A 115,343-nucleotide genomic window follows, 5' to 3' on the forward strand; every position below is an offset into this window, starting at 1 on the left:
TCTTCGCGGATAGCGATCATCGCATCACAGAAGCGGTCTAGCTCTTCTAGATCTTCCGATTCCGTTGGCTCAACCATTAGCGTGCCCGCTACAGGGAACGACATAGTTGGTGCGTGGAAACCGTAGTCCATTAGACGCTTCGCAATGTCTTCTTCGCTGATGCCTGTTTCTTCTTTCAGTGGACGAATGTCGATAATACATTCGTGCGCTACACGACCATTTTTGCCACGATAAAGAACAGGGTAGTGTTGGCGAAGTGTTTCCATCACGTAGTTTGCGTTCAGAATTGCTACTTTTGTTGCATCTGTTAGGCCTGCTTCGCCCATCATTGCGATGTAAGCCCAAGAGATCGGTAGGATAGAAGCGCTACCCATATCTGCTGCTGATACTGCAAAATCTTCGCCTTCTACGCCGTTCTCGATGTGACCTGGTAGGAAAGGTGCTAGGTGGGATTTAACGCCGATAGGCCCCATACCCGGACCGCCACCACCATGTGGGATACAGAAGGTTTTGTGTAGGTTTAGGTGAGAAACGTCTGAACCGATGAAGCCTGGTGATGTTAGACCAACCTGTGCGTTCATATTAGCGCCGTCTAGGTAAACCTGACCGCCAGCGGCATGAACCATTTCACACACTTCTTTCACTTTCTCTTCGTAAACGCCGTGCGTAGAAGGGTAAGTGATCATAATGCTTGATAGGTTGTCTTTGTGCTTCTCGATTTTCGCTGCTAGGTCATCGATGTCGATGTTGCCTTCTTCATCACACTTAACAACCACAACTTTCATTGACACCATAGATGCTGTCGCAGGGTTAGTACCGTGCGCAGAGCTTGGGATCAAACATACGTTGCGGTGACCTTCGCCACGACTTTCGTGGTAACGTTGAATCGCGATAAGACCTGCATACTCACCAGATGCACCAGAGTTTGGCTGAAGTGAGAATGCGTCGTAGCCTGTGATCTCACAAAGCTTCTCTTTTAGATCTTTCGCTAGTGCTGCATAGCCCGCCGCTTGTTCTGCTGGCGTGAATGGGTGGATAGAACCAAACTCTGGCCAAGTGATTGGGATCATCTCTGCTGCTGCGTTCAGCTTCATCGTACAGCTGCCTAGTGGGATCATGCCGTGCGTTAGCGAGAAGTCTTTGTTCTCTAGCTGTTTCAGGTAACGCATCATTTGCGTTTCGCTATGGTGCGTATTGAATACAGGGTGAGTCAGGTATTCTGTTGTGCGGCGTAGCGCTTCTGGAATTGCCGCAAACTCGTTGCCTGCGATTTCCGTCGATAGTGCTGCTACGTCTTCTTTTACACCAAAGACTGCAAATAGTGCTTCTACATCAGCGACCGTGGTTGTTTCGTCACAGCTAATACCTAGCTTGCCAGGTAGTAGACGTAGGTTAATGTCTGCTGAAAGTGCTTTTGCGTAAAGCTCTTCTGTTTTTGAACCTGTGTTGATCGTGATGGTATCGAAGAAGCTGTTATGAGCAAGTTCAAAGCCGCCTTTGGTTAGGCCAGCGGCGATAATCGCAGTCATATGGTGTGTACGGCGAGCAATAGTGCGTAGACCTTCTGCGCCGTGGTAAACCGCGTAGAAAGACGCCATGTTCGCTAGCAATGCTTGAGCGGTACAGATGTTCGATGTCGCTTTTTCGCGGCGGATATGCTGCTCACGAGTTTGCATTGCCATGCGCAGTGCTTGGTTACCGTTGGTATCGATAGAAACACCGATAACACGACCTGGCATGGTACGCTTGTGTTTGTCACGCGTTGCCATGAATGCTGCGTGTGGACCGCCGTAACCCATAGGAACGCCAAAACGTTGTGCAGAACCGATTGCTACGTCTGCGCCCATTTCACCAGCAGGCTTCAATAGGGTAGAAGCAAGCAGGTCAGTCGCAACAGTGACAAGCGTTTTGTTTGCTTGCGCTTTTGCGATGATGTCCGTTAGGTCACGAACTTCACCTGTTGTGCTTGGGTATTGAACTAATGCGCCGAACACGTCTTGCTCTGGTAGGGATTCTAGCGAACCAACCAGAACTTCAAAGCCGATGAATTTTGCACGAGTTTTTACTACTTCTAGCGTTTGTGGGTGAACATCGTCAGCCACAAAGAATACGTTGCTCTTGCTCTTACCTGCGCGCTTACACAGAGTCATTGCTTCTGCTGCCGCTGTTGCTTCGTCTAGCAATGAGGCGTTCGCGATTTCCATACCAGTCAGGTCGATGATCATTTGTTGGAAGTTTAAAAGGGCTTCCAAGCGACCTTGAGAAATTTCAGGTTGGTAAGGTGTGTAAGCGGTATACCAGCCAGGGTTTTCTAGCACGTTACGTAGAATGACGTTTGGAGTAAACGTGTTGTAGTAGCCCTGGCCAATGAATGTACGTTTAATTTGGTTTTGTTTAGCAAACTGCTTCATCGTCACTAGCATGTCTGCTTCGCTTTTCGCTTCTGCCAACGTCATTGGTTGTTCTAGGCGAATTTGTGCAGGCACGGTTTCTTCGATGAGGGCGTCAAGGCTTACCGCGTTGATGGCATCCAACATTTTTTGTTGGTCTGATTTGCTTGGTCCGTTGTGGCGTCCAACGAACTCATTTTGTGTGCTGAGGCTTTGAAGTAATTCAGTCATTGTCCTTTACCTACTCCTTGGCTCGGGTAACGGAAATGGTCGTTAGTGACACATTTAATTATACGTCCGAACCTAGAAAAAAAGCTGCTCTCTAAACAGGCTAGGGAACAGCTTTCGTCACATCCTAATTACTCTTCTTCGATAGAGTTTAGGTATTCTTCCGCGTCTTTTAAGTCATCCAACTCAGATGGGTTTGAAAGCTTCACTTTTACAATCCAACCACCTTCGTACGGTTCTTCGTTGATTAGCTCTGGGCTGTCTTCTAGTTCTTCGTTGATTTCTACGATTTCACCGGTAACAGGAGAGTAGATATCTGACGCTGCTTTTACAGACTCAACCAAAGAGAAGCTTTCACCTGCTTCTACTTCGTCTTCTACGTCTGGTAGGTCAACGAATACTACGTCACCCAACATTTCTTGCGCATGCTCAGAAATACCAAGTGTTACTGTGCCGTCACCGTTGTCACGTACCCACTCGTGGCTATCTGTAAACTTCAGTGTTTTGTCCATTGCTTAATCTCCAAATAACTTGTCAGGAATTATTGTGATTTTTAAAAAATCGTTTATTGGTAAAGAGGGAAGCGACTGCAAAGTTCTTTTACTTCTTTGCGAACGCGTTTTTCAACGTCTGCGTCACCTTCTGGGTTGTTCACCAAACCATCCAGTACGTCACCAATCCAATTACCGATGAGTTTGAATTCTTCAGCGCCAAAGCCGCGGCTTGTACCCGCAGGCGTTCCTAAACGGATGCCCGATGTAATCATAGGCTTCTCTGTATCGAATGGGATGCCATTTTTGTTACATGTGATCCCAGCACGTTCTAGAGCTTCTTCTGCTTTGTTGCCTTTCAAGCCTTTAGGGCGAAGGTCAACCAGCATTAGGTGCGTGTCTGTGCCACCAGTTACGATGTCGCAACCGCGAGTTTGCAATACTTCCGCTAGGACTTTTGCGTTATTGATCACCGAATCAATATAAGTTTTAAATTCAGGGCCAAGTGCTTCTCCAAATGCAACCGCTTTTGCTGCGATAACGTGCATCAGTGGGCCGCCTTGTAGGCCAGGGAATACGGCGGAGTTGATTTTCTTAATGATGTCTTCGTGGTTAGTCAGGATCATACCGCCGCGAGGGCCACGCAATGTTTTGTGTGTTGTGGTGGTCACAACATGTGCATGTGGCAATGGGCTAGGGTGTGCACCTGTTGCGATAAGGCCAGCAATGTGCGCCATATCGACCATAAGAATTGCGCCAACTTCGTCAGCGATTTCACGGAACTTAGCAAAATCGATAACGCGTGGAATAGCACTGCCACCCGCGATGATCATCTTTGGTTTGTGCTCAAGAGCCAGTTGGCGAACGTCTTCGTAGTTGATTTCAAGTGTTTCGCGATCAACGCCGTATTGAACTGCGTTAAACCATTTACCAGAAAGTGCTGGGCGTGCACCGTGCGTTAGGTGACCACCAGCGTCCAAAGACATGCCAAGAATGGTGTCGCCTGGTTGAAGAAGAGCCAGTTTCACCGCACCATTTGCTTGAGCGCCTGAGTGAGGTTGAACGTTTGCGTATTCGCAATTAAAAAGTTTTTTCGCGCGTTCGATGGCAATGGCTTCCACTGTATCTACGTGCTCACAACCACCGTAGTAACGACGACCTGGATAACCTTCAGCGTATTTGTTTGTTAGGCATGTGCCTTGAGCTTGCATTACCGCTTTAGAAACAATGTTCTCAGAAGCGATAAGTTCGATTTGTTCGTTTTGGCGAGCGGATTCCGCCTGAATTCCAGCAAAGACAGCATCATCTGTCGCAGAGAGGTTGGTAGAGAAAAAGTTTTCCAAGCTGTGGTTAGGGTAACTCTTATTCATGGTAGTTGACCTTCCAAATCTTAAAATGAACCCGCAATAGATGAATTATGATTTGCGGTTGTGGTTCATTTGTCCTCAAAACAGCTGAACTGCATAGCAGAACAGAGTGAACATCCGGCCCTAAATGTGGGCAAAAACTCCGTCGGATTGCGTGTTTCCTTTACCAATCTCTTACGGAAATATGCATCTCTACATCTAACAAGTTGGTAACATAGCGCCTGCGGCGGGAACAATCAACCAAAAATTTCCTATAGGAAACAAGATTTCAAAATTTGTTAACAAGAGCACGGTTTAATTCACTTGGTGGACTTTTATCCACTATGTGCTTCATGCACAATGCTAGTAGGACAAAAATAAGGATATCTATAGAGGGATTTATGGCAGAAAGTATTTACGATGAATACCCATCGATGACGTTAGCGAAAGAGCAAAATGATCAAAATATCGAGCCATTAAAGCTGGGTCAGCGTATCAAGGATATCCGCTCAAAACTTGGTATTACACTAGAAGAAGCCAGTCAGCGAACAGGGCTTGCTCGTTCTACACTGAGTAAAATAGAAAATGAGCAGATTTCTCCGACATTTCAAGCAATGCAAAAATTGGCGCTTGGCTTACAAATTGATATGCCGCAACTCTTTGAGCCACCTAGAAAAAAGGTTGCGACAGGGCGTAGGGATGTTACCAAGAAGAATGAAGGCAAACCACACCCAACGCAAACCTATGAACATGAACTGCTCGCTACTCAACTTTCCAATAAGAAAATGATGCCGTTTAAGAGCCAAATTCGTGCTCGCAGTTTTGATGAATACAAAGACTGGGTTCGTCATGATGGCGAAGAATTTCTGCTTATCTTATCTGGTGAGGTCATGTTCTATTCTGAGTTCTACGAACCTGTGGTTCTAAGCGAGGGCGACAGCGTCTATTACGATGCGAACATGGGACATATGTTGACCAGTGTTAGCGAGGAAGATGCGCACATTTTGTGGGTGACAGCCAAATAGTAATAAATTATTGTAAATTTCCTATAGTGAAAGCAAACGATTGCTGTCGGTGGTCGTTATGATGAAAAGGCGCTTTTTTGATGAGAACACACTCATTAAAGCGCTTTTTTTGTACGATTTGTTGTGATTAAAATGTTAAGAGTCACACTTTTGCAAGTCGATCTACGTCTTGTTCGTGCAAAATAGAATGAGCCGTGTTTATTATTGGAAACACATCGAATGCCGATAGCATTCTCGGGTCTATCTAAATGGAGACGAAAATGACTCAAGAACTACTGAAAACACCACTACACGCACTTCACGTTGAAGTTGGTGCCAAAATGGTCCCGTTCGCGGGTTACGATATGCCTGTTCAGTATCCTCTAGGCGTAAAAAAGGAACACTTACACACTCGTGATGCGGCAGGTCTGTTTGATGTTTCTCATATGGGACAACTTCGCCTAATTGGTGACGGTGCAGCTGCGTTCCTAGAAACATTAGTGCCAGTAGATATTGTGGATCTTGAGTCTGGTAAACAGCGTTATGCGTTCTTCACTAATGAAGAGGGCGGCATCATGGATGACTTGATGGTAGCGAACCTAGGCGATCATCTTTTTGTGGTTGTGAACGCGGCATGCAAAGAACAAGACATTGCACACCTACAATCGCATTTGCCATCTGGTGTTGAGTTAGAAATTATTGAAGACCGTGCTCTGCTTGCGATCCAAGGCCCTAAAGCGGCAGCTGTATTGGCGCGTTTTGCCCCAGAAGTTTCTGACATGCTGTTCATGGATATTCGTAAAGTCGATATTTTAGGCGCCGAATGCATTGTTTCTCGTAGTGGCTACACTGGCGAAGATGGTTACGAGATCTCGGTTCCTGCTGACAAGGCAGAAGAACTAGCACGTAAACTGACCGCAGAAGAGGAAGTTGAATGGATTGGCCTTGGTGCTCGTGATTCACTTCGTCTTGAGTGTGGTCTTTGCCTATACGGTCATGACTTAGATACAACAACTACGCCTGTAGAAGCGAGCTTGTTATGGGGCATCCAAAAGGTTCGTCGTATCGGCGGTGAACGTGAAGGTGGTTTCCCAGGTGCGGATATTATTCTTAAGCAGATCGAGACCAAAGATGTGGCGCGCAAGCGTGTCGGTTTAGTTGGCCAAACTAAAGCACCAGTACGTGAAGGCGCGGAATTGTTTGATGCTGATGGCGTTAAAATTGGCGTTGTCACCAGCGGCACTGCGGGTCCAAATGCAGGTAAGCCTGTCTCAATGGGTTATGTGCGTGCTGATCTTGCTGCGATTGGTACCGAATTGTTCGCTGAAGTACGCGGAAAAATGCTACCAATGACGGTTGAGAAAATGCCGTTTGTACCGCAACGTTACTACCGCGGTTAGGTTACTCATTATTGTCATTCTTCGCGTATTCGCGAGGCAAGAAACAAGCAAAAATGCCGAGCTTTCTAGCTCGGCATTTTTATGTATATCGGTTTTATATACGCTTGGAAGTTATCGTAGTTTCTGCAGCCTTATCCGACCGCTTTGTCGATTGTACAACACATGTCGATAACGATATCTTCAAGTTTTTCCGGATGAATCATGTCTTCTTTTGCAATCCCAAACTGAGACGCCATGATCGTATTGAACAACTCCCAATGTTTGATCAGCATTTTTTCGCGATTATCAGCGATGTCAGGCCATGTCTCTTGCATCATCGGAGTAAGACTGATTGCACCATGTGCAAAAATCAACATCTGCCACTTTGATTCCCACTGATCAAATTGGGCGTTAGGGTTTTCACTGTTGTACTGCTCAAAAATTCCGGTAAATATCGCAGCAAACTCATCTTTTGACTTTAAGAAATACTGCAGCAGGGCACCATCATCGCCTTGGCGAATAGCATCAGCGATCATCTGTACTGGGTGAGGATTAACGAGCGCAAATGCCAGCATGCGAACCATGAACAGATAAATTTTTCTATTCGAAGGTGTGTTCTCAGGCATCTCATTGATTAATTCAGCCATATAGCACTGCATGAATTCATCCATCGCGTCGCTAACCGCTTGCCAAATCTTCTCTTTGCTGCCGAAGTGGTGACGGATCAAACTATGTGAAACACCAGCCTTTTCACTGATATTGCGCAGTGAGACACGCTCGTAACCAAGTTCACAAAACATATCTGCTGCCACCTTAAGGATCAGACACTTAGTTTGTTCTGCGGCTTCAGCACTTCTACGCCCCTGCTTTCTTTCATTCATAGTTCGAATTTTCCCGAATATTAATCAACGCGCTTACTTTTACCAGAAACCGGACGCTTTGACTAATTAATTTGCTTTCCACCTGGAAAATATGTTGATCAATTTCAAATTCTGCATATACTGCACGACTGTGTAATATATAAAACCTACGGAGAAAGCGGGTGCGAAAACAATATTTAAAGCGCACTTTAGTTGGTGCTGTGGTGACATTAAGTCTCTCTGGCATGCTAACTGGGTGTAACAAAGCCATTTCCGAGCCGTCTGAACCTTTAATCAAACCTGTAAAATTACTGGCGGTGAAAGATCTAGAAGTTGAAGACTCGCATGCCTTTTTAGCGCGTATTGATGCGACACATCGCGCACAGCTTTCTTTTCAGGTTGGTGGTGAGGTCGATGAATTACTTGTTCGCATGGGCCAAGAGGTAAAAAAAGGTGAAGTGCTTGCAACGTTAGACCCTAAAGATCTTCAGCTTGCGTTAGACGCCTCTCAAGCTCAGTTCGCGTTAGCAAAAACGCAATGGGAGCGCGCGAAAAACCTTTATGGAAAAAAGCTGATTAGTACAGATGAGTACGACCAGAAAGAAACTCAATATAAAGCGGCATTGGCAAACTACGAACAAGCCAAAACAGATTTGAGTTATACCAAGATTCACGCACCTTTTGATGGCATCGTGTCATACACCTATGTCAACCCGTTTCAAGTGGTCGCAGAGAAGCAAGAGATCCTGAATCTTATCGATAACACGACCTTAGATGTGTCGTTCACACTGCCAGTCAGTTATGCGGAATCCGTATCACTTGAGTCACTGCAAAACTCCGATATGTGGGTGACGATGGATAGCGAGCCAGGAAAACGTATCCCTGGAAAATTTAAAGAAATTTCGACTCAGCCAAATGTCGATACCAACAGTTATGAGGCGATCGTAACCATTACTCGACCAGAAGATCGCAATTTGCTAACAGGTATGACAGGGCAGGTACACATAGCTAAACAACATCTATCGGACGCGATGACGTTGCCTCAATCCGCTTGGGTAAACAAAAAAGAGACGCAAGGCGAAGTGTGGGTAATGGACAGAAACACACAGCAAGTTAATAAAGTCACTGTGTCTCTTGATGCCTCTGGAGGTGTGAAAGCAGGGCTTGATAACAATGATTACGTTGTTGTTGCTGGCGTTGAGCGACTGGTCGAAGGACAAGTCGTGAAAGCTTGGGTTCGTGAGGGAGGCATTTAATGAAACGATCTCTATTTACGATCTCTGCAATTGCGCTTGCAGTTTTAACGGGTTGCAAAAATGAAAACCAAGCTTTCGTCGAGCAGCCGCTTTTTGTGTCGACTATCTCTGTGGATGCGCCGGTACAAAGCCAATATCGAGCTTTTAAAGGAATAGTTGTACCAGCAGAGCAAACACCTATGGCATTCCGCCGCGCGGGAGAAATTCAACACGTGTTGGTGAAAGCGGGCGACGTTGTTAAGCAAGGCCAAATGATCGCAAAGCTGGATGACAGTAAAGAAAAGCAAGCCGTAAATGACGCAGAAGCGCAATATACACTGGCGATACGTCAGCTCAAACGCGGCGAAGACCTACACGCACGTCAGATGATCTCAAAAGCCGAGCTTGATGAGCTAACAGCTAATAAAGAGTTGGCAGAGGCTAATTTCTATAACGCCACCAATCAATTGAACTACACCCGTTTATTCGCCCCGTTTGCCGGTAAAGTGTCTGACGTTTTCAAAGAGCGTTTTGAACGTGTGGCAGTTGGGGAGCCGGTGTTGAACCTATATCAAAACGATTTGGTGTACGTGCGTATTGAGCTTTCCGACAATGTTCTCGCTATGGTGGACCCAAATTCAGATAACATGAGCTACAAACCTAGAGCAACTTTCTCCGGCATTAATGACACATTTGCTTTGGACTATTTAGAGCACACAAGTGAGCCTAACTCCGAAACTCAAACTTACGAAATGTATTTGACGATGCCACAGCCAAAAGCAGAGATTCTACCGGGAACCAGCGTCAGTGTTCTGGTCGATATGGTGAAAGCGGGGATTACCTCCATCGATGGTTACAGTATTCCAGTAACGGCGCTTCAAGCGGGCAGCGAAGAGAATGAGTTCTTTGTATGGAAAAAAGAGGGTGACGTTGTCACTCAGGTGCCTGTGATGATTTCTCAAGTGAATGGCAACGGAGCTATTGTGTCGTCGGGAGTTAAGGAAGGCGACGTTCTGATTAATTCAAACCTACGTAAATTACGTGAAGGGAAACATGTGGATGTTGTGGAGAATAAACAATAATGAACATTGCTGAGTACTCAATAAAAAATAAAGTCATCAGCTGGTTGTTTATTATTATCCTTGCTGTTGGTGGTCTAACGTCGTTTTTGGAGCTTGGGCGACTAGAAGACCCGGCATTTACGATTAAAGATGCCATGATCATTTCAACATACCCTGGCGCGACGTCGAAAGAGGTTGAAGAAGAGCTGACGTATCCTTTAGAAAAAGAGATTCGAAAGCTTCCTTATATAGACAAAATTACCTCTACGTCTTCTGATGGTATGTCTCAAATCACGGTCAGTATGGAAATGGACTATGGTCCTGATGAACTGCCGCAAATTTGGGATGAAATGCGCCGTAAAATTAATGACTTGCGACCAACTTTGCCTCAGGGCGTACAATCTTTGCAGATCATTGATGATTTCGGTGACGTTTATGGTGTGATGTTAATGCTCACTGGTGACGATTACGACTATGTGGAGCTAAAACGCTATGCTGATTACCTGACTCGTGAAATCGAGCTGGTTGATGGCGTAGGAAAGGTGGATATCACGGGCGATCAACAAGAAATGCTGTTTGTTGAGATCTCTCTTGACCGCCTTGCCGCGCTGAACTTAGACATGAACGTGGTTGCGAGCTTGTTGAACCAACAAAACAATGTGGTTTCAGCAGGGGAAGTGATGGTCAATGGCGAAAGCCTTGTCATTCGTCCAAGTGGTACCTTAAACACCGTAGAAGCGCTAGAAAACTTGATCATTCATGGTCGTGACACTGGGAACCTAATTCGTCTAAAAGACGTAGCAACGATTTCTCGTGGTATCCAAGAGAAGCCAAGCAACGTCGTACTCTTTAACGGTCAAAAAGCAATTAATATCGGTATCTCGTTTGCGTCAGGTGTGAACGTGGTTGAGGTTGGCGAACGTTTGGATGCGGAGCTTGCGAGCCTTGAGTCTATCAAGCCTGCTGGCATCGATATGAACTACTTTTACAACCAAGCCAATGAAGTGGATGAGTCCGTGAAAGCGTTCGTAATTAGCCTAGCAGAGGCAGTGGCGATCGTTATCATCGTTCTGCTGTTTACGATGGGCTTACGCAGTGGTGTCATCATTGGCGTCGTGCTGTTATTGACGGTGTTCGGTACCTTCATATTGATGAATTACAACAATATCGAGCTGCACCGTATTTCTCTTGGCGCGTTAATTATTGCTCTGGGTATGCTGGTTGATAACGCGATTGTGGTCGTGGAAGGCATCTTGGTTGGCCTAAAAAAAGGGCGCACTAAAGTTCAAGCGGCCGTCGATATTGTAAAGCAAACACAGTGGCCTTTGCTTGGCGCAACCATCATTGCGATTACGGCTTTTGCACCTATCGGTTTGTCGCAAGATGCAACGGGTGAGTTCATGGGCTCTCTATTCTGGGTGCTGTGTTTCTCACTATTTTTGAGCTGGATTACCGCTATTACGCTGACGCCATTCCTCGCAGATCTATTGTTGAAAGAAGAGGACAAGGGCCAAGATACCAACGAAGAAGATCCCTATAAAGGTTGGCTGTTTGTTGTATTTGGCGCATCGCTGAAATTCGCACTGCGATTCCGTTGGCTCACGGTTGCTGGCATGGTCGCGCTATTAGTGGGTGCTGTCGTGGCATTTGGTAATGTAAAACAGCAGTTCTTCCCACCATCGAACACGCCGATGTTTTACGTTGATATGTGGATGCCAGAAGGTACGGACATCCGCGAAACGATCAAAAAAACTGAAGAGGTAGAAAGCTACATTCGTCAGCAAGATGATATTGACTTTGTTTCTGCTTCAATTGGGCAGGGTTTGCAGCGTTTCGCTCTGACTTACCAGCCAGAGAAAAGCTACGAAGCGTACGCCCAGTTCCAAGTTCGCGCCACTGATCGTGAGAGCATGTTCGGTTTGTTGCACAAATTAGACGCTAACCTTGCGAAGACGTTTGATGCACCGACATTTCAATTTAAATTGATGGAGTTTGGCCCTTCACCAGCGTCTAAGATCGAAGCGCGTATTACTGGTCCCGACCCACAAGTTTTGCGTGATTTAGCGGTGCAAGTTGAAGACATCCTTCATACCGACCCTGGTGCCCGAAACATTCGTCACGATTGGCGAGAGCGTACTAAGGAGCTTGTGCCTGTTTTCAATGAGTCTAAAGCTCGTCGCTTGGGCATTTCGAAAGAAGATCTTTCAAGCACACTACAAATGGCGTTTGGTGGTAGCACGTTGGGTTACTTACGCGATGGTACACACACTTTGCCAATTATGACGCGCCTTCCTGAAGAAGAACGCGTGGACTTTGAATCACTACAAAACGTGACCATTTGGAGCCCATCACTGCAAACGTATATTCCGGTCGACCAAGTGATTGATGGCGTTAAATTGGATTGGAGCGAGCCGCTAATTCAGCGTCGTGACCGCAAGCGCACGTTAACTGTGCTCGCTGACCACGATGTGTTGAGCGACGACACGGCGGCAAGCTTGTTTGCACGTGTGCAGCCTAAAGTGATGGCACTGCATATTCCAGAAGGTTACGAAATCACATGGGGTGGTGAGTATGAATCATCGAAAGATGCGCAAGAAGGTCTGTTTGGTTCGTTGCCGATGGGTTACTTGTTGATGTTCATCATTACTATTTTGCTGTTTAACTCAATTAAAAAGCCGTTGGTCATTTGGTTCACCGTGCCGTTGGCGATCATTGGTGTTGCCTTTGGTTTACTTACCACTAATATGCCGTTCAGCTTTACAGCATTCCTTGGTTTGCTGAGCCTAAGTGGCATGATTTTGAAAAACGGTATTGTGTTGCTTGATCAAATTAACCTTGAGTTGGAATCAGGGAAAGAGCCTTACCTCGCGATTGTCGATAGTGCGATCAGTCGTGTTCGTCCGGTAAGTATGGCTGCTCTGACGACCATCTTGGGGATGATTCCACTCGTCTTCGATGCCTTCTTTGGATCGATGGCAATAACGATTATGGCAGGTCTTGGTTTTGCTACAGTACTGACACTGATTGTAGTGCCAGTAATGTTTGCGATTCTGTTTAGGGTAAAACCGACCACTGCATAGGGACTCCTGGCTATTTGCCAGCTTCCTGCCTAGCCCTGAAGGTCTTCTTCAGGGCTTTTTTGATCTTACCAATGTACACCAATCCATTCATTTACTTGATTCTAATGATTTTCTTACGAATGCAATGCAAATCATGCGTATACTGATGGAACGATACATCAAAGAGCGAGATAACATGAACAAGCGCGTATTACACGGACTCTTCTTCGTCGGTTCTTTCACCTTGGTCGGCTGTACTACGACAGACAGTATGACTACAGAAGAGGCTAAGCAAGCCGTTCCTAAAATCAACAGCGTTAGCACTGAAGTCATCTCCAACTGGATTGATAGCAAGGTTTTAGCGCCTGAAGGGCTTTCACTCGAACAAGACAATCTACGTTATATATCGGGTAGCGCCGACTTAAACAGCGATGGCAATGCAGAACACATTGTATTGCTACAGGACCGTTATTTCTGTGGCAGCGGTGGTTGTGCAGCTTATATGTTTGATAATGGGGGGAACGTTATCAATCGAATGTCTGTCACTCGCACGCCTATTGTACTTGCAGATAGTTACAGCAATGGCTGGCAAGATTTCATCGTTTGGAGTAATGGCTCATATCGACTCATGAGTTACAACGGTGAATCTTACCCGAGTAACCCTTCTTTGGAGCCAAAGGTGGATCGTGACTCAAACCAGCAGGCGGCAATTGCGAATGTAATGGCGACAGAGCTTTATCAGCAAGATGGCTATGACATTGTGCCCGCTGATTCGAAAACTTTGTGGACGCCAGCCAATGTATACCACTTCACCTTTAAACATTACGGTGATCCGCATAGTACTTATAAAGCGACGGTGGATATGAATAGTGGGGAAGTAGACATTGTTGCCGTTCCGGCTGCGGAATAAAAAACACCTCCCTTAACCGGAATTAAAGGGAGGTGCTGAATGCCAAATTCGAGGGTGGCATTGTTAAGCGGAGTAATTCTGTTTATGCCGCGACTTCTTGTTTGGCTTCTGCTTTGCTTTTTAAGAAAGCGTAAGTAAAGCCAGTTACTGCTGTACCAGCTGCGATAGCCACTAAGTACATTAACACTGGTGAAATGGCGTTAGGGATTAACAGTACGAATAGACCGCCGTGTGGTGCCATTAATTTTGCACCGAACAGCATGGATAGGGCACCAGTAAGCGCGCCACCTGCCATACAAGATGGAATCACACGCATTGGATCTTTGGCGGCAAATGGAATTGCGCCTTCAGAGATGAAACACAGGCCCAATACAAATGATGCTTTACCAGCCTCACGTTCATTTTGTTCAAATTTGTTCTTCGCAATGAAGGTCGCTAAACCCATACCTAGCGCAGGAACCATACCTGCTGCCATGATTGCTGCCATTGGCGCGTAAGTTTGCGAAGCCAATAGACCGACGCCAAATGCGTAAGCGGCTTTGTTTACTGGGCCACCTAGGTCGAAACACATCATCGCACCAAGGATAATACCTAGCAGAACTGCACTGTCAGATCCCATGTTGTTTAGGAAGTCAGTCAGGCCGTTCATGATGCCTGAAACTGGGCCACCTACGATGTAGATCATCACAAGGCCGGTGAACAGTGTTGCCACAAATGGAATGATCAGAATTGGTTTAAGCGCTTCCATCGATTGTGGGAGTTTTACTTTGTCCGCAAGGAGCTTCGCTGCATAACCGGCAATGAAGCCAGCTGCGATACCTCCTAGGAAACCAGCACCCGTTGAACTTGCTAGCATACCGCCAACAAGACCAGGAGCCAGGCCCGGACGGTCAGCAATTGAGAACGCGATGTAACCCGCAAGAACAGGAATCATCAATGCGAATGCAGAGCCACCACCAATGTTCATCAATGCTGCAGCTAGCGTGCCTTCTTCTTTAAATGCTTCAATGCCAAACACGAACGATAGGGCGATGATCAAACCACCAGCGACAACCACAGGCAGCATGTGCGATACCCCTGTCATCAAGTGTTTGTAAGCGCCTTTCTTCTCGTCTGCTGCCGAAGCAGAATTTGCAGAACCTGAATGTTGGTAAATCATGGCTTGCTCGAATGCTTTGTCCATCTCTTCGGCTGTTTTCTTCAGAGCTGGGCCTGTTTTCGTGCGGTACATCTTTTTGCCGTTGAAGCGATCAAGTGGCACTTCGATATCTGCAGCAATGATCACTAGATCAGCGTCTGCGATGTCTTGATCTGTCAGTTGGTTTTTCGCACCAACTGAACCACGAGTTTCCACCTTGATTTGATGGCCACGGCGTTTGCCTTCTTCTTCTAGCGCTTCTGCTGCCATAAAGGTATGCGCAACGCCAGTAGGACAAGCGGTGATTGCGACAATTTTCTTCGCTGCTGATGTTGCTTCAGGAGTGATAGGGGCTGCAAGTGTGGTTGCTTTTTCAAGTAAAGTGGCGTTTTCAACCGCTTGCTGGAGAAACGCAGTTGCGTCTTTTGCTACTTCGCGGATTTCCGCTTGGTAAACCTTTTTCCCTACGAAACGAGAAGTATCCACGCAAGTATTTGCCGCAATGATAATGACTTCTGCTTGCTCAACGTCAGCTTCCGTCAGCAATGTAGGTTCAACCACACTTGATTGACATTCGATTTTTGCATTCCAGGTTAATTTTGCGGCTGCTTGTTCTAGTAACCCTGCCGCAAGGATGCTATTTGCAACACCGCTCGGACAGGCAGTAATAATGGCAATATTCATACGATAACCTTCTGTTCCTTAGTTTTGTTCTAAGTTTGTAATAGGGTAAAGCTCGCTAACTTCAGTTTGCTGCTTGATGTTCTCCAGTTCTTCCTGACTGGTTAGCCCTACGCCGATTTGACTAACTGCCAAGGCAGAAAGTGCTGTAGCGAAGCGCAATAAATCGTTTTTCGGCATCAGTTGCATGTGACCCCAACACAAGCCAGCAACTAGCGTATCGCCTGCGCCAACGGTGCTTACCACATTCATTCGAGGGGGTTGTGCACGAAGCCATTCGCCTTGGTTTAGCCACATCACACCGTCAGCACCCATCGACACAACAATGTTCTCGATGCCTTTGTCACTCAGTGTTTGCGCGGCGGCTTGGCATTGTTCTGGTGTTTCTAGGTGTTCGCCAACAAAATCACCAAGTTCTTCATCGTTAGGCTTAATCAACCATGGGTGAGCCTCAATACCTGATTTCAATGCAGCTTTACTGCTGTCGAACAACACCTTTTTGCCTTGTTGATGCAGTGCTTTTATCCACGCAGCACATTGTTCGGCGGTTACGCCTCCAGGTAAGCTACCCGCAAGCACAAAGTAATCATGAGTCTCTGCGAGACGGAATAGCGTCTCCTCAAAGCGAGCAATTTCGTCAGCCGTTACTTGAACACCAGGGAAGTTAATGTCACTAACGTTGCCACTAGCCTCAACGAGCTTGACGTTGATACGAGTGGCACCTTGTACTTCTACAAACTCATTCTTAACGCCGATGTCATTGAAAAGCTGATGGAATAGCTCAGGGTTATCTTTACCAAGAAAGCCGGTAACCGTGACATCTGCGCCTAAATCGCTCAACACTTTTGCTACGTTGACACCTTTACCTGCAGCATGGAGATTGCTTTGCTGCACTAGGCTCACGGAACCAACGTTTAGCTCATTTACTGAACCTGTTAAATCTAATGCCGGGTTGAGCGTAATAGTGACAACTTTACTTGTTTTGTTCGTCATATCGGCTCCTTAACCTTCACCAAGGCCAGAAGCGATAGCATTCCCGATAGACTCCAAGGCTTGCGGTGCATCAGGGCCTTCCGCAGTAAATTGAAGTTGATGACCGTGCTTAACGCCAAGCGCAATGACTTTCATTAGGCTCTTCGCGTTTACTGTTTTGCCATCACCGTCTAGGTTGGCAACGCGAATGGTGGATTCAAATTTTTTCGCTTCCGCCACTAACATTGCACCCGGACGAGCATGTAAACCATGAGAGTTTTTGATTTTAAATACAGCGGTATTGCCTTCTTCTGAAGATGCGGCTGTGACTTCTTCACCTTTAAACAAAGCAAGAATCTGTTCTACTGATGCATCTAAAAGCTTGCCGTGCTCATTGTTAAACACAATATGAGAAAGCGTTTTTAGGATAGGCTGGTGAGCATTGTTACATGCCGCAAACGCGACAAGTGCACGCACTTTTTGACCTTCATATTCGCAGTCGTTTGCCGTCGAGACAAATGACACGCCTGTGCGAGTTACATGTTTGTCACTGCCAATTAACCAAAGGCCATTACCTAAGTGAGTTGGTGTTTTGGTAACGAGATCTGCGACGAACTCGTTATCAGCACAGCCCGTGTTTTTCAAAAGACCACCAGCAACAGCACTCATTTGTAGCATATCGCTCGCAGGGAACATAAGTTGAATTAAAGAAGCGTCAAAGTCTGCTTCAAGCTGAACATCACCGTGGAGCAGGGCAATAATCTCGTCTTCATTTTTTGCATTACGTAGGCGTTCTTCTACGCCGTCAGCGCCTAGCACTTTCGTTAGCTGTTTAAGAATGCCAAGGTGCTCATCAGATTTAGCTGCAATGCCGATAGCGACGAATACCGTGTTACCATCACCCCAGTCGACACCTTGTGGAAAGTGGTGCACAGCAACACCCGTTGTTTTCACCATTGAGCGAGTGTCAGTCGTGCCGTGCGGGATGGCAATACCGTTCCCCAAAAACGTAGAGTTTTGGTTTTCACGGTTTACCATGCCTTCCACATAACCTTGTTCAACAAGGCCTTTGTCTGTCAGGCTTTGCGCAATATTCTTGATTGCTGCAAACTTATCTGTCGCTGATTGCGAGAGGGTAATGTCGTTCTTATTTAGCTTAAGCATGGTGCTTCTCCAGCCTTAAGGTATCAATTTAAAAATGTATTCTGTGTGAGAAGTTGAACGCTGCTTCTGCTGAGCGCTTATCACTCCTCAAACCATTCTATTTTTCAAGCTAAATCGATTCAGCTTATTGGTGAATTTTTTAAAAGACTCAGAAAAACTATTTTAAAAACTGACGTTAACAAATGAGTCTTTGGCGCTGTCCTATAGCCTAGCCTACAAATTGGTTTGTTGTGTATTCAGGTGATTTACGTCAATTTTTAAGTTTTGCTGAATCCTTTCAGCTTTTATACTGAATCGGTTCAGCTTATAATTCAACTTATCGAAAGATCGCTGATGTATTAATATGATCGCGCGCACAGAATAAGGTTTAGAATATGACACTGGATGAAATAGCCAAATTAGCAGGCGTTTCTAAGACAACTGCAAGCTATGTGATTAACGGAAAAGCGCAGAAATACCGCATCAGCGAGAAGACTCAGAAGAAAGTGATGGCCGTTGTAGAAGAATACAATTATAAGCCAGATCATGCGGCGTCTTCTTTGCGAGCAGGTAATTCACGCTCATTTGGGCTTATCATCCCAGACTTAGAAAACACCAGTTATGCGCGTCTTGCAAAACTGATTGAACAAAACTCGCGTAAAGCAGGGTACCAAATTTTAATTGGCTGCTCTGATGATGATCCTGATACAGAGCAAAAGGTGGCGGAAGCGTTAGTCAGTCGTCGCATTGATGCGTTGTTTGTGGCAAGTGGTATGCCCACTGCAAACGAGTATTATCTTAAGTTGCAAAATTCTGGTACGCCAGTTATCGCGCTAGACCGCCCAATGGATGATGAGCACTTTTGTTGTGTCATCAGCGAAGATTTTGACGCCGCACTTGAACTCACTCAGTCAGTACTGTCCGAGGATATAAAGTCCATTGGCTTAATCGGCGCATTGCAAGATCTTCAAGTTTCAAAAGAGCGTGAGCTCGGTTTTCGATCCGCATCTCAACAAGGTGGCAAAACGGCAACAGTGGGTTATGGGCAGCACTTCTCCCGAGAAGAAGGTAAGAAAGTCTTAGAGAGATGGCTAGCAGAGAACGAGCTGCCAGATGCCATTGTCACAACGTCATACACACTGTTAGAAGGTGTGTTGGATGTGATGCTCGAAAAGCCAGAACTCATGAGCAAAGTTCGCCTAGCGACGTTTGGTGATAATCGACTGCTGGACTTCTTGCCAGTGAAAATCAACTCTTTACCTCAACAATTTGAGTTGATCGCGGACAGCGCAATGGAGTTAGCGCTCAACGCTTCCGCCAAACGTTATAAACCGGGTGTTGAGTTGATTCCACGTAAAATTGTTAAACGTCACTAAACAGGTTACTCAAAGCTTTACTTCAGCCGTCAGCGCCACAAATGCGTGGTCGCTGGCGTTTTTATCTCTGTCATAAATCGGGTTGATCAGATGTTGGTTAGACACCTGATAATCAACAACCTCGGCAACCGATATATCTGATAAGGTGTCAAACTCTTGAGAGAGCAAGATATAGTCGAGCACATTCCCAGTGGAAAAATGATAATGCGTAGCGGGGCGTTCATCCTTCAGAGTGTCACTTTGTAATGACCATCCATCTTTGAGTTGCAATTCAGTGACGCTGTCACCAGCATTGGATACCAATGCGCTATTAACACTGGTTAGAGTGATAGGTTGATTCATATCACCCATTAACACCGTTGGCATTGGCTCCTTTCTATACCTTTTTTGCATCGCGTCTCTTAACATCGCTGCTTCCCAACCTCTTTGCTGGGTGGATAACCAGCGCCCAATAATCGTGCTAGACGTTTCTGGTTGTTCTGAGTCGGCTGGGCGTTGAGATTTTAGGTGCGTCACGTAAACGGCGATATGACCGAGTACAGGATGTATGACTTGGGCATAGATAGGTTTTCGACTGAACTCTGGAGCAACACTTACTCCAAAAGGCTCAAGCGTTGCTAAGTCAAATTCTACAGCTTGTACTTTTTCGATTGGAAACCGAGATGCGATTGCCACAACAGGGCTTGAGTAAATGTACTCATCCTCTACATGTGGGGTGTCAACGGTCGCAAAGTAGGGGTAGCCGATGGTTGAAAAGAATGCGCGAGTTTGCTCAATACTGAACACCTCTTGTAAGCCAATCACGTCAGCTTCCAGTTTTTCAACTTGACGTTGCGTCCAAGCAAGTTTGTCTTGCCATTGCTCTAACGAGTAGATGTTTTCGAAATCATAGTAGGCATCAGGAGGTGCGACAAAATTAAACAAGTTAGCCGTGACAAAGGTAATTCTGCTTGGTTGAGACAAAGTATTCGCTCTTTTCAACAATAACTTGAAGAGTATATACCTTCAGACTGCGTAATTGCAGCTTCGTTTGAGCCAAGCCTCGACATACAAGCTAACGAGCAGCAAGTTAAATGGGTTAAGAGGTGCTCAAATGCCAAGGCTAATCAGTGATTGAGCATCGGCAGAGGTTTCTATTTTTAAGCATTGCGTTTAAACTTCAGGGCATCAAATAGTAAGAGTAAGTAACATGACCCAAGATTACGACCACGAAGAGTATTTAGAAGGCGAAGAGATTGAGATCGAAGCGATTGGCATCGACGTTGATGCGCATCCGATCGAACTGTACAAGCTTTTTAAAATCGCGAACTTGGTCAGCGGTGGCGGCGAAGCAAAGCATATCATCGAAGAAGGTTACGTCGCGGTGAATGGTGAGCTAGAAACACGTAAGCGCCGCAAGATGTATGATGGTGACTTTTTTGAGTTTAACCAGGAATATTATGTTGTGGTTTGCGATGCGCCAGTAACTGAACCTGAAACGGCAGAGCAAAAAGCGGAAAAGAAAGCGAAGAAAGAAGCGCAATCTGCACGTAAAGAGAAATCTCGCCAAAGCAAGTCAGCTAAAGGCTCTGGACCTAAGTCAACAGGCCGAAAAGCAGCGCATAAAGAGCGGAAAGCACAACAAAACGCGCTGTCGCAATCGGCGAAGAAAGGTAAGAAAGCTGAAAAGCCGCAAGCGACTCGTGATCCGAAGAGCGGACGTAACTCTATTGACTTTTTCTAAGCAAATTAATACCTAGCTAGGCAGGTCATCGCCAAGCAAAACCAAAAAGCGCCGAGTATATATCGGCGCTTTTTTGGTTTTACTGTATCGTAAGGGGGCAGTGTCAATGCATTGTCGTCTCAATGTTTAGGCTATCGGTCCAGTGATGAATGGCGCAAGGCTTACCTAAGTAAAAGCCTTGGTAATAATCCAAATCAAGTTGATACATCGCTTGCAGCTGCACGTCTTCTTCTACCCCTTCTATGATCACTTTTGCTCCCATATGAGCCGCGAGCTCAACGGCGCTATGTATGGAAAAGGTTTCTCCGGCGCAGTAATCAAGTAGATAGGAGCGATCGATTTTTATGATGTCAGGGCAGAGCTGCTGAACACGTGCGATATCAGAATGTTGAGCGCCAAAATCATCGATAGCAAAGATAAAGCCATTCGCTCTCATTAATTGCACGGCTTTGATCAGTAAATCAGTATCACCGCATGACTCTTCGACTACTTCAAACACCACGTCTGATGGGCTCATACCAAGGTCGGAAAGGCGCTTGTAAAGCAGGCCGTTGTCTTTAAAGCCCATGTCTTTGGTTAGGGTGAGTAGGGTTTGAGGCATGACATTGAGAAACAGTTTGATAGGCGTTCCTGCGAAACAGCGTGCAAAATTTCGAATGTGCATTGCTCTGGATAAAAACTCAACACACAATCGAAAGTAGGGATCGAGGCCATTGTTGGCCAGAAATACATCAGGACGAATTAACAAACCATCAATGCCACGAATTCGCAGTAGAGCTTCCATTCCAATAATACGCCGGTGCTTATCAAAAATCGGCTGATAAACACTGTGAAAAGTGAATTGATTGAGAACTACGTAATATTCACCAAGATTATCTTGCTTAATGTATCGCTCGTAGTCCGATTGATTCTTTAACTCCATGAAAAACGCCGAAAATTTAGCATCTTTTCAATGTAACAGGATGCAATTCTGATTTGAAGATTCAAATGTGTCTAATTACATATACGGTTGAGTTAATTTGAAATGGATTCCGATTTTGCTTCAATGTAGCGAAAAATAAGTGACAACCCGAAACAAATCAAAAAGTAAGCAAGGCCGGCAATGAGCCAAATTTCAAAGGTATACCCTGATGAATTTGCCATTTCGGTACCAACAAACGTCATTTCTTGTATCGAGATCAGTGAAACGATAGAGGTGTCTTTCACTAGAGAGATGGTTTGACCTGCAAGTGCTGGGGTGATGACTTTGAGCACTTGCGGTGCGATAACGAATCGGTATTTCACCCACCGAGACAAGCCCAATGAATCTGCCGCTTCCCACTGTCCTTGGTCGATACTTTGTAAACCTGCACGCACCACTTCTGCAACGTAGGCAGAAGAGAGTAGGCCGACGCATAACACGCCAGAGGCAAGATTTTCCCAAAGGTTATAAGGCCCAAAAAGAAAGCTCTGTAGCGTATTTGGTTCGCCGTTATAGTTTCGTAGAATACCTTCCAAACCGAGTAACGGGATCAACTGGTTAGAAATGAAAAAGTAGAAAATAAAAACAAAAACCAACGGTGGGATGTTTCTTACCAACTGGATAAATGTGTTTGCAGGTGTGCGCAACCAAACGGAGCGAGAGAAGCGTGCTAAGCCTAGTAACGTGCCAAGCACTAACGCGAAGCTGATGCCCCAAATACTGAGCCTTAACGTCGAAATCAAACCTTGGAAGAAGTAGGGCAAGCCACCATCGGCTCTTGGCGTAAAAAGTAGTTCAAACGCCTCTTTCCACTGCCACAAATAATGTACACCAACAGTGGAGCGATGGTACAGCCAAACGCCACCAATACCACAGATAATAAGCAGTACCCAATCTAGCGTGTTTAACCGCGATAGAAAGGAACCTGTGTTGGAATTAGTGGGTACTGTGCGAGTGGTGGTTTGTTCGCCCAAAAATTTGACTCCGATAGATGATGAAAAAGTAAAATGGATGATTGGAAAGTGTAGGCTCGCGAAGACCACGAGCCATTTAGATTACTGGCCTTGCGCGACTTGATCTTGCCAATCTAATGTCGAGAACCAGTATTCATAACGTTGTTTTAACCATCCATCTTGGGTTCTTGCTTCAATCCATTTATTGAAAAAGGCTTTTTTATCTTCTTCCCCCAAGCGAACTGCAAAGGCTTCGTTACCTTTTGATAATCGCTCAGAGAATGGAAGGAATAGTTTGTCGCTGTGTTTCACTGTCTCATGTTCTGGTTTTGGGCTAGAAGCAATGACCGCGTGGGCGTTACCATTCAGCACCTCTTGGAAGGCTTGCGCGTCGTCATCAAATTGCAGAATCTTCGCTTTCGGGAAGGTTTCTCTGGCGACTTGAACGGTGAATGCGCCGCGACGAGCCGCTATTTTTACGCGTCGTGAGTCAAAATCCGAGAATTCGCTAAAACCAGAAGCCAGTTCTTTATTTGCTGCTACTTGAACACCGGAGTGTGAATAGGGTTCAGTAAACAACACGCTTTTGGAACGCTCGGGCGTGACCGACATGCCACCGATGATCACGTCGAACTTTTTCGCCAGTAGTGCGGGAATAATGCCATCCCACGCGGTCGGTACAAATTCCACTTTCAAACCTGAATCTTCTGCTAAGCGTTTGGCCACATCGATTTCAAAACCGATTAACTCACCTTGCTTGTTGCGCATTGCCCAAGGGACAAATGTTGACATACCAACGCGCAAAGTGCCTCGTTCTTTGATTTGATCTACATTGGGTGCGGCAACATCTTCTTTCGCGATTGTAGGCATAGCGATGGCTAGCCCTAATAATGCAGTAATGGTCGCTTTGAATAACTTCATGTTATCTCCTTATAATTTGCGCCAACTGGCTCCGAGTTTGTGTTCTAGCCATGCAGACAAGCCAGAAAGTGATAGAGTGAGAGCAAGATAAATTGCTGCCACGGTAAACCAAATTTCAAACGGCATCGCCGTCTCAGAGACGATGTTGCGTGCCTGTGTTGTTAAATCAAAAATCGCCATCACGCTTACAATGGAAGAGTTTTTGATCAAAGAAACCACTTCATTGGTCAATGGCGGTAATGTGCGCTGTAAAACCTGAGGCAAAATCACGTCTTTGTAAGTGTAAAACGGTGATAACCCGAGTGTTTGTGCTGCTTCGAATTGCCCTTTAGGAATACTGTTTAAACCTGCGCGGAATATTTCTGCAGTGTAAGCACCTTGGAAAAGGGACAAAGCCAAAACGGCGGTGCTGAATCGGTCCAAACCAATCACGGGGCCAAACACGAAGTAGAGCAAATAGATTTGCACCAACAACGGCGTGTTACGTATGACCTCGACATAAGTGGTGCCAATAACATTGCCGACTTTCGAATCGCTAAGCCTTAGTGCCGCGGTGACCAACCCCAACACTAAGGTGAAGAATAGACTAATGGCCGAGATGTTAAGCGTGACCAACAGCCCATCGATAAGTTCTGCCGGCCACCATTCGCCATCTTCATAAAAAGCGATGTAATCAGGTACGCGTTCCCATTGCCATTGATAGCCCATAGCATCGGCACCAGAGTCCAACACCCACACAATCGCGATGAAGAGGAGCATCATTTGCAGTAAAGCTTGAAGGACGGGGTTGATTACGCGAACTATCATCAGTAACTTAAAATTTGGTTCAAAAATGCTTGGGTTCGTGGATGCTGTGGCGTCTCAAATAAGGCGAACGGTGAGTTCATTTCCACGATTTGGCCTTCATCCATAAATACCACGCGGTTCGCTACTTTTTTGGCAAATCCCATTTCGTGCGTGACACAAATCATCGTCATTCCGCTTTGAGCCAGCTCAACCATGACATCCAACACTTCGTTGATCATTTCCGGGTCAAGCGCCGAAGTCGGTTCGTCAAAAAGGAGTAAGTCCGGTTCCATACATAAGGAACGGGCAATCGCGACGCGCTGCTGCTGACCGCCGGAAAGCTGGATGGGGTATTTGCTCGCTTGTTCTTCAATATTGACGCGCTTGAGGTAATGCCGTGCGCGTTTTTCAGCTTCTTGTTTTGACAATTTGAGTGTGCGAATCGGCGCTAAGGTGAGGTTTTCCAGTACAGTCAAATGAGGAAAAAGGTGGAAGTGCTGGAACACCATGCCGATTTTACCGGGCTTGAGAGATTTTGCGTGAGAAGGCTGGTCGAACACATGAAGCTGGCCTTCTTGAATCGATTCAAGATGGTTGATGCAACGAATGAGCGTTGATTTTCCTGAACCAGAGGGGCCACACACCACGACGATCTCGCCAGAATGCACGGAGAAGTTGATATCTTTTAGAGCGTGGTAATCGCCATACCACTTGTTTACGTTGCTAAATTCAACAACAGGAGTGTTCTCTTTCAAAGGGGCACGCTATAAAGGAAAAATATCCTTCTACAATAGCAAGTTGTGCGCATTATTTCATTAAGAACAAGCTTATATTCAGGTTCTAAGATTAAGAACCTGCTCACTTTAGTGCTTGATAAAGTAATGTTTTAAGAATTAGGCACAAAAGCTATTACTAATAAGTCAGTTCAACTGAGATACGGATAACGAACAACGATGGCAACAACGGACATTACCATCAATGTTTGTGCGGAATAGTAGGTCACCATGACGACTTGTCGGGAAAATACGGATCGTCCCCCGAAGCGTTCAAAAGCTAAGACGGTACCAGAAACGATGAAGATAAAGCTTCCGAGCACTGCAAATGAGGACGATTGTGTTTTTCCACTCAAATAATACTCGATAGCAGCCCAACACATGGTCATCAATACCAATATGTAGCTGGCAACCGGGAGCTTTTCTTGACCAAGGTCCGGTCGAAACAACCAATAGAAACACACACCGAGTCCAAATAAAGCAATAGGGAGCCAAGGAGTAAAATGCCAAGCGGACATGATGGTAAAACCGTAGCTATAGGAAAGATGGGCAGAGCAGAAGAGCACTAATCCGGTAATAAACTTATCTCTAGGGAGCATTAATAGTAGATCACCAAGCAACGAGAGCGATAAGCCAACCAAAATCCAATGCGTGTATGGCATATGATAGGCAGGAGACTGGATTAAAATCCCTAACATACAGAGCACTGGTAATGGTTTGGATACGTAGAAGGCCCACTTAGGACCTTTACGGATACTGATGATATGTATGAATGCTAATACGACAACAACTAGCCACATAAAATGGATTCTCGAACAGACAAGCTAATGTAGTGGATAACTACAACAAATAAAAGGTCCATTAAATGAGTAAGTTAGACCTTTGAATTCAATTTTATTTTTGTTTGTGTAAAGCTAGACAGTTGTCTCTTTACTGACCTACACGATCAATGAGTTTGTAGGGATTAATCGTTATTTTGAGGAGTTCCCGAATTTGAACGTGATGAAGCTTACAAAATAGCATAAAAAAACGGTATTGTGACCGTTAAGTCACAATACCGTTAAACCCTAGAAAGGGCAGTGAACTGTTTTTGCTGTTAGGCAACAGCGAGTTCTAAAATTTCACGACTACGTTCAAGAGTAATCGCTTGGTTTTCACCGAGAACGGTCATTCCGTGTTTGTTGAGTTGTTCGATGATGGCATCGATCGCTTGTTCACGACTTTCACCATAGTTTTCTAGCTTAGTTGCGACATCAAGTTGATGATAAAACGCTTCGATCGCTTCGATGGTACGTTCAGCAAGGTCGTCTCCAGCTTCAAGTCCAAATACGTTGCGACCCATTTGCTCTAGCTTAGGACGTTTAAATTGCATTTGGTTGCGAAGTAGCGATGGTTGGACGATTGCAAGAGAACGTGCATGATCGACGCCCCATAGAGCCGTTAATTCATGGCCGATCATATGTGTCGCCCAGTCTTGTGGAACGCCACTACCAATTAACCCGTTCAATGCTTGGTTAGCAGACCACATTAAGTTTGCGCGCCACATATCGTCGTCTCGCTCGGCAAACTGTTCTCCGAGTGTTTTTAAGGTTTTCAGCAGTGTTTCTGCATAGCCATCTTGAACCATTGCGCCAGTAGGAAGCGTCAAGTATTGCTCACATACGTGCACCCATGCGTCAACAATGCCGTTGATCAACTGGCGTTCTGGCAATGTTTTCATTACATCCGGGTCTAACACCGCAAATTTAGGCTGTACTGCTGGAGACATGAACGGAAGTTTGTCTTGAGTTTCTTTTTTAGTGATAACTGCGCCCATGTTTGACTCTGAGCCTGTTGCTGGCAGTGTCAAAATTGCAGCTAGAGGCGTCGCTTCAGTGACTTGGTGTTTACCAATCATGATATCCCAGCCATCACCATCATACTTAGATGCTGCTGCTACGTATTTAGAGCCATCAATGACTGAACCACCACCTACAGCAAGAATAAAGTCAACACCATGTTCTTTTACCATTGCGACCGCTTTATCGAGCGTCTCTTTGGTTGGGTTGGGTTCAACACCAGAAAACTCTAGCCATTCATGTCCCTCTAGTGCTTCTGAGACTTGGTCGTACACGCCATTCTTTTTAATTGAGCCACCGCCGTATACCACTAAAACTTTTTGGTCAGATGGGATAGCTTCTTTGATTGCAGCGATTTGTTTTTGACCAAAGAAAATCTTGGTTGGGTTTACATAAGAAAAGTTCATTATTAGCCCTCTTGCTTCCAGTAAAGGAGATTGAATACGTGCATATTAGTCCTGATTAACGTTCGTTAATAGGTCGATTTCTGCAAATAATCTGCCTATTTCTACAAAATTGATGCTCTTGAGCTAGAAAGTTAAAGTCGAGAGGAAGTATAGTGCACGAAATGATAATAGAGACCAAACTCGTTGGTCATTGATGGAGCGCTCGAATGCACACTCTCGCAGATATCATGCAGCAATATGTTGAAAAGCAGGGACTGCATGACTTAGAAGGTATGAAGAAAACCGCAATAGATGGCGTATGGTTTTATCGCAGTAGCAAAGGAAATCATCGCCAGCCGTTTGTCTATCAGTCTGGAATTATTGTTTTAGGGCAAGGACATAAGAACATTCATATCGGTGATACACCTGTCCAATATGGGCCCGATGATTACCTTGTCGTAGGAGTTCCCATGCCCCTGGAGTGCGAAGCGTTTGCGACAAACAATGAGCCTTTACTTGGCATCTCGATAGATATTTCGCCAACGCTTCTTCATAAGCTCGTTAAAAAACTTGAGGCTGAGAAATTCAGTAATAAGTGCCTGGACACTACCCGTTGCGGCCTTAAATCGGTACACATGAGCGAAGGTATGCTGGATGCATGCAAGCGACTAATGAGCGCGTTGTGTAATGAGCTGGATGTTGTCATGCTCGGTGATCTACTTCTTGAGGAAATTGTTTATCGCACTTTGGTAAGCAAAGAAGGGTATGTTTTATTTGACTTAGCACACCAAGAAGGCTCTTACGCGAGGGTCGCTAAAGCACTGAATCGTGTTCATCAAGCGTACCATGAACAGTTGAGCGTACAAACATTGGCAGAAGAAGCCAATATGAGTGTGTCTGCTTTCCATCAAGCTTTTCGCAATGTCACGCTTGAATCTCCGTTGCAATACATTAAGAAAGTTCGACTTAATAAAGCGCGCGAGTTAATCCAGTTGGAGGGGCGACGTGTTAATGATGCCGCGAGACTGGTCGGGTACACGAGCCCATCACAGTTTAGTCGCGAGTACAAGCGACATTTTAATGAAACGCCAAGGTCAACAAAGGCTTAGTGATCTTTATTTCAAAATAACGACTTTTTTTGCCTTTTTTATTAATTTGCGAGTGACATATTTATTTGATTTATAAAATTAGTTACTGGTGCCAAATAATAGGTACGTTGTTGCAAGCATTTAGTGGATTGTTGCGAGGCGGTGTGGAAAACTCGTAAATAGATAGTGTGAAATCACCAACTTGTACTTAAGTTATTTTACGTCGAAATAAAAGTATAAGTGCGCTTTGTTTAGCGCATTTAGTATTGTTTTAACAATAACTTAAGGAAGAGCGATTATGCACCTTAAAAACGGCAACGCAGTGAAAAGCGTGTTCACACTAAGCACTCTCACCGCTTCTTGTCTTATGGCCTTCAATAGCTACGCAGCGGTTGACTGTGCCCCTCTAGAAACTTGGCAATCATCAAAAGTTTATAACGGTGGTGACCAAGTTCAACATGAAGGTAATGCTTACAAAGCACGTTACTGGACGCAAAACAGTAACCCAGCGCAATCTGGTGAGTGGGGCGAATGGGAAACACTTGGCGCATGTGATGGCACTGGACCGGTTGATCCACCTCAGAATGAAGTCCCGACTGTTACTCTGACATCGCCTTCTGCGTCGGCTTCTGTGACTGCGGGGGATGTTGTTAACCTAGCTGCAGATGCATCAGATACCGATGGAACCGTTAGCAAAGTAGAATTCTTTGTTGATGGCGTATTAGTTGGTCAGGCAACGTCTGCGCCTTATGCTGCGTCATGGACAGCGACTGAAGGCCAGCACGAATTCTCTACTAAGGCGTATGATGATGCAGGTGCAGTGAGCACAGCAAGTGCTGTGACGTTAACTGTGGCACCAGCACAACCTGGTAACGAAGCGCCGACAGTGGATGTTGCGCTTTCTGCGACTTCTATTGACTTGGGTGGCTCCGTCACACTGACTGCGAATGCCGCTGATGCGGATGGCACCGTTGCTAAAGTTGATTTCTATGTGGCGGGCGTCCTTGCTGGCACCGCAACAACTGCGCCATACACGCTTGATGTAACGCTTTCACAAGCTGGTTCGCTAAGTGTTTATGCGAGAGCAACCGATGATGCTGGAGCAACAGCAGATTCTGCACTTGCGACGTTAACGGTAAACGGTGGCGCGGTGACATCTAACTGCCGCCCTGATGGCTTGTATCAAACAACGGGTGTAGACGTTCCTTACTGTTCTATTTATGACGAAGAAGGTCGCGAGAAAATGGGCGCCGATCACCCACGTCGTGTGATTGGTTACTTTACTAGCTGGCGCGCAGGTGAGGACCCTCAATCTACTTACCTTGTTAAAGATATTCCTTGGGAGCAACTTACTCACATTAACTACGCGTTTGTGAGCATTGGTTCTGATGGTAAAGTAAACGTTGGTGACGTTAATGACCCTAACAACCCTGCTACGGGTAAAACTTGGCCTGGCGTTGAGGTAGATCCTGCTCTTGGCTTTAAAGGTCACTTTGGTGCGCTAGCGACTTACAAGCAAAAACATGATGTTAAAACGCTAATCTCTATCGGTGGTTGGGCTGAAACGGGCGGTCACTTCGATACGAATGGCGATCGTGTGGCTGACGGTGGTTTCTACACCATGACGACGAATGCAGACGGTTCTATTAACCATGCTGGCATCGAGAAGTTCGCAACTTCAGCCGTTGAAATGATGCGTCAGTACAAGTTCGACGGTCTGGATATTGACTATGAATACCCAACATCAATGGCTGGTGCTGGTAACCCTTACGACAAAGACTTCATGGAACCACGTCGTCAGTATCTATGGGCGTCTTACCAAGAGCTGATGAAAGTATTGCGTGAGAAACTTGACGCGGCATCCGCGCAAGATGGCATTCATTATATGCTGACTATCGCAGCACCATCTTCAGGTTACCTACTGCGTGGTATGGAAACCTTCGATGTAACTAAGTACCTAGACTACGTAAACATCATGTCTTACGACTTGCATGGGGCTTGGAATGATCACGTTGGTCACAACGCAGCATTATTCGATACAGGTAAAGACTCGGAGCTAGCCCAGTGGAACGTATACGGCACTGCTGCATACGGTGGTATCGGTTACTTGAACACAGACTGGGCTTACCACTATTTCCGTGGTTCTATGCCAGCAGGTCGTATCAACATCGGTGTTCCTTACTACACCCGTGGTTGGCAAGGTGTTACTGGTGGTGAAAATGGTCTGTGGGGCCGAGCAGCACTGCCAAACCAAGCTGAGTGTCAACCAGGTACCGGTGAGGGTGAGAAGAACAACTGTGGTCACGGTGCTATTGGTATCGACAACATGTGGCACGATACCGACCCTAAAGGCAACGAAATGGGCGCTGGCTCTAACCCAATGTGGCATGCGAAGAACCTAGAAAATGGTATCTGGGGCTCTTACGCAGCCGCGTACGGTCTTGATCCAGTTAACGATCCTTCGGATAAGTTTGTTGGTACATATACACGTCATTACGATAGCGTTGCTGTAGCGCCTTGGTTGTGGAACGCAGAGAAGAGCGTGTTCCTATCTACGGAAGATAAAGCTTCTATCGAAGTGAAAGCTGATTACGTTATCGATAAAGAAATCGGCGGTATTATGTTCTGGGAACTGGCAGGCGACTACAACTGTTACGTACTGGATGCAAATGGTAATCGTACGGCAGTAGATGCAACTGAACAAGCTTGTGCAGCTGGTAATGGTGAGTACCACATGGGTAACACTATGACCAAAGCTATCTACGACAAGTTTAAGTCTGCAACACCTTACGGTAATAAAGTTGCGACGGGTCCAACACCAACAGAAGCGGTAGACATTACAGTCAGCGTTGGCGGCTTTAAGGTTGGCGACCAAAACTACCCAATTAATCCGAAGATCACGTTTACAAACAACACTGGTCAAGCGATCCCTGGTGGTACTGAATTCCAGTTTGATATCCCAGTATCAGCCCCTGATAATGCGAAAGATCAATCTGGTGGCGGTTTGAAAGTCATTGCTTCTGGACATACTCGTGCAAACAACATCGGTGGCTTAGATGGCGTAATGCACCGCGTATCGTTCTCTCTACCTGCTTGGAAAGATTTACCAGCGGGCGGTACTTACGAGCTTGATATGGTTTACTACCTACCAATCTCTGGTCCGGCTAACTACTCAGTGATTTCTGGTGGTAAAGAGTTTGCGTTCAAGTTTGAACAGCCAGAACTACCAATTGGCGACCTAAATGCAGGCTCGGGTGATGGTGGTACTACTGAACCAGGTACGTGTGATACGACAGGTTTAGTGACATACCCAGCTTTACCACAAACGGATTGGGCTGGTAACCCAAGCCACGCTAACCAAGGTGATAAGATCATCCACAACGGTGTGGTTTACCAAGCGAACTGGTGGACAGCGGCTGAGCCGGGCACAGATGGTAGCTGGTCAACGGTATGTAACATCTAATCGTTTCTGATTAACTGTTATAGCCTAACGTTAATAGGCTCTTAAACAAAAGCGCACGATGATGATCGTGCGCTTTTTTTGTTGCGATAGTTTGTCGTTTAATCGAATTGATAGCTTTCGGGTATGACGACAATACCTTTGTCTGAGATTTTAAATCGCTTCGCATCTTCTAGTTTGTTGATGCCAATTTGAGTATGTGGCGGAATACGAACATGTTTATCCACAATACAGTTGACCAACTGACTTCCTTCACCGACCTCTACGTCATCAAAAATGATGGAATCGACAACCGTTGCACTGTCTTGAATACGTACGTTAGAGGAAATGATGGAATGCTGTACTGAGCCTCCAGAATTGATGACACCGGTAGCAATGATGGAGTTAATGAAAATACCTTCATTGCCCGTGGCTGACGATACGGTACGAGCTGGTGGAAACTGCGGCTCGTAAGTACGAATCGCCCAATTGGATTGATATAGGTTCATTGGTGGTACTGGCTCTAGCAGATCCATATTCGCTTCATAGAAGGAATCAATGGTACCCACGTCGCGCCAGTAGCAATCCTTATCAACGCGCCCTTTACTGCCACAAAATTGATAAGCATAAACGGATTCCGTATCAATCAGCTTAGGTATGATGTCTTTTCCGAAGTCATGACTTGATGAATCGAGTTTTGAGTCGTCTTCGAGTGCTTCTTTTAAAACATCCATATCAAAGATATAGATCCCCATGGAAACGAGGCTTCTGGTTTTGCTTCCTGGAAGGGTAGGTGGGCATTCTGGTTTTTCTATAAATGAAGTAACTAGCCCGTTTTCTGCGGTGCCCATTACCCCGAATGCTGAAGCATCCTCTACGGGAACATCCATACAGGCAACGGTGAGCTTAGCACCTTTCTCTTTATGCTCTTCAAGCATTGCGGCGTAGTCCATTCTGTAGATATGATCTCCTGACAACACAACCACATACTTCGCGTCATTGCGCGATAGTAACCACATGTTGTGATAAATCGCATCAGCGGTTCCTTCATACCATGCACCACCTTTGCGCATTTGAGGTGGAACCGCAGTAATGTACTCGCCAAGCTCGGGATTGAATATTGACCAACCATCTCGCAAGTGTTTTTGAAGTGAATGAGATTTGTATTGGGTCAAAACAAGGATTTTACGTAAACCTGAGTGTAAACAGTTGGTTAGTGTGAAATCTATAATTCTATACTTTCCGCCAAAAGGTACTGCTGGCTTGGTTCTATCATCGGTGAGTGGGCTGAGTCTAGACCCCATCCCTCCAGCTAAAATTACGGCGAGTGCGTCTTCCATATTATTCCCTTTCCCTTTTTTGCATGCATCAAAACGGTGCTAACCAGGAGGAAGTGGTGTACAGCGCAGAGGTTTTGAAAGTGCATGTGCTGATGTGTTTACTACTGCAAACTTTAGTACAAGATTCGAGCCATAGAATATCTCTTTAAAAATCAAAGAGGTTAAAAGTTCATCGCAAGGTAATTGCACCACATTAGTGAAGTGCTAAGTAGGCCGTGCATCAAATTGGCGCAAGATTATAGGGAAGGGGAGAAAATAAGTATGGATTTACAATGTAAAGTGAGGATAAAACAGTAAGATAAAGATAATCAAGCACGCCTCTTCGTCTGTTCAAAGTGAGTGGATATAGAAGTAAACCACTCACTCTTTAAACGTGCTTCCTTTATAGTCAACTATACGTTGACGTTACACTAAGAGAGACCGACGATATTTCCTTCATCATCAAGGTCTAAATTCATAAATGCAGGTTTATCAGGCAAACCTGGCATTGTCATCACCGTGCCTGATAACGCATACACAAACCCAGCGCCAGCACACAGACGTAACTCGCGGATAGGGACGGTAAAACCTGTCGGCGCGCCTTTGACAGCGGAATCTGTTGTTATTGATAGTGGGGTTTTCGCTATGCAAACCGCTAAGTTGTTAAAACCTAGATTTTCAAAATGGTTGAGCTGTTCAGTAGCAAGAGAACTCATTTCTATATTGGCGGCACCATAGCCAGCTTCACACACAGCCATAAGTTTTTCGTGTAACGATTGTTCTTTACTGTATAAAGGACGAAACTCTGTAGGCTGGGCACAAGCGTCAATAACATGTTGAGCTAACTGAGTTGCGCCTTGCCCGCCTTGCGCAAAAGCGGTGCTGATAGCGACTTTAACTTCCGGATTAAATTTCTGAACCAGCTCTTTAAGTATTTTAAGCTCTCTCTCACAATCTTGCGGAAACTGGTTAATAGCGACAACAGCTGGAATGCCATATTTATGGACGTTATTAATGTGCCATTTTAAGTTTTCAAATCCCGCTTCCAATGCTGCTTGGTCTGGATTAAAAATGGAATCTGGAATGGCCATACCTGGTCGTAAATCGTAGTGTCCAGAATTTGCTTTGAGGCCGCGTAATGTCGCTACTATCACTACACAATCTGGCGCCTTGCTGGCGGCGGCAGCTTTAATGTTACACGCTTTCTCAAATCCCATGTCCGAACCAAACCCCGCCTCTGTTACAGTGTAACTTGATAGTTTTAGCGCGATATCGTCGGCAATAATAGATGAATTTCCATGGGCGATGTTTGCAAACGGGCCTGCGTGAATCAACGTAGGAACACCTTCCAGAGTTTGCATCAGTGTCGGTGCAATGGCCTCTTTTAATGTCACTGCCATTGCTCCTGCAACTTGCAGATCCTCAGTGGTTACCGGGTTTCCGTTCAAATCGTACGCTACGACAATTTTCCCAATACGCTGACGTAAATCTTTCAAATCTTTAGCCAGTGCAATGATAGCCATTAACTCAGACGCGGCAGAAATATCGAACCCTTCGTCGCGTTCGTATCCATTGATGATTTTTCCTGGCTCATTTAACCCAATTTTGACGTTACGTAGTGCACGATCATTATGGTCCATTACTCGTTTCCAAGTAATGCTTGCCGTATCGATTTTAAGTGCCTTTAATCCAGTACGTGCTTCAAAGGCATCATAGCCTTCACGCTGTTCATGATACAAGCGAGCATCAAGAGCGGCTGAAGCTAGATTATGCGCTGCCGTCACCGCATGGATATCACCAGTAAGGTGTAAGTTCAGTTCTTCCATTGGAGCAACTTGGGAATAACCACCGCCAGCAGCACCGCCTTTAATACCGAATACAGGCCCCATAGAAGGTTGTCTAATACATGCGATAACGGATTGTCTAAGCTTAGCTAAACCTTGTGCCAGTCCGACAGTTGTAACGGTTTTTCCTTCGCCAAGTGGGGTAGGAGTGATCGCAGTAACAAGCACAAGCTTACCGTTATCATTCTCTTTGAGCCGCTCCAAACATTTTGGATGGACTTTGGCTTTGCGCTTCCCGTGAGTGTCATATTCTTCGGGTAGTAACCCTACTTTTTCCGCAATAACATCAATAGAAGAAAGTGGTGTGTTTCGGCAAATTTCAATATCTGACTGCATGGATAATCCCTAAAGTGACTCGCAGGTAGTGTTGAAAAACAATCTGAGTTGGAGCAAGTATTATTGTTGGGCAAACGTTTGCCTGGTGATGGTACTGTTTCGATTCGGTATGTAAAGAGTTTACTGCTCTATACTGTGCTACATACTAACAAAATCTACTAATTACTGCGCCAGATCAAAACAAAAAGGCCACCAAATGGTGACCTTGATGTATTTTTAGCTTTAAAGCTGTGATCTTAACGATCCCAGTAAGTTTCTTCTAAGCTATCTTCTCGTTCAGGAAGTGCTCGCGATAGGCGAGGAGAGTGTTGCGTCAACACTTCATAGCTTACTCGGTTTGCATATTTACAGATCTGAGAAAGTGATGAGTAAGTCAAACAGCGTACTTCGTGCTTTTCTGAGTTAGGCACTTCTTTTTGATGGAAAGAGTTTGCAGCCATATCATGCAGTAAAGCAGAAAGCGCCGCATCACCTGCGCCGTTGGTGTTCTTAATCTCTAGTGGACCACCTAGGTAAGGACCAATGTAAGAGTATACCTTCATTGGCTTCTCACAATCTCCTTTACGCATCGCACGACTAAATTCGTATTGGTTAAAGGCTTCAATTGAACCTTCAAGAATGTCGTGTGTGGTTTCTCGTTTTACTTTTTCGTCAGTGTAACCTGCCATGTATAGGCCATTTGGCCCAGCAGTACATAGAACAAGATCGACCCACTCAAGTGCTTTATCAGCAGCCGCTAGCGGTTCTGTCTCGCCTGTTAATGCGGCGCCTTCTTCTTCATTCATTGCAACAACAGATATGTTCTCGCGAATGTACTCTTGCCACCACTGCGCGTTACCTTCGATAACGTACTTTGTGCCTAAAGTCAGTACAACAGGGACATCGTGCTTCTTGGCAAAGTCGATCGCTTTTTGTACTGCTCTCGGCATTGGATCCTCTTCTTTACCGCGCATTAGGTAAGAAGAAACAACCAGAGCTGATGCTTTCTCAAAGATCTCTTCAGGAATGCTTTCCGGAAGTAGTTGGTTCATGTGACCTTCATTGATAGCAAATGTGCGTTCGCCATCTTGAGAAATCAGGGTATAACAACGGCCAATAGGACCATCTACCGTTTGTAGGTGGTTGAGGTTCATGCGTGAAGACGTGCGGCAAAGGTAACGGTAAGCAAAAGAACCAACTTGAATGTTCTTGGACATCACACCGAGCAAAACGGATTTGCTATCCGCCAATACTGAGTAATTGTGGAGCGTGTTGCCAATCGTGTCACCTGGGTATTGGTGTGTGATCAGGCCTTGCTCAACCAGTTCTTCGTAAAGTGCATCTGCTTTGCTTTCTTCAAGAACGAGTGAATGTCCTTTACTTAGGTTGTATTTTTCTAAAAACGCATCATCTACACGCGCTTCGATATCTACGATGGTTTGACCGACACCAACAATAGTTGGGCGATATAGCTTAGGCGCTTGTCGGATTTGGTTTACTAATGGATCTCGAGCGTGAGTTGGGAAGTAGTGTTTAGATTTACGCTGACCAGGAAACTTCATGCTTGTTCTTGAGTGAGAAAAAAAAGAGGCGGGATTGTATCACAAAAAAATGAAAATCGTGGCGTTTTATTACAAAGAAGTTTGCCCGCTGAAAAAATCAGCGAGCTGGAGAAATTGCGACCAAGATAGCCTAAATTACTGATGCTTATAGTACTGCAATTGGTCGCTTTTCAGATTGTTGATCGGTTATTCTCTTTAACAACGAGCTTGGAGCTATCCAAATTTAGCCGCGTTACTTTTTCACTTCAGTTGGCTCAACGTAAGCCTTGGTACCCCAAAGTGGAACTGTCGATAGGCTGTGCTTAAAGCTACCGTCTGTCTCTTTTGTTGTGTAAGACAGGTAGAGTAAGGTTTGGTTGTCTGCATCATAAATTCGGCGAACCTTCATGGTTTTGAAGAAAATACTTTTTGACTTCTTAAATACAATTTCGCCAGACTTACTTTTATCTATTTTTGCAATCATTTCCGGCGTAATTTCGCCAGTCTGACGACAGGATATTGAGCTGTCACTTGGATCCGCTAAGCTAAAATCTGCTTCGATAGAAGCTATATGACACGTTACCCCCGTGACTACCTCGTCTTTTAATTCACCTACTTTGATGTCTTTCAAAGTAAACCAACCGAGTCCTACATCAGCAACATCATTATCTGAACAACCAACCAGCGTAGTAGCAAGCAATGCACTTAACAGCATCTTTTTCATTATTTTTGTCCTTAACTAGGAAAGATATTGATGAAATCTATCAGAGGTTTGCAACTAAAACAAAATTTAGCCAAGGAAAGGTCTACGTACGCTAGGTTTGTTGTAGGCTTCATGCTAATGTACTGCTCTAAACGAAATGATGAGTTAGAGTGACCATACTTTCTCCCAATATGACTTTATATCGCTTGTCGCTCTGTCTAAGCTTCACTCTATGTGAGAATGAAACACTCTGCACATTTCGTTTTGCAACTAAGGTATCAAAATGAATGAACAACAGTTAGCCAGTATCGAGCGTAAAAATACATGGCTGTATGATCTGGTTGAAGTTGAATTTCCAACACCAGAGAGTCTGAAAGGGCGTGATGTCTATTTCAAAGCACTAGAACAAGCAACCTATCAAGTGGTCGACAAAGACACGCTACTTGAGAGTAATTCTGAATTTAGCTCTGACGATATTTTTCTGGTCGATTTTCACCGACTTACTATCATGTTTTCTGTCCTGCAGTCTCAGCGTTGGGATCAACAGTACGATAAAGATATGATTGTGGAATATCTCACTCAGATAATTCTAACGCCAGATTTTGAATTATATATTGGTTTTAAATCTGGAGCTCCAATTGGTGCCGCTATTATTAGCCACCTTGAAGGAAACACGCTTATCTCTGATGTCGCGGTTTCTGAATCAAAATACAAGAGTTCGTTTGTGGCGGATCTTGCTAAAAGACTAAGTACCGAACACAAGCTTTTAGATTCGGTGATTATTGAAAGCTAATTTGCGCACTCAAATGCATAAAAAGCAAAGCAAGATGACGATAGGTGATCTTGCTTAGAAAAACTGTAATTGCTCCCCTCTATTTCCATGAAATGCCAAGCTCGTCGTTTCAACAATCCCAATCTTAAATAAGATTAAGCCAACATTTTTAAAATCAGCTAGGGCATTAGCCCTTAAGATGTCTGGAGATGGCTATGGCAATTACCAATATTAAGTGCGTGATATTTGATTGTGATGGTACGTTGGTCGATAGTGAACGATTGTGTTGCCAAGCTCTCGTCAATGTATTTAACCTGCATGGCGCAGAATTAACGATGGAAGAGTGCGTTTCTCATTTTAAAGGAGGAAAGCTCGCTGACATCCTTTTAGATACTAAAGAGCTGAAAGATATCAAAGTCCCTATTGATGTCTTAGAGCCGCAATACCGTGAAGAAGTCCAGTCTCTTTTTGTTCGCCACTTACAGCCGATGGATGGCGCAAAGCGATTAATTCAGTTTTTAGATTCGCATAATATCGAATATTGTGTCGCGTCCAATGGGCCGAAAGATAAAATAGAATACGCATTGGAGTTAACAGGATTGCTCGATGCTTTCCAGGGGAAAGTGTTCTCTGCATTCGATGCGAATAGTTGGAAGCCTGAACCTGACTTAATTATGTACAGTGCAATGAGCATGGGCTTTTTACCGAGCGACTGTCTTTATATTGATGACACACCTAAAGGCGTAGAAGCGGGATTAAACGCTGGCATTAAAACCGTACAGCTATTTAATGGTGAGGCAATCAATCGTGTTGATGATGAACGCGTAATTCGCATTCAACATTTAGATGAATTAAAAGAGCAGCTATTTAGCTGCTCTGTTTAATCTCTTAATGGCACACCGTACTTAAGCTATGGATATGTTTAAGTTTGGACTGTAGGTAAGGGGTTTGATGTAGGCATTGGATGGATGAGAAGCTTTTTGTATGAAATCCGCAAGCAGCGCATGTGAATTTCTCTCCATCCGATGAAATGAGATATTCATCCCCCTGGCAGAGAGGGCAACTTAGGTTTTCGATGTCTTTTGTATCTTTGTAATTATTCATATTGTTTTCCAGCAGCAAATTGGAATTGGCAGGATTAAGCATAGCGGAACGCTTTGTTTATGAACATTATTTCATCAGGTACAGCGAGAACTTGAGATTCACTTCAAATATCCACTTGTGTGTAGTAGAAAATATCGACGATAACGGCTGAAAACGGTTTAAAGAAAAGGGCTCCTGAGGAGCCCTTGTTGATCATAAATGCTGCAAAGTTATGCTGTGCGGTAGCGTTGTAATACCTCACCAAGAGACACTGACGCCTGAGTGAGATTAGCTACCCCTACGGTAGATTGCTCTGCAACTTCTCTGATTGTGCTCGACTGGCTGCGAATTTCTGAAAGCTCAGATGCAATATCGTTGGCGACTGCGCTTTGTTCTTCTGCTGATGTGGAAATTTGGATACTCATGTCCATCAATGAGCGTGCGGATTCAACAATAGACGTCACATCATGACCAATTTCATCAATAAGCTGGCTACTGGTTTGCGCTTGTTGAACGGTTCGATCAGTGATTGAAGCAATGTTCTGGCTCTCGGTTTGTAGTTTCTCAATCATGGCTTGAATTTCTACTGTTGCCTGTTGAGTTCGGCTTGCCAATGTACGCACTTCATCAGCAACCACAGCAAATCCACGACCTTGCTCCCCGGCGCGTGCCGCTTCAATTGCCGCATTCAGAGCCAATAGATTGGTTTGTTCTGAAATGGCATTGATCGTTGTGATAACGTCATTAATCTGCGTCGTGTTTTCATTTAAATTGGTTACTGATGTGGAAGCCTGTTCAATATAGCTGGATAACGTCTCAATTTCTCCAATCACATTTTGCACGCGATTTCTGCTTAGCTCGATCTTTTGAGCATCCTGATCGGATTGCATCGTCGCTTGTTGGGAAATGCTGGATACTTCTTTTGCAGAGGCTGTCATTTCTTCCATTGCTGTCGCGACGGAATCGAGTGTTTGATATTGATGAGATATCTGCGTTTCGCTCAATTGCATATCTTTTTCGAATGCAGAAGATGTCTCACTCAATGTAGCCGCATTATTTTTCACACTGTTAACCAGTTCACTTAAGGTGTCCATAGATTTATCTAACGCGCAACCAATGGTGCCAAACTCGTCTCGGCCAGGATGAAAACCAAGGCGAGAGGTTAAATCACCTTCACCAATTTTTTCGGTTGTCGTATATAAAACCCACAGGGCGCCTCCTATAAAGGTCGCAACCCAGTAAGAGAAAAGGGCAAAAGGAACAACCCATAAAAAGCTGAGTAACAGAGAGGTTAAGGCTGACGACTTTGCAGATTCGTATTGCGCGGATACGTTTTGAGTCAACTTAATCACTTCGCCAGAATGCAACTTTGCATAAGCGGTGACAGAGCCACCAACAAAAGAGCTCTCGCTTACGCGACTTGATTTCGATACGCCGTCAATTTGTGGAATATGACCTGGTTGAGCGTCAACAATACCAGAAAGTTTCGCTTCGCTAGCAGAAATCGCTTGTTGTTTAAATTGTTGTATTTCATTGAAGTAGCGGCTTCCAGCCACAGAAGTGAGGGCTACTAAAAACAGCAGGAATATAACCCACATTTTGTCGTTGATAGACATCTTGATAAACAGCCTGTCTATCGTTCTAAACTCAACTTCTCTCATTTAAAGCTCCATTAGAGATAAAAGATATTGACCAAATCTATTGCTATATCGAAACAAAATATGCGAAGTTAATCAGCAAAATATGTAACGAAAACTAAATTTAGTTTAAGAAATGAGATCTAAGGACGCCTATAACGGTATGTTATATCTTTAAATTGACATAAATATTGATAAAAAGCTATTTCTCTGAAGTGCTAAGTAGATATGAAATCTGGTTGCAAACGTTTACTTTTGATTCTGCTCATAGGTTTTTAAATCTTTACTTCTCGCTGTCATGAATGTGTCATATAAAGACTATAAAAAGGAGTTGTTGACGTGGATATGGCAAGGCCAAGCCGTCAGCAAGTACAAGCAAGAGAGCTTAAAATAAAGGAGGTCACAATGAGCGACCAATACCAAAACGATGAGAGCCTAGAGCTGTTAGATGCGCTTGAAATTGGCATTATCTTGTCGGAATACGTTGGCTCAGACAACGAAGCCGAATAGCGGAACACTCTCATCTCGTCGTAATTGACGTTATACTAGGTTCATGTCACACCAAGCCTTAAAGGCCAAAACTGGCGTCGGATGAACTTTCTAGCCCACCTGCATATCGCAGACCACTGTAACAGCCATTTATTGGGAAACTTGCTTGGAGACTTCGTAAAAGGAGATCCAAGCAAGCTGTATGAACGTGATATCTCGAACGGCATCAAATTACATAGATTTGTTGACCGCATTACCGATCACCATCCTATTGTTAACGAATGCAAACCTCACTTCAAAGGTACTGCGCGGCGCTTTGCCCCTATCGCTCTCGATATGTTCTGGGACCATTGTCTCGCAAAACACTGGAACGACTTTTATATCGTATCTCTCGAACACTTTGTCGACTCGGCATACGAGCGAGTAAACCGTGACGTTAATGAACATTTGCCGTCGCGTTTTTTGGTGCTCCACAGCCGGATGTGGCACGGTCGATGGCTTCAGTCATACCAAGATCTGGATAATATCGAATTTGCATTACATCGAATGTCGCAAAGAAGCTCGAGAATGGCTGACCTTACTACAACATTTAAAGTGATTGAGAGTGATTACATAGAATTGGAAGAGAAGTTCTCGACACTCTATCGAGACGTTTTACGCCAGTCGTATGATTTTCAGCAACAGCTTATTGATTCAGCCCAATGAGATAGAAAAGTAGTATGGCTATTGGGGCTCTGGTAAACTCTGCGCTCCAAAAATAATGAGGTTACACATGTCTGTTAATTTTGCTGACTTAGGCATTGAACAAAAGCTAATCGAGACGCTAAGCAATCTAAATATCGTGACGCCAACACCAGTGCAAGAAAAGTCTATTCCACATGTCCTTGAAGGAAAGAACTTACTTGCTGCTGCACAAACTGGTACGGGGAAAACAGCTGCGTTTGGTTTACCTATTATACAAACCGTTCAGCAAAAGAAACTCAACGGTACGCCTCAAGCATTGGTTTTGGTTCCAACACGCGAGCTTGCGCAGCAGGTATTTGATAATTTGAATCAGTACTCTGCACAAACCGAACTTCGCATTGTGTGTGTTTATGGTGGTACAAGCATTAGCGTACAAAAGAGGAAGTTAGAAGAGGGCGCTGATATTTTGATTGCAACACCAGGCCGCCTTTTGGATCATCTGTTTAATGGCAACGTAAACATCTCCAAAACCAGTATACTCGTTCTAGACGAAGCCGACCGTATGTTAGATATGGGATTCTGGCCTGACTTGCAACGCATCTTCCGACGTTTACCCGCCGAAAAACAGATCCTGTTGTTCTCTGCGACATTTGAAAAGCGAATAAAGACTATTGCGTACAAACTCATGGAATCGCCGGTTGAAGTTGAAGTGTCACCAGCAAACACGACGGCTGAAACGGTAAAACAGATGGTTTATCCGGTAGACAAAAAGCGTAAACGTGAATTATTGGCGTACTTGATTGGCTCGCGCAATTGGCAGCAAGTGCTTGTATTTACAAAAACTAAGCAAGGTAGCGATGAGCTAGCAAAAGAGCTTAAGTTAGATGGCATAAAAGCGGTTTCAATTAACGGGGATAAGTCACAGGGTGCGCGTCAAAGAGCGTTGGATGAGTTCAAACAAGGTAAGGTGCGTGCGTTGATTGCGACAGATGTAGCAGCACGAGGACTGGATATTCAAGAGTTAGAGCAAGTGGTGAACTTTGATATGCCATTTAAAGCCGAAGATTATGTCCACCGTATAGGCCGTACTGGCCGTGCAGGAAAGTCGGGGTTAGCTGTGTCTCTAATGAGTCGGGATGAAGAATATTTATTGCATGCTATCGAGAATTTGCTTGATCAACGCCTACCGCAAGAATGGTTGGCAGGCTTCGAGCCAAGCCTTATAGAAGAAGTCGAGCCTGAGAAAAATGGTAGTGGACGCCGTCGAAGCCGTTCATCAGAGAAGCGTAAGCTAAAAGCAAAATTAGCGATTCATAAGAACCGTGGTAAATCACGTAACTCTCGCTAAACCGCACAAACTTTTGTTCTTACATAGTCAGGCTGTTTTTGCCTCTTCATAAACGTCTAACGTTTGCGGGATAGCGAGTAGGTATCCTTGATACATATCGAAACCGAGTTTTTTCATTAAGTTAAGTTGATGCTCGGTTTCAATTCCTTCGATAACGGTTTTAGAATGCAACGTTCTTGCCAGTGATAATGCATCGACTAGAGCTTTCCAGTCACCATTTACGTATCTCAGCATTAACGAGCGATCCATCTTTATTATGTCTGGACGAACGCCTTTCACTCGTTCAATTGTCGATGCATTGACGCCATAATCGTCGATCGCCAATTTAAACCCGCCTTGGCTTAATTCACGAGCTGCTTGCGACAAAGAGGACTCGTCTTCTACGTTCAACTCAAGCAACTCCATGACGATTTGTTCATTTACTAAATGAGATTGATAAATGGTTTGTTTTAGCAGCCTATTGTACGTGATGTCTCTGGCTAGTATTTTTGCTGCTTCTGGTAATACATTAAGAAACAGTTGTTTATTGTGAAAGTGAGATTGGGCAAAGTTTTTGATATGAATTAGGCGACTTAAGCGTTCGACATTGAGTAGGTCCTGAGCGGCAATGGTTTTTGATTGGAAAAACTGATCTGGCCTGATCATGGTGCCATTAGCATTGGTAATTCTTACTAGTGCCTCAAGGCCAACGATAGAAATATCTTTTTTATATATAGGTTGAAAGACACTTCGAAGAGTGAGCTTTGCGTATTTCGCAATGTATTGCCCGTCGGCTTGTTTGCGGATGCAACTAAGGAGTTGCGAGGTGCTCATCATTGTTACAACAACCTAAATCAATGCTTCTACATCAGCGCTATCGCGCTAATTTTTTATTTCATTGGCAGTGAATCTAAGTGGGCTCATGAACTCAAGCAAGAACGATGGTAAGAGATGATTAGATTTGTCGAGTGATATCAAACAAATTGATGAAATGACTGATAATCTTCCTATTGCAATTTGATGTTACCATTGTAGTACTGCATACAGTTGTAAGTATTTTCTGACCAACTGTTGTTTGTTCGAGCGACGCAAAGGATGACCAAACTTAATGTAACAAGGGCTAATGCCAAATCGAGTGTCTAACGATTGCGTGAGCTGCGATTCGCTGGTGTACAGCGTGATGCCTTGCTCCGTGTATTCGTTGATCTGATCGGGCAGTTCACCCATCCACCAATGAAGCAACTCTCGGCTCGTTTTGCTGCGACTGATCCAATGATCACAAACTAAAAAGAGTAGATCATTCGGTTGCAGTGCATAACCATATTCGCTTTGCCATTCCGTAATTGATGAGAGTAAGTTTTCTCGACAAGATTTTCCCGCACTGACCATATGGTGACTCAGGACCCAAACCGTGCCTATTTCAGATGAAATACGATAGTGATGAGGCAGATCCGGCGTATTTAAAACTTCAATTGGTTTTACCACACTGTTGTATCCGAAGTGACGGAAAGTGTGTTCCATTCGTCTTGAAAACGCGAGACCAAGATGATGCTCACTCATGCCTTGGTTATGTACCGCAGGGTAATGCTTTTCACACAGCTTAAGACAGTCGTCTTGAAAATCATTAACACTTTGAATCACTAGGTCGAGTAGCAAAGAATATCCCTTAATAATTAACAAAACGAACTGCAAAAGGTTAGCATAGTCTTTTGAGAATAGACTAATTTACTTCGGCAACTTCTTGATCTAAACACCAAATTTCTCACAAATGATCGCGCCTACTCTTTAAGAGAGCAAGACGATAGAAGCACACATAGAACAAAATTCTGAAAAAGGGCAAAGATGATAAAGTTAGAACGTGCGCAAAAAGAAACGCTGGCAACCGCCATTCAAGATTATATGCAGGACGAACTAGATGTTGAGATTGGCCAGTTCGATAGTGAATTTCTTATTGATTTTATTACAGAAAAACTAGGGCCAATTTATTACAACAAGGGGGTGGAAGATGCAAAATCACTGGTTGAACGTAGAATGTTAGAAGTGTCCGAAGAGCTGTATGAGATAGAACAAGAAGTTAAGCTGTAAGTTTCAGTTTTATAAACGATTTAAAGTTCCTTCAAAAAATTCGAACAACTTGATAGATACGGTGCCATTGGCTGGATGTAAATGATGGTAAATAATCTGTTTCATATGACGTAAATAGGTTAATGTAGTGTTTCTTGCTCAACATTAACTTAGGAATATATCTAGGAACTTGAGATGGATACACTGGTAAAGAATTACAACCTTACTGCACGCGTGATGCACTGGTTATCTGCGCTGTGCATTATTGGTCTATTTGCAGTGGGTTTGTGGATGGTCGACCTTAGCTATTACAGCGAATGGTATCGAACTGCGCCACACTACCATCGCTCTGTCGGTATTTTACTCGCTATTTTAACTTTGGCACGCATTGTATGGAAACATGTTACGGCGTCACCAAAGGTAGAAGGCAAACCTTACGAAGTGCTTGCTGCTAAAGCCGCGCATGGTGTTATGTACCTACTATTGGTCACCATCTTTGTTTCAGGTTACCTCATTTCAACGTCTGATGGACGCGGTATCGAAGTGTTTAATTGGTTTACCGTGCCAGGAGCGGGAGAGTTATTCCCAGGACAATCAGACATAGCGGGTGAAATTCACTTCTACGCAGCTTGGGCCGTCATCCTGATAGCAGGTTTGCACGCTATTGCTGCGCTTAAACACCACTTTATCGATAAAGACAACACATTAAGAAAAATGTTAGGAGCTTCAAAATGAAAAAGTCACTCTTCGCTACAGGATTAGCTATCGCTATGGCACTACCATTTGGTGCGCAAGCTGCAGATTATGTCATCGATACCAAAGGTGCTCACGCTTCAATTAACTTTAAAGTTAGTCACTTGGGTTACAGCTTCATCAAAGGTCGTTTCAATACATTTTCTGGTGACTTTTCTTTTGATGAGAACAACATTGCTGATTCAAAAGTGAATGTTGTTGTTGATACAACTAGCTTAGACTCCAACCACGCTGAACGTGACAAGCACATTCGTAGTGGTGATTTCATTGATGCTGGCAAATACAGCGAAGCGACCTTTAAAAGCACAAAAGTGGTTGATAAAGGCAATGGCAAGCTAGATGTAACTGGTGATCTAACGCTACACGGTGTTACTAAGCCTATTACTATCGAAGCTGAATTCGTTGGCGCAGGTAGTGACCCATGGGGTGGTGAGCGCGCTGGCTTCGTTGGTAACACTCGCCTTGAGCTTGCTGACTTTGATATCCCAGTAATGGGTGCTTCAAGCTATGTTGATATGGAACTTCATATCGAAGGCGTTAAGAAGTAACGAACTTCTTTTAGATACAGTAAAAGCGCTCTTCAACGAAAGAGCGCTTTTTTATTACCTCAATCACAATCGACAACATTGGCAAGCCAGTCAGTGACAGCGATTGAAAGCCAACAGACGTTGCAATCGTTTAATGAATTACGCTGTTTCTAACTCGTTTTTTTCTACTAGGTTTAAACGCTCACCAAAAATCGGGCGTAGTGCTTTTAATACTTCAGTACGAGTAACAACACCGACCATCTGGCCATTTTCAAGTACAGGAAGTACTTGTGGCTTGCTCACTTTGATGCTTTTTGCGCGTTCTTCTAAAGATAAAGACGTCATGCGAGTGGCGATGCCCATGCTGCTCGTTGGGTACAACTGCTCTTTATCGATACATAGGAATTCGACAACATCAACGAGACGATCACCAGCCTCAATTGCGACCACATCGCGGCTCATGATGTCGACGACTTTTTGGTCTTTCACCGGAATGTAGTCCTCACACCATAGTTCTACCATCACATCGTGAGCAGAGAAGAAGCCAACCAATCGATTTTGTACGTCTACAACAGGTGCGCTAGTTACGTTGTTATCAAGTAGCACATCCAGTGCGATTGCTATCGGTGTTTCTGCACTGATGGTAACTGGTTTTGGGTTCATAATATCTTTAACAAAAGATGCGTTTTTCATGGTGAAATCCTTAACTGACGAGAGTGTTGTAGTCGTTGTGATAGAAGAGATATTCGCTGCTTTTAGTTCTGGTCGGCGAAAAATACACCAGTTTGCAAGACCAACTAAAACCGCTCCGCCGACGATGTTGCCAAGCGTGACAGGAATTAAGTTAGCGGTAATAAAGTGGCCAATATTTAAGTCTGCGTACTGTGAAGCGGGCACACCGACGGAGGCCCAAAAAGACTCAGGTGCAAAGTTCGCGATAACAATGCCAAGTGGAACCATAAACATGTTCGCGACACAGTGTTCAAAGCCACTGCTGACAAACATGGCCACAGGCATGATTGTCATTGCTGCTTTTGTCATTGCATTTGCAGAGCTAAACGTTAACCAAATCGCGAGGCAGACCAATAGGTTACAAAGGATACCGAGCGCAAACGCCTGAATGAGAGTGTGATGAAGCTTGTGCTGCGCGATGTTAAGCGCATTTAACCCCCATTGACCGCTATCCATTTGATAAAGACCAGCTGCAGTAACTAGCGCAAGTAGGAACATCGCACCAATGAAGTTGCCAACGTAAACCTTGCCCCAAATAGAAAGCATTTTTCCGAACGAGATTTGCTTATTGGCCCATGAGATACTGGAAAGAACTGAGCTGGTAAATAGTTCACCACCGCAGATCACGATGAGGATCAAGCCCATACTAAATGCTAATCCGCCAGCAAGACGGCTTAAGCCCCAACCAGCGCCAGCGCTGCCAGTAGTCACCGTGATGTAAAACAAGAACGCCAATCCAATGAACGCGCCCGCCATGATGGCAAGACTCAGTGTCATACTGCTGGTTTTGTTTGCTTTACTTAACGCAAATTTTTCCGCTTCAGCCATCATTTCTTTTGGAGAAAAGTACTGGTGATTTTGAGAGCTGGTCACCGCCATATTGACTCCTTAATTTGTAATCGCATAAAAATTCCTTGGTTATTAACTCAAAAATGAAATTGTTGTTTTTATTTAGAAGCCTCAATGACTTCAGTCTCAAAGTCATTGAGGCTTGCGGTGTTCCCGAACCGCACAGTCAGAATAAGGAGAAGGGTTTGGTAGGTAAAATTGATAATATTTAGAAACCTCATCAAATTAATTGATAACTTTATGCGGCTAGGTAAAATGAACTCTATTGCTTATTGGGGCATGTTTTTAACGATTGTGAGGGTATGAAAAATACTCACCAATAATGGAGGACACTTTGCGCTACTCACTTAAGCAATTAGCGGTTTTTGACGCAGTTGCAGATACCGGCAGTGTAAGCCAGGCCGCAGAGAAACTGGCTTTGACACAATCAGCGACAAGTATGTCGCTTGCGCAATTAGAAAAAATGCTTGGCAGGCCTTTATTTGAGAGGCAGGGCAAGCAAATGGCGTTAACCCATTGGGGTATGTGGCTACGACCAAAAGCAAAACGCTTATTACAAGACGCACTGCAGATTGAAATGGGCTTTTATGAGCAACATTTGTTAAGCGGTGAGATTCGCATGGGCGCGAGTCAAACTCCGGCAGAGCATCTGGTTCCAGACCTTATCAGTATCATTGATAATGACTTTCCAGAAATGCGTATTTCCCTTGGTGTGCAGAGTACAAAAGGGGTTATTGATGGCGTATTAGATTATAAATATGACTTAGGGATCATCGAGGGGCGTTGTGACGATAACCGTTTGCACCAAGAAGTCTGGTGCCGAGACCATCTTACTGTTGTCGCTGCTTCTCATCATCCTTTTGCTCGCAATCAATCTGTAAGCCTCGCGCAGTTAGAACAAGCGAAGTGGGTGTTGAGAGAGCATGGCTCTGGCACACGAAAAACATTTGATAGCTCTATTCATCATCTAATTGAAGATTTGGATGTGTGGCGAGAGTACGAGCACGTTCCGGTGTTACGCAGTTTAGTTGCTAACGGCCAGTACCTTACTTGTTTACCGTATTTAGATGTAGAGCGATATATAGAAGCGGGTCATCTTGTTGCGTTAAATGTGCCCGAGCTAAAAATGGAAAGGACACTTTCATTTATATGGCGAGCTGATATGGCAGAAAACCCACTAGTCGACTGCATTAAACGAGAAGGTCTGCGAATGATGAAAGGCAAACCTTCGGTATTGTAAGTTACTACTCAATACATGCAATAAACTCTAGAAGCACAGCAATGCCACTCGCTTTAATTGGGAGTGGCATATTTCTATGTACAGTATACTGAACTTCGAAGAATAAGCGTGATTCAGGAGCTTTTATGCACTCACTTGGTGAACCATGATTCTGCACGCCGATATTAGCTTCCAGTCTCGTTAAAGCTTGCTGGAGTGACCTATTGGAACTGTCCTACACACATCCTTTTTTACCGAGTATTAGAAATACTCATTCCCTAAATCTGTTGATTTATCGGTTGCGTCAAACTTTTAGTGCAAGTCATGAAATTGTTATAACCTTATTGTGATCATTATCACCGATAAACAAGACTGATGTATCTAACATGTGTCCTTGATTTCAATGTATGAAGGCAGTTATTGAGCCATATGGGTACGATAATAGCCAAGCAGGTACGACTACCATGACGACACTTTTAGCTATCTCTATCACTACTGGAATTTTATCTGGCGTATGGGGTTGGATCGCCATTTCTTTAGGTTTGCTTTCTTGGGCTGGTTTTTTAGGTTGCACGAGCTACTTTGCTGCGCCAACTAGCGGATTGAAAGGACTTGGTATCAGCTTAATCACTAATATGACGGGTGTATTCTGGGCAATGGTAATTATCCACGGTTCAACTTACGTTGGTTTGGAAATTATCGGTTATGTGATTACCGCTATTGTGGCATTTTTCATGTGTATTCAAGCGAAACAGGCTTGGCTCGCGTACATTCCAGGCACTTTTATTGGTTCCTGCGCAACATTTGCCGCTGATGGAAACTGGCAACTTGTCATTCCATCTTTGCTGCTAGGTGGTGTGTTTGGTTATCTAATGAAAGCGACTGGACTTTGGTTGCATACGAAATCAAGCACTACTTCTTCTACGCTTGCTGAGCAAGCACAGTAGTGAACCCCCGATCTTATTTGTATCCACTGTGTATTGAGTTTTATCCCTTTCAATACCTTTAATCAAAATTAATGATGTTTGATACAAGCACACCAATTTGGTGTGCTTTTTTGTATTACAAGGCAAGGTGTGAGTGTGAAATACTCTAACTCATGTATTACCGTTTGCCATGGTGACAACACGTTTAAGTGTCCAACGCAGAAGTACAGGAATGCACTCCATACCTCTCTCTTCACAGTGAGAGACAATGGCCAAAGCTAAGTCCGGTTTTGCATGCTTTTTCAAAACACGGTTGACGACTTTTTTAGCTGGGATAGGGTGATCATGAGGAACTTTGATGATGTCCTTAAAGAAAAGTTCAAATCCATGATTGTATAGAAAATGTTCGATGTCTCGATCAGGTAACTCTGTAAGTCTATGCCTTTCCTGATCATGATCGAGTTGCGCTCTCACGGCATGCGCGTACTTTTTACCTGCCGGGTCACCATCGGTAACAACATGCCAGTCGATACCGAACTCTTTTGCTACTTTGATCAGTGACTTCAGTCCTGACTGTGCAAATTCAACGATTTGAACTCCTTCCGCAGCTAAGTCATATCCACATTGACGAGCCAGTTCATGAAATAACCAAACTTCAGTTTCGCCTTCTACGAGCAACCAACACCGTGCAAACAACGCCCCTGAGCGATGAAAACGAATGTGGAAACCAATTCGGCGTAACTCATCTCTACCAAACTTGGCAGAGTTTAAGCTCTTGGCAATGGTTCGGTCTGACAAGCGAATCAAACGTCGGATTGAATAAAGTGGAACCGAGCCAAGTAACGTACCGCTGTTGGTAGTTAAAATCTTTTGCATTGGCAACAACTGCAATAATGACCACGCTCTAGCGAGATGAGTCGGATGTAGTCGGCCTTCCGGGTCTTCGATGATCAGTATCGGTCTTGCGCAGCGTCTTAAATCGGTAGGGCCTTTTGCTTGAAGGTAAGCATTGAGAAGCCCCATTAAAAGCAAGCGGCTTTGTTTGTCATTTGTTTCCTTAAGGAATTGACTTAATCCTTTATCAGAGGAAGGGCTCGTATAAAAAAGACCATCACGAGGTTTTCGTGGGTTACCTTTGCTGACGCTGCGGAACGCAAAATAGTGTTCGACAAGTGTTTGCATTGAATCGAGACTACTGCGAATCTCACCCTTGTTTACGTGCCCAGGCATCGCCAATAGCCGTCGGCAGGTGTTGTTGATTCGTTTTTCAATCCGAGCATTTTTGCTGTCGCCGTTTACGTGGTTTAGATCTGGGAAGCGTCGGGAGTCTCGTAGGCGGATAACAGGGTGAAGAGTCATCAACTCTACGGCGAGTTTTTCAGAGTGGTGCAGTTTCTTCGGCTTACCGTTATGATCCAAAAATGCGTATTCAGTTTTAATATCATACTCGTCGCGAGACGCACTAATTCGATAGTAAATGACCTGCTCACCATCCTCGTTTGTGCACCATGCAGGTTTTATCCGTCGATAACGCCCAGCTTTTACTTCGTTCTTGTCTTGTGCTTTAAAGCAAACAATGATCTGCAAGTGTTGGGTTTGTGGATGAGAAATTGAATAATCAACGTGAAAATCTTTTAGTTCGAATTGATACAATGAGCCATTAGCAGGTAGCGCGATAGAAAGGGCATCGAGCAATGATGATTTGCCCCACGTGTTCTCACCGATGAGCGTAGTGAGTTCGTCAAAAGAGAGTGAAAGGCGTTTGATGCCTCTAAACCCGGAGATTTCGATGCGTTCTAGTCTCATCTCAATCCTCCTTGCAATTATTTGAATTATAGAGAGTTATTTTGCTACTCCTAAGCATATATTAATTCGAAATATTGGAGTTAAGCTCAGTTCACAAAATTACGAGAGCCCCTTACTGAATAGAGACCGCAACAAGCGACGCTTGCTTTCAAAAGTAGTGTAGATAGCATCGTGATCACTTAAACATGAAATCAAAAAATCACAGTTTCATAAAATTCATGATTCTGTCATGATTCACTTCTTATTATTATAAGGAATGAAAAGAGAGAAGATGAAGATGAATAACAATCATAAGCCAGTGAGAATCAAACTGGCACACATCAATGACACACATTCCTACTTTGAGCCAACGTCATTACAGTTAAAGCTTAAGATCAACAAAGAACTCACGTTAGAGCCATACGTGAGTGCTGGCGGGTTCTCTCGCATCGCAACCCGAGTAGAGCAGCTACGAGACGACGCTCAGCGTCAAGGGCATGGGATGTTATTTCTCCATGCTGGAGACTGTTTCCAAGGCACACTTTATTTCTCATTATTTAAAGGTAAAGCCAACGCCGATTTGTTGAATGCGTTAAAGATTGATGCGATGGCGTTAGGCAACCATGAATTGGATATGGGTAATGAACCTGTTGCCTTATTCTGTCAACGCACTCAGTTTCCATTGCTTGCTGGTAACTGGGATCTATCAAATGAATCGCTTCAAAAGCCTCACCGAGTCAGCGATAGCAACAATGTGTATAGCTATCAAACGGAGACACAAAGCGCACAATACATCGTCAAAGAGTTTCATGGTGAGCAGGTTGCGATTTTCGGATTATCCATTGATAAAATGAGCGATATCGCGAACCCAGATGCAGATACGCCATTTAAGTCTGCAATTGAAACCGCTAAGGCGACCGTAAAACAAATTCACTCCTCTGGTATTAAAAATATCATTCTTCTGAGCCACTTAGGTTATGAAGGTGATTTAGAGTTGGCTGAACAAGTTGAGGGGATTGGTATTATTGTTGGTGGACATAGCCACCGACTGCAAGGCGATTTCTCATCAATAGGTTTAGGGCAAGATGACCCTTATGGTGTCAAAGTAAAAGATACCTACGTTGTGCAAGCGGGCTTTCATGCTTTGACCATGGGGCACTGCGTCATTGAATTTGATGAAAACGGCAAAGCAACCATGCTGAGTGGTCAAAATGAACTGTTACTTGGCCGACGTATTTTTTGGGACTCGACACTAAATCAACAGCTTGACCAAGGCGTATTCGAAACCGCGTGTGACTTTATCCATGGCCAACCTAATGTGGTGGTCTGTAAGAAACACCCGGAGACTCAAGCAATCCTAAGTGATAAATACATCCCTCGGGTAAGACAGTTACAGTCACAAGTCATTGCTAGTATTGACACCAAAAAGCGTCATGTGCGAATCCCAGATGAGTTTGGTGAGAGCGAGCTGGCTTCTTCTGTTGCGCGTTCATTTTTGTACAGCCTAAATAAACGCGGGCATGAGGTTCAATTTGCGATTCATAATGCGGGTGGCGTGCGAACATCATTGAATCCTGGCAACATCACAGTGGCAGATATTGCCGGACGATTGTTGCCTTTTGCCGTTCCGATCGGCTTTTACGACGTAAAAGGCAGTGCTATTCGCCGAGCACTTGAAGGCGCCATAAACAATGCTATCAACAATGGTGTGGAAGGTACTGGCTCTGGCAGTTATCCATACACTTACAATTTAAACTTTGAGTACCGAGCTGATGCCCCTAAAGGTGAAAGAATTCAGTCATTAGCAATTTTTGATGGTCAACAATGGGTCGACGTTCAAGACGACACCTGGTATCGAGGCACTTCCTCCGCTTATACCATGAAAGGGAAAGAAGGTTACGATGCGCTACTGGAGATGAAAGGCGAGGGGCGTGTAACCAACTTATCCATGGCAGACTGTTTTATTGAACTTCTGACCGATGAGCCAAACTGCTTGAATCAAAGTCACAAACTTTATACACAGCAACACAGGTAGTAGATATTGGTATCGATTTTGCTGTCCTTCAATTGCTACATGCGATGATGAGGGTGGCAGTATGTGGAATAAAGATTGGACAGATACGGCAGTGGTGGTTGCTTGGGTCGCAATTTGGTCAACGTTAGTTTACTTTGTACCTTTGAGCGGCTTTTGAATTGCTAATAACACGGAAGTTAGAAAAGGAGCAGTTATGCTCCTTTTTTGTGTCTATGTTCTCAAAGACAACGCTCTGACTCCTAAATGTATCATCTTGAGTCACTTGCTGCTCTTTACACCTAATAACAAGAGTTCACGTGGTTGAATCAATTCCTTTCTTTTTATATTTCTTTCTGATTTTTAATAGGAATTTTATTTCGATTGGACAAAGTTTTTTTGTTGGAAAGCGTGACATTCGGCGTTATCATTGCGGCGTTTGGGGAGTAGTTAGCGCAAGTTTACTTATCGTCATCTCGTTAAGCATCAGCTTATCCGGTAAGTAAAGGTGTTGCGTGATTCATCCACGCCGACACTTCAACGAGACCAACGCATTCATTGACTGGCAGCACATGATTACTATGTGACTGCTTGTTGTTATTGTCTGCGGAAGGTCACCAAACTCATGTCCTTCCGCCATGGGAGGAAGCATGTCTCTTATCGAAAGTACCACCCAATTGAGCCAATCGGCACCACTTCAAGAGTCATTAGCGATGTATGGCGCTTTTGGTCTTTTTACGCTTGTTCTTGTTGCGCTTGATATCTATCAAACGCGTGGTGGCGTAATAACGATGAAAAAAGCCATCCTTTGGAGTGTTTTTTGGTTCTTACTTGCCTTTGTTTTTGCAGGTTCTATCTATTTATTCTGGGACCTTTACGCACCGCACAGCACTTATACGAACGATAAAGCAACGGTTTCATTCTTAACAGGCTACTTACTAGAGAAGTCGCTAAGCGTGGATAACTTGTTTGTGTTTGCCATCATCTTTGCACAATACAGTGTGCCGGAGCATTTGCGTCCGCGAGCGCTGCTTTGGGGCGTGATTGGTGCGTTGGTTCTGCGGGCTATCATGATTGCGGTTGGTGCTCAGTTACTTGCGCAGTACCACTGGGTGTTATACCTCTTTGCCGCATTCCTTATTTGGACAGGTATTAAGCTTGCTCGCGACAAAGGTGAAGCAGAAGAGGTTAACCCATATCCTGAGCAGTTTATTCGCAAAATATTGCCAGTTACGGATGATTACCAAGGAAATCACTTAATCTTAAAGCAAGCTGGTAAGTGGGTGGCAACACCAATGCTGATCGTAGTCGGTGTAATTGCAGTGATGGACGTAATGTTTGCACTGGATTCTATACCAGCCATATTCGCGGTAACACGAGAGCCATTTTTAGTCTTAGCCGCGAACGTGTTTGCACTGTTGGGTTTGCGATCTTTGTACTTTGTTCTGCAAGCGATGTTAGACAAGTTTGTGTACTTAAAACCAGCATTATCGGTGATCATGATGTTTATCGGTGTAAAGATGTTATTGGTGGGAACAGAGTATGAGATTCCGACAACGTGGTCACTCACATTCTTAATCGTTGTGATGACATCAGCGGTTGTGGCATCGCTCCTCAAAAATAAGTCGAACAGTCGCTCTAGCGTTAAAATTACTAATCAAAAAATATAAGTAAAGCGCTAAAAATAAAATAAATAACGAAACTTAATGTTAAAAATATGTTGTAACTTGAGGTGTGCTTATGCAGGTAACGTTAAGTTATTCAACATAATTAAACAGTTTCTGACTATTTATGCTGTTATTATTCATTTGTATTTTTGATGTTTGTAATGGGCTTGTTTTATTAGATAATCTAATTCGAATAGGTAAAATTTGTCATTTCTTAAACAATAAGAAACTGACTAATATACAACCAACAAAACAGACTACTGCTTTAAAGAGAGGCAATCATGGCACAAGCAATGCAAATGACAAATGTAGCTTTACCAACCTCTATGGATAAGAAAACCTACGCGGTTAACTTCAAAGGACTGATTGCTCACTTACTAGACATTCTATTCGTAGATAATACTGCACCACGCAGTTACTATGCGGAAGATTTGTCAGCTCACATTCAAAAAGATATCGGTATGTACCGTTAATCTTGAAATAATGAATGAAAATACCGGCTTATAAGCCGGTATTTTTTTAGCTGCTCAAACGTGAATAACGGAGCTAAAACTCTATACAGAGTCAATACCGGAGTAGAGGAGCTTATTCCAAATTGGTGTTCATTAGAAATGAAAACGGGGCACTAATAGTGCCCCGTTTTGACTTGTAGAGTAATACGATATTACTTCTTACGGCAGTATTCTGCGATCACGTACATTGACTGACCGCCATTTGCCTTGCCCGAAACTAGTTTCGGATCATCACCAAGGCTGATACCACGGATCACTGTGCCTTGTTTGATTACTTGGTTAGTGCCTTTAACTGGTAGGTCTTTGATTACCGTTACATCGTCACCTTTCTTAAGTTCAGTGCCGTTGCAATCCAGCGTTTTGTCATCATCAGACATACCCTTCATCGCCCAGTTCATTTGCTCTTCTTCCATGTACATCATGTCAAGAGCATCTTGAGCCCAGCTTTCAGAGTTTAGGCGAGTGAGTTGGCGCCATGCTGTCACTTGTACTGCAGGAACCTGGCTCCACATGCTTTCGTTTAGACAACGCCAGTGGTTAATGTCTTTTGGCTCATCGATCTCACCCAGACACTTATCACAAACCATGATAGCAGTATCAACGGTCACGTTACCGTGAGGTGGGACAGCGTATGCTGTTAGTTGAGATTCAGAAGAACACAGTTCACATTTTGACTCGCAGCGCGCAAGCAGAGTAGCTTCAATAGACATAAGGACTCACCTTAGTAATGTTATTTTGTGGCGGTATTATCCACTTTATCCTGAGAAATAAAAGGGTGTTAGCGAATTAAAGCCGAGATTTTACAATATTCCAACCTGATTAGGGTGAATATGTAAAATATTCGCTAAACAAATAATACCTGTATATAAGAAAATGCATTGATTGCTTTGGGTGATGAATTGGTTGCTTCATTTCTTGAGGAAGTTAGAGGTTCGTTGGGAGTATTAACTGCGCTCAGAAGTATGGGGAGAGCCCTCTAAATACATAGAGGGCATGTTGCTAGCGTTCAATAATCTGCACAATTTGATCTTTTGAAATGCTCATTTCTTTCCCATCCATGTCTTCATACTCGTACATACCCGTTTCTTCGTTAAGGTCTGGTTTACCGTAAGAAGTAATAATTTTTCCTTCATTTGTCGACATAAGATATTGGCTACTTCCGCATGCAGCAAGAAGTAAAGCAGTGGCCATTATAGTGAATATGCGCATAGAGTTTTCCTTTCAAACAAGTAAGTTAGGTACGACACCGATTTCACTATAGCAAAGGATATACGGGACGGTTTTTTATGATAGAGAACGAAAAAGCCCAGTCGAAACTGGGCTTTGGTAAGAGAGGTGATACGATTACTTCAGAACGGAAGTATTAGTCACACCCGTTAAAGTGTCATCCATTAAGAAGTCTGTGTTTTCCATTTGCATCTCAACGTGATGGTCAATATCAGAAAGTGTGCCATTTGGAGAAACAAAAGTACTGTGCGATGCAGTAGCGTTATATTGCACAAAGCTTGCCATTGGAGACACGGCTGTATTAGCACTGTTTACGGACGTTAAACCTAGTTTAGCTGCTAGAGGCTCAGTCCCGGCAAACGGTGCATTTGGAACGCTGTTTGGTACATTGCCATCGCCATCAACCTCGGTCATCAGGAATGGTGTTGTTAGTGAACCAGAAGCAACTAAATCTGACGCGTTTGTGAACGGGTCTACGGTATCTAGCGTGGTTTGTGCCGCGTAGATAAACTGGGAGAAGCCAGCTTCTAGTGTTGCTAACTGAGTTTCTGTTGCTGCGGCCTCAAAAGCTTCGTAACACGTTTTATCTTCCAATTGTGTACATGACGCATCTGCATAACTCGCGTAGTCTGCAGACGCAGCATATGCTAAGTTATGCCTGATCTGAGCGCCATAGGCTTCTGAACCTAGTAACAAATTGCCGATTTGGCCACCAGAGTTCTGTACAGAAGCAGAGCTAAATGTGTAAAGTGCATCTGCGTTGGGGCTACCTAGCGTGTTATTTGCTGCTGCCACGGCAGATGTAGCCACAATACCGCCAAGTGAATGACCTAACATTTTGACTTTAGAACCCGTCATTGGGTTAAAGCCTTGCAGAGGCCCTTCTGCCAACAGACCACCTTGCGCCGATACCACTAAGCTCGCGCGTAAACCCAATACATCCAGTACACTTTGGCGTAGGTTATCACGAGCGATTGCCAAGTTAGAAAGATTTAGATACGCCAAGATATTAGAATTAGCTGAACGTTGCTCATCTAAGCTACGTGTGCCGTGAATAGGTAAGTCGATAGCAATAACAGCCACACCTGCTTTCACCATATTAAACGCGAAGGCATATGAATCCTCTTTTGCAGAAGTGATGCCGTGTTGATAAATCACAACGTCGGTCGCGACACCAGATTTAGGTGTGAAGACAAGTACTTCGACATCTTCTACCGATTTAACGACTGGAACTGGGGAGTAGCGAGTCACAATACGTTCGCTGTCGAGTTGGGTACCATCGCTTAATGTGAGTTTAGCACCCACCAGTTTTAGCTGCTCTGTAGGATCGGTTGCAAGCTTTGTCACGTCAACAGGGTTATTTGCGAAAACGCCGGTTGATAGCTGCTGGACCATGTTCGCTTGCTCGTTCGGATCCGCCAGTGCTGCACTTAGCTTCGCTAGGCTTGGCATCGCAGATACCATTGGCTGCATGTTCCAGTTTGCCCCTTTTTCTAGATAATGAGGCAGTCTGACCACACCTTGAGTCACATTTACATCGGCACCTGACTTCGCATAAAGGCCTTTAATTGCCGTTTTTGCCGCGTCTAGGTCACTAACGTACTTACTAAAGTCATCGTCAGAGTCTAGCGCAGTGCTAAAGTCTTGGGTTGCACCAAGTGTCATTGTGTAGGCTGTTGATAAATCTACTGAACCTTCGTTCGCATCGTTTTTGTAAACGGAGTTTAGTGTATTTGCACCCGTTGAGAAACCGGTTGCGGTTACACCTTTAACCGCCGCCAAAGTATCACCTACAGACTGAGTGCTGAACCATGAGGAGTAAACGATGTCGTCAGGGTTAACTTGAGCTAGACCAAAAATGCCTTCCACCGCTTGTGTCACCGCTTGAATAGAAGCAAGAGCACCTGTTTCATAAACGATTTCTTTCGATTTACCTGTCGCGTAACTGGCTGATGTACCGATTGGCTCACCATTCACGTCAGTAACATCTTGTGTTACTGCAAAAATGTATTCGCTTGACTCATCAAGCGCATCCATGAACTGGATATATAGAGAGTTGCCTTTTGCTTGAACAACGTAGTCTTGGTTCTGAACGAGAACGTCTTCGATTGGGTTAGACTTACCATCCCACTCGGTTAAACGTTGATTAATCTTGATGACTTTAATACCAGACGGCAGCATACCCGTTGCAAAACCATCGCCTTTAAAGTTCAGAACGATTGGCATAGACGTTGACCATCCATCCATCGTATTCATCGAGGCTCTAGGGTTGGTTAAGGCATCATCACCGTCAGTTGGCAGACCAAGCGTGCCATCTGTTGTGTCCATTAGTATGTAAGAGGGCGCAGGTACATCCGCATTCGCCCCTTGAAGCGTAAAGCTGATAGATGTTCCACGGTCGAGCAGTGCTTGGACTTCATCTTCAAATTGAACTTTGTCGGAAGTACCAGAGCTTGATGTATTATCACCACAACCAGCAAGAAGGATTGCAGAACAAAGCATTGATAATTTAAACGTGTGTTTCATTGGTTTACTCCGTAATCCCATTATTTGAAGGTGTAGTTCATCTGTACCGCGCTGATGTAAGCAGTACCTTCAGAGTCGAACTTGATCTCTTCATCCTGAGCATTTGTCTCGGTGAAAGAGCCTGATTTACTCTTAACAAGTGCAAAGCCTGCATCGAAAGTTAAATTCTCATTCATTGCGTAAGTCAGGCCCGCGCTGTACCAAAAACGGTCACTGTCAGGGATGCTCAATGTGGCTTCACCTGCTTGTTCGTCGTATGCAAAGCCTGCACGGAATGTCCAATCCGCATTGAGGGTGTAAGTTGCACCAATAGAATAACGGTTGTTGTCTTCGTATTTCTCTGGTTTGTAGAAACATTGACCAGCAGTTCCATCATTACATTGAGGACTCGTCGCTTTCAGTTCTTTAAATGTGCTCCAATCGGTCTGTTGCCAGCCGTAATGTACTGCCCATTGTTCATTCAGTTGATGGAAAGCCGATAATTCGATAATTGAAGGGAGAGAGATTTTTAAACGGCCATCCACTTTTGGTGATGGAGCTCGGCCTGAGTCGTAACTACTAAACTCACCGTCGTCAAAATCTAGATCAACTTTAGAACGGTAACCAAAGCCAAAACGGTTGTTTTCATTTAGCTCGTACAAAGCGCCAATATTCCAACCCCAAGCAAAAGTTTCGCCTTCCATGCCGACAAGGTTATCGGACTTATTACCACCTAAAATACCGGCGAGTGCGCCTTTATGACGAGTCAGCTCCGCTTCCGCGTACACTAGGTTGATACCGCCACCGACACTGAAAGACTCGTTGATACGGTAAGCGACATTAGGGTTGATGTTTACTGAAAGTAGGGAAGTGTCACCCGCCATGTCACCCGCAGAAATATCATCTGGATAATCAGTAGCAACACCGTATGTTGTGAACATACCGATACCCCAAGCCCAGTTATCGTTGATAGGGCTGATGTAATAACCCGCTGGCACGACTTGTAAAGGGGCAACATCTTTCGCATGTTCTTTGTTAACCGTGTCATACACATCGACTTCAGGATCGATGATAGATAACGCGCCCGAGAATTGAGCTTCTTTGAAAAGCGTCATCGCTGCTGGGTTTCGTGCAAGAACGCTGGCATTGTCTGCGACCGCTCCTTCACCTGAAAATGCTCGACCAAGACCAGATGCTGAATGCTCAGCTACCTGGAAGCCCGCTGAATGGGCATTACACGCAAACAATATCGAAATTGTAAGCAGAGAGCAGTGCTTCTTGTTCATCCTTGACCCTCCTAGGGTGTCATAGTGTTGGACCGAAGTCCTTGTAATTGTTGTGTGATACTTACACCAGTTGTTAATACGTGAAATACAACTGTGATGTAAATGTAATGTTAATTGTATGTTTAATAACTTGTCAAAGTTTGAGCGTATTTTGCGTTTTAAATATGATGCATAGGTCAAACGGTGATTCGTAAGGGCATGTATTATCGTTATATTTTTTAAGAGAATGGTACGACCAGAATTGTTTTACGGGCTTTATGGTTAAATGGCATTCAAACCAAGAGATAGCGGGCTTTGCCGTTTCTGTACTTAGCAGGCATAATTCGCGCCTCGCTTTGTTGTTATACAATAGACGCAATAGGAATCGTGTTGGAATTACTGAATGTTGAATTTTTAGGTCGTTCGTTAAGGCTCGAAGGATCGATGGCTGGTTGGCAGCAGTTATATTGGGATAACACCTTGGTGTCCCAAATAGATGCCAGTGATAATGTTGCAGACACTTGTCTTCACCAGTTTAGACTCTCTGCAGGGGAGGAAGTCCTGGTATGTCATTTGGAGTGTTCATTAACATGGCAACCGTTTGAATTGAGTTACAAGGTCACAATTAACGATGAGCTTATAAGCGAAGGTTGCCGAAATGAAAAAGACATCGAACGCCAAGTACCAGAAGTTGAGCCGCCAACGGAAAAGCGTTTAAGTGTGATAGGGCTAGTATCGCTTGGAATGAAAGCACTCAAGAGTGCGAAAGTAATCAAAGTGGCGTTAGCATCTGCAAGTCTTGCTGCATATTCTTGGCTATTTTCTATCGAGTTCGCGTTAGCTTTGATCGCCTGTTTAGTTTTCCATGAGTATGGCCATATTAGAGCGATGAAGTACTTTGGAATGAAGACCAAGGGCATCTATTTGATTCCATTTCTTGGCGGTTTAGCGCTGAGTGATGAAAAGATCAACACACGCTGGCAAGATGTGGTTATCTCGATTATGGGACCATTTTTTGGTTTAGTTCTTAGCATCGCGTTTACTTTGCTTTATTGGATGACTGGAGAGGTGCTCTTCGCTGGCCTAGCAGTGTTTAACGCGTTACTAAACCTGTTTAATCTGTTGCCCATTCTGCCACTAGATGGTGGTCATGTACTCAAAAGCATTACCTTCTCGATGAACACTTGGGTTGGATTAGTCGGCAGTATAGCTGCTGCCTTGTTGGGTATTTTTATCAGCTATTCTTTCGGGCTGACGTTGCTAGGGTTTTTATTGTTAATGGGGATGCTAGAAGTGGTCATGGAATGGAGAGGTCGACATCATAGTCATTTATTGCCGTTAACCCGTTACGGACAACTCTTCTCACTTGCTTGGTACTTGGTTTCTGTCGGTGGTTTTGTCGCTATCATTTGGTATTTTGCTACCCTTGGAGATAGCCTATTGAGCTTGCCACTACAGATACTGGGTACTTAAACTATTCCTTATACCCATTAAAAAAGCTCCTTAGGGAGCTTTTTTTGCAAAAAATAGACACTGGTAGCAGAAGTTTAGCCACATTTTGGCGCTTTCGTGTTATACGCAGGCAACTTATTTATGGTTGCTTGTAAATCTTTAATACGCGTACTGTGCGATGGGTGAGTTGAGAAGAATTCAGGCGGTTGAGAACCGCCGGATGCAGCACTCATATTTTTCCATAAATCGACACTTTGACGTGGGTCGAAGCCTGCTTTTGCCATAAACTCAAGCCCGACAATATCAGCCTCGGATTCCTGTGTACGACCGTATGGCAAAATAACACCGTATTGGACACCGACACCAAGTGCCGCCATCGTCATTTGCTGATACTGTTTGTACTCGGAAGCTCCTATAGCAACGTTTGCCAGAGACAATCCCGCATTTGCTAACTGGCTTTGTGAAAGGCGTTCATTACTGTGGTCAGCAAGGACGTGAGCCACTTCGTGACCAATGACTGTTGCCAACTGATCTTGGTTTTTCGCGACACCTAAAAGCCCGGTGTAAACGCCGATCTTCCCACCAGGTAGAGCAAACGCATTGACTTGTTCACTATCAAAAACAACCACCTCCCAATCTTTAAACCCAGCTTGCGCAGGGATGGTGTCAGTGATGTGTTTGGCAACGCATTGTACGTAGGCATTCGTTTTGCGATCTTTGCTGATTGGGATATCTTTCTTCATTTGTTCGAAAGATTTGGCGCCAAGCGATGACATTTCTTGATCTGAAAACATCAGGATCTGGTTACGGCCAGTCGGTGATGCGCTACATGCCGTTAAGCCCGCGATAGTTAAAAGAGCAGAGGCTTTCATCCATACCTTCATAATAGGCTCCATCTAAATTATTTTTGTTTTGAAGCAATAGTATATACCCAAATAGTAACACGATGCATAGATCAAATTATTCATCAACTGGCAAGGAGGCCAAGATGTTACACCTTGAAGTTAGACCTAAGTAAAGTCTATGCTAGCTCTCTAATAAATCGTTACAATCCGACAAACCAGTTTGTGAAATTAAGAGTAAAACAATGAGTATATGGAAAAAGCCCGTTAGCATAGAGATTCTGAATGCTACGTCAAAAAATACCCTGATCGAGCACCTACAAATTGAATACACAGATTTCACGGATGACTCCCTTACAGCAACCATGCCTGTATGTAGTTTTACTCATCAACCTTTAGGAATGCTTCATGGTGGCGCTTCTGTTGTGCTCGCAGAAACATTAGGCTCTTTAGCTGCAAATTTCTCTGTCGATGAGGGGAGTTACTGTGTCGGTTTGGATATCAACGCGAACCATGTACGTGCAATGCGAAGTGGTCATGTGATTGGTACGGCAAAACCCGTACACCTTGGCGTTTCAACACAAGTGTGGCAAATCGACATAACTGATGAACGAGGCCGATTAGTGTGTACCAGTCGCTTAACTATCGCAGTGAAGCAACATAAAACGAAGTCGGTATAAAGCAAGATGGTGGTTGAGTTTTCATTAGGAAAAATCATTGCTACCCAGCGTGAAATCGTGATTAAGCTCTCCGGCAGTGCAATGGTGACTTTACAAGCGCAAACCGATTCTATCCAGTTACTGGGTAGAGGAGCGAACGTTGTTTTATCTCATGGTGCAGAGTGTAAATGGTCTATCAAGCTGGATAACGAGGAACAACTGGCCGATCTTGCACGAGAAATTGGCATCGATATTCAATAATTTACTGCGTGACGTTTGCACTTTTTGATAAAAATGAGGAAACTTAGCTTATCAACAATAAGATAAGAATTTCCTCTTTATGAGTAGCCCTCGTTTACGTGTTCAGTTCGAAACACTGTTTGAAAAATTCGCCGGTCACGATACGGACGTTCAGCTAGAAGACATTACCGAAGCGCTGTTTTGTACACGTCGCAATGCCCGTATTGTTCTCAATAAATTAGAAGAGGAGGGCTGGATTGAATGGCATCCAGCGGCGGGTCGAGGAAAGCTCTCAAAACTCGTTTTCAAACGTAACCGTAGCGATGTCAGTGAAAACCTCGCCAGACGTTATCTCGACGAAGGGAAAATTGGCCAGGCTCTAGATGCGCTTGATAACGACGCGGCTCGATTAACGCAGGTTATTCAAGGTTATTTAGGGCTTCAGCATCGGCAGGGCGAACAGGTGGTACGTTTGCCATATTATCGACCATTGGCGATGTTAAACCCACAGAAACCGATGCGGCGTTCTGAACAGCACATCGCCCGACAAGTTTTTAGCGGGCTCACTCGTCTTGATGAAAATGAACAACTTCAGCCAGATTTAGCCCACACATGGGAAGCCATTTCTGATACACACTGGCGTTTTTATCTTCGTCGTGGGGTGCGTTTTCATAATGGTGAACCGTTATCAACCAGTTGTGTACTTGAAAGTGTGCTTGCACTAAGTAGCCTGAACCTGTTTTCTCATATAAAAAAGGTATCTTCACCACAGGAATGGACCGTCGATATTGAACTCGTCCGTCCTGATCGCTACCTGCCTTTGGCGCTGAGTGAGTCGCAAGCAAAAATTTTGCTACCAAGCGCTTTGCGTTCAGAAAACTTCGATAGACAACCGATAGGGACAGGGCCGTTCCAAGTTAAAATGAATGATGATAAGCGTCTCATTTTGACTGCTTTTGATGGCTACTTTGGTTTTCGCCCTTTACTTGACCAAGTGGAGGTTTGGGTAATCGATGAGGCCTATTCTTCAATGGTTTATCCAAGCCTGTCAAAACCGAAGATGGATAAACAAGGTTCATCCGATGAAGTCGAGCTGGACCCTGGCTGTACATTCCTATTACTAAACAAAAACACTGGGATTGCAAAAGATCCACGTTGGGCAGAGTTCCTCTCGCAAACCCTCAACAGTCACCAGATTTATGCGCATGTTCCACAAGATAAAGTGATGGAACTGGGAGTATTGCAAGCCTTTGGTCTTAAGCCCGGTTGGATTGACCTTAGGCCAGCAGAAGCGGGCAGCGTGCCGCAGGCTGATAAGGTGATTTCCGTAGCGTATCAGAAAAAGCATCCGATGTTTCCAGTAGTTGCCAAGGCCATCAAGACACTCTTAAAACCGCACGGTATAGAGGTCGAGTTTATTCGTTATGATTCTCAACCGCCCGCACCGGAGGAAGTGGATATTTGGGTGAAAGCCATGGGCATTGCAACGAACCGAAATGACGCGTTAGCGGGCTGGCTTCTGGATTACAGTGATATTGAAAAATTCAGCTCTGGTTACGATTTTAGCGAATGGGCTAAGCTCGTTGATCAGTGGCGTGCTGGTGTTTATCCAGACTTCCCTGCACGTGAGTTAGGACGTCAGTTGGTAAAAAGTTGTCAGGTGATTCCGATGTTTCACTGCTGGTTGGGTGTCAATAAAGACCACAGCGGTGCCTTACAAAATGCAAAGTGTAATGCCTTAGGTTGGTTTGACTTTAATAACGTATGGGTAAAACCTGATATAGAAAATAATCATGGCGAAACCGAATAAGAAACAGCCGACGAAAACCGTCGATATCTATTGCTCAAAGTGTAAAACTCAACTATTCAAGTACCGTAAAGGCGGAAAAGGCGCACTGGTCAAATGCTTCAAAGAGCGCATTGTTGACGATTTCACACAAACCCCATGCATCTGTCCCAGTTGCGGGCGAGAGTTTGCAAGAGATACCCTAGTGAGAGGAACGCCCGCTTACAAAATGATTGGCGGCAAAGTGACAATGAAATAATGAAGGGCTAGAAAATGAGTATAAAACATGACTACTGCATGGTGTTAAGCACAACCAGCAACGAAAAAAATCGAGATCAGATCATTAAAGGTTTGCTAGATGCCCAATTAGCCGCGTGTATTCAAACGATGCCTATTGAAAGTCACTATGTGTGGAAAGGGGAGATTTGTACTGACAACGAATGGTTGCTGGTGATCAAAACTCGTCGAGAGCTCTATGAATTGGTGGAAGAGAAAATAGAAAACCTGCACGAATATGAAGTAGCACAGATCGTACAGGTTCCAATTGTTGATGGGTTTAACCCTTATTTAGAGTGGCTGAGAGAATCGACGCTGAGCCGACATTAAAAATAACGACAACGCTGCACCAACGGTGTCGCACAACATATCTTTCTGGGCGTCCCATATGTCACCTTGCGAGCCCAGAAAGGCGATTCCTTCATCGCCGCCAGCCAATTCTGCATACCACCATTCGATAATCTCATAGCCTGCTGCAAGCGACATGATCGCAAACAAAGCAAACCAGCAAGAGAACGTTTTGTTGAACTTGTTCTTGTGTATCAAGTATTCAGCTATCGGATACGCATAAAGACCAATCGAAAAGTGCGCAACGCGATCAAAGTTGTTTCTATCTGAACCAATCATGTCGTTAAACCAGTCAAATGGTACTTCGGAAAACGTATATTTCGCTCCGATAGTGTGCAAACAGAGCCAGATGAACATTAAAAAGTAAGCCGTATTACTGAATTGATAGCGAATCGAGATTGCCCAAATAGCAACAAGAATACCAATTGCTGGGATAATCTCCGCAAACCAAACGGCACGTGAGTTAGGTTCTAACGCAGAAAATAAAAACACGATGGCATAAAAAATCGTCAATCCTAAGAGTGTCGAGGTGCTTTTCATAGAGTTACTTGATCCTTCAATTTATCTTACAGTGGGACTCCATAGACTTGGGTAATGATTACACTTAATTGAACAGTGTGCAATTGTTATTTTGATGGTGTTTTTGATCACTGAAAATGTTGATTTATTGCCAAACTGCTCAACATTAAAACGTTTGCGCGTGCACTTTTCATTAAAGTTTGATTTACAACATGCCCATCCATAGAATCCGTGATTCAGTCTAATAAAAAAGAAGTAAAGCCATGAAACTGGAAACTGTCGATTATCTTGCTGACGATGCTGCTCAACAGTTCGTTACCTCTCTGCGCGAAACAGGGTTCGGTGTGTTGAAAAACCACCCGATTCCACAAGAGCTTGTAGAGTCAATTTACAAAAACTGGCATGAGTTTTTCTGTTCAGATCAAAAGAATGATTTTCACTTTAACGTAGACACCCAAGATGGCTACTTCCCACCTTCTGTGTCTGAAGTAGCGAAAGGGCACAAAGTGAAAGACATCAAAGAGTACTTTCATGTTTACCCTTGGGGCCAGATCCCAGAGCAACTTAAAGCTGAAATCTTAGAGTACTATGAGCGGGCGAATGCATTTGCTCAGGAGCTATTAGGCTGGGTTGAAGCGTACGCACCTAAGGACGTTCAAGAGAAGTTTTCTATCGCGTTGTCAGAAATGATCAATAACAGCGACAAAACATTACTACGCGTTCTTCACTACCCACCAATGACAGGGGAAGAGGAGCCAGGCGCTATCCGTGCTGCCGCGCATGAAGACATTAACCTGCTAACGGTTCTGCCAGCCGCTAATGAGCCTGGACTGCAAGTAAAGAGCAAAGAAGGTGATTGGATTGATGTACCCTGTGACTTTGGTAACTTAATTATCAACATTGGTGATATGCTTCAAGAAGCGTCGGGCGGTTACTTTCCTTCAACGACTCACCGTGTAATCAACCCAACGGGTGGCCGTCAAGAAAAGTCGCGTATTTCATTGCCGTTGTTCTTGCATCCAAAGCCAGAAGTGGTTTTGTCAGAGCGCTACACCGCACATAGCTACCTTATGGAACGTTTACGTGAACTAGGGGTTATTTAACCTTTACGTGATCTCCTTACAAAGGCCGATGGTTGATGACTATCGGCCTTTTGTTGTTTATGGTACAAAATGATACCCACGCTTCATTCGGTGTCACAGAAATTAGGCCTGAAATACGCGTCAGCAAGCATTTTTACCAGTACAGATGAGCAGCCTTCTCTGAGATTAGTGTGATGCTTCAATATTAAAAACAGAGAGGATGAATGGAAGGACAACGCACGGTCAGTAGTATTGAGACTCATGCAATAGAAAACCCGTTGCTTTGGCCAATGCTAGAAATTCTTAGAAAGCAGCCTTCCGATTGGAAAGTTCACACCTTAGCAAGCAAGTTGAGTGAACAGGGCTACATTTCGAAATTGGATGATTCTCCTGATAAGGATTTATTCAAACGAAATTTCTTAATCATGAACGCGCTATACCAACTGCAAGAAACGCTTTACCCAGATGCCTGGCTGCAAGTTGAAGCGATGAATATCCAGCTGATGTCTTCGTTAGAAGCTTCGAGGCATATCGTTGATATTAACGACCCTTTGCGTGAATATTATCTGGATTGGCGCAACTACGAAGCGGACGAAGATGAAGTGCGTCGATTGTTGAATGAATTTTGGACCACTTATCAAAAATTCATTGGTGGTTCGTCTACAGTCAGTGTGGATAAAACAAAAGCACTCTCACTGTTTGAGCTTACCCCTGATGCAACACCCGCAGAAATTAGAAAGCAGTGGCGAAAACTCGCGCTTCGTTGGCACCCAGATAGAGAGAATGGTGATGCAGAAAGGTTTAGAATTCTTTGTGAAGCGTGGAATGTACTGAGAAACGAATGATTCGGTATGAATAAAGATAAAGGAAGGCAGCTAACTATTAGCTGCTTTTTTCATTGGATTGTCTCAATCAGCGTATCAAAACTAGCATGATGGCTTAAACTGAGATTTTCTCATGCGGTTAAGCGCAGCCATTACGTCTAGTGTGCGTGGTTTGGCTAAGTCCCCTTGCTTAGGGAGCGATGCATGCCACTCACCAGACAGCATTTCTTCAATTTCCTTCGCTGGATGATGACACCAGCCTGGAAGCTGAGCGATTTGGAACCATAACCAGCCAATCGTGTTGACTTCATCTGCGGACTCAATCTGTTCCAAAGCGCTAAGGTCAGTAAACTCTTTGCCAAATCGAAGTGACTCTTTGCCTTTCGCATTCACACGGAATTTACCGTCAGTGAGAATATTCATCAAAGCAACGCGATTCAGGGCGCGAGGCGGGAAGGTTTGTAAACGTTCTTCCGATTCGTTATGACGTTGAGTAGGGTGCTGAGCGATCACTTCTTTCGCTTTTTCTGTCACATCAACCGCTTGGTAGTCGTGCATCTGAATGACTGTGTCGGCAACGTCTAAGTAGTCGCCTGAACCACCCATAACGATAATGGTAGAGATATCGAGATCATCTCGCAATTGACCAATGCGATCGACAAGAGGGGTAATTGGTTCATCACCTTTTGCCACCAATGCCTGCATACGTTCATCTCGAATCATGAAGTTCGTCGCAGAGGTGTCTTCATCAATCAATAACGTGCTCGCACCTGCTTCAATAGACTCTTGAAGCCAAGCGGCTTGTGATGTTGAGCCTGATGCATCTTGAGTCGAAAAGTCCGCTGTATCTTTACCCATTGGCAAATGGTTGATGTAATTCGACAAGTTCAAATGATGCACGCATCGACCATCTTCGGCGCGGATCTTCATTGCCTTGTCATCAGCTACGATGTATTCACGACCATCTCCTGGAATATGGTCGTAAATCGAACGCTCAATCGCATTCAGTAAGGTAGATTTACCGTGGAAACCGCCACCAACGATTAGCGTAATGCCCTTTGGAATCCCTAATCCCGTGACATGGCCTTTGTTTGGTGCATGTAAAGTCACTTGCAGCGATTCAGGGGCCTTGAACTCAACCGCCTCTTTCATTGGGAGATCACAGTTGCCAGCAATTCGAGGAAGAATGCTGCCATTTGCGACAAACGCAACTAGGTTATTGGCTTCCAACTGTGCACGCAGGGCATCTTGGTCTTCAACAACTTGGCAATGCTCAATCAATGCTGTTTTGTCGAGTTCACGTTCTAAGGTCGCTCGACGGATAAACTTAGGCAAATGGAAAGTCAGTATGTTGTTGGCTTTTTTCCCCAACACTGAACGACCTTCAGCAGGCAAGTTAACTCGAAAACGCAGTTCAATACCTTCCTCGGTAAACAATACTGCGGTGCTATCCAACACAGTTTGGCCATTCAATGAAATGGATACGGAGTTTTCTTGTTTAGCAAACTGCTCAAAACTTCGCGCAATAAAATCACGTGCTGCTCGTTGAAAAGCAGGGGACTCGTCTTTTAACCATTCCAGACCAGTCAAGGACCAGGCGCGAGTTGCACGAAAACGTGACGCTGAAGCATACGGGTCTCCTTGTACGTGATCGATGAACAAAGTGAAATCAGTGAAGTCGTATTGACCTTTGATTTGCTGATAAGCGCGGTAGTTCTGCTTTTCAATTTTCTTAAGCGTGGCAGTCAACTGATCCATGAAGATATTGGCCTTTTAATAGAAGCGGGCGGCGATTATAGAAACCACCGCCACCTTAGTAAAGAGAATGCTTAGGAAGAGTAGGCGTATTGTCCGCCTGAAAGACGCTGATTAAACAAAATTTGCTCAAATTCATTACAAGGCATCGGTTTACCATAGAGAAAGCCTTGCCCAATATCACAACCCTCATCAATAAGAAACTGCTCTTGTTGGGGGGATTCAATGCCCTCAATAACCACTTGGAGGTCCAGTTTTTTAGCTATGTGTATGATAGAGCAAATGATCGCACGATCATCGTCCGACTTTTCCATTTGCTGGACAAAGCTCTTATCAATCTTGATGGCATCAAATGGGTATTTCTTCAAATAGCTGAAAGAGGCGTACCCTGTACCGAAGTCATCAAGTGACAATGTCACACCTAGTTCGTGCAATTTGTTTAGCGTTGTGCGTGCTACGATTTCATCGGCAATTAAAGCGCTCTCGGTCACCTCGAGTTCGAGAAAATGTGCTGGTAAATGAAAGGATTCGAGTAGGTGTTGCACTTGCTCCGCAAAGTTCACGTTTTGTAATTGAATTGGAGAGACGTTAACGGCAATTTTGAAATTATCAATTAACTCCGACCACTGTTTAGCTTTGTCTATCGCGGTACGAAGAACAAAAGAGCCAACTTCAAAAATAAGCCCGTTTTGTTCGGCCATATGTATTAATGCTTCGTTAGAGACGTCGCCCAGTATTGGGTGTCTCCAGCGCAGCAATGCTTCTGCGCCAATCCATTTGTGAGTATGGGGATGAACTTTGGGCTGAAAGTACAGCATCAGGTCGTCATTTCTTACCGCTTGCAACAAGTAGCTTTCCAATTGATTGTGGTTGTTTAGCTCATTCGAATGACTTTCACAAAAATAACTATACGCTTCGCCAGACTCTTTACACAGCAGCATGGCATAGCATGCATTTTGAAGAAGTTGTTTGGCATTGCTGGTTTGGTGGGCTTGTACAACACCAATATAAGAGTTGAGGTGAACCTCTGTGTCTTTTATATAAAAGCTTCCCAAGCCAATATTGGTGATATCATCCAGTAGCTTACGCAATTTCATATCAATATCGTTGCCCCAAATGAGTAATACAAGGTCATTCGAGCTCGGCCTCCCGGTAACAAAATAACTCGATTCTCGTTTACCAAGGCGATACCGAAATTCTTTTAATATCTCGTCAAAGGCCTCAAAGCCATAGCGGGTTTGGATACTGCGAGCGTTACTAAAGCCAATGTTTATCACGAGCAGTGATTGCTGGCTATGATCCAACATTCCGAGTGTCTCTCCGACAACACTTTCCAGTGCTGCGCGGTTTAAGAATCCGGTTCCCTGATCGTGTGTTTTTTGGTAGCTCACTTGTTTTTCTGCGGCCTTACGACGATCAATCTCTTTTGTTAGGGAGTAACTCAACTGCGCTAGGTCCGTAGTACGGTTCTCAACTCTATTTTTGAGTTCATTATTAAGACGCTGGAGTTTGTGTTGCTGATACACGACGGAGAGCTGCGCTTCGATTGAGTCTTTGAAAGTTCCGAGCAATTGGCGGTAAGTGTCGCTGTATTCATTCTTCTTGGAATCAAGCATGCAGATAGTTCCAAACGTCTCTCCGTTTGGCCAGAATAACGGTAAACCGCAATAAGATATCATGCCTAGTTTGATGTCAGGGTTATTGCACCATTCTTCATCCTCGAGCGCATTAGGAACCATGAGTTCGCTCTTATGCTCAATGACATGCTCACAATACAAACCGTTGCCGAGCAGTTCAGCATCGCCGGTACGATAGGGGTTAGCTTGAGTTTCACTGGATGTGTTGACTTCAATACGATCTGGATGGATACGCATGATTAATGTGGTGGGTACGTGCGTTATTTGAGCCAGTAAGTTGACGATTTCCTGCCAGCTTTTTTGCATAGACTCAGGGATTTCATAATCTAATGTTTGCAATCTCCCCATATAGGTCATCCTTTACGTGGTTTCACTTCCTGTGAATTTAAAATGTAGACTGCTCTATCTTGTTCTCGGTTTTTAATTAAGTATAGGGTGGCTGGGGCTTGAAACAAAAAAAAGTCCTGAAAAGTGTTCAGGACTAGGAATAGTTATCACATATCTCATACTTGAAACAGATAACAAGCATTACGGTTTAAGCGATTTTAGCGACTCAATAGAAATGTCTTGCGAATAGTCGACGTCTTCAAAGTTAAAGCCATTTAGCTTCATAAACTCATCTTTAAAGCCTTGGTAATCACCAATCTCTTTAAAGTTATTGGCGTTCATTTGCTCTAAAAGAGCATGGACTTCTTGTTGTACTTGCGGGTCAAGCTCTAAGTCGTCTATTCGGATTAAACGTTCGCCGTCAACAGGCACTTTATCTTGATCGTACAATTTAGTGGTAAACAGTCGCTGCATTTGTTCAATACAACGTTCGTGAGTACCTTTTTCCTTCATCACTCGATAAAGTGCTAAAAGGTAGGGACTTAGCGCAGGAATGAACACACTGGCTTTCGTCACCAACGCCTTACACACTGTTGCGTAAGCACCGCCGTCAAAGTTGGCAAGTTTTAGATTTAACGAGTGACTTGTTTGGTGTAAATCTATTTTCGCTCGACCTAACGTACCATCGAGATAGATAGGGTGCGTAACGTCTGGTCCCATGTAAGAAAACGCGATGGTCTTGCAGCCTTGTGCAATCGAGTCGTTATTAATCAGTGTATCAATCCAGCTTTCCCAGTCTTCACCACCCATCACTTTGATAGTGGCTTCGGCCTCTTCCTCTGTTGCGGGAGTTAAAGTGGTTTCTACCCACTGATCGTTTTCCAGCATAATTGAAGCGCCAGTAACAGGCTCACCAATAGGCTTAATGACGCTGCGCCAAAACTCATCAGACTCTGGTTTAGGTCGAACACCCGTCGCTAAGCTATAGATGACTAAATCAACTTCACCTTCAAAGTACGTTTCAATGGCTTCAATCACCTGATTGCGGACGGAGTCAGAGAATGCGTCACCAACAATATTAATGGCGGTACGCCCCGCGTGATTTGCTTCTTGTTTAAAAAAGATGTTGTTATACCAACCCGCACTTCCAACGCCTTTGTCTGAAGGCCCGCGCTCGAAGGAGACACCAATGGTATCAGCTTTAGCACCTCCGAAGGTGAGGGCAATACGAGCCGCTAACCCGAAACCAGAGGAAGCACCAATAATCAAAACCCGTTTTGGACCGCTTTTGATCTGCGGGGCGTGTTTTACGTATTCAATTTGCTCTTTAATGGATGCATGACACCCGTATGGGTGAGCAGAGCGAGCAACAACACCTTGAATTAAAGGGTCTATTCGCATGTTGTTATCTATCCTCGATGAGTGGAATTGAAAATAGATTAACGTAAAGTTAAGTAAAACTTATTGAGCTAGACCATTAAAATTAGAGATGTTTAATTAATTCTTGAGCAACAAAGTCAGCAATCCAAGGCTGTGCATCAGGCTTTGGGTGAAGGCCATCATCCATCATCCACTCGGGTTTGATGACCACATGCTCCAAGAAGAATGGCATCAAGGTAACTTGTTGATGTTGTGCAAGCTTAGGGTAGATATCGTAAAACATATCGCTATAGCGCTTACCATAATTAGGTGGCACTCGAATTTGCATCATGACAACGTCCGCACCTGAATCTTTTATCATGGTAATCATTTTTGAGAGATTCGACGTAATAAGTTTAGGAGGGAAACCTCTTAGGCCATCGTTGGCACCTAACTCAATGAGCACCATATCAGGGCTGTGCTGGGTTAGCAGCTGTGGTAATCGAGCTAAGCCGTTGCCTGTGGTATCGCCAGAAATGCTGGCATTAATAACTGTTACATCTTGACCATGTTCTGACAACGCATCAGGGAGTAAGCTAGGCCAACTCTTTTCGATCGGCATCTGATAGCCCGCGCTCAGGCTATCACCTAAGACAAGTAGCTTTTCGCTCGCATGTGCAGTAGCGGAAAAACAAAAAAATAGAACTAAGGAAAGTATACGAATCATGCAAACACCTGTACTTAATGCACCTATTGTTCAAGCCAATTTGGTTTCTAAACAAGTCTCTACTAATCAAGAGCAATTAACAATCCTCAAAGATGTAAATGTTGACATCAGGAAAGGAGAAAAAATCGCCATCGTCGGTACTTCCGGTGCGGGTAAGTCAACGTTGATGACGTTGTTAGCTGGCCTTGATACACCAACATCAGGTGAAATTACCTTGTTAGGTCATGAGTTATCACAACTTGACGATGAAGCTCGCGCAAAAATTCGAGCTGACTCTCTAGGTTTTGTTTTCCAAAGTTTCTTATTAATCCCGAGCTTGAGTGCATTACGCAATGTCACGCTTCCTTGTCTTTTACGTGGTGAAGCCGAAGATGAAGCAAGAGCAGCCGAATTATTAACCGCTGTTGGATTGGAAAAACGTGTCGATCATCTTCCAAGTCAATTATCTGGTGGTGAACAACAACGTGTCGCGCTAGCACGTGCCTTTATGACACAGCCTGAACTGTTGTTCGCAGACGAGCCTACCGGCAATCTTGACCATCAAACCGCAGACAAAGTGATTGAGCTTTTATTCGATCTTAATGAGCAGCATGGAACAACGCTGATATTAGTTACACACGATGGTCATCTAGCAAGTCGATGTGACCGTATTTATCGTATGGAGGCGGGTGAGCTTAAGGAGGAGGTGTAATGTCTGCAGTATCATCAAGCGAAGCAACATCGACAGAAAGAAGCAGTACAATAAAACACTCGTCAAACAAAAGCCTAATACGTTGGAGTTTCGGCGAAATAAGACAGGGGAACCTTTGGCCTATTAGCGTTGCTCTTATTCTTGTGATTGCGAGCATCTTTGCGCTTTCTGCATTAGCGGAGCGAATGGAGCAGGTGATCGTCAAACAGGGGAAGGATGCATTGACAGCGGATGCGGTGTTTGTGTCTGCTAATCCTATACCTGACACGTTGTTATCCTCGACTGAAAACCTAGAGCGTTCGACGATGACACGATTTGCCACGATGGCATTTAGCGACAATGGTATGCAGTTGATTTCCGTAAGGGCAGTGGACGACAATTACCCTTTAATGGGAGAATTGGTACTAGACAACAACCCATCCGGTCGCGTTAAAGAGAACCAACTCTGGCTTGATGAGCGGATTATGGCTCAACTAGACGTCAAGTCGGGTGACAGCGTCACTATAGGCGATGCCGATTTTACGGTTTCAGGTGCAGTGCTAATGGAACCTGGGTTAAGCTTTAACCCATTTCAACAAATGCCTTCTGCATACATTCATCAAAAAGACGTTGAGAAAACAGGAGCGATTCAAGTCGGGAGTCGAGTTCAATACCGTCTGTTTCTACAAGCCGATGATAAAACGCTAAAAGGCCTGCAAGAAGATACTGTTCTTTCTCCTAGTGATCGCTGGCGCACGCAAGATACTGCCAGTCGTAGCAATGAGGTTTTTGAACGAACGACGCAGTATTTGTCTCTAACTGTTGCGATTGTCATCATTATGGCAGCGACAACATTGGTTCTTACTTGCCAAAACTATGTGAATAGTCGAACACAAACCATTGCGATGCTAAAAAGCCTTGGCGCAAGTCGACGATGGATTGAAAAATGGCTGTTTATTCAAGTCACAATCCTGCTCATTAGCGCCAGTGTCGTTGGGTTATTGTTGGGAAGTGGGCTGGAGTACTTGTTGCGCATTCCACTCAAAGACTTATTACCCGAGCCACTACCTAGTTACGGTGTCACTCCATATCTAGTGTCGTTTATCTCAGCGGTCCTGATCACCGTTCCTGCCCTTGGCATACCATTGTTGGGTTTGATTAAAACTCCAGCCTTAGAAGTGCTACAGCAGGGCAAAGCACAACGTTCTTGGAAGCGAATGTTGCTCGTTCTAGTCCCCGTTGTTCCATTACTTTTGCTTTATGCTGATAATACCTTAGTTTGGATTGTTCTTATTGGTATTGCTGTACTGTTTGTTGTGCTTGCTGCAGTGAGCGTCGCACTCACAAAATTGTTTGCGCGTATTTCAACACAACCAGCCATGAAGCTTGCGTTGAGTCGTATCAACCGCACGCCAGTAACTAGTGGCCTGCAGTTTGGTGCTTTGGCGTTGTCTTTGATGCTGCTATCTATTATCTGGCTTGTGCGCAGCGATATTCTCGCGGATTGGGAGAGAACCTTACCTGCAGACGCGCCAAATGTCTTCGCATTAAATATTGGTGATTACGAACTCGATAGCTACCTAGAAACCTTAGATAAAAATGGGGTTACACGGTCACAAGCATATCCAATTATTCGTGGTCGATTGACAGAGATTAATGGTCAAAACGTCAAAGAGATTGAATACGAAGGAGAAGGCTCTGACGCAATACGTCGTGAATTGAACCTTACGTGGGGAGACAGCCTGCCAGAGTATAATGATGTGCTTGCGGGTGAATGGACAAATAAAGGGAGTGTCTCCGTAGAAGCCGATGTAGCAAATGACTTGGGCATCGAACTTGGTGACAAACTGCGCTTTGTTATTAATAGCCAGAACTACGATGCGGTAGTAGATACCATTCGTTATGTTGAATGGCGTGATATGAAGCCTAACTTTTACTTTATTTTCTCATCCGACGTGATGGCTAATCTACCGGGTTCTTACCTCATCAGTTATAGAATTGATGAAGGGAACGAAGCACTATTAACGTCTATGTCTCGATCTCACCCAACGGTATCTGTTTTAGATATTCGTACCATGGGCGAAAAAATCCAGGATTTGATTCAACAAATCGTATCGGCAATCACTATTCTTGCTCTTTTAGGCGTGGTTGCGGGGTTGCTACTTATCTTTACGCTATTGAGATTAAGCTTATCCCAACGTCAGCAGGAGATTCGTTTGTATCGCACATTAGGCTCAAGTAAAAAACGGATCAATACGACTCTGTGGGCCGAATACGGCATTATGGCGTTGATAGCTAGCGGTGTTGCGGTATTCGCTGCGGAAGTTTGTGTGGCCGCGGTAATGACATATGGCTTCGATCTGAACGCACAAATTCACCCCGAATTGTGGATAGCTTTACCACTGGCAACATTTGTTACGTTGGCACTTGTCGTAATGAGTTTGTTGAAAAGATTGTTAACGCCAGTAAACACTTAATCACTGCAAATGTTATTAAATGCGGAACACTCCATGACACTTTTATTTTAGTTATCCACAAAAACAGTGGATAACTTTTGGGATAACTAAATGGGGTAAAAAGTGGGGTGTTTCTGCAGGCTTTGCGCCATGGGTCTTACAGTGAAATTGTTATTCACATAGGCATAAAAAAGTGTCTTCCTAACCATGTCGTCAAGTACTTTTTTTGCAATTTTTTTCTACTTTAACGCACCATAAAGGCGCAGTTGGATATTTCGCAAACCCATGAACTTTTTGTGATTTTAATCAAGCCCAAACACGAGTAGAATCCACCGTTAGTAAAGAATTTTCCTTATAAAATTTTTAGTGAAGCAATGAAGTCTGAGTTTCCAAATTACAAAGATAAGCACATCGCTGTTGTTGGTGGCGGTGTCGCAGGTGCAACAGCAGCAATTCATTTTGCGGAGCTGGGTTTTAAAGTTTCCGTAATAGAGAAGGGCGTATCACTGGTAAATGGTCCGCCCATTTGCCATTTACATGCAGGTGGCAACTTATATCGAGAGATTTCTGAGCAACAATGTTTAGATTTGTTAGCACAATCCATTGATACCGTTCGCCTATATCCGCTTTCACTGAATATTCGCCCGACGATCATTGCAGTCCCTTATTCTGATGGTGGAGACCCATCCGCACTTATTCCTCGACTAGAGGTGGTGAAAAATGCGTATCAAACGCTCGTTGATAAAGATGAAAGCAATAAAGTGCTTGGTGAGCCAAGTGAATACTACAAATTGTATTCAAAAGAGGCTCTAGAATCACTCGCACAACGTACCCAACCAAGTCACCCTGCAACCTTTGATGAGTGGTGTATTCCTTTTGCTCAACATGCTGATCTAGAAGCGCTAAAGTACCCAGTTGTGGCGGTTCAGGAATATGGCTGGAGTGTTTTTCGCCTTGCCGCAATTGCCAACTTAACGTTGAACGCTCTGCCAAACGCCTCAGTATGCACACAAGCAACGCTCAAACAAGCGGACTGGATGGGTAATCACTGGCAACTTGGTTACGAACGAGATGGCATTGATTATCTTATGACATGTGACTACTTGGTCAATGCATGTGGTTTTGAAACAGGATCCATTGACAATACCATCGGTGCCAAGCGTGATAGGTTAGTTGAGTTTAAAGCCGCTTACGTAACCAAGTGGGCAGACTGTCAACAACTGTGGCCAGAAGTTATTTTCCATGGACCGCGTGGAACTGATAAAGGAATGGCTCAACTGACCCCCTATGGTGATGGTTATTTTCAGCTTCACGGCATGACGAAAGGCATTACGCTATTTGAAGATGGCTTAGTTGAGAGTACGCCGTCCTCAGCTCAGCCCGAACTGCCAGTTCCTTTACTCTCAAAGATACGTAACGGTTGGCGAGAAGAAGTCTTAGAAGAACGAACCAATAATGCTATCAAACACATGGCACAGTTCATTCCCGACTATCACTCTGCTATCAAAGGGGGAAAAGCCCTGTTTGGTGCCCAGCAAATTCCTGGAACGGATCCGGTACTCAGGGCAGCCGACGTGACCTTTGAAGACAACCATTACGCACGAATAGAAGTGGTAAAAGCGTCATCAACACTACTCGCAGCGCAAAAAATGCTTCAGTTCTGGTTTGATATCGAACCTAACCAAAACGTGGAATCCCAACATCCTGTCGCAGTGCATTGGTCTGAACAAGAAATTGAGCAGTACGCGATTAAACTCACGCAAGAGCGAGACTATCCGCAAGCGTTAGCAGAGCGTTATGGGATGCCTGCATAACCGTTACGTATGGGCTCAGAGGTTGTACTAATATCCAAAAAACTGAGCCCATTGGCACCATACTTCTTGCAAGCCTTGTCTATCACCTTTCACAAAATTGACTTCTTGCCCAGGTTTCGCCTGTGCCAACCTTGGCAGGTCAATACGTGCTACACAGCCAAACTTAGGATAGCCACCGATGGTTTGGTGATCGTTGAGCAACACAATGGGATTACCATCGTTAGGAACTTGAATCGATCCTAGCGCAATTCCTTCCGACAGTACGCCTTCGTAAGGCGGTTTGATTTTGTTTCCCTCAAGACGGTAGCCCATACGATTTGAATCAGGGGATATGGTGAATCCTTTGCTATAAAAGGCTTGGCTAGCGTCTTCATCAAAGTCCTCATTTTGATAGCCTTCAATCACTCTCAGCTTGATAGGTAAGTTGTAATCCGGCTTAAAGCGAAATGTCATCAGCCTTGGTTTGTGTTTCGGTAAGTTATGAGGAAAAAAGGGAAGAATATCGCCTGCTTTTAAAGCGCCACCATTTGAGTCATAACCACCAAGAGATTCTCTCGTGACTGTAGAGGCACTTCCTAAGTGCTGAGCAATATCGAACCCACCTTTAACCGCAAGATAGGATCGAAGTCCATTTTTTGCGACTCCGAACTGCAGCTTCTGCCCCTTCTTCAACGTAAAGTCAGACCAATTTGAGATAGGCTCACCATCTACTTTTGCATTCAAATCACCACCACATATTGCAAGATGGCAGTTATGTAGTGCGACAAAGCAAGCGTTCCCCAAAGTAATTTCAATCGCTGCACAATTGACTACGTTACCAAGTAAATGGTTTGCCCAACTGTAGGCGTAATCATCTACGGGCCCACCTTGAGTCACGCCAATATGCGCTAAGCCAAAACGACCAAAGTCTTGAATCAAAGAAAGTGGCCCTGACTTTTCCACCAGCAATCCAGCGTAACTCATAGAACACCTCCTAACTCGATAAACTTTTGTTTGGAAATGGCATCAAACGTGACCTTGTCACCTACTTCAAACGGTATAAAAGGTGGCGTATCAGAGAAAAGGGGAAGCGGGCTTCTACCGATAATGTTCCATCCGCCAGGACTATCTGATGGATAGACGGCCGTTTTAGAGTCTGCGATTCCCACGCTTCCGGCTGGTACTCGCGTTCTTGGTGTAGCTAACCTTGGCATATGTAATTGAGTATCGACATCGGAGAGGAATGCAAAACCTGGAGCAAAACCAATCGCTGAAACCGCATACTCGGCTTGAGTATGTAAGGAAATGAGCGCGTCTAATGATAGTCCACGATCTTGAAAGCGGGGAAAATCTAGCGCGGTTTCTTCGGAGTAGTATACGGGAATAGTGATGTGGTTAGGTTGAACAAGGCTGAGCGATTGAGTATCAAACTTACTGATCATTTGATGCAGTTTATGCACTAAATCTTTTTCATTGATTCGAAAAGGCAAGTAATCAATGAGGATGGTTTGATAGGAGGGGACCACGTTCATAATGATTGACGCTAAAGTGTCTTTGATGTTTCGAGCAAGTTCTCCGACCGCATTTTCAGAGATATTCTCGTCAAACTTAATGAAAATACTGCACTCAGAGATCAAAGAGATACTAAATTTCTCTTTATGCATTAATTTCCTCCCGCGTATAGGCTTTGACGGATCTTTTGGATCAGCGCGATCGACTCTTCATTGTCACCATGAACACAAATCGTATCGGCTTCCAGTAAAATGTAGCCGCCAGAAGCGGTTTTGACACGCCCAGAGTCTGCTAACGTACGGACTTGCTCAAGTATCGCATGCTCATTCTTTAACACGGCATCAGGCTGTGTCCTAGGTGTAAGTAATCCGTCATCTTGATACAAGCGGTCTGCAAATGCTTCAAACAGCAAGGGAACGTCATAGTCATCTGCGATTTCTAAGTATTTTTCGTTTTCCTGTGACGCTAAAATCATTAACGGCACTTTGAATAAAGCTGCCGCCTTTACGACTGCTCTAAATATCGCATCACTTTTCATCATGTCGTTGTATAACGCGCCATGAGGCTTTATATAGCTGATATCTGTGTATTGAGCCCGACAAAGTGCCTGTAAAGCGCCTACTTGGTATATAACCATGTTAGTAATTTCATCACCCGTCATGTTTATACTGCGCCTGCCGAAGCCTTGGAGGTCGGCGTAGCCCGGGTGTGCTCCAATATCAACATCGTTGTCGTTGGCGAGAGTGATAGTGTCGTGCATGACATTAGGATCGGAAGCATGAAAACCGCACGCGATGTTTGCCATATCAACATGAGGCATAACATCTTCGTCTGCCCCCATAATCCAAGAGCCAAAGCTCTCACCCATGTCACAGTTCAATGTAAGTTGCTGTTTATTCAATGTCATACGTTTTATTTCTACACAAGCAATGGGTTCACGATGCAGGAAAATGCATCTAGGTTCAGTGACTCACTTCATTCTTCTATCATGAAAGCGAGGTTTATGATCTGATGGCTGACGAAAAAGATCACTTTAGTCCATAAAGATGTTGCCGTTATTTGAGTTGATCCGAATTTTAAGGTATTTCGTTCCTTTTCCATCCAATTTTTGAGAATTTAAGGTTATTTTGCATTGTCATCGTGTTAATCTTGTCGCCCTTAATGGGTAACAGATTGCATAACAACGCTTCTGTCATTTTTAGTGGTTGTCTGCGACAGGAATACATATGTCATTACGAGCAAAGCTTATTTGGCCAATTTTGGTCTTTATAACGGCTATCTTTGTTATCTCAAAAGGTTATACCTCGTATACTGCATACCAATCGTCTAAGCATGAGTTGGTCGAACAAACGAGAAAGTTGATTAACAATGTTTCTTTCTCAATTAAAGATGCGCTAACGACAAAGAACAAGCAAAAAGCTCAAACTACTCTCATCAACTTTTTAAACCAGCCAAATGTTACGCGGGTCAAACTTTACGACCAAGATGATCAACCTTTCGTTGTTCTTGAAGGAAGTGGGGTATCAGCTCCCGTCCCTAATCAAACTGAAAGAAGCAAGTTACACGCGCTAGGTTATGCCTTATCAGCCAAATTTCTTTATGTTCTAGAACCGATTATTCACGATGGTCGTGTCATTGGCAGTATGAGGGTTACGCTTTCCCATCGTCCAATCATAGAAGCCCACCAATCTTTACTTCAAGATGGTGCTGTACTTCTTCTGTTGCTGTTCGCTGGTGGCACTATCTTTTACATAAGTATCGATAGGCTTGTTCTCAAACCTGTCATAGAACTGAGTCATACGATAGAGAGTGTGACACACGGACAAAATACGGATACTCAAGTTCGCTATTACTCCAAGGATGAAATTGGAGAACTCGCACATTCCTTCAATCAAATGATGAACAAGTTGACAACACGCGAGAAACAGCGGCAACACTCATTAGAAATGTTAGAACAAAAGCGGGCGTTTTCAGAAGAAGTCATTGAATCTATTCAACATGCATTAGTTATTACCGACAACTTCGGGCGTGTTATTTACTGTAATACTGCGACTCGGCAGATATTTCAAAAAAAGTCAGAGGAACTTGAGCATGCCAATATCCGTGATCTAATTAAAACGAAAACACCGAATGAGCTGAGCCAAATCCTAAGTAGGGGGTTAGAATGCGATGATATTCACCTCAAAAATGCAGACAACGAACAGCAATTGAGTTTAACCAGTCGTCGTTTGTCCACACATGGATACTTATTGTTCTCGATTCAAGATATCACCGAAATTGAAGAGGCCATGAGCAGGCAGCGTGTTGCGGGGCGTGTTTTTGAGAGCAGCCAAGATGGCCTCATCGTTCTTAATCATCGAGGTGTTATCACAATGGCTAACCCTGCGGTCACTAAGTTAGTTGGACTAGAGATGGATCAGCTTATTGGGAAGTCATTTATCCAAACACTTAAGTGGCGCAAGTTGCAGGAAATGATGCCTAGCATCATTGAATCGATAGAAAACTACGGGGTATGGCAAGGGGAAGTTATTGAGCAGAACCATCTTGGCCAGTTTGTGCCGATGTTTGCAAGGGTTAATCGTATCGTTAAATGTGAAGACCATGGGTTCTACGACCTAGTCATTGTTCTTACCGATCTTTCTGGTGCAAAAGAGATGGAACGACTTGAGTACTTAGCTCATCACGATGCACTAACGGGGTTAGCGAATCGCTCCAAGTTCCATTTAGAGTTGGAAGAATTAGTACAACGGTCGGGATACTTACGTGACGAATTTGCGGTGCTTTACCTCGATCTCGATGGTTTTAAAGAGGTTAATGATACCTATGGCCATGACGCAGGTGATGAAGTTCTGAAAAAAGTAGCCGAGCGTCTAACATCTGCGACTCGACATAGTGATTTAATCGCAAGACTTTCGGGTGATGAATTTGTCATGTTGGTTAATCCTGCCAACCAAAAAGTCGTCACCCGAATTGCAGAACAACTGCTCGAAAGCGTATGCACACCAATCGAGTACAAAGGTAACTCGCTCAAGGTTGGCGTTAGCATCGGCGTAAAATTGGTCGGTGTTAATGAGCGAGATGCCACTCGAGTCTTAAAAAGTGCAGATACTGCAATGTATCAAGCTAAAAAAGCCGGAAAAGGCCAAGCAATATTAATGGGATGTGAATTGCAGGAGACAGTTTAAATCGTAACGTCAAAGCTTTAAACTAAACCCATTCGCGTCAGAAGGAATGATAAAATGAAAGTACTTGTTACGGGTGGTATGGGCTATATTGGTAGCCATACATGTATTCAAATGATCGAAGCTGGTATGACGCCAGTGATTCTAGATAACCTGTACAACAGTAAGTCTACGGTCTTAGAGCGCATTGAAAAGGTATGTGGCGTAAAGCCAACCTTCATCCAAGCCGATATCAGAGATAAATCGACAATGGTAGAGGTCCTAAAATCGCACGATATAGAAGCGGTTATCCATTTTGCAGGTTTAAAGGCCGTCGGTGAGTCCGTAGCAAAACCTCTAGAGTATTATGACAACAATGTGAATGGCACTTTGGTATTGGTTGATGCAATGCGCGAAGCTGGAGTTAAATCGTTGGTATTTAGCTCCTCAGCAACTGTCTATGGCGATCCTGCATCTGTTCCAATCACAGAAGACTTTCCAACTAGCGCAACTAACCCTTATGGACGCAGTAAATTAATGGTGGAAGAATGTTTAACGGACTTCCAAAAAGCGAATCCAGATTGGAGCATCACACTTCTTCGTTACTTTAACCCTGTAGGTTCGCATCCAACTGGTGAGTTAGGTGAAGATCCTCAAGGTATTCCAAATAACCTAATGCCGTTTGTTTCTCAAGTTGCGGTGGGCCGCCGAGAGTTCCTTTCTGTATTCGGTAGCGACTACCCAACGAAAGATGGCACCGGCGTGCGTGACTACATTCATGTGATGGACTTATCCGATGGTCACGTCGCTGCTTTGGAAAAAGTAGGTAACAAAGCTGGCCTTCATGTCTATAACCTTGGCACTGGCAATGGCTACAGTGTGCTTGAAATGGTGAAAGCATTTGAAACTGCAAGTGGTAAAAATGTTCCATACCAACTTGTTGAACGTCGTCCAGGCGATATTGCGGAGTGTTGGGCTGATCCATCAAAAGCAATGAATGAGTTAGGTTGGAAAGCGTCTCGCACTCTAGAAGAAATGACTGGTGATACATGGCGTTGGCAATCTAACAACCCTCAAGGTTACCCAGACGCCTAATCTTGATTTACATAATAATAACAAAAAGACGCATAATTGCGTCTTTTTTGATCCAAATCGGAAAAAATCGTAAATTACTGGTTAAAAGGTAGCAAGTCTATATAGAGCTGTTAAACTATGTCCGACTCTTAATTTGGGTTATAAATTTTCTCATAGCTATTGGGGTAGTTCATGGAACTCGGTCTGATCATCACTTTTATCATTGCAGCAGCAGTAATGGTGAAAAAAGAGATGGCAAAACAGTAAACTTTCATTTTTCATACTTTTCTTTACATTTTTGAAATGAAAGCCATAAAAAAAGCCAGCATTAAGCTGGCTTTTGTGTTTTTAAGGTTTAGAACTCGTATTTAACACTAATGTTGTAATTACGCTCAGCTTGCGTTTTATCTCGACTTAACTCAGTCTTACCGCGAACATCGTTCCAAAGATGGTATTCTTCATTCGTCAGATTCATAACACCAGCATGAATGGTTATATCTTTCATTGGTTTGTAGTACGCCGTTAAGTCAACGACTGTCGCAGACGGCAAAGCAACTTGGTCTTTGATTCCGCCTTTATCACCATCAGAGTTGATATCACTGTTCGATTTCTTAGCCGTGTAGTTTACTTTTAGGCTTGTCCCCCAAAGTGCATTTGGTGAATCGTAATTTACCGCTGCCACTGCATTCCATGGGTTGACGCTGTTCAATGGGTTACCATCACCATCTTCACCTTCTGTGTATGCTGCAACAAAACGAGTTGTCACGCCTGATGGAAGACCGGCAATAGCATGCCAATCAAGACGGTTAGAGAGCTCAACCCCTTTAATATTTGCTTCATTAATATTGATATTTGTGAATTCAGTTAAACCACCATTATTTGATGAAGTTTGCTCAATAAAGTCACTGTAATCGCTGTAGTAGAACGCCACTTCAGTTACCGACGCTACAGTGTTATGACGGTAACCAAGCTCATAAGATACACTCTTTTCAGAGCCTAAATTTGGGTTAGGGCGATTAATATAGCCATAAGACGGATTATCGTAGGTGTAATAAAGCTCGTCGAACGATGGCGCTCGAAACCCTTGGCTCACTTGCGCGAAGATCGTGCCAGGTTGCGATATAGAGTAAGTTGCTCCTAAACGACCAGTTAATGCAGAGTCGCTAAACTTCTCGAATGACTCTTCAGAGGTGTTGGAAGGATTAGTAGAGAAGTAATCGTAACGCACACCTGGAGTCAGAATTAGCTTGTCATTAAGAAGTGAAATTTCATCTTGCAAGAATAAACCAAAGCTTTCTTCTTTTGCATCCGGCGTGTAAACGTAAACGGTATCTGGCGTGCCGGGATCGGAATTCAACTCGCGATTGGTATTACTGATGTCACTATGTTTATACGATATTCCGTAAACAATATAGTGATTTTGAATCTCTTTATCTAACTGAGTTTCGAATTCAAATTTGTCTTCAGTATATTCGTAATCTTTTTTCTGTTGGTTGTCACCACTAGGCGGTACGTAAGGTGGATAACCTGGGCTGGCTTCGATAAAGCGATTAGACACGCCGTTTTCTTCTTTACCAATCCATGTAAGCTTGGACGTGATCGTATCCGAGATAGCTGCATCTGCAAACCAAATGTGCTTGAGCCCAATGCGATTTTGCTTGGTTGTGTCTTCAGCGTTGAAGTTTTTGTAACTTTTATGTGCGATCTCTGAGTCAGTCTCATTGTAAATAACTTCTCCCAAGAACTCCAAGCGATGAGCGTCATTCAATTGAGATTGAAGTTTTACCAATAGATCGTTTTTGTAATAATCTTGGTTGTCCACAGAATAGTTATCGTAAGGCGCCTTAGAGAAATTTTGTAGCTCTGCACCATCACGTCGTGTAAAGGCAACAAGTGCTTCTGTATTACCGAAACGCTTTGCTAAAGCTACGTGCTCACTAAAAGAGTTATCTTCCGATGAATAAGAAAGTTTTGCTTGACCGCCAAAGTCTTTACCATCTTTGAGGAAATCCTTCGGATCTTTTGTTTCGAATGCGACAACACCGCCAATTGCATCACTACCATGTAGGCTAGAAGCTGCACCTTTAACAATTTCGACACTCTTTAGCATATCAGGGTCAACGGTAACGGCACTAGAATTGATAAACGAATATGGTCCACCGCTGAATACACCTGGTTGAGATGCACCGTCTACTAATATTTTAACTCGTTTACCTTCCGTCCCGCGAATGTTAATACTTTGAACGCCTTGGCGTTGAGTGCCATTAACAGTAACTCCTGGCGTATACTCGAATAGATCATTCAAGTCCTTTACCATGTTTTCTTCGATTTCTTTCTCTGATACAACAGCAACAGAAGCCGCAACAGTGTTTATGGTTTGGTTGGTACGGGTGGCCGACACAACGACTTCTTCAAACTGAGAAGCTTCTTCCGCATAAGCAGTATGGGAAAGGGCAATCAGAATAGAGGCTGACAAAATTGTTTTTTTATACATTGGCTTCAATACCTTAGATCCATAATAGGTAACAACAAACGGGATATTAATGGATCTAAATAATAATTACTATCATTATCATTGTCATTTGTGGTTTTATCTTGAGTAGAACTCTTAGGTTATGAGCATTTCTAGTCTTTAGTTATCAGTGTGTTATATTGTTTAACGTTAGTTCTTGATAAGATCATCCAAATACAATCAATGTGACAAAAATCACATTAAGAGAGGCCATGTGCAGAGTCCAATTACGTTAGAAGCGCTCCATATTCTGGATGCCATTGACCGAAGAGGGAGTTTTGCAGCTGCTGCGAATGAGTTAGATAGAGCCCCGTCATCACTGAGCTATCAGATCCAGAAACTCGAGCAAGACTTAGACATCATTATCTTCGATCGCTCTGGCCACAAAGCCCATTTTACTGAAGCAGGAAAGCTCATCCTTGAAAGAGGACGAGCCATTTTACAAGCCAGTGAAAAGTTAGTGAATGATGCAACGTTATTGGCGAATGGTTGGGAACTGGATATTACCATTGCCTTTGATGGCATTATTCCTATATCCAATTTCTTCCCTATGGTTGATGCATTGGCTGAAGTAAGCTCAACACGAGTCAGACTGCAAGAAGAGATCTTGGCTGGTAGCTGGGAATCGCTGAATACAGGTAGAGCGGATTTACTGATTTGCCCATCACTGGATACACTTCCTCAAGAAGTCAAATCAGAAAAAATTGGTAAAATGAGCATGTTTTGGGTAGCGGCAGCTGATCACTATGTTCACAAGCGTAGTGGTAAGTTTGATGAGGCGGCGCGAGAAAAGTACCGAATCATTGCCATTGCAGACACTGCACGCGAACAACCTGCGCTCTCAATTAATATCATTCAAAAACAACCTCGCTTGACCGTCACCAACTTTACGGCAAAAGTAGATGCGCTCACTGCAGGTTTAGGCATTGGTACGTTACCAAGCCAAATTGCACAACCTTTGATTGATAGTGGCGTATTGAAGCGAATCGAAGGTACAGAAGAGCAGCCGATGGATATTATCTTAGCATGGCGCCGAAATACCATGGGTGAGGCGAAATCCTGGTGTATTCAATACTTGAAAAAGAATTGGAAACTAAAGTAACAACGTAACTTTTACTTCTTAGGTTACCATTGCTTATCGAATCTAAGAAGTAAAGTTATCGCTAATGCTTTATTTTTCAATTTAAAGGGAGCACCATATCTGCCGTACCATCGGCAAACTGAACATCGACTTCAAATCCCAGATTTTGAGCTAGCATCAACATCCCTCTGTTTGTAGGCATGGTCATTCCAGACATTTGCTTTGTGCCTTTAATCTTGCAATAGCTGATAATTTTCTGCATCAGCACTTTACCTAAGCCTTTTCCTTTCAAATCTGAACGAACCAAAATAGCAAACTCAGCATCACTATTATCTGGTGTAATCAATGCGCGGGCTACGCCTATGATAGACGGTCCGTCGGTATTAAACGCTACCGCTACAAACGCCATTTCGCGGTCATAGTCGATTTGAGTGAAGTTTGCCAAAGCCTCATGGTTGAACTCACCAACCTCAGAAAAGAAACGCTTATAGAGATCTTCTTTCGATACGCTATTAATGAATTGAGCATGCAGCGGCTCATCTTCAGGCAGGATAGGGCGCAGCAGGATAGGCTGTCCATCTCGAAGCGTCACTGTTTCGACAAATTCTGCCGGGAAAGGACGAATCGCCAGACGTTTTTGCGCATCTCCCTCGTATTTACACAGTGTGATGTCCGCATCGAGGATAGTTAAATCGCTTCCCGATACCAGCACTGGATGGATATCCAGCCTTTGTATTTCTGGCAACTCAACCGCCATTTGGGAGATACGAACTAAGAATTTCGACAACTCACTAATATCGAGCGCATCTTTGTGTTTCTGCAGACGAATCTTTCCAGACTTTAAAGCCACAACGACAAGGTAGCGCGCAAGCGTCATGTTCAAAGGAGGAAGTGCAGCGACGGCATCTTGGGCGATATTCCACTCCGAGCCGCCTTGACCAAGCAAGATCACAGGTCCAAAGACCTTATCTACTGCAATACTAATCCGTAGCTCTTCAGCGCTGCCGAGCTTTGCCATACCTTGCACCAGCAGACCGTGTACATTGGCAGAAGGGTAACTGAGCTTTACGGTATCTAAAATGGATAGCGCTGCGTTAGAAACTTCTCGACTGTTTCTTAAATTCAGGGCGACACCGTGTACATCCGATTTATGAGGAATGTCTGGAGATCGCAACTTAACCGCAACAGGGTATCCGATATTTTCTGCCATATGCACGGCTTCAATTTCGTCAGATGCAATCCATGTTGGCAGAACATTAAACCCGAACAGCTTAAATAATGGGCTGGTTTGATGCGTATCCAAGGTGACTGTATTTTTATCCAGTAGTCGTTCATTTACCCATTCTTTTGCAGAACTCACACTTCCAGAGTGCAATGGCTCAGCCGTCGTTGGCGTTTCCATTAATTGCTTCTGGTTTCGTCGATACTCAACCAAGTGCATGTATGCAACGACCGCACTTTCCGGCGTTCGATAGGTTGGAATGCCAGCTTGAGTAAATGCTAGTCGTGCCTCTCTCGACGTTTGTTCTCCTGACCAGTTGGTCAAGATATTAAAATGCTTATGCCGAGGGTGAGCCTTGATCGCCTCAATAACAGCTTGAGCAGTTTCAAGAGGGTCGGAAACTGCAGAAGGACTATGCATAATCAAGATCGCATCTGCACAGTCGTTATTCATCAGTGCGTTAATGGTATCAATGTAGCGTTTTTTTGTTGCGTCACCAGACAGATCAATCGGATTTCGAGCGCGCCAGTTGGACGGGAGTACAGTTTGTAATTGCTCAATGGAAGCGTCATCAAGCGTTGCTAGCTGACCACCACGTTCAATCAAAGTATCAACGGACATAACAGCAGGGCCGCCGCCATTGGTGATGATCGCTAAACGCTCCCCACGAAGTGGCACAGAATGCGTGAGTGTTTCTACCGCAGCGAAGAGCTCATGCGTATTGCTGACTCGTAACATACCAGTTCGACGAATGGCAGAATCGTAAATTACATCAAGCGTATCACCATCTTGCTGTTCGAAAGTATTCATCTCTTTAGAGCGGCCCGCTTTTAATACCAATATACGGCGGTTCCGTGAAGCAGCTCGCGCAGCAGACATAAATCGTCGAGCATCCTGGATGTTATCCACATAAAGCAGAATAGCTTCCGTATTCCCATCCATACTTAAGTAATCAAGCAAATCTGCAAAATCGATATCCTGTCCGCGTCCAATCGAAATGAACGAAGAAAAGCCAATATTCTTATCATTTGCCCAGTCTAACACTGTGGTACAAACCGCAGCAGATTGTGAGATGAACGCAATTTTTCCAGGCTTAGCCGCAACAGGAGAAAACGTGCAGTTAAAATTGTTCCAAGGCAAGATAATACCTAAGCTGTTCGGTCCTAAAACTCGAATATTCAATGATGAAATATTTAAAGGCTTAGCGTCATCAGAGATAACAATCGCAAACGGCGTGCCTCTCTCATCTAGCTCTTTAAGCAGTTGCTCGTTGCGTGAAACGTTCGTACATAAAATCGCAATATCTGGCGTATAGGGTAGGGAAGCCACATCAGGGTAGGCTATAACTCCGGATACCGCTTTGTATCGCGGCGTTACTGGCATAATCGCGCCACCAAATCCACTTTGTAGAAGGTTACGCATAACGACATGCCCTGCTCGCAATGCTTTTTGAGATGCACCAATAACGGCCACAGAGTTGGGTTTAAAGAGTTTATGTAGTTTATTCATGCTGACTCCTAGCCGTTTGCAAGTAACGTTTGCCTATCGGTTTCATATCAATCATAAACGAATAATTTATTGATAAAACGCCTTCAGACCAGACATTGCATAAAATGTGGGCGATGCTTATGGAGTTTGTGTTATTCATCACATCAAAATCACAGATTATTGTATTTGATGCTTGATAAACGGCCCTGCTATCGGCATGATTTATCGTAATATTTATCCAGAGCATTTGTTACTTCATGAAAAAAATCGCAATCATCGGCTTGTCAGTCCTGCTTTCTGCTTGTGCATCTGAAACTTACATCACAGACGTAACTTCTGAAAGTTATCGAGAGGACTACAAATCAGATCGTATCTCTAAGCCAATTATGGCGTCTGAAAACGCTGTAGTAGAAAAAGACGTACAACCAACTGTTGTGAAAATGACGGCAAAGCCTGAAGAGAAGAAAGTAGTCAAGCTAACGCCAAAAGAGCAGGCGAAGCCAGTTAAGATCGTACCACCGAGTAAAAAGCAAGCAGGTATTCAACGATTCGGCTATACCATTCAAGTCGCGGCTGTGGGTAGCCAAGCGAAAGTCGATCAGTTTGCAAATAAGCTGCCACAGAACGGTCAGCCAATTTGGGAAAACTACAAAGTCATCAACGGTACTAAGTGGTTCTCAGTTTTATACGGAGACTACGCAACAAGCGCGGAAGCCAAGCAAGCGATTTCGACTTTGCCTGCTCAATTTCAGCAGTTAAGACCATTTGTTAAAAGCATTGACGCCATTAAAAACTCAGCTTACCCAACGCTTAACAAATTAAACTAACACATCAAATAAGGGAGCGAATAGCTCCCTTATTTATTTGTTCAAATCCTACTCGAACAAAATTCCTCACACTAAAATTACTGTACGTCACACTTCAAAGGTTTATCATAATAAATAGTATCTTTTGTAGGTCACGGAAAGATTGATTCATGATTAAAAATATTCTTCTACTATGCGGCGGCGGCTCTTCTGAGCACGAGATTTCATTATTGTCTGCAAACTTTGTCGAACAACAATTAAATCTTATTGAAGACGTTCACGTTACACGCGTAGAAATAAAAAACGAAGGTTGGATGACCAACCAAGGTGAGTTGGTTTACTTGGATCTCAATACCAAGCAGTTGTGCTCAAGTGAATCTAATCAAACCATCGATTTCATTGTGCCTTGTATACATGGTTTTCCAGGCGAGACAGGCGACATTCAATCTCTGTTTGAAATCGCAGGTATTCCTTATCTTGGCTGCGGGCCAGAAGCGAGTAGCAATAGTTTCAATAAAATCACATCTAAGCTTTGGTACGACGCTATCGGTATTCCCAATACGCCATACTTATTCTTAACGCGCAACGATGAAGAAGCTCATACTCAAGCTCATAAAGCATTTGAGAAATGGGGAAAAGTCTTTGTCAAAGCCGCTCGTCAAGGATCATCTGTTGGATGTTACAGCGTCACAGAAAAAGATAAACTTTCCAATGCAGTAAATGATGCGTTTGGGTTTTCTGACCAAGTGTTGGTTGAAAAATCAGTAAAACCACGAGAGCTTGAAGTTGCTGCATATGAGATGAATGGCCAGCTGCACATAACCAAACCAGGCGAGGTTATTGCACCTGACGGTGCTTTTTACTCGTACGATGAGAAGTACAGCAGTTCAAGTCACTCGCTCACCGAAGTTGAAGCGAAGAATCTAACCCAAGCACAATTAGATGCAATTCAGCACGCATCTGAAAGGGTATTTAAGCAAATGAATCTTCGCCATTTGTCTCGTATCGACTTTTTCTTAACGGAAGATGATGAGATTTACTTAAACGAAGTAAACACCTTCCCAGGTATGACTCCGATCTCGATGTTCCCTAAAATGCTTCAAAATAACGGGCACAAATTCCATGAGTTCTTGGAAGATTGTATAAACAGTGCAAAGTGATTAACGTTATCGAGGCGCGTTTTATGATAGAAATTGTTTTCTAGAGCAAGGTTTATTCAAGCCGTATTTGAATATTGCTCAGTAGCAATTATGATTATATCAACGCATTAAACAGATGACTCAGTGGTATGGCGATTTCAAACTATAGAGGTTTTAACCTGCAGTCAGGCGGACCAGATGGCAGTATTTGGAAGGTTAAAATCAAGAACCACGTCTTACAAGGTAGTTTGACGGCGGTAAAGAAAAGCATTGATTGGTGGTGCGATACCGCATCAATTATTGATCCCAAAGAGTTTGCTGCGCTTGGACAAAGAGCGCAGCAAGTTGGTGGTGCAAAATCAGAAGTCTTTAACGGTTATACGATTCAAAATGATACAGGTCAGCCCAACTCTTGGTACTGTATGTTTAATGGTAAACTGATTAAGGGTAGTAAAACTGCTATTCAACGTCATATCGAAGCTTATTTAGTTGCAAAGCAAAAAGCGATGCAAGCTCAACAACAAAAGAAACAATAGAATGACTCTGGTATATTCAACAGAAACCGGTCGAATTAAGCCGGAAGAAGAGAAAACATCTCGCCCCAAAGGCGACGGTATTGTACGAATTCAGCGCCAAACGAAAGGACGTAAAGGTAAAGGTGTATACATCGTTACAGGTTTAGACTTGGATGATGCACCTTTAAAATTATTAGCTGCAGAACTAAAAAAAGTCTGCGGCTGTGGTGGCTCGGTAAAAGATGGCAATATCGAAATCCAAGGTGATGCTAGAGACAAGATCAAAGCGCATCTTGAAAAGAAAGGCATGACAGTCAAATTAGCCGGTGGCTAATTTGCATTCAGGAAAACTCAGAATGGCGTCTAAAAGTAGACGCCATTTTTTATTTTAGTAAGTAATACGCTAATTGAAGAACAAGCAATCGCAGATTGATAGATCGATATTAGCTATTTTATGGTAAATAGCCATTATGTTTAATACTCATATTAAAGGCTTTAAATTTCAAATTCACAGGGGAATAGGAGTGCTCATTGGCAACATTTGGCGTACGATCATATTTAATTTAACATAATATACATAATGCGCACTTAGCTATAGCTACTTTAAGGTCGCCAAGCCACAACGCAAACATGCCACAAATCATTGAAATACTTGATAATCCTAGCCCGTTAAACTTTTTTGCAATCTTCGCCCAAGCTTGTTGAGCTTCATACGTTTTGGCTTTATCAGCAGCTAAATACACCAAAACGGATTCTGTATCTGCTCCAATTTCTTTAGCAAGAAAAAGCGCTTCATTTTCAGTTAGATAGCGTTGTCCATTTCTAATTGCGCTAATCTTTTGGCGGCTTAACCCCAAATCATGAGCAATTTGCTTATCTTGAACATAGTTCTTTGCCTTTTTATAGGCATCTAGCAGTTGATTTGTGTACATAGTCGCACCTCCTGTCTTGATTATTGTATACCCGCAGTCCACAAAATGCGGTCTTTACAGTCCTGAATTTTGTGGCTTATAGTCCACTTAAATCAGGATTTAGACCGCCTTAGCTTGGGGCGTTTGCCCTTGACGCTTACGTCTTGGCTTTGGCGGTCGCTCTCTCAACTAGTCAAGGTGGTTGTTATGGTCGTATTAGAAACTGAAGTTCAAAACGTCAACGTTAAAACGTTAACGCTCCGTCATTTCGCTGTGTCTCACGTTCCCGCTTTCAAGCTGTGCTACATCACTACAACAGACATCTTTGAAGAAGTCGTTGTTCCTTTCAATCATTTTGGCTACTGCATTAGCACATTCGAAAACAACCAAGAGTCCTTTGGTTATCTCTCGGTTGGTGATTACGAGTTTCGTTTTGAATCTGACGAATATGAAGTTCTATGCCGCTTCCTAGGCACGGCACCTCAAAAAGCAACTGGTTTGGAAGCTTAATTATGGATTCCATTTATTTCGATGATGAACCCCAAATCGGAATCAATGTGTATTTTCCTTGGGGTCACCATTTCTTTAAGAACCAAGCTGAATTCAACCAGTTTTTACACATCCATTACGGCAATGATGCTTATCAACTGGTTGAAATTACAGATGAAAATTACAACGAATTGCTATTAAAGGGGGTCTTTCATGCAATTTAAAGATGAAACACGCCCAGTCAAAATTGACCACTTGGCTTTTACGTTTAACTACGGTGATTTGCGCCATCTTGATAAGTCAAATGACCAAGATTTCATTAACTTGCAGATGCCTGAGTTTCGTCAACCTACTTCTAGCACTCCAGATGCCATTGAAAGCGCAATGGATCGTCATAAAGACAAGGTTCGTAAAGTGCTCTCGCATCGCTTTGATGAATTCATGTCAAAGATTTTCGGCTTTCGTTTATCGCCTATGCGTGGCCGTGGATTGCATGGCTATCAAGATTCGATGGTGATTCTTGATAAGACGGGAACCGTTGAATGTGGTTTGGTTGGTATTGGTGGCAACAATGACACGGTATTCGTCCAAATCAACGGTACTGGCTGTACCAAGCTTTTTGATTACACCACGCATAAGAAAATACATTTCTGGTTAGCTACGGTGCTTGGTGTTACTCGCCTCGCCCGTCTTGACTTGGCTGTCGACGATTACACGGGAGTTTTTGACTGTGGCTATGCAGAAATATGTTTTTACAACGGTGCGTTTCGTACGGCTAAGCGTGGTCGTGGTCCCTCAATGGTTCCACATAAGCGCATTACTGAATCTGGTGAATTAATGGAAGAAGCAACGATAGTAGGTTCACGTTCTTCAACCGTTTATTGGCGCATTTACAACAAAAAGTTGGAGCAAAAAATTACTGACCCTGAGGTCATTTGGTATCGAAATGAAGTTGAACTGAAAAAGTGCGACGTCGATATGCTCGCCTCTCCTGCTTCGGCTTTTGCTGGTCTCTGTGATTTTGCCGCCAGTATTGAACCGTCTGAACCCGTCAAGTTTTCCAAGAATAAAAAGGCTCAAGGTTTGGAGTTTTTCTCTCGTATCGCTTGGGCTCGTCGCCAGTGCGGTAAAGCGTTATCTGAGGTCATTGCGATGACTGAGGGTGACTTAGGGGAAGCGTTTGGAATGCTTATTCCCGAAAAATACAGACGAACAAATTTTAACGAGCTAGGCGTACCGGACGCTTACGCTCATCTCAAATCCTTAACTTTGGAGAGTCAAGGCTATGCCAACAATTACAGCAGTAGTTATTAAGAAGTTCCCGAAATCGGGTATGGAGTTCGCGGAGCTTTCAGTTCTTCGTACGGTTGAAGAAGTTGACGTTGAGAAGTTTCAACAGCGTGGTATCGGTTTAAATACTGATATTCCTTTTAACAAACAACCAATTCGCATCAATCTGGAGTACGCAAACCAGTTAATCAACACCAGAGCGTTTGTGCCTAATCGCGAATATGAACTTCGCTTTGATGTGAATATTGATGACCCTCTTGATATTCAAGTTAAGGAACTTATCCCGCTTGATGACGATATTAAAAAACACTTTCAAGCGAGCCTTAAATAATTATGACTCTCTCAGTCTGTGCGGAAATCCTCACTGATGGAACGATTAAAGCTTTCCCCTACGAGCCGTTAGCCAATTGCACGTTCGTAGTGGTGAGCAATGACGACTATCAGTTGATGGCGACTCGCGCAAACTTGGAGTTTGATATTGATGCAGCATTTTACGCTGAGATAACAGGTTATTTGCTGCTCTCATTTGTGTCCGGTCATGTGCTCGGACGAATCGTTAAAGGGCTTGGTAAAGCCTAATCCTGTAAAACCTTTTGGAGATATTCCTATGAAAAAACTATCTGTTCTTTTGGCTACTGCGGTGGCGTCTGGCTCTACTTTTGCTGCTGACCACTCTGAGGCTATCAAGGCGGCTACAAACGAAGGTCAAGCAAACTACACGCTAGTTGTGGTTGGTCTGATTGGTCTAGCGGCTATCGGTTTCGGTCTTCGTATGATGATTAGCGCGATGCGTTCGTAATCACTATGCAAGAGACGTTAACCGCCATACTCACCCTACTTTTCGCTCTCTCGATGTTCGGTGGATTCGTTGGGGGTTTTAAGTCTGGTATTAACGCCTCCTAGTGGGGCGTTATTTTTTTATAAGGAATATAAATGAGTATTAAACAAAGCATTGCGTCACTGGTTATTTTGCTGAGTGTTTCGTTTAGTGCTTTTTCTGCTACTGAAACTATTTACTATATGGCAGATGCTAGGGCTTCTTGTGGTAGGAATAACGTGTATGGTTTATCACACTCTGAATTGGCTGATAATTTTGCCGCTGAAGTGGCGACTTGTACTCACAATCCACCTGTAACTAGACAGCGTATTTTTTTTCAAGGTGGCGGTCAATATGGTGTTGAGGCGTATGATGCGGCTAACACGCGCTTTTCTGGTAATATCTATGAGCGTTCTGCAATATGTAACGATGGTGAAACGTTTAATCCTTTTACGGGCCAATGTGAGGGGGCTCCTGTTCCTTTCTGTGAGAAGCCTGACACTATAAATCAAATTAACCAATTCAAAGATGCCTGTTTTGATAAGGGTAATGGTTGGTCTCCTTATGTCTCCTGTAGTGATGCAACAGAATCATTAAATATGACATGTAATCCACCTCCACCCGAATCGTGTGAACCTGGCTCTCCCTCATTTCCTGCATGTTTGGATGACGATAGTAAATGTGATGAGACTCACCCTGATTGGAATCCAGAATACGGTATGTGTTGTAGTCCAGAAAATAACTGGTGTGACGTTCCTCCACCTGAGTCCTGTACCATCTTTTCCCCAAATTGGCCGGAATGTTCGGGTGATACTGATATAGACCCTCCGACGGGTGGCGATTTAGGCGACCCTGATAAACCATCTGGCGGTGGCGGTGGTGGTTCTACTGACCCTGATAAACCTGAGCCGGATGTTGATAATACTAGTGACACTCTAGCGGCTATTAAGGCGATGAATAAGGATGTTAACTCTCAGCTAACTGGTATCAATAACGACATGAATAAAAACCAAGCTGAAACCAAATCCGCTTTGGATGCTCTCAAGGCGTCGGTTGATTTAAATACCGATACGGTTGTCGATAATGCAAACCATGTAGCTAATGCAATTAGTGGTCAGTCCGATATGTTGTCTGATATTGGCAATAACACAAATCGCTTATTAACTTCTGCAAATAACCTTTTAAACAATGGCTTTGGTCAACTATCCAAAGACCTTGGCGACTTGGAATCAACTAACCAAAAGGGCTTTGGTGATGTGGTCGATGCTATTGAGGGGTTAGGTAAACCTATGGTTGACGGTGGCGGCGGTGGTGATGCTGTATCTCTCTATTCGGCTACCCAATTACACAACTTAAACGCTGAAGTTAGTGCTCTTAGAAATTAGTATCAGGATTTATTAAAACAGTACCGCGCTTACTTCAACTTTACGTCTGATGTTAACGGCGGTGATTACAACGCTCATAACATCGAACTCACGGTTCGCGGCAATGTAGTCCGTCAACAGAATGCTGTTATGGCGGCGTTACAGGATAACGCCGGAATCATCGGGGCGGTGGTTCTGTTTGTATTTGGCTTGCTAGGGATAAGAGCAATCGGAGGGGCTTTCTAATGTATGAGTTTTTTCAATACATCACCAACATGGGTGACACCATTATTAACTATTTCAATAACGCAGGTAGCTATTTTGACCAGTTCTTTGTTTGGTTTGATATTTGGTGGATTAAGAAAAAGCTTGAATGGTCTGTTGATTTTCTGCGTATCTCTTATTTGGTGGCGACAACATTATTAGATGAGATTGGTTTTAGCTCCCTATTCTCTGATTTGTTTAACTTGCTCCCCTCTGAGCTTCGTTACTGGGGGATATTATTTAAAGTGCCTGATGGGATGGCTATTTATGCGAATTGCGCAACTACTGCACTTGTAATGAGAATGTCGAGGTAATTCATGATTAGTCTTCGTACTGGTGGTAATGGTTCTTACAAATCAGCGTATACGGCTTGGTTTGTGATTCTTCCTGCTCTTAAAGCTGGTCGCGTTGTGGTGACTAACTTTGAGGGTATGCAGCCCTTAGAAGAAATTGAAAAGCGCTTGAATATTAAATTCCCTTCATCTGCTAAGTTGATTCGTATTTTCTCGCGCTCTGAAATTGGTATTGAACTTTGGCAGCATTTCTTCTGTTGGTGCCCTCTTAATGCGCTCATTGTCATCGATGAGTGTCAGGATATCTTTTCTAAAAACATCGGCTTTGATGGTCGAAAAATTAAATATCGCCCTTTAGAGGAATTCCTCCCAAACCTACCTAAAGGCTATAAGGAGTTTTTCGATTCTCGCCACGTTCCTGTCGATTTGAGTACGTTGCAATCGTGTGAGATAGACGATTTAGGCGTGGCTGAATACGACGAAAATGGTCGCATAATCTACCCGTTAACTTATAACGAGGGCTTTATGCGTCATCGAAAATACAACTGGGATATTGAGTTGCTCTCTCCTGATTGGCAACAGATAGATAGCTCAATCAAGGCGTGTGCTGAGCAAGCTTTCTTTCACAAAAATAGGGATGGTTTTTTCTTTGCTAAGCGTAAACCGTGGATATACAAACACCCTACCAATGTGACTAAACCAGTTATTCCGCAAAAGAAAGACGCAAACCTATTCCCTCAAAAAATCCCTTTGGAAGCGCATCTACTTTATAAGTCTACGGGTACGGGTGCGGCTACTAAATCAGGTGGCTTGAATACGCTGTTTCGTTCTCCGAAATTCTTTCTAGCCTTGTTCTTAATGATTGCTTGTCCGGTGTATTTTATTTATGGCGCTATGGATTTACTTACTGAAGATGAAAGTCAGGTTTCAACAGATGAATTTGAGACGAAAACTAACAGCCAAAATTTGGAACCTGTTCCGGCTGGACGGGCTTCGACGTCTACTCAAGGGGATTCTGTTTTATCTAGCGGTGGGACTGCTAATTCGAGTAGTCAGCAAAGCGGCTCTCCTTTTGTTCCTGTAACGGATGTTCTCTATTTTGAGGGGCTTCAATCTGCTTATCTGTCTGGTTTTCATAAGAAGACGATCATTAAACAGAAAAACGGAATCAATCTGAGAACGGCTAACTTTGATGTGGTGATTAACGCCTATACCGACGACGGGCTTTATTCAATCAACAAACGTTATCTCGAAGCGGTGGATGTCCAATTTGAGCTATTGGACGAATGCTTAATGGTTCTCAAGCAAGGTGAGCTTAAAAGCCTGATAACGTGCGAACCATCCACTAATGACCGTGGTGGTCGTGATGATTCCATTGAGACGGATGTCGCCAGTATTGGCTCTCTACGTGGTCAAGCGATGACTGAAAACTCTTTTTTGATGTGAGGTAAGGCTGTATGAATTTTATAGACAAGTTGCAAGGGATAAGCGCTGGATTCTTCGTGGTGGCTATGACTTCGCTGATTTGTATTACTGGGTTTGTCAGTTGGGCTACAGTGAGTTTAAAGGGGGCTGAGTTGCTCTTTTGGGTTTCCGCTTCCTTGGAGTTCTTAGATTTGCTTTGGATATTCTCTTTGGGGATTTTTCTCGGTTGGTATTTGTCTCCACAAAAACAGCCCCGCAGGGATAAGGAGTTGCGGAGCGACGACGGGGCACCAAGCCGCCCACTTAACTAAAGATAGCCACTCCACTTAATCGGCGCGGTTAGCAACCCAAACTCACTTGGGTTCTGCCGCCCTCCTTTCCTGCTAGACCATTCAAAACGCCCAGGGCACTCCCAAGTGTCGGCTCTATCTCACCTCTCCCATAGTTCTCTAAATCAATCGAGTGTCGAGATTGATTCTTCTATTTGGCGGTTGCCCGACAATAAGTGACGACGACGAAGACTGAGGAGGAGGAGCGCAGCGGAGGGCAAACCCCCGTTCTGTATCACGGGGGTAAATTCCACCATGCTTCAACTGTTCGATGAAACCGTGATTAGGCTCAAATAAGCAATCAAACACCTATGCAATAGATTTATCTCATTGAAACTATGAAGTTTGCCTATTGAGCATATCGAAAGGAAACTGCACAATGTGCGGATAATAGGAGGCGAATAGCCGTATACAAGCGTTATGTGAAAGGAGGTAAAAATGGATGAAGCACGAGTACTAAAATCCGGTGAAGTTGTCACGGCTGAAGATCTATATTTTATGGAAAATGTTGAGAAAACAGATTTTTGCTGTGATGAGTGCGAGGTACCACTGGTTCCTTGCTCATACATAAAAGACTTCAACTTACGAAAGCCTTACTTTAAAACGTTTCCTGATCGGAACCATAAATCATGGTGTGAAACTGAAAGCGCATCAAAAATAAGGAAAAAAGGACTGCGCTCTAGGTTAGCTTCTGAAGAGGGTTTTCCATTGATATACCCCAACCGCTTTAAGTTAAGGAAAGAAAGTGCCTCAGAAGCATCTGGTACTTCCAGTAAACCCGGAATTAGAAAAGCAAGGCTTGGGACAAGGAACTCCAATGAGTTTCCAGACAACAATCGCAAATCAAACTATGAGACGAGTTCGTTCAAAAGTATCGTTAATGAGTACTTCGACTTCCCCCATGACAGAGATAGGGAGCTGTTTTTTGAAGGAGTTAATGCAGATACATATGCTACAGTTTTTCAACGAATTGAAAACACCTTAGGAAAGCAACGTTTCCGTTTGCAGGGTGAGGAAACTAAAGTTTACTACTCTACATTATCGTGGAAATTAGCAGAAGTTGTTAATGATATTTTGAGGATCGAGCTTTCCCGGGGTAAGTGGGTTGATAAGAAAAACGTACGGCCATACTACGTTGAAATCGATATGTCAGATTGGCCAAAGCAAAGTAAAACCAAATTTATCAATCGTTATAAGGCTGTAGTTGAAACCGTGCGTGGTACGTCAAAGAGAGCTTTAATAGCCTTTTTGGGGAAGCAGGACATTGAAGATGATTACTTTAGGTTCTTTGCTCAACACCGTCTGCTAATTGATTTTAAACTGTTCCACGATGTGTGAATTCACATAACAAACTGTTTAAGGGGAGTTATGTTCTTATCGAAAAAGGAAAATGAGGTCAAACATGGTAGTAATTGATTCGAAGGGAAAGTGTTTCATCTGCGGAGAGAGAAAAGTTACAGGCTCCTGGATAGGTGCACAAGGAGAAATAGGTGTTTGTGTTATTTGTGCTACCAATAAACTGCCTCAGTTAATAGCGGATGCGGTTTATGGTGCAATGCCTCCCAAATCATACCATTCACGTCCAGTCGAAAATGCCCAAAAACACTTAGACACAATAAAGTCCAACTATTTTGAAGCATTGGCAAAAGCTGCTTTACCGGATGCTAAAGGGGTATCTGATGAAGAACTGACGGCTTATGAAGAGCGAGTATCAAGTACATTGTTGGAGCCAAGAACATAACAAAGCGTTTAACATAGATTTGGCACGCGTGGTATTTGACCACGCGTTTTTAATCTTTGCTACTTGATCCAATATTTCCTTAGTCTTAGCCTATGTGTGCTAGGTTTTATATGTTAAGGATATGAAATGGCAAAGTTTTTAAATACAAGTGCTACAAACTACTATCTCGAAGAGCTTATCAAGAACGCATCGGAAAGACTGATCCTTATCAGCCCTTTTCTTAAGCTTAATGATCGAATTCGAGAGCTTTTAGAAGATAAAGACCGATTAAAAATCGACATCAGAATTGTCTATGGCAAAAGCGAACTACAACCTGATGAGATCAACTGGCTTAAAGGTCTCTCCTTTGTACGTACGAGTTTTTGCAAAAATCTCCATGCAAAGTGCTACATGAACGAAAGTGCTTGTATCATTACAAGTTTAAACCTCTATGAGTTCAGCCAAGTAAACAATAACGAAATGGGCATCTTCATTGATCGTGACCAAGACCCCGATGTCTACAAAGATTCTTATGAGGAAGCGCAACGCATTATTCGTATTAGCGATGAAGTTCGTATTTCGTTAGAGAAGATTACATCATCTGTCAATGACCCTGCTAAAAGTGAAGAACCAGAACAAGCCAAGCTTACTTCATCCAAACTAGCCAAGAAGCTCAAGATTAAAACAGATGATTTCCTTCAGATGTGTGTAAGCAAGGGCTACTTATCTTTCGATGATGGAAAACATTCTTTAACCGAAGAAGGAAAATCGTTAGGTGGTGAGTTCAAGTACAGTAAGCGTTTTGGTCCTTACTTTATTTGGCCAGAATCATTAGAAGTGGAATAGAAAAATAAGGTGTATTAGATCGTAATCGACCTCACAGGTTTGATGATTAGTTTATGATCAAATCCTAGAGATGTTCCGTTGGAACCCTGACTCAAAGCTGGACATTTTTGTGAGTTAACTAACTGATTTGCGCTAATGGTTATAATGAACACCTTGAAATGTATATTTTCATCCACATATCCAAATAGGTGCAATGTTGCACTGCATTCTATTTGTAGGATTTATTATGAAAGATTCAGAATATGTAAATTTTTCAGAAGATTATGAGCTAGATCGTCATCTTGAATTGGTAGGAAAGTCTAAGTCTATTAAGAACCGAGCGTATCTAAGAGAACATACTGGTCCAAGAGCTAAAGAAGAGTTAGATAAGACATTCTTAACACATGATGAGTTTAAGCCATATGTTAAGCAAGACAAACCATACTTAGATAATCCGGCTTAGTTTCCATTGAGGCTCCAACCGGAGCCTTCAATTAAACTATTTTCTTTAGTGCTCTTGCATACTTCAATAGTTGGTGAGCAATCTTAATATCATTTGAAGCACCTAACTCTAACAGAGCCACACCAATCAGCACTTGTTGTGCAGTAACTAGTTGGCCAGTTGGAAGCTCTAATCGATCATGCCTCATTACGAAGTTTTCCCAATCTTCACAAGAGCTCAATTCCCTACCCTTATTCATCCTCATTAAGCGTTTACACTCTGGCGGAATGGATTTCCCCTTATCCCATTCTTTGACCGTTCTCACAGTTTTCAAACAAAGTTTGGCAGCTTCTTCGACGGTTAAACCACATTCAAATTCACGAAAAATATAGTTTTTAGTCATTTCGTGATACTTCATTGAATTGTCCCTCAAAAGAGAGACATTTTATAGGACACGCATATGCAATCATATTCAACATAAGCGCCCATAATACGCCGTAGAATAGGTTATTCATCACCAAGTTTCATTGTCCAATATTGTTCCAATACATTTGGTATCTTTCTACATATTAGTATCAGTAAAAACCCCACCCACCTATGTGCACCTTAGTGAATATCAAATGAGATGAACGAGTGCAGTTGTGTAGTTAGGGTGATGTTTTTTGTAGGAAAAATAACTATTTGTGGTCATTGAGATTAAAAATGCTCGAGCTTTTTAATATAATTGTTCGTCATTTCAACATTAGGTATAAGTCGTGCTTAATATTAATAATCAAAAGAAAGCGATCGTACTATTCGCATTTTTAACTGTCGGTTCTGCGTTTCTAAATGCTTATGGCATGGTAGCTAGTGTCTTAGAACAAGTAATTTCTTTCTTTTCAACATTGATTACATATGCCGTCATTGTGACTTTATTTTCAGTTTTCATGGGCGCTGATGTAATCGACTCTAAAATTCGAACCTACATTGGCATCAGTTTTGTGCTCATGACCATCGTTGAAAATGTTTGTCCGATGATACTTTATAGTAACCAGACTCTCCCTGATGATTACTATTTTGTATTCTTTATTCAGTTAATACTTAATGTATACATAGCGAAGGTAATAGCTCATGAACGCAATTCTTGAACAGTTAGGAAAAGCATCCCCTCTAGGTTCTCTTTTAATGAAGATGAAAGGTCAACTAGATTCAAAAGCTGATGCAAACCGAATTTATAAGGATTTGTATCCAGTTTTAGAAGATCTTTTGTCTCGTGGATATGGTTTTGACACTCCAGAGGTTCAAGGAGTAATTAGTGTACTTAGAGAATTACCCGCCTGGGGAGCTAAACGAGCAAATTTCGAGAAGCGTTACTTACAAGATGAAAGCACGCTGCGCAAACTGCCTCGTGACCCGTCTTATTTTAATGGACAAGGTTGTTGGCATTAAATATTTTGCTAAATCATACAGGCTCCACTCGGAGCCTTTTTTATTACACCATATTCTTCAACACTCTCGCATACTTCAGGATTCGGTGAGCGACTTCTCTATCATTTGAAGCCCCCAATTCTAATAACGCTACGCCAATCAATACTTGCTGAGGCGTCACCCGTTGACCAGTCGGCAACTCTAAGCGGTCATGCCTCATTACGAAGTTTTCCCACCCATCGCAGATGCTCAGCTCTCTACCCTTGTTCATGCGCATCAGCCTTTTACACTCCGGCGGAATGGCTTTTCCCTTATCCCACTGTTTGACCGTCCTCACACTTTTTAAACAAAGTTTGGCAGCTTCTTCGACGGCTAAACCACATTCAAGTTCACGAAAAATATAGTTTTTAGTCATTTCGTGATACTTCATTGAATTGTCCCTCAAAAGAGAGACATTTGATAGGATACGCATATGCAATCGTATTCAAAATAAGCGCCCATAATACGCACTTTAGAGTTAGAAGATTAGCATTGGCGATGATAGCTTAGTTACACCGTATTTGGCTGCTGCGGCCTTGCAAGCTTCATCAGCTGTCTTGTATGGGCCGTGAACTTTTATTTCACCGCAGCGGCCACTTGATAAGAACCAGTCATCAACTTTAAAACCGTGTAGCTGATTAAGTTCCTGCACTGTGTCTTAGGTTACGTTCGACACCATGCACGTTGGTTCTGCATCTTGCTCATTCAAGTAACCGAACAACTGGATCGGATATTCCATTATTTCTCTCCAACTTTCTGAGTTAACAAGATCTTTGGCTGGCGTTTTTTAAGTTCTGATACTAACTCTGCTGGTCATGACTAGTGTTTAAGTTATATCAGATAAGCAACCTAACGATTGCTTAAAGCCTTTGTCTGCAAATTTACTGCTCATTATATCCTTTCGATAACTTATGTTTTAAGTTATCGAAAGGATGAGAAAATTCAATGTTCTCACTTATGGGCACGTATTGTTCATCTCCAAAAGTGTAATTATTACATTAGCTTTATAGGAACGTAAACTCTCTACTTTTCAATCTATACCTAGATCTTTCTTCATATGTTCACTCAACTCACTAGTGGTTCTTACATTAATTTTATGTTTGCAATGATGGATTCTCAACTCTTCACCAAATAATTTTACTAACGATTTTGTATACAAAGCACTAATATTATTTATTATTCTATACAATGTACCTTTCTGATAAACAGATCTTTTCGAATTTTGTATTGCAGTCTTCATATTTAAATATTCTCACATTTTTAACTTTATAATTTAAAGGATTATTTTCAAGTTCGATCTTTATTATTGCTTTTGTCGATTTTGAATGAGTCATTATCAATGATGCGCAATCGACAATTAAATCACCTGAATCTAACTTAGTAATTTCACGAGAGAGAATTTTTATTTTTAAATTTTCCGTTTCGTTATTTAAGTCGATTGAGTTAATTTCTTCAGGATATTTGTTTAACTTAATATCCAATATAGTTTTATTAAGGTAGTAGTCTGCCATTATTTCATGACGGCTTTTAAATATCATTGTCCCCCTCCGTTGATGCAAGTTATACTTTCGCTCCCGTTAAAAGACAACGTGACTCAGAGTTGCAAAAAGGTAACAATCATGGAATTGATGAACAATGAGCTGGTCTGCTTTGCAGCCATTTGTAAACACCTCTCTCTTACAGAGGCATCAAAAGAACTTGGAAAGTCGAAAGCTCAAGTCAGCAGGCAGTTAGCGGCATTAGAAAAGCAACTTGGTGTAACACTCGTCCACAGGACAACAAGAAAACTCGTTTTAACTGATCATGGCGAAAGCATTAGAGAGCTTGCCATCAAAACGTTAGAGAGCTTGCAGGAGTTAAATTACAGAGCTAGCTCGTTGAGTGAATGCATTAATGGAAAGTTTAAAATTACAATGCCCAATTCTATAGCCTCTTCTATTTTTGGTTCTGTTCTTAAAGGCTTACAAGAACGATATCCAGCAGTGAACTTTGAAATATCATCAAGTAACAATGTTGAGAATTTATTAGAAAGCAATGTAGATTTAGCGATTAGGCTTAATAATATTATTGATGACACTCTGATTGCACATAAAATCGGTGATTATAACGATGTTTTAATATCTACATTTAACAATGCCAATAATAACACGCTATTAATCTACAAGAATCACTCGAATAAGGAATCGATTAAAAGGCAGTACACTGACGTTATCGAAGTTGATAACACCTCTATTTTAATAAACTTTGTCTCTGAGGGGGTTGGGGTTGGCGTCATTCCAAATTACCTTGTAAAAGGTAACCATATAGGCAAAAATATCCAAATTTCACAAAATTTTGATATAGAACGCTCCATGTATATCGCCTACCCTTATCAAAACCCTTTACCAAGAAAGCTAGCTGAAATATCTACTTTTATTAGGTCTGAGTTATCAAAAATATTGAAAAATGAATCACTTTAGGATGGCTTTTCAGGTTTATAATTTTCCTTTGATAACTCATGAGGTCTAGCGAGAAGCTTTGTAACGTATTGTTTCAAAGAGCCTCGGCAAGCATTTATGAAAATCCCCAACTTTATGCTTGCTATCACAACATGAGATGCTATACCGTTTCATTATCAAGGCTTTGCGTGGAATAAATCACGCGGGTTAAACGATAGATTGACTTACATTAAAAATTTAATCGAAAGCAGTTTTATATTAAATTGATTTCATACTGTTCTGCGTGTATCTTCTACCCATATCCCCACAATAACCAAGGAGAATGCCATGGATAAGTTACTCGCGTCTGCACTAGAAATTAAGCAGCGAACTATGGTGACTGGCTTTTTTGCTAGAAATGGATTCAAAATTGCTATGACCGATTTTGATGATGTCACTTTTGAGCGAGAAGGTGTGCAAGTTAACGTGCATTTTGATTTACAGTCAAACGCAGAGTCTGCATCTATTTTATCCCAAGAGGCATCTGCCATTCCTGGTTAGTTATTTTGTTGTCAATCATACGCAAAGCCGAACGCAAACGTTCGGCTTTTTAATATGCGAAAAACGGGATTACAAAAGATGCGGCACAAACCTGCGTTACTGTCACTCATCCAAGTAAACAATCAATAAATCCGCTTCAACCTCATTCGCTACCCTTGGTACCGATGAAAAGAAACGGCTCAATAAATTATGATGATGACCGCAGACAACTAGGTCTATTCCCTCTTTTTTTACGATTCCCGACAATTTGATATGCAGGTCGCCGATAACTGCCATCGTCTCGTGTACTGGATATAGGCATTTATCAGCGAGTTCTTGTAGCTCCTTTTGCAACTTTTGTTCTTCTTTCGGCTCCATGATCACACGATCAACATCCACATAAACGAATGAAAGTTTGGCGTTCGAGTTCTTTGCTTGAGTTATTGCTTTTTCGATAACGACTTGGCTAGATTGAGATAAATCAACAGCGACTAAAACGTGCTTGTAACTCATTCTTTCTCTCCTAGTTAGTTTTCATGTGCTTATAGTAAGTCTAGTTCACTAAGAGCGAATGCAATGTCTAAACTGATATTTCATGAAAATATGGGAGTTTGATATAAGAATGTGGAAACAGCCGAGCGATCAGCTATCTAATAGCCATTGAAGGCTCGTGAAGTCAACTAGTGACTTAGGAACCAGTTATTGATATGTGGCCCATTTTGTTCTCCTCCTTAAGATGTACATAACTATGTAACTAAAGCAAATAAACCCACGTTACGCCGTCACTACGCTTCTAAACCCTGTCAATTTCTATTGCAGCTTGTTTTATATTCCTAATTACAACGTCGCCTAGTTTAGTAAAACCACTTGGCAATAAGTAATTTTTTCGTGTAATCCATCGATCAAGATTAAGAGTTATTTCATAGACGACACTGAATTAAAGACAAGATTTAGAGTTAAAACAGAGTCCAACACTCCTATGTTCAACTTAAAACCGACATACGTCTGCGAGCACTTACTGTCTATATAACGTCACTATATAAGTATATTCAGATTTTATTTTTCTGTTACAACGTGTCTTTTTTATCTTTGCAGCATAATCCTCTACTTGAAAACATACCCAATCATCATCTTGTAACTTAATTACACCAAAAGGTGTTCAAAACATAACCACAAGATAAAAAGACCAACACAAGTTACTGAATTTATTAATTTTAATTTAAAAGATAGCATTTCACCCCACACTCGTTCAAGCCAGAACGCATCAAGGTTAACTTAAACAAGTAAAATTTTACCAATCGCTTAGTACGGAATAGAGGAAGTTGAATAAATTGAAAGGTATAGAAATAACGTTACGACGTAACTACGTTAAGGTGTGAAAATATTTGAGGATAATATGAGACCAAAAAAAACAGGGCCAAAGCCCTGATATGAATTAATTAGTTTTGTTGCTGTTGTTTTTCTGCGTACTCAGATCGAATCTGTTCGGCAACAATTTTGATGGCTTCTGCTGTACTTGTGCCCTTCGCCATCAATTCTTGAATTTTCTCTACAGCTTGTTGTTGCTCTTGGTGAGATAGAGGGGGTAAATCGTCAAACATAAAAAAGCTCCTCATTTTGAGGAGCAGACTATAACGATTCAATTAATAGGTCGCAAGGAAATTAATGGATGCCCCCATTGCGTTCTCGTTCGTGTACTGAGCAGCAATATCTAATTCGATCAACTTAAGTGGAGACAGTCCAATACCCGCAGTAATGGTACCTTCGTCGCTACTTCGAGCTAAGTTTTTCATATAACCCGCTCGCAATGCCAGTTGACGCAAGATATCAAATTCAATACCAGCTCGAATCATTTGCGTATTATCATCAAAGGATGAAAAACGTTTTTCTTCATTAAGATCGTAGTCGACACTCATAGTAAAGTAATCGGCAACAATCCCTGCCCCGACCGTATATACGGGACGCATGCTGTATTCGTATGATTTTATCGTATCACTGCCATACATGAACGATTTTGTTTTAACGTCTCTTCCGATCAAGTTTTTTGCTGAAATACCGACACGATATGGGCCAAAGAACCAAAGCGCGCCCGCATCCAAGTTAAACATCGTTTCCGCTGTCTCATGTTCACGTAAGTCTTTGGTATCGAAATTCTGAAAACTCGTGGCGTAAGAGTACGTATAAATACGCTGAAGTTTAGGCGTAACACCAAATGAAAGGTGTTGATTCATAAAGTTGGTGTATTTAGCAAGTGATACACCTGCTTCAGCAACACCAATAGAAACACCTTGTACGTAGCTATCGTCTAACGGATTAGTACCTGACGTATCTACTTTTGGTTGTACGAATGATTCAGTGTATAACTTACCGTAAGCAGTTGCAGATAAAAATTTATTAGGAATACCTATAGCGACAACGCCACCAAGATCAAAGTCAGTTTTTTTTCCATCTATGGCATTCATCGATTTTTTGATTTCATCGACATCGGTCAATTTGCTGATGCGTTCGATTTCATCGACAAGATCATATTGATCATCGTAGTTACCACCAAAACTTGGCACGATCATTCCTGCGTCGTCGTTTCGGCGATAAATTGCAGTAAGTGCCGGGTTGAAAAAAGGAGCAGTCAGATAAGTTGCTGATACCGTACCAACACCACCCATCGCATCGCTACGAGCTTCTATCGCATAAGTGGCAGCCGAAGCAACGTTTGCGAAAAGTGTGGTGGCAACAGAGGTGGCTAGAATTTTATATTTGGTTTTCATACTACACTTGTGATTTTGGTTCTTCCTGAACCTTTATCGGCACAAATGGTATTTCTTTAACTATTCTTCTTGGGAAAGATCATAGGTTCGGCTAATAGTTTGAGCTTGCTCAACAATTATATCGCCCTGCCAACGACGACTGTTGATACTCACTGCTAGCACGTATCTATCATTTGGGACGCCCGCAAGCTCTAGTGAATTGGGATAGTTAGACTCGTACGTCTTTTTCCACATTTGCTCGTATTGACCATCAATGTAGTCATATAAACCAACTTCAAGTTGCGGTAATGGACAATGGGGATTACGAAGCGCGCTCTTTTCTACTTTCCAATTCTCTTTAGATGTCCAACGAACATATTGCGAAGAATTGGAATCTCCTAATATTACCCAAGTTCGATACTCTTGTTTATCTTTAGAAACAATAGTTAAGTGATACAAGCCTGCTTCAAGCTTACCCGTGAGGTTATAGCGTTTCGAATAACTACGCTCATTGGCTAATTCCGTACCGCTCGGCTGTTCTTCATAACTGAATGAACTGTCTGCGGATATAGAATCATCCACCCATCGATTAAATGAAATATTTTCGATGTCAGTTGTAGCTCTTAGCTTGATCACTAACCTAAATGTATCTCGCCCAGGGCTTTGGATGGTCTGACGAATAACGTTCACGCCACTTATCCATTCAGGCAGCGTTACACCAGTGAGAGACTTGCCACAGTTTTTAGATAGAGACTGACCAAGAAGGTCATTGAGATGAGGAGTCAAATCTTTACTTGGTTCCGTTTGCCACAGTTCAACAAGAGAGTTGAACATACCGGCAAGATCATCTTCAAGTAAGTGTTGATGTGCCTGCGTTAAAGGCGTGTTGGTTTGAAACCAGTCCATTGCATGGACTGGTTTCACTAACGCTAATGAGAGAACTACGGGGAGTAGTGTTTTCATTATGACTTATGCTTTCATCTTGTAGCCAACACCGCGAAGTGTTTCAATTTCCAGTCCTGGCAGTTTTTGACGAAGCTGCAATACGTGCGTATCCACAGTACGTGTCGTTGGGAAGTGATTGTAACCCCAAACGTGGTCAAGTAGCTCATCACGAGTAAACACGCGACCTAAGTTCGACGCTAAAAATAGCAGTAGATCAAACTCTGTACGAGTTAACGTAATTAGCTCATCTTTATAGGTAACTTCACGAGTTGAACGATCAATTTCTAAGTCTTTTGTGATCACTTTATCAGCGCTGCTTTGCTCTGCTGAATCCGGTGCTCGTAGCTGTGCACGGATTCTCGCAAAGAGTTCCGCTTCAGCAAAAGGCTTCGTTAAGTAGTCGTTCGCGCCGGAATCAAGGCCTGCAACTTTATCTTTTACGGTAACAAGTGCCGTTAGCAAGATAACTGGTACGTCTTTAATCTGTTTCCATTCTGGGAGACATTGTACAGAGTCACCATCTGGGAGTTGGCGATCGAGAATAACCAAGTCAGCTTTTTTCCATTGTGGTTCTACGTCTGCAATACGTTCCACATGTAAACACTCATATCCTGCTTGTTCCAGGCTTACTAACAGGCCATCAGCCAAGTTTTTATCGTCCTCAACGAGAAGCAGTGTCTGTTTCACAAGGTATCTCCAATATAAAGGTTGTAGGTGGTCCCATCAGGGACATTTTTCCGCCCATGCGGCCTACCATAGATTCAACGATTGTTAACCCAAGTCCTAACCCGCTCTTACTGACGAACGGTTTCTTCAAATTTGCCCAATCTTTAGCCGTTAGGCCACCAGCATCTCGGACTTGGAATACTATTTTTTCTTCACTAGTTGAAACATCCAATTCAACTGGTGCAATACCGTACTTAAGCGCATTACGAAGCAAGTTATCGATACAAGTTCCTAACCAGTACACATTAACTTTAGCAGCCACATCTTCATTGATGTTGAAAAGCACGGCACTATCAAATTCTTCTTCGATCTTAAATTCTAACCAGTCTGCGACAGACGGAACCCAGTCTGTTGCAAGCATTTGGTTATCAGATTGCAAATAATCTTTACTCGCTTCTGCCAATTGACGCAAACGACGTGTATCTTCACACAATCTGCGGAACTCGTCATATACGCTTTCAGGTAGATGCTCGAACTCTCGGCGAAAGCCCTCAACCGTCAGTGATAGAGATGCAATCGGTGTTCTGAGCTCATGCGTTAAAATTTGCAACACAAGCATTCTACTACGGAGCTCTTCTCGCTTACTATTCCAGCGGTATACAGCCCAACCAATCACTAGAAGAATATTTGCGATTACCAGTATGATCATACTGATCCGCAAAACTTGTGAGTGATCTTCTACATCCCAACAAATATTGCCTCGTTTAACAAAGCAACTTTTGCTTTGAGACGCTAGAGCGTACGACAGACCCGCATTAGCGACGTTTTCTTCCCAGATATCTTTCTCGAAAACAAAGTAACGGTCACCACGTCGTAACCAAAGTTCGTTACCTTCGATAAACATGCTCGCGCCTGCAATCAAAGCATTAATGGCGTCGTCGTCCATGTTTTTCAAGCTTTCTAACAACTCATCCCCTTCCTCATTGTCACGCTCTTTAATATGCATGTATTGAGCAAGCTTTGGTTTGAGTTCTGGATACTTATCCACATAGCGTGCAGCATAAGTCCCACCACCTGGGTGAATGAGGCCACTACGCGAGAACCAACGTGGTGTCAGTTGCGTCCCTTTACAGATAGCTCTTGTAAATACTAACGGCTCAGTAATTAAAGGACTTAGTGGCAATTTACCACGACAAGTATTCGCTAAGCTGTAAAGCTGTTGTATATCTTTTAACGGATAGTCAGACGTTTGCGGCA

107 protein-coding genes (2 of these 107 cut by a window edge) are annotated in these 115,343 nt (G+C 43.4%); 58 read left to right on the forward strand and 49 right to left on the reverse strand.

What is annotated here, in order from left to right:
- The 3 genes from gcvP to L3V32_RS20375 form a co-directional block, all read right to left on the reverse strand.
- Positions 1 to 2,621: the 5' portion of an aminomethyl-transferring glycine dehydrogenase gene (gcvP, locus tag L3V32_RS20365; protein WP_237285059.1), read on the reverse strand. The gene continues 244 nt to the left of window position 1, outside the view; only the first 2,621 of its 2,865 coding nucleotides appear in the window; its start codon is at positions 2,619 to 2,621; its stop codon lies off the left edge, out of view.
- Positions 2,622 to 2,749: 128 nt separating this feature from the next.
- Entirely contained in the window at positions 2,750 to 3,130 is a 381-nt protein-coding gene (gene gcvH, locus L3V32_RS20370; protein ID WP_046876056.1) for a glycine cleavage system protein GcvH, read from the reverse strand.
- A 53-nt stretch (positions 3,131 to 3,183) separates the two neighbouring features.
- Complete coding sequence (locus tag L3V32_RS20375; protein ID WP_237285060.1) at positions 3,184 to 4,479, reverse strand: serine hydroxymethyltransferase; 1,296 nt, start codon at positions 4,477 to 4,479, stop codon at positions 3,184 to 3,186.
- A 377-nt stretch (positions 4,480 to 4,856) separates the two neighbouring features.
- On the opposite strand from L3V32_RS20375, the gene L3V32_RS20380 reads away from it, so the two are divergent.
- Both L3V32_RS20380 and gcvT read left to right on the forward strand, forming a co-directional pair.
- Positions 4,857 to 5,480, forward strand: a complete 624-nt coding sequence (locus L3V32_RS20380) for a helix-turn-helix domain-containing protein (protein ID WP_005395176.1) — start codon at positions 4,857 to 4,859, stop codon at positions 5,478 to 5,480.
- A 260-nt stretch (positions 5,481 to 5,740) separates the two neighbouring features.
- Positions 5,741 to 6,859: a glycine cleavage system aminomethyltransferase GcvT gene (gene gcvT, locus L3V32_RS20385; RefSeq protein WP_167427466.1), complete on the forward strand. Its 1,119-nt coding sequence runs from the start codon at positions 5,741 to 5,743 to the stop codon at positions 6,857 to 6,859.
- A 131-nt stretch (positions 6,860 to 6,990) separates the two neighbouring features.
- Here the strand turns inward: gcvT and vdeR are convergent, their stop codons facing one another.
- A complete protein-coding gene (gene vdeR / locus L3V32_RS20390; RefSeq protein WP_006742273.1) occupies positions 6,991 to 7,719 on the reverse strand; it encodes an efflux transporter transcriptional repressor VdeR in 729 nt (242 codons plus the stop codon).
- A 161-nt stretch (positions 7,720 to 7,880) separates the two neighbouring features.
- On the opposite strand from vdeR, the gene L3V32_RS20395 reads away from it, so the two are divergent.
- The 4 genes from L3V32_RS20395 to L3V32_RS20410 all read left to right on the forward strand — a co-directional run bounded on the left by L3V32_RS20395 (position 7,881) and on the right by L3V32_RS20410 (position 13,963).
- Positions 7,881 to 8,954 (forward strand): efflux RND transporter periplasmic adaptor subunit, encoded by a 1,074-nt coding sequence (locus L3V32_RS20395; RefSeq protein ID WP_074190630.1) that lies wholly within the window; start codon positions 7,881 to 7,883, stop codon positions 8,952 to 8,954.
- Positions 8,954 to 10,015, forward strand: a complete 1,062-nt coding sequence (locus L3V32_RS20400) for an efflux RND transporter periplasmic adaptor subunit (RefSeq protein ID WP_237285061.1) — start codon at positions 8,954 to 8,956, stop codon at positions 10,013 to 10,015. Before L3V32_RS20395 ends, L3V32_RS20400 begins: the two co-directional genes overlap by 1 nt.
- Positions 10,015 to 13,074: an efflux RND transporter permease subunit gene (locus tag L3V32_RS20405; RefSeq protein ID WP_237285062.1), complete on the forward strand. Its 3,060-nt coding sequence runs from the start codon at positions 10,015 to 10,017 to the stop codon at positions 13,072 to 13,074. The genes L3V32_RS20400 and L3V32_RS20405 overlap by 1 nt, the downstream gene beginning before the upstream one ends.
- A 175-nt stretch (positions 13,075 to 13,249) precedes the next feature.
- Positions 13,250 to 13,963, forward strand: coding sequence for a hypothetical protein (locus tag L3V32_RS20410; RefSeq protein ID WP_237285137.1), 714 nt, complete (start codon positions 13,250 to 13,252; stop codon positions 13,961 to 13,963).
- Between the two features lie 82 nt (positions 13,964 to 14,045).
- On the opposite strand, the gene fruA is transcribed toward L3V32_RS20410, so the two are convergent.
- Genes fruA through fruB form a run of 3 tightly spaced genes read right to left on the reverse strand, consistent with a single transcriptional unit; the run spans position 14,046 to position 17,918 of the window.
- The gene (gene fruA / locus L3V32_RS20415) at positions 14,046 to 15,785 is read right to left on the reverse strand and encodes a PTS fructose transporter subunit IIBC (RefSeq protein WP_237285063.1); all 1,740 of its coding nucleotides are present in this window, start codon (positions 15,783 to 15,785) and stop codon (positions 14,046 to 14,048) included.
- A gap of 18 nt (positions 15,786 to 15,803) precedes the next feature.
- The gene (gene pfkB / locus L3V32_RS20420) at positions 15,804 to 16,775 is read right to left on the reverse strand and encodes a 1-phosphofructokinase (RefSeq protein ID WP_237285064.1); all 972 of its coding nucleotides are present in this window, start codon (positions 16,773 to 16,775) and stop codon (positions 15,804 to 15,806) included.
- Between the two features lie 9 nt (positions 16,776 to 16,784).
- Complete coding sequence (gene fruB, locus L3V32_RS20425) at positions 16,785 to 17,918, reverse strand: fused PTS fructose transporter subunit IIA/HPr protein (protein WP_145534992.1); 1,134 nt, start codon at positions 17,916 to 17,918, stop codon at positions 16,785 to 16,787.
- A 374-nt stretch (positions 17,919 to 18,292) separates the two neighbouring features.
- Between fruB and cra the strand changes: the two genes are divergently transcribed.
- Complete coding sequence (cra, locus tag L3V32_RS20430; protein ID WP_006742265.1) at positions 18,293 to 19,273, forward strand: catabolite repressor/activator; 981 nt, start codon at positions 18,293 to 18,295, stop codon at positions 19,271 to 19,273.
- A gap of 9 nt (positions 19,274 to 19,282) precedes the next feature.
- Here cra and L3V32_RS20435 read toward each other — a convergent pair whose 3' ends face one another.
- A complete protein-coding gene (locus L3V32_RS20435; protein ID WP_186437933.1) occupies positions 19,283 to 20,236 on the reverse strand; it encodes an endonuclease/exonuclease/phosphatase family protein in 954 nt (317 codons plus the stop codon).
- Positions 20,237 to 20,462: 226 nt separating this feature from the next.
- Here L3V32_RS20435 and L3V32_RS20440 point away from each other — a divergent pair, with 226 nt between their 5' ends.
- A complete protein-coding gene (locus L3V32_RS20440) occupies positions 20,463 to 20,996 on the forward strand; it encodes an RNA-binding S4 domain-containing protein (protein WP_053808449.1) in 534 nt (177 codons plus the stop codon).
- Positions 20,997 to 21,099: 103 nt separating this feature from the next.
- On the opposite strand, the gene L3V32_RS20445 is transcribed toward L3V32_RS20440, so the two are convergent.
- The 7 genes from L3V32_RS20445 to L3V32_RS20475 all read right to left on the reverse strand — a co-directional run bounded on the left by L3V32_RS20445 (position 21,100) and on the right by L3V32_RS20475 (position 27,635).
- Positions 21,100 to 21,918 carry an EAL domain-containing protein gene (locus L3V32_RS20445; protein WP_237285065.1) on the reverse strand — a complete coding sequence of 273 codons (819 nt, stop codon included), beginning with the start codon at positions 21,916 to 21,918 and terminating at the stop codon, positions 21,100 to 21,102.
- A gap of 92 nt (positions 21,919 to 22,010) precedes the next feature.
- A complete protein-coding gene (locus L3V32_RS20450) occupies positions 22,011 to 22,931 on the reverse strand; it encodes an amino acid ABC transporter permease (RefSeq protein ID WP_237285066.1) in 921 nt (306 codons plus the stop codon).
- Positions 22,932 to 23,012: 81 nt separating this feature from the next.
- Entirely contained in the window at positions 23,013 to 23,831 is an 819-nt protein-coding gene (locus L3V32_RS20455; protein ID WP_237285067.1) for a transporter substrate-binding domain-containing protein, read from the reverse strand.
- A gap of 9 nt (positions 23,832 to 23,840) precedes the next feature.
- Entirely contained in the window at positions 23,841 to 24,638 is a 798-nt protein-coding gene (locus tag L3V32_RS20460; RefSeq protein ID WP_237285068.1) for an amino acid ABC transporter permease, read from the reverse strand.
- Complete coding sequence (locus L3V32_RS20465) at positions 24,638 to 25,372, reverse strand: amino acid ABC transporter ATP-binding protein (protein WP_237285069.1); 735 nt, start codon at positions 25,370 to 25,372, stop codon at positions 24,638 to 24,640. The genes L3V32_RS20460 and L3V32_RS20465 overlap by 1 nt, the downstream gene beginning before the upstream one ends.
- Before the next feature lie 170 nt (positions 25,373 to 25,542).
- Positions 25,543 to 26,190 (reverse strand): lysoplasmalogenase, encoded by a 648-nt coding sequence (locus L3V32_RS20470; RefSeq protein ID WP_203342516.1) that lies wholly within the window; start codon positions 26,188 to 26,190, stop codon positions 25,543 to 25,545.
- Positions 26,191 to 26,486: 296 nt separating this feature from the next.
- Positions 26,487 to 27,635: an iron-containing alcohol dehydrogenase gene (locus L3V32_RS20475; RefSeq protein ID WP_006742257.1), complete on the reverse strand. Its 1,149-nt coding sequence runs from the start codon at positions 27,633 to 27,635 to the stop codon at positions 26,487 to 26,489.
- Positions 27,636 to 27,841: 206 nt separating this feature from the next.
- Here L3V32_RS20475 and L3V32_RS20480 point away from each other — a divergent pair, with 206 nt between their 5' ends.
- Positions 27,842 to 28,723 (forward strand): AraC family transcriptional regulator, encoded by an 882-nt coding sequence (locus L3V32_RS20480; protein WP_164665609.1) that lies wholly within the window; start codon positions 27,842 to 27,844, stop codon positions 28,721 to 28,723.
- A 277-nt stretch (positions 28,724 to 29,000) separates the two neighbouring features.
- Entirely contained in the window at positions 29,001 to 32,165 is a 3,165-nt protein-coding gene (locus tag L3V32_RS20485) for a chitinase C-terminal domain-containing protein (protein ID WP_237285070.1), read from the forward strand.
- Between the two features lie 98 nt (positions 32,166 to 32,263).
- On the opposite strand, the gene glgC is transcribed toward L3V32_RS20485, so the two are convergent.
- The 4 genes from glgC to L3V32_RS20505 form a co-directional block, all read right to left on the reverse strand.
- Positions 32,264 to 33,481, reverse strand: coding sequence for a glucose-1-phosphate adenylyltransferase (gene glgC, locus L3V32_RS20490; RefSeq protein WP_006742254.1), 1,218 nt, complete (start codon positions 33,479 to 33,481; stop codon positions 32,264 to 32,266).
- Between the two features lie 410 nt (positions 33,482 to 33,891).
- Complete coding sequence (locus L3V32_RS20495; RefSeq protein ID WP_237285071.1) at positions 33,892 to 35,640, reverse strand: formate--tetrahydrofolate ligase; 1,749 nt, start codon at positions 35,638 to 35,640, stop codon at positions 33,892 to 33,894.
- A 236-nt stretch (positions 35,641 to 35,876) separates the two neighbouring features.
- Complete coding sequence (locus L3V32_RS20500) at positions 35,877 to 37,181, reverse strand: inosine/guanosine kinase (RefSeq protein WP_006742251.1); 1,305 nt, start codon at positions 37,179 to 37,181, stop codon at positions 35,877 to 35,879.
- Positions 37,182 to 37,413: 232 nt separating this feature from the next.
- Positions 37,414 to 37,884, reverse strand: coding sequence for a CreA family protein (locus tag L3V32_RS20505; protein ID WP_005397614.1), 471 nt, complete (start codon positions 37,882 to 37,884; stop codon positions 37,414 to 37,416).
- Positions 37,885 to 38,146: 262 nt separating this feature from the next.
- Between L3V32_RS20505 and L3V32_RS20510 the strand changes: the two genes are divergently transcribed.
- The gene (locus L3V32_RS20510) at positions 38,147 to 38,656 is read left to right on the forward strand and encodes a flavodoxin (protein WP_237285072.1); all 510 of its coding nucleotides are present in this window, start codon (positions 38,147 to 38,149) and stop codon (positions 38,654 to 38,656) included.
- 194 nt (positions 38,657 to 38,850) lie between these two features.
- Positions 38,851 to 39,519, forward strand: coding sequence for an HAD-IA family hydrolase (locus tag L3V32_RS20515; RefSeq protein WP_005397612.1), 669 nt, complete (start codon positions 38,851 to 38,853; stop codon positions 39,517 to 39,519).
- A gap of 429 nt (positions 39,520 to 39,948) precedes the next feature.
- Here the strand turns inward: L3V32_RS20515 and L3V32_RS20520 are convergent, their stop codons facing one another.
- Positions 39,949 to 41,379, reverse strand: a complete 1,431-nt coding sequence (locus tag L3V32_RS20520; RefSeq protein ID WP_237285073.1) for a methyl-accepting chemotaxis protein — start codon at positions 41,377 to 41,379, stop codon at positions 39,949 to 39,951.
- Between the two features lie 567 nt (positions 41,380 to 41,946).
- On the opposite strand from L3V32_RS20520, the gene L3V32_RS20525 reads away from it, so the two are divergent.
- A complete protein-coding gene (locus L3V32_RS20525) occupies positions 41,947 to 42,549 on the forward strand; it encodes an ACP phosphodiesterase (RefSeq protein WP_237285074.1) in 603 nt (200 codons plus the stop codon).
- A gap of 67 nt (positions 42,550 to 42,616) precedes the next feature.
- Positions 42,617 to 43,876 (forward strand): DEAD/DEAH box helicase, encoded by a 1,260-nt coding sequence (locus tag L3V32_RS20530; RefSeq protein WP_237285075.1) that lies wholly within the window; start codon positions 42,617 to 42,619, stop codon positions 43,874 to 43,876.
- A 27-nt stretch (positions 43,877 to 43,903) separates the two neighbouring features.
- Here the strand turns inward: L3V32_RS20530 and L3V32_RS20535 are convergent, their stop codons facing one another.
- Positions 43,904 to 44,692, reverse strand: a complete 789-nt coding sequence (locus tag L3V32_RS20535; RefSeq protein ID WP_237285076.1) for an EAL domain-containing protein — start codon at positions 44,690 to 44,692, stop codon at positions 43,904 to 43,906.
- A gap of 186 nt (positions 44,693 to 44,878) precedes the next feature.
- Positions 44,879 to 45,511, reverse strand: coding sequence for a hypothetical protein (locus L3V32_RS20540; RefSeq protein WP_005395531.1), 633 nt, complete (start codon positions 45,509 to 45,511; stop codon positions 44,879 to 44,881).
- Between the two features lie 186 nt (positions 45,512 to 45,697).
- On the opposite strand from L3V32_RS20540, the gene L3V32_RS20545 reads away from it, so the two are divergent.
- From L3V32_RS20545 to L3V32_RS20555, 3 genes are all read left to right on the forward strand, one after another.
- Positions 45,698 to 45,940 (forward strand): DUF2164 domain-containing protein, encoded by a 243-nt coding sequence (locus L3V32_RS20545; protein WP_005395529.1) that lies wholly within the window; start codon positions 45,698 to 45,700, stop codon positions 45,938 to 45,940.
- Between the two features lie 174 nt (positions 45,941 to 46,114).
- On the forward strand, positions 46,115 to 46,654 hold the full coding sequence (locus L3V32_RS20550) for a cytochrome b (RefSeq protein WP_012842319.1): 540 nt from the start codon (positions 46,115 to 46,117) through the stop codon (positions 46,652 to 46,654).
- On the forward strand, positions 46,651 to 47,220 hold the full coding sequence (locus L3V32_RS20555) for a YceI family protein (RefSeq protein WP_005395526.1): 570 nt from the start codon (positions 46,651 to 46,653) through the stop codon (positions 47,218 to 47,220). Before L3V32_RS20550 ends, L3V32_RS20555 begins: the two co-directional genes overlap by 4 nt.
- 138 nt (positions 47,221 to 47,358) lie before the next feature.
- On the opposite strand, the gene focA is transcribed toward L3V32_RS20555, so the two are convergent.
- The gene (focA, locus tag L3V32_RS20560) at positions 47,359 to 48,810 is read right to left on the reverse strand and encodes a formate transporter FocA (protein ID WP_237285077.1); all 1,452 of its coding nucleotides are present in this window, start codon (positions 48,808 to 48,810) and stop codon (positions 47,359 to 47,361) included.
- A gap of 304 nt (positions 48,811 to 49,114) precedes the next feature.
- Between focA and L3V32_RS20565 the strand changes: the two genes are divergently transcribed.
- Both L3V32_RS20565 and L3V32_RS20570 read left to right on the forward strand, forming a co-directional pair.
- A complete protein-coding gene (locus tag L3V32_RS20565; protein WP_005395522.1) occupies positions 49,115 to 50,020 on the forward strand; it encodes a LysR substrate-binding domain-containing protein in 906 nt (301 codons plus the stop codon).
- Between the two features lie 443 nt (positions 50,021 to 50,463).
- Positions 50,464 to 50,946: a DUF1097 domain-containing protein gene (locus L3V32_RS20570; RefSeq protein ID WP_005395520.1), complete on the forward strand. Its 483-nt coding sequence runs from the start codon at positions 50,464 to 50,466 to the stop codon at positions 50,944 to 50,946.
- Between the two features lie 150 nt (positions 50,947 to 51,096).
- On the opposite strand, the gene L3V32_RS20575 is transcribed toward L3V32_RS20570, so the two are convergent.
- Complete coding sequence (locus L3V32_RS20575) at positions 51,097 to 52,731, reverse strand: ATP-dependent endonuclease (RefSeq protein WP_012842315.1); 1,635 nt, start codon at positions 52,729 to 52,731, stop codon at positions 51,097 to 51,099.
- Positions 52,732 to 53,002: 271 nt separating this feature from the next.
- Here L3V32_RS20575 and L3V32_RS20580 point away from each other — a divergent pair, with 271 nt between their 5' ends.
- The 3 genes from L3V32_RS20580 (at position 53,003) to L3V32_RS20590 (ending at position 56,861) form a co-directional block, all read left to right on the forward strand.
- Positions 53,003 to 54,745 carry a bifunctional UDP-sugar hydrolase/5'-nucleotidase gene (locus L3V32_RS20580; RefSeq protein WP_134645654.1) on the forward strand — a complete coding sequence of 581 codons (1,743 nt, stop codon included), beginning with the start codon at positions 53,003 to 53,005 and terminating at the stop codon, positions 54,743 to 54,745.
- 626 nt (positions 54,746 to 55,371) lie between these two features.
- Positions 55,372 to 56,391 (forward strand): TerC/Alx family metal homeostasis membrane protein, encoded by a 1,020-nt coding sequence (locus L3V32_RS20585; protein ID WP_134645655.1) that lies wholly within the window; start codon positions 55,372 to 55,374, stop codon positions 56,389 to 56,391.
- A gap of 278 nt (positions 56,392 to 56,669) precedes the next feature.
- On the forward strand, positions 56,670 to 56,861 hold the full coding sequence (locus L3V32_RS20590) for a hypothetical protein (RefSeq protein ID WP_005376351.1): 192 nt from the start codon (positions 56,670 to 56,672) through the stop codon (positions 56,859 to 56,861).
- A 191-nt stretch (positions 56,862 to 57,052) separates the two neighbouring features.
- Here L3V32_RS20590 and L3V32_RS20595 read toward each other — a convergent pair whose 3' ends face one another.
- The 4 genes from L3V32_RS20595 to L3V32_RS20610 form a co-directional block, all read right to left on the reverse strand.
- Entirely contained in the window at positions 57,053 to 57,610 is a 558-nt protein-coding gene (locus L3V32_RS20595; protein ID WP_005395511.1) for a PhnA domain-containing protein, read from the reverse strand.
- A 289-nt stretch (positions 57,611 to 57,899) separates the two neighbouring features.
- A complete protein-coding gene (locus tag L3V32_RS20600) occupies positions 57,900 to 58,109 on the reverse strand; it encodes a YgdI/YgdR family lipoprotein (protein WP_041853072.1) in 210 nt (69 codons plus the stop codon).
- A 135-nt stretch (positions 58,110 to 58,244) separates the two neighbouring features.
- Positions 58,245 to 60,653, reverse strand: coding sequence for a VolA/Pla-1 family phospholipase (locus L3V32_RS20605; RefSeq protein ID WP_237285078.1), 2,409 nt, complete (start codon positions 60,651 to 60,653; stop codon positions 58,245 to 58,247).
- A 20-nt stretch (positions 60,654 to 60,673) separates the two neighbouring features.
- Positions 60,674 to 61,918 carry an outer membrane protein transport protein gene (locus L3V32_RS20610; RefSeq protein ID WP_005395507.1) on the reverse strand — a complete coding sequence of 415 codons (1,245 nt, stop codon included), beginning with the start codon at positions 61,916 to 61,918 and terminating at the stop codon, positions 60,674 to 60,676.
- Positions 61,919 to 62,341: 423 nt separating this feature from the next.
- Here L3V32_RS20610 and L3V32_RS20615 point away from each other — a divergent pair, with 423 nt between their 5' ends.
- Positions 62,342 to 63,370 (forward strand): site-2 protease family protein, encoded by a 1,029-nt coding sequence (locus L3V32_RS20615; RefSeq protein WP_047010406.1) that lies wholly within the window; start codon positions 62,342 to 62,344, stop codon positions 63,368 to 63,370.
- 74 nt (positions 63,371 to 63,444) lie between these two features.
- Here L3V32_RS20615 and L3V32_RS20620 read toward each other — a convergent pair whose 3' ends face one another.
- Positions 63,445 to 64,233: a M48 family metallopeptidase gene (locus L3V32_RS20620; protein WP_237285079.1), complete on the reverse strand. Its 789-nt coding sequence runs from the start codon at positions 64,231 to 64,233 to the stop codon at positions 63,445 to 63,447.
- Between the two features lie 203 nt (positions 64,234 to 64,436).
- Between L3V32_RS20620 and L3V32_RS20625 the strand changes: the two genes are divergently transcribed.
- The 5 genes from L3V32_RS20625 (at position 64,437) to cutA (ending at position 67,482) form a co-directional block, all read left to right on the forward strand.
- On the forward strand, positions 64,437 to 64,871 hold the full coding sequence (locus tag L3V32_RS20625) for a hotdog fold thioesterase (RefSeq protein ID WP_012842307.1): 435 nt from the start codon (positions 64,437 to 64,439) through the stop codon (positions 64,869 to 64,871).
- 6 nt (positions 64,872 to 64,877) lie between these two features.
- Positions 64,878 to 65,111: a DUF3389 domain-containing protein gene (locus tag L3V32_RS20630; protein ID WP_104970692.1), complete on the forward strand. Its 234-nt coding sequence runs from the start codon at positions 64,878 to 64,880 to the stop codon at positions 65,109 to 65,111.
- Positions 65,112 to 65,190: 79 nt separating this feature from the next.
- Entirely contained in the window at positions 65,191 to 66,900 is a 1,710-nt protein-coding gene (locus tag L3V32_RS20635; protein ID WP_237285080.1) for an SgrR family transcriptional regulator, read from the forward strand.
- The gene (locus L3V32_RS20640; protein ID WP_005395501.1) at positions 66,884 to 67,135 is read left to right on the forward strand and encodes a hypothetical protein; all 252 of its coding nucleotides are present in this window, start codon (positions 66,884 to 66,886) and stop codon (positions 67,133 to 67,135) included. Before L3V32_RS20635 ends, L3V32_RS20640 begins: the two co-directional genes overlap by 17 nt.
- Before the next feature lie 14 nt (positions 67,136 to 67,149).
- Positions 67,150 to 67,482, forward strand: coding sequence for a divalent-cation tolerance protein CutA (gene cutA, locus L3V32_RS20645; RefSeq protein ID WP_031780471.1), 333 nt, complete (start codon positions 67,150 to 67,152; stop codon positions 67,480 to 67,482).
- On the opposite strand, the gene L3V32_RS20650 is transcribed toward cutA, so the two are convergent.
- Complete coding sequence (locus tag L3V32_RS20650) at positions 67,444 to 68,040, reverse strand: DUF2238 domain-containing protein (RefSeq protein ID WP_005395495.1); 597 nt, start codon at positions 68,038 to 68,040, stop codon at positions 67,444 to 67,446. The genes cutA and L3V32_RS20650 overlap by 39 nt on opposite strands.
- A 242-nt stretch (positions 68,041 to 68,282) precedes the next feature.
- Here L3V32_RS20650 and L3V32_RS20655 point away from each other — a divergent pair, with 242 nt between their 5' ends.
- Together L3V32_RS20655 and L3V32_RS20660 are read left to right on the forward strand one after the other, a co-directional pair.
- Positions 68,283 to 69,122 (forward strand): isopenicillin N synthase family oxygenase, encoded by an 840-nt coding sequence (locus tag L3V32_RS20655; protein WP_005376329.1) that lies wholly within the window; start codon positions 68,283 to 68,285, stop codon positions 69,120 to 69,122.
- Between the two features lie 203 nt (positions 69,123 to 69,325).
- Positions 69,326 to 69,946 (forward strand): DNA-J related domain-containing protein, encoded by a 621-nt coding sequence (locus L3V32_RS20660; protein WP_109169956.1) that lies wholly within the window; start codon positions 69,326 to 69,328, stop codon positions 69,944 to 69,946.
- A gap of 81 nt (positions 69,947 to 70,027) precedes the next feature.
- Here the strand turns inward: L3V32_RS20660 and L3V32_RS20665 are convergent, their stop codons facing one another.
- The 4 genes from L3V32_RS20665 to tesA form a co-directional block, all read right to left on the reverse strand.
- Positions 70,028 to 71,683, reverse strand: coding sequence for an ABC-ATPase domain-containing protein (locus tag L3V32_RS20665; RefSeq protein ID WP_237285081.1), 1,656 nt, complete (start codon positions 71,681 to 71,683; stop codon positions 70,028 to 70,030).
- 71 nt (positions 71,684 to 71,754) lie between these two features.
- Positions 71,755 to 73,665 (reverse strand): EAL domain-containing protein, encoded by a 1,911-nt coding sequence (locus L3V32_RS20670; RefSeq protein ID WP_237285082.1) that lies wholly within the window; start codon positions 73,663 to 73,665, stop codon positions 71,755 to 71,757.
- A 180-nt stretch (positions 73,666 to 73,845) separates the two neighbouring features.
- A complete protein-coding gene (fabV, locus tag L3V32_RS20675; RefSeq protein ID WP_012842298.1) occupies positions 73,846 to 75,045 on the reverse strand; it encodes an enoyl-ACP reductase FabV in 1,200 nt (399 codons plus the stop codon).
- An 82-nt stretch (positions 75,046 to 75,127) separates the two neighbouring features.
- Complete coding sequence (gene tesA, locus L3V32_RS20680; protein ID WP_005395483.1) at positions 75,128 to 75,730, reverse strand: multifunctional acyl-CoA thioesterase I/protease I/lysophospholipase L1; 603 nt, start codon at positions 75,728 to 75,730, stop codon at positions 75,128 to 75,130.
- Between tesA and L3V32_RS20685 the strand changes: the two genes are divergently transcribed.
- The 3 genes from L3V32_RS20685 (at position 75,729) to L3V32_RS20695 (ending at position 80,670) form a co-directional block, all read left to right on the forward strand.
- Entirely contained in the window at positions 75,729 to 76,421 is a 693-nt protein-coding gene (locus L3V32_RS20685) for an ABC transporter ATP-binding protein (protein ID WP_134645660.1), read from the forward strand. The genes tesA and L3V32_RS20685 overlap by 2 nt on opposite strands.
- Positions 76,421 to 78,877 carry an ABC transporter permease gene (locus L3V32_RS20690; RefSeq protein WP_237285083.1) on the forward strand — a complete coding sequence of 819 codons (2,457 nt, stop codon included), beginning with the start codon at positions 76,421 to 76,423 and terminating at the stop codon, positions 78,875 to 78,877. The genes L3V32_RS20685 and L3V32_RS20690 overlap by 1 nt, the downstream gene beginning before the upstream one ends.
- Before the next feature lie 353 nt (positions 78,878 to 79,230).
- Entirely contained in the window at positions 79,231 to 80,670 is a 1,440-nt protein-coding gene (locus L3V32_RS20695; RefSeq protein ID WP_237285084.1) for an FAD-dependent oxidoreductase, read from the forward strand.
- A gap of 27 nt (positions 80,671 to 80,697) precedes the next feature.
- On the opposite strand, the gene L3V32_RS20700 is transcribed toward L3V32_RS20695, so the two are convergent.
- The 3 genes from L3V32_RS20700 to L3V32_RS20710 are packed head-to-tail and all read right to left on the reverse strand — an operon-like array spanning position 80,698 to position 83,068.
- Positions 80,698 to 81,633 (reverse strand): biotin-dependent carboxyltransferase family protein, encoded by a 936-nt coding sequence (locus L3V32_RS20700; protein WP_237285085.1) that lies wholly within the window; start codon positions 81,631 to 81,633, stop codon positions 80,698 to 80,700.
- Positions 81,630 to 82,313, reverse strand: a complete 684-nt coding sequence (locus tag L3V32_RS20705) for an allophanate hydrolase subunit 1 (RefSeq protein ID WP_237285086.1) — start codon at positions 82,311 to 82,313, stop codon at positions 81,630 to 81,632. The genes L3V32_RS20700 and L3V32_RS20705 overlap by 4 nt, the downstream gene beginning before the upstream one ends.
- Positions 82,313 to 83,068 (reverse strand): 5-oxoprolinase subunit PxpA, encoded by a 756-nt coding sequence (locus L3V32_RS20710; RefSeq protein WP_074190669.1) that lies wholly within the window; start codon positions 83,066 to 83,068, stop codon positions 82,313 to 82,315. The genes L3V32_RS20705 and L3V32_RS20710 overlap by 1 nt, the downstream gene beginning before the upstream one ends.
- A 319-nt stretch (positions 83,069 to 83,387) precedes the next feature.
- On the opposite strand from L3V32_RS20710, the gene L3V32_RS20715 reads away from it, so the two are divergent.
- Both L3V32_RS20715 and galE read left to right on the forward strand, forming a co-directional pair.
- On the forward strand, positions 83,388 to 85,346 hold the full coding sequence (locus L3V32_RS20715) for a diguanylate cyclase domain-containing protein (RefSeq protein WP_237285087.1): 1,959 nt from the start codon (positions 83,388 to 83,390) through the stop codon (positions 85,344 to 85,346).
- 54 nt (positions 85,347 to 85,400) lie between these two features.
- Positions 85,401 to 86,417, forward strand: coding sequence for a UDP-glucose 4-epimerase GalE (galE, locus tag L3V32_RS20720; RefSeq protein WP_139061102.1), 1,017 nt, complete (start codon positions 85,401 to 85,403; stop codon positions 86,415 to 86,417).
- 334 nt (positions 86,418 to 86,751) lie between these two features.
- Here galE and L3V32_RS20725 read toward each other — a convergent pair whose 3' ends face one another.
- Positions 86,752 to 88,890, reverse strand: a complete 2,139-nt coding sequence (locus tag L3V32_RS20725; protein ID WP_237285088.1) for a TonB-dependent hemoglobin/transferrin/lactoferrin family receptor — start codon at positions 88,888 to 88,890, stop codon at positions 86,752 to 86,754.
- Between the two features lie 232 nt (positions 88,891 to 89,122).
- Between L3V32_RS20725 and L3V32_RS20730 the strand changes: the two genes are divergently transcribed.
- The gene (locus L3V32_RS20730) at positions 89,123 to 90,010 is read left to right on the forward strand and encodes a LysR family transcriptional regulator (RefSeq protein WP_005395465.1); all 888 of its coding nucleotides are present in this window, start codon (positions 89,123 to 89,125) and stop codon (positions 90,008 to 90,010) included.
- A gap of 76 nt (positions 90,011 to 90,086) precedes the next feature.
- Here L3V32_RS20730 and L3V32_RS20735 read toward each other — a convergent pair whose 3' ends face one another.
- The gene (locus tag L3V32_RS20735) at positions 90,087 to 92,720 is read right to left on the reverse strand and encodes a bifunctional acetate--CoA ligase family protein/GNAT family N-acetyltransferase (RefSeq protein WP_237285089.1); all 2,634 of its coding nucleotides are present in this window, start codon (positions 92,718 to 92,720) and stop codon (positions 90,087 to 90,089) included.
- Between the two features lie 236 nt (positions 92,721 to 92,956).
- Here L3V32_RS20735 and L3V32_RS20740 point away from each other — a divergent pair, with 236 nt between their 5' ends.
- The 4 genes from L3V32_RS20740 (at position 92,957) to yciH (ending at position 95,493) form a co-directional block, all read left to right on the forward strand.
- Positions 92,957 to 93,526, forward strand: a complete 570-nt coding sequence (locus tag L3V32_RS20740; protein WP_074190674.1) for an SPOR domain-containing protein — start codon at positions 92,957 to 92,959, stop codon at positions 93,524 to 93,526.
- Positions 93,527 to 93,675: 149 nt separating this feature from the next.
- On the forward strand, positions 93,676 to 94,665 hold the full coding sequence (locus tag L3V32_RS20745) for a D-alanine--D-alanine ligase (RefSeq protein ID WP_012842287.1): 990 nt from the start codon (positions 93,676 to 93,678) through the stop codon (positions 94,663 to 94,665).
- A gap of 128 nt (positions 94,666 to 94,793) precedes the next feature.
- Positions 94,794 to 95,180: a DUF3319 domain-containing protein gene (locus tag L3V32_RS20750; RefSeq protein WP_005395460.1), complete on the forward strand. Its 387-nt coding sequence runs from the start codon at positions 94,794 to 94,796 to the stop codon at positions 95,178 to 95,180.
- Between the two features lies 1 nt (position 95,181).
- Complete coding sequence (gene yciH / locus L3V32_RS20755; protein WP_237285090.1) at positions 95,182 to 95,493, forward strand: stress response translation initiation inhibitor YciH; 312 nt, start codon at positions 95,182 to 95,184, stop codon at positions 95,491 to 95,493.
- Positions 95,494 to 95,722: 229 nt separating this feature from the next.
- On the opposite strand, the gene L3V32_RS20760 is transcribed toward yciH, so the two are convergent.
- Positions 95,723 to 96,091: a DUF3693 domain-containing protein gene (locus tag L3V32_RS20760; RefSeq protein ID WP_186585305.1), complete on the reverse strand. Its 369-nt coding sequence runs from the start codon at positions 96,089 to 96,091 to the stop codon at positions 95,723 to 95,725.
- Positions 96,092 to 96,277: 186 nt separating this feature from the next.
- On the opposite strand from L3V32_RS20760, the gene L3V32_RS20765 reads away from it, so the two are divergent.
- From L3V32_RS20765 to L3V32_RS20830, 14 genes are all read left to right on the forward strand, one after another.
- On the forward strand, positions 96,278 to 96,580 hold the full coding sequence (locus L3V32_RS20765; RefSeq protein ID WP_043048359.1) for a hypothetical protein: 303 nt from the start codon (positions 96,278 to 96,280) through the stop codon (positions 96,578 to 96,580).
- 2 nt (positions 96,581 to 96,582) lie between these two features.
- Positions 96,583 to 96,783 (forward strand): hypothetical protein, encoded by a 201-nt coding sequence (locus L3V32_RS20770; protein WP_043048356.1) that lies wholly within the window; start codon positions 96,583 to 96,585, stop codon positions 96,781 to 96,783.
- Entirely contained in the window at positions 96,773 to 97,873 is a 1,101-nt protein-coding gene (locus L3V32_RS20775; RefSeq protein ID WP_086494966.1) for a replication initiation factor domain-containing protein, read from the forward strand. Before L3V32_RS20770 ends, L3V32_RS20775 begins: the two co-directional genes overlap by 11 nt.
- On the forward strand, positions 97,845 to 98,180 hold the full coding sequence (locus L3V32_RS20780) for a DUF1293 domain-containing protein (RefSeq protein WP_063518146.1): 336 nt from the start codon (positions 97,845 to 97,847) through the stop codon (positions 98,178 to 98,180). Before L3V32_RS20775 ends, L3V32_RS20780 begins: the two co-directional genes overlap by 29 nt.
- 2 nt (positions 98,181 to 98,182) lie before the next feature.
- Positions 98,183 to 98,428 (forward strand): hypothetical protein, encoded by a 246-nt coding sequence (locus L3V32_RS20785; RefSeq protein WP_005376279.1) that lies wholly within the window; start codon positions 98,183 to 98,185, stop codon positions 98,426 to 98,428.
- A 28-nt stretch (positions 98,429 to 98,456) separates the two neighbouring features.
- Entirely contained in the window at positions 98,457 to 98,648 is a 192-nt protein-coding gene (locus tag L3V32_RS20790) for a hypothetical protein (RefSeq protein WP_237285091.1), read from the forward strand.
- Between the two features lie 134 nt (positions 98,649 to 98,782).
- Entirely contained in the window at positions 98,783 to 100,051 is a 1,269-nt protein-coding gene (locus tag L3V32_RS20795; RefSeq protein WP_237285092.1) for a chemotaxis protein, read from the forward strand.
- Positions 100,052 to 100,275: 224 nt separating this feature from the next.
- A complete protein-coding gene (locus tag L3V32_RS20800; RefSeq protein WP_237285093.1) occupies positions 100,276 to 100,608 on the forward strand; it encodes a DUF2523 family protein in 333 nt (110 codons plus the stop codon).
- 3 nt (positions 100,609 to 100,611) lie between these two features.
- On the forward strand, positions 100,612 to 102,033 hold the full coding sequence (locus tag L3V32_RS20805; RefSeq protein WP_237285094.1) for a zonular occludens toxin domain-containing protein: 1,422 nt from the start codon (positions 100,612 to 100,614) through the stop codon (positions 102,031 to 102,033).
- Between the two features lie 11 nt (positions 102,034 to 102,044).
- Positions 102,045 to 102,323 (forward strand): hypothetical protein, encoded by a 279-nt coding sequence (locus L3V32_RS20810; RefSeq protein WP_237285095.1) that lies wholly within the window; start codon positions 102,045 to 102,047, stop codon positions 102,321 to 102,323.
- Between the two features lie 456 nt (positions 102,324 to 102,779).
- Positions 102,780 to 103,679: a hypothetical protein gene (locus tag L3V32_RS20815; RefSeq protein WP_086590910.1), complete on the forward strand. Its 900-nt coding sequence runs from the start codon at positions 102,780 to 102,782 to the stop codon at positions 103,677 to 103,679.
- Between the two features lie 64 nt (positions 103,680 to 103,743).
- Positions 103,744 to 104,082 (forward strand): hypothetical protein, encoded by a 339-nt coding sequence (locus L3V32_RS20820; RefSeq protein ID WP_237285096.1) that lies wholly within the window; start codon positions 103,744 to 103,746, stop codon positions 104,080 to 104,082.
- A gap of 126 nt (positions 104,083 to 104,208) precedes the next feature.
- Positions 104,209 to 104,907: a phospholipase D family protein gene (locus tag L3V32_RS20825; RefSeq protein ID WP_083110768.1), complete on the forward strand. Its 699-nt coding sequence runs from the start codon at positions 104,209 to 104,211 to the stop codon at positions 104,905 to 104,907.
- Between the two features lie 226 nt (positions 104,908 to 105,133).
- Positions 105,134 to 105,349: a hypothetical protein gene (locus L3V32_RS20830; RefSeq protein ID WP_237285097.1), complete on the forward strand. Its 216-nt coding sequence runs from the start codon at positions 105,134 to 105,136 to the stop codon at positions 105,347 to 105,349.
- 31 nt (positions 105,350 to 105,380) lie between these two features.
- On the opposite strand, the gene L3V32_RS20835 is transcribed toward L3V32_RS20830, so the two are convergent.
- Positions 105,381 to 105,746 (reverse strand): phage protein, encoded by a 366-nt coding sequence (locus tag L3V32_RS20835; RefSeq protein ID WP_069542012.1) that lies wholly within the window; start codon positions 105,744 to 105,746, stop codon positions 105,381 to 105,383.
- Positions 105,747 to 106,083: 337 nt separating this feature from the next.
- Between L3V32_RS20835 and L3V32_RS20840 the strand changes: the two genes are divergently transcribed.
- Entirely contained in the window at positions 106,084 to 106,455 is a 372-nt protein-coding gene (locus tag L3V32_RS20840) for a hypothetical protein (RefSeq protein ID WP_237285098.1), read from the forward strand.
- On the forward strand, positions 106,439 to 106,756 hold the full coding sequence (locus L3V32_RS20845) for a hypothetical protein (protein ID WP_237285099.1): 318 nt from the start codon (positions 106,439 to 106,441) through the stop codon (positions 106,754 to 106,756). The genes L3V32_RS20840 and L3V32_RS20845 overlap by 17 nt, the downstream gene beginning before the upstream one ends.
- 43 nt (positions 106,757 to 106,799) lie before the next feature.
- Here L3V32_RS20845 and L3V32_RS20850 read toward each other — a convergent pair whose 3' ends face one another.
- Together L3V32_RS20850 and L3V32_RS20855 are read right to left on the reverse strand one after the other, a co-directional pair.
- Positions 106,800 to 107,165: a regulator gene (locus L3V32_RS20850; RefSeq protein WP_237285100.1), complete on the reverse strand. Its 366-nt coding sequence runs from the start codon at positions 107,163 to 107,165 to the stop codon at positions 106,800 to 106,802.
- Between the two features lie 790 nt (positions 107,166 to 107,955).
- The gene (locus L3V32_RS20855) at positions 107,956 to 108,312 is read right to left on the reverse strand and encodes a hypothetical protein (RefSeq protein ID WP_237285101.1); all 357 of its coding nucleotides are present in this window, start codon (positions 108,310 to 108,312) and stop codon (positions 107,956 to 107,958) included.
- An 81-nt stretch (positions 108,313 to 108,393) separates the two neighbouring features.
- Between L3V32_RS20855 and L3V32_RS20860 the strand changes: the two genes are divergently transcribed.
- A complete protein-coding gene (locus L3V32_RS20860) occupies positions 108,394 to 109,233 on the forward strand; it encodes a LysR family transcriptional regulator (protein WP_237285102.1) in 840 nt (279 codons plus the stop codon).
- Positions 109,234 to 109,539: 306 nt separating this feature from the next.
- Positions 109,540 to 109,752 (forward strand): hypothetical protein, encoded by a 213-nt coding sequence (locus tag L3V32_RS20865; protein WP_012842272.1) that lies wholly within the window; start codon positions 109,540 to 109,542, stop codon positions 109,750 to 109,752.
- Between the two features lie 102 nt (positions 109,753 to 109,854).
- Here L3V32_RS20865 and L3V32_RS20870 read toward each other — a convergent pair whose 3' ends face one another.
- From L3V32_RS20870 to vxrA, 6 genes are all read right to left on the reverse strand, one after another.
- Positions 109,855 to 110,244, reverse strand: a complete 390-nt coding sequence (locus L3V32_RS20870; RefSeq protein WP_012842271.1) for a universal stress protein — start codon at positions 110,242 to 110,244, stop codon at positions 109,855 to 109,857.
- Positions 110,245 to 111,170: 926 nt separating this feature from the next.
- The gene (locus L3V32_RS20875) at positions 111,171 to 111,332 is read right to left on the reverse strand and encodes a YoaH family protein (RefSeq protein ID WP_005394474.1); all 162 of its coding nucleotides are present in this window, start codon (positions 111,330 to 111,332) and stop codon (positions 111,171 to 111,173) included.
- A gap of 42 nt (positions 111,333 to 111,374) precedes the next feature.
- Positions 111,375 to 112,496, reverse strand: a complete 1,122-nt coding sequence (locus tag L3V32_RS20880) for a conjugal transfer protein TraF (RefSeq protein WP_048625055.1) — start codon at positions 112,494 to 112,496, stop codon at positions 111,375 to 111,377.
- 60 nt (positions 112,497 to 112,556) lie between these two features.
- Entirely contained in the window at positions 112,557 to 113,438 is an 882-nt protein-coding gene (locus tag L3V32_RS20885; protein ID WP_005394478.1) for a DUF2861 family protein, read from the reverse strand.
- Positions 113,439 to 113,444: 6 nt separating this feature from the next.
- A complete protein-coding gene (gene vxrB / locus L3V32_RS20890) occupies positions 113,445 to 114,107 on the reverse strand; it encodes a response regulator transcription factor VxrB (protein ID WP_005394480.1) in 663 nt (220 codons plus the stop codon).
- Positions 114,082 to 115,343, reverse strand: partial view of a sensor histidine kinase VxrA gene (vxrA, locus tag L3V32_RS20895; RefSeq protein ID WP_005394482.1) — the 3' portion only. 193 nt of this gene lie beyond the right edge of the window; 1,262 of the gene's 1,455 nt are visible here — the last part of the coding sequence; its start codon lies off the right edge, out of view; it ends in the stop codon at positions 114,082 to 114,084. The genes vxrB and vxrA overlap by 26 nt, the downstream gene beginning before the upstream one ends.

The sequence above is a fragment of the Vibrio sp. J2-4 genome (genome assembly GCF_021728155.1).
GTDB lineage: Bacteria > Pseudomonadota > Gammaproteobacteria > Enterobacterales > Vibrionaceae > Vibrio > Vibrio diabolicus.

Excerpts from the sequence above, each read along its gene's own strand:
- fruA (WP_237285063.1), bottom strand. The coding sequence starts at position 15,785 with ATGAATATTGCCATTATTACTGCCTGTCCGAGCGGTGTTGCAAATAGC.
- L3V32_RS20710 (WP_074190669.1), bottom strand. The coding sequence starts at position 83,068 with ATGACATTGAATAAACAGCAACTTACATTGAACTGTGACATGGGTGAG.
- L3V32_RS20610 (WP_005395507.1), bottom strand. The coding sequence starts at position 61,918 with ATGAACAAGAAGCACTGCTCTCTGCTTACAATTTCGATATTGTTTGCG.
- L3V32_RS20480 (WP_164665609.1), top strand. The coding sequence starts at position 27,842 with ATGCACACTCTCGCAGATATCATGCAGCAATATGTTGAAAAGCAGGGA.
- L3V32_RS20750 (WP_005395460.1), top strand. The coding sequence starts at position 94,794 with ATGGCGATTTCAAACTATAGAGGTTTTAACCTGCAGTCAGGCGGACCA.
- L3V32_RS20690 (WP_237285083.1), top strand. The coding sequence starts at position 76,421 with ATGTCTGCAGTATCATCAAGCGAAGCAACATCGACAGAAAGAAGCAGT.
- L3V32_RS20785 (WP_005376279.1), top strand. The coding sequence starts at position 98,183 with ATGACTCTCTCAGTCTGTGCGGAAATCCTCACTGATGGAACGATTAAA.
- L3V32_RS20795 (WP_237285092.1), top strand. The coding sequence starts at position 98,783 with ATGAGTATTAAACAAAGCATTGCGTCACTGGTTATTTTGCTGAGTGTT.
- L3V32_RS20820 (WP_237285096.1), top strand. The coding sequence starts at position 103,744 with ATGGTAGTAATTGATTCGAAGGGAAAGTGTTTCATCTGCGGAGAGAGA.
- L3V32_RS20630 (WP_104970692.1), top strand. The coding sequence starts at position 64,878 with ATGGTGGTTGAGTTTTCATTAGGAAAAATCATTGCTACCCAGCGTGAA.
- L3V32_RS20545 (WP_005395529.1), top strand. The coding sequence starts at position 45,698 with ATGATAAAGTTAGAACGTGCGCAAAAAGAAACGCTGGCAACCGCCATT.
- cutA (WP_031780471.1), top strand. The coding sequence starts at position 67,150 with ATGAGTATAAAACATGACTACTGCATGGTGTTAAGCACAACCAGCAAC.
- L3V32_RS20515 (WP_005397612.1), top strand. The coding sequence starts at position 38,851 with ATGGCAATTACCAATATTAAGTGCGTGATATTTGATTGTGATGGTACG.
- L3V32_RS20590 (WP_005376351.1), top strand. The coding sequence starts at position 56,670 with ATGGCACAAGCAATGCAAATGACAAATGTAGCTTTACCAACCTCTATG.
- L3V32_RS20885 (WP_005394478.1), bottom strand. The coding sequence starts at position 113,438 with ATGAAAACACTACTCCCCGTAGTTCTCTCATTAGCGTTAGTGAAACCA.
- L3V32_RS20605 (WP_237285078.1), bottom strand. The coding sequence starts at position 60,653 with ATGAAACACACGTTTAAATTATCAATGCTTTGTTCTGCAATCCTTCTT.
- L3V32_RS20855 (WP_237285101.1), bottom strand. The coding sequence starts at position 108,312 with ATGATATTTAAAAGCCGTCATGAAATAATGGCAGACTACTACCTTAAT.
- L3V32_RS20780 (WP_063518146.1), top strand. The coding sequence starts at position 97,845 with ATGCCAACAATTACAGCAGTAGTTATTAAGAAGTTCCCGAAATCGGGT.
- L3V32_RS20635 (WP_237285080.1), top strand. The coding sequence starts at position 65,191 with ATGAGTAGCCCTCGTTTACGTGTTCAGTTCGAAACACTGTTTGAAAAA.
- L3V32_RS20735 (WP_237285089.1), bottom strand. The coding sequence starts at position 92,720 with ATGAATAAACTACATAAACTCTTTAAACCCAACTCTGTGGCCGTTATT.
- focA (WP_237285077.1), bottom strand. The coding sequence starts at position 48,810 with ATGGCGGTGACCAGCTCTCAAAATCACCAGTACTTTTCTCCAAAAGAA.
- L3V32_RS20760 (WP_186585305.1), bottom strand. The coding sequence starts at position 96,091 with ATGTACACAAATCAACTGCTAGATGCCTATAAAAAGGCAAAGAACTAT.
- L3V32_RS20870 (WP_012842271.1), bottom strand. The coding sequence starts at position 110,244 with ATGAGTTACAAGCACGTTTTAGTCGCTGTTGATTTATCTCAATCTAGC.
- L3V32_RS20670 (WP_237285082.1), bottom strand. The coding sequence starts at position 73,665 with ATGGGGAGATTGCAAACATTAGATTATGAAATCCCTGAGTCTATGCAA.
- L3V32_RS20825 (WP_083110768.1), top strand. The coding sequence starts at position 104,209 with ATGGCAAAGTTTTTAAATACAAGTGCTACAAACTACTATCTCGAAGAG.
- L3V32_RS20580 (WP_134645654.1), top strand. The coding sequence starts at position 53,003 with ATGAAGATGAATAACAATCATAAGCCAGTGAGAATCAAACTGGCACAC.
- L3V32_RS20685 (WP_134645660.1), top strand. The coding sequence starts at position 75,729 with ATGCAAACACCTGTACTTAATGCACCTATTGTTCAAGCCAATTTGGTT.
- L3V32_RS20715 (WP_237285087.1), top strand. The coding sequence starts at position 83,388 with ATGTCATTACGAGCAAAGCTTATTTGGCCAATTTTGGTCTTTATAACG.
- L3V32_RS20405 (WP_237285062.1), top strand. The coding sequence starts at position 10,015 with ATGAACATTGCTGAGTACTCAATAAAAAATAAAGTCATCAGCTGGTTG.
- L3V32_RS20475 (WP_006742257.1), bottom strand. The coding sequence starts at position 27,635 with ATGAACTTTTCTTATGTAAACCCAACCAAGATTTTCTTTGGTCAAAAA.
- gcvH (WP_046876056.1), bottom strand. The coding sequence starts at position 3,130 with ATGGACAAAACACTGAAGTTTACAGATAGCCACGAGTGGGTACGTGAC.
- L3V32_RS20470 (WP_203342516.1), bottom strand. The coding sequence starts at position 26,190 with ATGTGGCTAGTTGTTGTCGTATTAGCATTCATACATATCATCAGTATC.
- L3V32_RS20705 (WP_237285086.1), bottom strand. The coding sequence starts at position 82,313 with ATGCATAAAGAGAAATTTAGTATCTCTTTGATCTCTGAGTGCAGTATT.
- L3V32_RS20500 (WP_006742251.1), bottom strand. The coding sequence starts at position 37,181 with ATGAAGTTTCCTGGTCAGCGTAAATCTAAACACTACTTCCCAACTCAC.
- L3V32_RS20740 (WP_074190674.1), top strand. The coding sequence starts at position 92,957 with ATGAAAAAAATCGCAATCATCGGCTTGTCAGTCCTGCTTTCTGCTTGT.
- L3V32_RS20665 (WP_237285081.1), bottom strand. The coding sequence starts at position 71,683 with ATGGATCAGTTGACTGCCACGCTTAAGAAAATTGAAAAGCAGAACTAC.
- L3V32_RS20650 (WP_005395495.1), bottom strand. The coding sequence starts at position 68,040 with ATGAAAAGCACCTCGACACTCTTAGGATTGACGATTTTTTATGCCATC.
- L3V32_RS20880 (WP_048625055.1), bottom strand. The coding sequence starts at position 112,496 with ATGAAAACCAAATATAAAATTCTAGCCACCTCTGTTGCCACCACACTT.
- L3V32_RS20510 (WP_237285072.1), top strand. The coding sequence starts at position 38,147 with ATGAATGAACAACAGTTAGCCAGTATCGAGCGTAAAAATACATGGCTG.
- L3V32_RS20440 (WP_053808449.1), top strand. The coding sequence starts at position 20,463 with ATGACCCAAGATTACGACCACGAAGAGTATTTAGAAGGCGAAGAGATT.
- L3V32_RS20445 (WP_237285065.1), bottom strand. The coding sequence starts at position 21,918 with ATGGAGTTAAAGAATCAATCGGACTACGAGCGATACATTAAGCAAGAT.
- L3V32_RS20775 (WP_086494966.1), top strand. The coding sequence starts at position 96,773 with ATGCAATTTAAAGATGAAACACGCCCAGTCAAAATTGACCACTTGGCT.
- L3V32_RS20555 (WP_005395526.1), top strand. The coding sequence starts at position 46,651 with ATGAAAAAGTCACTCTTCGCTACAGGATTAGCTATCGCTATGGCACTA.
- fabV (WP_012842298.1), bottom strand. The coding sequence starts at position 75,045 with ATGCGAATAGACCCTTTAATTCAAGGTGTTGTTGCTCGCTCTGCTCAC.
- L3V32_RS20865 (WP_012842272.1), top strand. The coding sequence starts at position 109,540 with ATGGATAAGTTACTCGCGTCTGCACTAGAAATTAAGCAGCGAACTATG.
- tesA (WP_005395483.1), bottom strand. The coding sequence starts at position 75,730 with ATGATTCGTATACTTTCCTTAGTTCTATTTTTTTGTTTTTCCGCTACT.
- galE (WP_139061102.1), top strand. The coding sequence starts at position 85,401 with ATGAAAGTACTTGTTACGGGTGGTATGGGCTATATTGGTAGCCATACA.
- fruB (WP_145534992.1), bottom strand. The coding sequence starts at position 17,918 with ATGCTTAAGCTAAATAAGAACGACATTACCCTCTCGCAATCAGCGACA.
- L3V32_RS20525 (WP_237285074.1), top strand. The coding sequence starts at position 41,947 with ATGAACTTTCTAGCCCACCTGCATATCGCAGACCACTGTAACAGCCAT.
- L3V32_RS20620 (WP_237285079.1), bottom strand. The coding sequence starts at position 64,233 with ATGAAGGTATGGATGAAAGCCTCTGCTCTTTTAACTATCGCGGGCTTA.
- L3V32_RS20520 (WP_237285073.1), bottom strand. The coding sequence starts at position 41,379 with ATGAGAGAAGTTGAGTTTAGAACGATAGACAGGCTGTTTATCAAGATG.
- L3V32_RS20725 (WP_237285088.1), bottom strand. The coding sequence starts at position 88,890 with ATGTATAAAAAAACAATTTTGTCAGCCTCTATTCTGATTGCCCTTTCC.
- L3V32_RS20655 (WP_005376329.1), top strand. The coding sequence starts at position 68,283 with ATGAAACTGGAAACTGTCGATTATCTTGCTGACGATGCTGCTCAACAG.
- glgC (WP_006742254.1), bottom strand. The coding sequence starts at position 33,481 with ATGGAAGACGCACTCGCCGTAATTTTAGCTGGAGGGATGGGGTCTAGA.
- L3V32_RS20830 (WP_237285097.1), top strand. The coding sequence starts at position 105,134 with ATGAAAGATTCAGAATATGTAAATTTTTCAGAAGATTATGAGCTAGAT.
- L3V32_RS20695 (WP_237285084.1), top strand. The coding sequence starts at position 79,231 with ATGAAGTCTGAGTTTCCAAATTACAAAGATAAGCACATCGCTGTTGTT.
- L3V32_RS20615 (WP_047010406.1), top strand. The coding sequence starts at position 62,342 with ATGGCTGGTTGGCAGCAGTTATATTGGGATAACACCTTGGTGTCCCAA.
- L3V32_RS20600 (WP_041853072.1), bottom strand. The coding sequence starts at position 58,109 with ATGCGCATATTCACTATAATGGCCACTGCTTTACTTCTTGCTGCATGC.
- cra (WP_006742265.1), top strand. The coding sequence starts at position 18,293 with ATGACACTGGATGAAATAGCCAAATTAGCAGGCGTTTCTAAGACAACT.
- L3V32_RS20625 (WP_012842307.1), top strand. The coding sequence starts at position 64,437 with ATGAGTATATGGAAAAAGCCCGTTAGCATAGAGATTCTGAATGCTACG.
- L3V32_RS20380 (WP_005395176.1), top strand. The coding sequence starts at position 4,857 with ATGGCAGAAAGTATTTACGATGAATACCCATCGATGACGTTAGCGAAA.
- pfkB (WP_237285064.1), bottom strand. The coding sequence starts at position 16,775 with ATGACGAACAAAACAAGTAAAGTTGTCACTATTACGCTCAACCCGGCA.
- L3V32_RS20860 (WP_237285102.1), top strand. The coding sequence starts at position 108,394 with ATGGAATTGATGAACAATGAGCTGGTCTGCTTTGCAGCCATTTGTAAA.
- L3V32_RS20850 (WP_237285100.1), bottom strand. The coding sequence starts at position 107,165 with ATGAAGTATCACGAAATGACTAAAAACTATATTTTTCGTGAACTTGAA.
- L3V32_RS20550 (WP_012842319.1), top strand. The coding sequence starts at position 46,115 with ATGGATACACTGGTAAAGAATTACAACCTTACTGCACGCGTGATGCAC.
- L3V32_RS20535 (WP_237285076.1), bottom strand. The coding sequence starts at position 44,692 with ATGATGAGCACCTCGCAACTCCTTAGTTGCATCCGCAAACAAGCCGAC.
- L3V32_RS20700 (WP_237285085.1), bottom strand. The coding sequence starts at position 81,633 with ATGAGTTACGCTGGATTGCTGGTGGAAAAGTCAGGGCCACTTTCTTTG.
- L3V32_RS20505 (WP_005397614.1), bottom strand. The coding sequence starts at position 37,884 with ATGAAAAAGATGCTGTTAAGTGCATTGCTTGCTACTACGCTGGTTGGT.
- L3V32_RS20400 (WP_237285061.1), top strand. The coding sequence starts at position 8,954 with ATGAAACGATCTCTATTTACGATCTCTGCAATTGCGCTTGCAGTTTTA.
- L3V32_RS20805 (WP_237285094.1), top strand. The coding sequence starts at position 100,612 with ATGATTAGTCTTCGTACTGGTGGTAATGGTTCTTACAAATCAGCGTAT.
- L3V32_RS20570 (WP_005395520.1), top strand. The coding sequence starts at position 50,464 with ATGACGACACTTTTAGCTATCTCTATCACTACTGGAATTTTATCTGGC.
- yciH (WP_237285090.1), top strand. The coding sequence starts at position 95,182 with ATGACTCTGGTATATTCAACAGAAACCGGTCGAATTAAGCCGGAAGAA.
- L3V32_RS20845 (WP_237285099.1), top strand. The coding sequence starts at position 106,439 with ATGAACGCAATTCTTGAACAGTTAGGAAAAGCATCCCCTCTAGGTTCT.
- L3V32_RS20585 (WP_134645655.1), top strand. The coding sequence starts at position 55,372 with ATGTCTCTTATCGAAAGTACCACCCAATTGAGCCAATCGGCACCACTT.
- L3V32_RS20770 (WP_043048356.1), top strand. The coding sequence starts at position 96,583 with ATGGATTCCATTTATTTCGATGATGAACCCCAAATCGGAATCAATGTG.
- L3V32_RS20875 (WP_005394474.1), bottom strand. The coding sequence starts at position 111,332 with ATGTTTGACGATTTACCCCCTCTATCTCACCAAGAGCAACAACAAGCT.
- L3V32_RS20765 (WP_043048359.1), top strand. The coding sequence starts at position 96,278 with ATGGTCGTATTAGAAACTGAAGTTCAAAACGTCAACGTTAAAACGTTA.
- L3V32_RS20375 (WP_237285060.1), bottom strand. The coding sequence starts at position 4,479 with ATGAATAAGAGTTACCCTAACCACAGCTTGGAAAACTTTTTCTCTACC.
- L3V32_RS20575 (WP_012842315.1), bottom strand. The coding sequence starts at position 52,731 with ATGAGACTAGAACGCATCGAAATCTCCGGGTTTAGAGGCATCAAACGC.
- L3V32_RS20495 (WP_237285071.1), bottom strand. The coding sequence starts at position 35,640 with ATGCAGTCAGATATTGAAATTTGCCGAAACACACCACTTTCTTCTATT.
- vdeR (WP_006742273.1), bottom strand. The coding sequence starts at position 7,719 with ATGAATGAAAGAAAGCAGGGGCGTAGAAGTGCTGAAGCCGCAGAACAA.
- L3V32_RS20530 (WP_237285075.1), top strand. The coding sequence starts at position 42,617 with ATGTCTGTTAATTTTGCTGACTTAGGCATTGAACAAAAGCTAATCGAG.
- gcvT (WP_167427466.1), top strand. The coding sequence starts at position 5,741 with ATGACTCAAGAACTACTGAAAACACCACTACACGCACTTCACGTTGAA.
- L3V32_RS20790 (WP_237285091.1), top strand. The coding sequence starts at position 98,457 with ATGAAAAAACTATCTGTTCTTTTGGCTACTGCGGTGGCGTCTGGCTCT.
- L3V32_RS20460 (WP_237285068.1), bottom strand. The coding sequence starts at position 24,638 with ATGATAGTTCGCGTAATCAACCCCGTCCTTCAAGCTTTACTGCAAATG.
- L3V32_RS20815 (WP_086590910.1), top strand. The coding sequence starts at position 102,780 with ATGGATGAAGCACGAGTACTAAAATCCGGTGAAGTTGTCACGGCTGAA.
- L3V32_RS20660 (WP_109169956.1), top strand. The coding sequence starts at position 69,326 with ATGGAAGGACAACGCACGGTCAGTAGTATTGAGACTCATGCAATAGAA.
- L3V32_RS20410 (WP_237285137.1), top strand. The coding sequence starts at position 13,250 with ATGAACAAGCGCGTATTACACGGACTCTTCTTCGTCGGTTCTTTCACC.
- L3V32_RS20595 (WP_005395511.1), bottom strand. The coding sequence starts at position 57,610 with ATGTCTATTGAAGCTACTCTGCTTGCGCGCTGCGAGTCAAAATGTGAA.
- L3V32_RS20745 (WP_012842287.1), top strand. The coding sequence starts at position 93,676 with ATGATTAAAAATATTCTTCTACTATGCGGCGGCGGCTCTTCTGAGCAC.
- L3V32_RS20640 (WP_005395501.1), top strand. The coding sequence starts at position 66,884 with ATGGCGAAACCGAATAAGAAACAGCCGACGAAAACCGTCGATATCTAT.
- L3V32_RS20485 (WP_237285070.1), top strand. The coding sequence starts at position 29,001 with ATGCACCTTAAAAACGGCAACGCAGTGAAAAGCGTGTTCACACTAAGC.
- L3V32_RS20835 (WP_069542012.1), bottom strand. The coding sequence starts at position 105,746 with ATGAAGTATCACGAAATGACTAAAAACTATATTTTTCGTGAATTTGAA.
- L3V32_RS20455 (WP_237285067.1), bottom strand. The coding sequence starts at position 23,831 with ATGAAGTTATTCAAAGCGACCATTACTGCATTATTAGGGCTAGCCATC.
- L3V32_RS20810 (WP_237285095.1), top strand. The coding sequence starts at position 102,045 with ATGAATTTTATAGACAAGTTGCAAGGGATAAGCGCTGGATTCTTCGTG.
- L3V32_RS20800 (WP_237285093.1), top strand. The coding sequence starts at position 100,276 with ATGTATGAGTTTTTTCAATACATCACCAACATGGGTGACACCATTATT.